102 protein-coding genes and 4 pseudogenes (2 of these 106 running past the window's edge) are annotated in these 114366 nt (G+C 65.9%); 67 read left to right on the forward strand and 39 right to left on the reverse strand.

All coding sequences use genetic code 11. The annotated features are described in order from the left end of the window. Together GGC64_RS24360 and GGC64_RS24365 are read left to right on the forward strand one after the other, a co-directional pair. On the forward strand, window positions 1-100 hold the end of the coding sequence (locus tag GGC64_RS24360; protein ID WP_192725049.1) for a glycine betaine ABC transporter substrate-binding protein. It extends 926 nt beyond the left edge of the window; 100 of the gene's 1026 nt are visible here — the last part of the coding sequence; its start codon lies off the left edge, out of view; the stop codon is at window positions 98-100. Beyond that, a complete protein-coding gene (locus tag GGC64_RS24365; RefSeq protein WP_192725050.1) occupies window positions 84-863 on the forward strand; it encodes an ABC transporter ATP-binding protein in 780 nt (259 codons plus the stop codon). Before GGC64_RS24360 ends, GGC64_RS24365 begins: the two co-directional genes overlap by 17 nt. 3 nt (window positions 864-866) lie before the next feature. On the opposite strand, the pseudogene GGC64_RS24370 reads toward GGC64_RS24365, so the two are convergent. Further along, window positions 867-1055, reverse strand: a pseudogene (locus GGC64_RS24370) (CAP domain-containing protein); the annotation flags it as partial. Between the two features lie 45 nt (window positions 1056-1100). Here GGC64_RS24370 and GGC64_RS24375 point away from each other — a divergent pair. The 5 genes and pseudogenes from GGC64_RS24375 to GGC64_RS34795 all read left to right on the forward strand — a co-directional run bounded on the left by GGC64_RS24375 (window position 1101) and on the right by GGC64_RS34795 (window position 6898). Next, window positions 1101-1766, forward strand: a complete 666-nt coding sequence (locus tag GGC64_RS24375; RefSeq protein WP_192725051.1) for a TetR/AcrR family transcriptional regulator — start codon at window positions 1101-1103, stop codon at window positions 1764-1766. A gap of 15 nt (window positions 1767-1781) precedes the next feature. Beyond that, a pseudogene (locus GGC64_RS24380) lies at window positions 1782-3547 on the forward strand (acyl-CoA dehydrogenase). 125 nt (window positions 3548-3672) lie between these two features. Beyond that, complete coding sequence (locus GGC64_RS24390) at window positions 3673-4695, forward strand: tripartite tricarboxylate transporter substrate binding protein (protein ID WP_225952160.1); 1023 nt, start codon at window positions 3673-3675, stop codon at window positions 4693-4695. A 4-nt stretch (window positions 4696-4699) separates the two neighbouring features. Then, window positions 4700-5215 carry a tripartite tricarboxylate transporter TctB family protein gene (locus GGC64_RS24395; RefSeq protein WP_192725054.1) on the forward strand — a complete coding sequence of 172 codons (516 nt, stop codon included), beginning with the start codon at window positions 4700-4702 and terminating at the stop codon, window positions 5213-5215. A gap of 6 nt (window positions 5216-5221) precedes the next feature. Beyond that, the gene (locus GGC64_RS34795) at window positions 5222-6898 is read left to right on the forward strand and encodes a tripartite tricarboxylate transporter permease (protein WP_225952161.1); all 1677 of its coding nucleotides are present in this window, start codon (window positions 5222-5224) and stop codon (window positions 6896-6898) included. Here the strand turns inward: GGC64_RS34795 and GGC64_RS24400 are convergent. Then, a pseudogene (locus GGC64_RS24400) lies at window positions 6788-7378 on the reverse strand (FadR/GntR family transcriptional regulator); the annotation flags it as partial. The gene GGC64_RS34795 and the pseudogene GGC64_RS24400 sit on opposite strands and share 111 nt — an antisense overlap. 7 nt (window positions 7379-7385) lie before the next feature. Further along, window positions 7386-8507 (reverse strand): mandelate racemase/muconate lactonizing enzyme family protein, encoded by a 1122-nt coding sequence (locus GGC64_RS24405; protein ID WP_192725056.1) that lies wholly within the window; start codon window positions 8505-8507, stop codon window positions 7386-7388. A gap of 99 nt (window positions 8508-8606) precedes the next feature. Here GGC64_RS24405 and GGC64_RS24410 point away from each other — a divergent pair, with 99 nt between their 5' ends. Next, window positions 8607-9461, forward strand: a complete 855-nt coding sequence (locus GGC64_RS24410; RefSeq protein WP_192725057.1) for a mechanosensitive ion channel family protein — start codon at window positions 8607-8609, stop codon at window positions 9459-9461. Here the strand turns inward: GGC64_RS24410 and GGC64_RS24415 are convergent. Beyond that, on the reverse strand, window positions 9448-10554 hold the full coding sequence (locus tag GGC64_RS24415; RefSeq protein ID WP_192725058.1) for an alcohol dehydrogenase catalytic domain-containing protein: 1107 nt from the start codon (window positions 10552-10554) through the stop codon (window positions 9448-9450). The genes GGC64_RS24410 and GGC64_RS24415 overlap by 14 nt on opposite strands. 35 nt (window positions 10555-10589) lie before the next feature. Between GGC64_RS24415 and GGC64_RS24420 the strand changes: the two genes are divergently transcribed. From GGC64_RS24420 to GGC64_RS24430, 3 genes are all read left to right on the forward strand, one after another. Then, a complete protein-coding gene (locus GGC64_RS24420) occupies window positions 10590-11048 on the forward strand; it encodes a thioesterase family protein (RefSeq protein WP_192725059.1) in 459 nt (152 codons plus the stop codon). After that, window positions 11023-11466 carry an SRPBCC family protein gene (locus GGC64_RS24425; RefSeq protein ID WP_192725060.1) on the forward strand — a complete coding sequence of 148 codons (444 nt, stop codon included), beginning with the start codon at window positions 11023-11025 and terminating at the stop codon, window positions 11464-11466. Before GGC64_RS24420 ends, GGC64_RS24425 begins: the two co-directional genes overlap by 26 nt. Window positions 11467-11573: 107 nt before the next feature. Beyond that, window positions 11574-12098: a DUF4189 domain-containing protein gene (locus tag GGC64_RS24430; RefSeq protein WP_192725061.1), complete on the forward strand. Its 525-nt coding sequence runs from the start codon at window positions 11574-11576 to the stop codon at window positions 12096-12098. Window positions 12099-12106: 8 nt separating this feature from the next. Here the strand turns inward: GGC64_RS24430 and GGC64_RS24435 are convergent, their stop codons facing one another. Beyond that, window positions 12107-12799, reverse strand: coding sequence for a GntR family transcriptional regulator (locus GGC64_RS24435; RefSeq protein WP_192725062.1), 693 nt, complete (start codon window positions 12797-12799; stop codon window positions 12107-12109). Between the two features lie 127 nt (window positions 12800-12926). On the opposite strand from GGC64_RS24435, the gene fadD5 reads away from it, so the two are divergent. From fadD5 to GGC64_RS24525, 18 genes and pseudogenes are all read left to right on the forward strand, one after another. Beyond that, the gene (fadD5, locus tag GGC64_RS24440; protein WP_192725063.1) at window positions 12927-14567 is read left to right on the forward strand and encodes a fatty-acid--CoA ligase FadD5; all 1641 of its coding nucleotides are present in this window, start codon (window positions 12927-12929) and stop codon (window positions 14565-14567) included. 212 nt (window positions 14568-14779) lie between these two features. Further along, window positions 14780-15574: an ABC transporter permease gene (locus GGC64_RS24445; RefSeq protein WP_192725064.1), complete on the forward strand. Its 795-nt coding sequence runs from the start codon at window positions 14780-14782 to the stop codon at window positions 15572-15574. Between the two features lies 1 nt (window position 15575). Further along, window positions 15576-16445, forward strand: a complete 870-nt coding sequence (locus GGC64_RS24450; RefSeq protein WP_192725065.1) for an ABC transporter permease — start codon at window positions 15576-15578, stop codon at window positions 16443-16445. Between the two features lie 3 nt (window positions 16446-16448). Further along, on the forward strand, window positions 16449-17726 hold the full coding sequence (locus GGC64_RS24455; RefSeq protein ID WP_192725066.1) for an MCE family protein: 1278 nt from the start codon (window positions 16449-16451) through the stop codon (window positions 17724-17726). Beyond that, window positions 17723-18754 carry a virulence factor Mce family protein gene (locus GGC64_RS24460; RefSeq protein ID WP_192725067.1) on the forward strand — a complete coding sequence of 344 codons (1032 nt, stop codon included), beginning with the start codon at window positions 17723-17725 and terminating at the stop codon, window positions 18752-18754. The genes GGC64_RS24455 and GGC64_RS24460 overlap by 4 nt, the downstream gene beginning before the upstream one ends. Continuing rightward, window positions 18751-20325, forward strand: a complete 1575-nt coding sequence (locus GGC64_RS24465; RefSeq protein ID WP_192725068.1) for a virulence factor Mce family protein — start codon at window positions 18751-18753, stop codon at window positions 20323-20325. The genes GGC64_RS24460 and GGC64_RS24465 overlap by 4 nt, the downstream gene beginning before the upstream one ends. Window positions 20326-20330: 5 nt before the next feature. Further along, window positions 20331-21989 (forward strand): virulence factor Mce family protein, encoded by a 1659-nt coding sequence (locus GGC64_RS24470; RefSeq protein ID WP_192725069.1) that lies wholly within the window; start codon window positions 20331-20333, stop codon window positions 21987-21989. Further along, complete coding sequence (locus GGC64_RS24475; protein ID WP_192725070.1) at window positions 21990-23138, forward strand: virulence factor Mce family protein; 1149 nt, start codon at window positions 21990-21992, stop codon at window positions 23136-23138. It begins immediately after the preceding gene. Window positions 23139-23141: 3 nt separating this feature from the next. Beyond that, complete coding sequence (locus tag GGC64_RS24480; protein WP_192725071.1) at window positions 23142-24719, forward strand: MlaD family protein; 1578 nt, start codon at window positions 23142-23144, stop codon at window positions 24717-24719. Next, entirely contained in the window at window positions 24689-25351 is a 663-nt protein-coding gene (locus GGC64_RS24485) for a hypothetical protein (RefSeq protein ID WP_192725072.1), read from the forward strand. The genes GGC64_RS24480 and GGC64_RS24485 overlap by 31 nt, the downstream gene beginning before the upstream one ends. Beyond that, complete coding sequence (locus GGC64_RS24490; RefSeq protein ID WP_192725073.1) at window positions 25348-26325, forward strand: RDD family protein; 978 nt, start codon at window positions 25348-25350, stop codon at window positions 26323-26325. The genes GGC64_RS24485 and GGC64_RS24490 overlap by 4 nt, the downstream gene beginning before the upstream one ends. Beyond that, a complete protein-coding gene (locus GGC64_RS24495; protein WP_192725074.1) occupies window positions 26322-26873 on the forward strand; it encodes a mammalian cell entry protein in 552 nt (183 codons plus the stop codon). Before GGC64_RS24490 ends, GGC64_RS24495 begins: the two co-directional genes overlap by 4 nt. Then, window positions 26840-27718 carry a mammalian cell entry protein gene (locus GGC64_RS24500; RefSeq protein ID WP_370582285.1) on the forward strand — a complete coding sequence of 293 codons (879 nt, stop codon included), beginning with the start codon at window positions 26840-26842 and terminating at the stop codon, window positions 27716-27718. Before GGC64_RS24495 ends, GGC64_RS24500 begins: the two co-directional genes overlap by 34 nt. 6 nt (window positions 27719-27724) lie before the next feature. After that, a pseudogene (locus GGC64_RS24505) lies at window positions 27725-28416 on the forward strand (YoaK family protein). Window positions 28417-28425: 9 nt separating this feature from the next. Then, window positions 28426-29256: an SDR family oxidoreductase gene (locus GGC64_RS24510; RefSeq protein ID WP_192725076.1), complete on the forward strand. Its 831-nt coding sequence runs from the start codon at window positions 28426-28428 to the stop codon at window positions 29254-29256. Then, on the forward strand, window positions 29256-30035 hold the full coding sequence (locus tag GGC64_RS24515) for a fructosamine kinase family protein (RefSeq protein ID WP_192725077.1): 780 nt from the start codon (window positions 29256-29258) through the stop codon (window positions 30033-30035). Before GGC64_RS24510 ends, GGC64_RS24515 begins: the two co-directional genes overlap by 1 nt. A gap of 388 nt (window positions 30036-30423) precedes the next feature. Next, window positions 30424-32727 carry an ATPase gene (locus GGC64_RS24520; protein WP_192725078.1) on the forward strand — a complete coding sequence of 768 codons (2304 nt, stop codon included), beginning with the start codon at window positions 30424-30426 and terminating at the stop codon, window positions 32725-32727. 26 nt (window positions 32728-32753) lie between these two features. Continuing rightward, the gene (locus GGC64_RS24525; RefSeq protein WP_192725079.1) at window positions 32754-35066 is read left to right on the forward strand and encodes a PE-PPE domain-containing protein; all 2313 of its coding nucleotides are present in this window, start codon (window positions 32754-32756) and stop codon (window positions 35064-35066) included. Here GGC64_RS24525 and GGC64_RS24530 read toward each other — a convergent pair. Further along, on the reverse strand, window positions 35063-36124 hold the full coding sequence (locus GGC64_RS24530; protein WP_192725275.1) for a phosphodiester glycosidase family protein: 1062 nt from the start codon (window positions 36122-36124) through the stop codon (window positions 35063-35065). The genes GGC64_RS24525 and GGC64_RS24530 overlap by 4 nt on opposite strands. A 202-nt stretch (window positions 36125-36326) precedes the next feature. Here GGC64_RS24530 and GGC64_RS24535 point away from each other — a divergent pair, with 202 nt between their 5' ends. Next, on the forward strand, window positions 36327-36611 hold the full coding sequence (locus GGC64_RS24535; RefSeq protein WP_192725080.1) for a GlsB/YeaQ/YmgE family stress response membrane protein: 285 nt from the start codon (window positions 36327-36329) through the stop codon (window positions 36609-36611). Here GGC64_RS24535 and GGC64_RS24540 read toward each other — a convergent pair. Together GGC64_RS24540 and GGC64_RS24545 are read right to left on the reverse strand one after the other, a co-directional pair. Continuing rightward, a complete protein-coding gene (locus tag GGC64_RS24540) occupies window positions 36608-37885 on the reverse strand; it encodes a sorbosone dehydrogenase family protein (protein ID WP_192725081.1) in 1278 nt (425 codons plus the stop codon). The genes GGC64_RS24535 and GGC64_RS24540 overlap by 4 nt on opposite strands. After that, entirely contained in the window at window positions 37863-38624 is a 762-nt protein-coding gene (locus GGC64_RS24545; RefSeq protein ID WP_192725082.1) for a pirin-like bicupin family protein, read from the reverse strand. The genes GGC64_RS24540 and GGC64_RS24545 overlap by 23 nt, the downstream gene beginning before the upstream one ends. 69 nt (window positions 38625-38693) lie before the next feature. Here GGC64_RS24545 and GGC64_RS24550 point away from each other — a divergent pair, with 69 nt between their 5' ends. Continuing rightward, entirely contained in the window at window positions 38694-39137 is a 444-nt protein-coding gene (locus GGC64_RS24550; protein ID WP_192725083.1) for a MarR family winged helix-turn-helix transcriptional regulator, read from the forward strand. On the opposite strand, the gene GGC64_RS24555 is transcribed toward GGC64_RS24550, so the two are convergent. Further along, the gene (locus GGC64_RS24555) at window positions 39118-40242 is read right to left on the reverse strand and encodes an NDMA-dependent alcohol dehydrogenase (RefSeq protein WP_192725084.1); all 1125 of its coding nucleotides are present in this window, start codon (window positions 40240-40242) and stop codon (window positions 39118-39120) included. The two genes, GGC64_RS24550 and GGC64_RS24555, sit on opposite strands and share 20 nt — an antisense overlap. A 186-nt stretch (window positions 40243-40428) precedes the next feature. Between GGC64_RS24555 and GGC64_RS24560 the strand changes: the two genes are divergently transcribed. After that, the gene (locus GGC64_RS24560) at window positions 40429-41310 is read left to right on the forward strand and encodes a DUF559 domain-containing protein (protein ID WP_192725085.1); all 882 of its coding nucleotides are present in this window, start codon (window positions 40429-40431) and stop codon (window positions 41308-41310) included. Window positions 41311-41324: 14 nt separating this feature from the next. On the opposite strand, the gene GGC64_RS24565 is transcribed toward GGC64_RS24560, so the two are convergent. After that, window positions 41325-42326 (reverse strand): sigma-70 family RNA polymerase sigma factor, encoded by a 1002-nt coding sequence (locus GGC64_RS24565; protein ID WP_192725086.1) that lies wholly within the window; start codon window positions 42324-42326, stop codon window positions 41325-41327. Between the two features lie 20 nt (window positions 42327-42346). Here GGC64_RS24565 and GGC64_RS24570 point away from each other — a divergent pair, with 20 nt between their 5' ends. The 7 genes from GGC64_RS24570 (at window position 42347) to GGC64_RS24600 (ending at window position 47711) form a co-directional block, all read left to right on the forward strand. Then, the gene (locus GGC64_RS24570) at window positions 42347-43186 is read left to right on the forward strand and encodes an alpha/beta hydrolase (protein ID WP_192725087.1); all 840 of its coding nucleotides are present in this window, start codon (window positions 42347-42349) and stop codon (window positions 43184-43186) included. Beyond that, on the forward strand, window positions 43165-44169 hold the full coding sequence (locus tag GGC64_RS24575; protein ID WP_192725088.1) for a hypothetical protein: 1005 nt from the start codon (window positions 43165-43167) through the stop codon (window positions 44167-44169). The genes GGC64_RS24570 and GGC64_RS24575 overlap by 22 nt, the downstream gene beginning before the upstream one ends. Window positions 44170-44184: 15 nt before the next feature. Further along, window positions 44185-44934: a DUF2786 domain-containing protein gene (locus tag GGC64_RS24580; protein ID WP_192725089.1), complete on the forward strand. Its 750-nt coding sequence runs from the start codon at window positions 44185-44187 to the stop codon at window positions 44932-44934. After that, on the forward strand, window positions 44931-45407 hold the full coding sequence (locus tag GGC64_RS24585; protein ID WP_192725090.1) for a TIGR04338 family metallohydrolase: 477 nt from the start codon (window positions 44931-44933) through the stop codon (window positions 45405-45407). The genes GGC64_RS24580 and GGC64_RS24585 overlap by 4 nt, the downstream gene beginning before the upstream one ends. Window positions 45408-45417: 10 nt before the next feature. Then, window positions 45418-46086 (forward strand): O-methyltransferase, encoded by a 669-nt coding sequence (locus GGC64_RS24590; protein WP_192725091.1) that lies wholly within the window; start codon window positions 45418-45420, stop codon window positions 46084-46086. Between the two features lie 68 nt (window positions 46087-46154). After that, complete coding sequence (locus tag GGC64_RS24595; protein WP_192725092.1) at window positions 46155-46679, forward strand: hypothetical protein; 525 nt, start codon at window positions 46155-46157, stop codon at window positions 46677-46679. A gap of 45 nt (window positions 46680-46724) precedes the next feature. Beyond that, on the forward strand, window positions 46725-47711 hold the full coding sequence (locus GGC64_RS24600) for an ABC transporter substrate-binding protein (protein ID WP_192725093.1): 987 nt from the start codon (window positions 46725-46727) through the stop codon (window positions 47709-47711). Here GGC64_RS24600 and ilvD read toward each other — a convergent pair. Next, entirely contained in the window at window positions 47708-49402 is a 1695-nt protein-coding gene (gene ilvD / locus GGC64_RS24605; RefSeq protein ID WP_192725094.1) for a dihydroxy-acid dehydratase, read from the reverse strand. The two genes, GGC64_RS24600 and ilvD, sit on opposite strands and share 4 nt — an antisense overlap. 42 nt (window positions 49403-49444) lie before the next feature. Here ilvD and GGC64_RS24610 point away from each other — a divergent pair, with 42 nt between their 5' ends. Further along, complete coding sequence (locus GGC64_RS24610; RefSeq protein ID WP_192725095.1) at window positions 49445-50077, forward strand: DUF305 domain-containing protein; 633 nt, start codon at window positions 49445-49447, stop codon at window positions 50075-50077. Between the two features lies 1 nt (window position 50078). Beyond that, on the forward strand, window positions 50079-50369 hold the full coding sequence (locus GGC64_RS24615; protein ID WP_015304169.1) for a metal-sensitive transcriptional regulator: 291 nt from the start codon (window positions 50079-50081) through the stop codon (window positions 50367-50369). Window positions 50370-50458: 89 nt separating this feature from the next. Here the strand turns inward: GGC64_RS24615 and GGC64_RS24620 are convergent, their stop codons facing one another. Next, on the reverse strand, window positions 50459-50752 hold the full coding sequence (locus GGC64_RS24620) for a thiamine-binding protein (RefSeq protein ID WP_192725096.1): 294 nt from the start codon (window positions 50750-50752) through the stop codon (window positions 50459-50461). Beyond that, a complete protein-coding gene (locus tag GGC64_RS24625; protein ID WP_192725097.1) occupies window positions 50749-51138 on the reverse strand; it encodes a PPOX class F420-dependent oxidoreductase in 390 nt (129 codons plus the stop codon). Before GGC64_RS24625 ends, GGC64_RS24620 begins: the two co-directional genes overlap by 4 nt. Before the next feature lie 243 nt (window positions 51139-51381). Between GGC64_RS24625 and GGC64_RS24630 the strand changes: the two genes are divergently transcribed. Continuing rightward, window positions 51382-52434 (forward strand): L,D-transpeptidase family protein, encoded by a 1053-nt coding sequence (locus GGC64_RS24630; RefSeq protein ID WP_192725098.1) that lies wholly within the window; start codon window positions 51382-51384, stop codon window positions 52432-52434. A gap of 66 nt (window positions 52435-52500) precedes the next feature. Here the strand turns inward: GGC64_RS24630 and GGC64_RS24635 are convergent, their stop codons facing one another. Next, window positions 52501-54477, reverse strand: a complete 1977-nt coding sequence (locus GGC64_RS24635) for a M13 family metallopeptidase (RefSeq protein ID WP_192725099.1) — start codon at window positions 54475-54477, stop codon at window positions 52501-52503. Between the two features lie 133 nt (window positions 54478-54610). Between GGC64_RS24635 and GGC64_RS35185 the strand changes: the two genes are divergently transcribed. Genes GGC64_RS35185 through GGC64_RS24650 form a run of 3 tightly spaced genes read left to right on the forward strand, consistent with a single transcriptional unit; the run spans window position 54611 to window position 57624 of the window. Next, the gene (locus GGC64_RS35185; protein ID WP_192725100.1) at window positions 54611-56317 is read left to right on the forward strand and encodes a PE family protein; all 1707 of its coding nucleotides are present in this window, start codon (window positions 54611-54613) and stop codon (window positions 56315-56317) included. Between the two features lie 27 nt (window positions 56318-56344). Further along, window positions 56345-56938 carry a hypothetical protein gene (locus GGC64_RS24645; protein WP_192725101.1) on the forward strand — a complete coding sequence of 198 codons (594 nt, stop codon included), beginning with the start codon at window positions 56345-56347 and terminating at the stop codon, window positions 56936-56938. Beyond that, the gene (locus GGC64_RS24650; protein WP_192725102.1) at window positions 56935-57624 is read left to right on the forward strand and encodes a hypothetical protein; all 690 of its coding nucleotides are present in this window, start codon (window positions 56935-56937) and stop codon (window positions 57622-57624) included. Before GGC64_RS24645 ends, GGC64_RS24650 begins: the two co-directional genes overlap by 4 nt. On the opposite strand, the gene GGC64_RS24655 is transcribed toward GGC64_RS24650, so the two are convergent. Genes GGC64_RS24655 through GGC64_RS24665 form a run of 3 tightly spaced genes read right to left on the reverse strand, consistent with a single transcriptional unit; the run spans window position 57621 to window position 61458 of the window. Next, complete coding sequence (locus GGC64_RS24655) at window positions 57621-58028, reverse strand: CoA-binding protein (RefSeq protein ID WP_192725103.1); 408 nt, start codon at window positions 58026-58028, stop codon at window positions 57621-57623. The genes GGC64_RS24650 and GGC64_RS24655 overlap by 4 nt on opposite strands. A 2-nt stretch (window positions 58029-58030) precedes the next feature. Next, window positions 58031-58552, reverse strand: coding sequence for an XRE family transcriptional regulator (locus tag GGC64_RS24660; RefSeq protein WP_192725104.1), 522 nt, complete (start codon window positions 58550-58552; stop codon window positions 58031-58033). Beyond that, on the reverse strand, window positions 58549-61458 hold the full coding sequence (locus GGC64_RS24665) for an MMPL family transporter (RefSeq protein WP_192725105.1): 2910 nt from the start codon (window positions 61456-61458) through the stop codon (window positions 58549-58551). Before GGC64_RS24665 ends, GGC64_RS24660 begins: the two co-directional genes overlap by 4 nt. 315 nt (window positions 61459-61773) lie before the next feature. Between GGC64_RS24665 and GGC64_RS24670 the strand changes: the two genes are divergently transcribed. The 4 genes from GGC64_RS24670 to GGC64_RS24685 all read left to right on the forward strand — a co-directional run bounded on the left by GGC64_RS24670 (window position 61774) and on the right by GGC64_RS24685 (window position 64948). Further along, window positions 61774-62340, forward strand: coding sequence for a hemophore (locus GGC64_RS24670; protein ID WP_192725106.1), 567 nt, complete (start codon window positions 61774-61776; stop codon window positions 62338-62340). A gap of 162 nt (window positions 62341-62502) precedes the next feature. Beyond that, window positions 62503-62886, forward strand: a complete 384-nt coding sequence (locus tag GGC64_RS24675; RefSeq protein WP_192725107.1) for a heme-binding protein — start codon at window positions 62503-62505, stop codon at window positions 62884-62886. Between the two features lie 56 nt (window positions 62887-62942). After that, window positions 62943-63611 carry a response regulator transcription factor gene (locus GGC64_RS24680; protein WP_192725276.1) on the forward strand — a complete coding sequence of 223 codons (669 nt, stop codon included), beginning with the start codon at window positions 62943-62945 and terminating at the stop codon, window positions 63609-63611. After that, window positions 63611-64948, forward strand: a complete 1338-nt coding sequence (locus tag GGC64_RS24685; protein ID WP_192725108.1) for a HAMP domain-containing sensor histidine kinase — start codon at window positions 63611-63613, stop codon at window positions 64946-64948. Before GGC64_RS24680 ends, GGC64_RS24685 begins: the two co-directional genes overlap by 1 nt. Here the strand turns inward: GGC64_RS24685 and GGC64_RS24690 are convergent. After that, a complete protein-coding gene (locus GGC64_RS24690) occupies window positions 64945-65325 on the reverse strand; it encodes a DUF3054 domain-containing protein (RefSeq protein ID WP_192725109.1) in 381 nt (126 codons plus the stop codon). The genes GGC64_RS24685 and GGC64_RS24690 overlap by 4 nt on opposite strands. 28 nt (window positions 65326-65353) lie before the next feature. Beyond that, window positions 65354-66490 (reverse strand): YbhN family protein, encoded by a 1137-nt coding sequence (locus GGC64_RS24695; RefSeq protein WP_192725110.1) that lies wholly within the window; start codon window positions 66488-66490, stop codon window positions 65354-65356. Window positions 66491-66600: 110 nt separating this feature from the next. On the opposite strand from GGC64_RS24695, the gene GGC64_RS24700 reads away from it, so the two are divergent. Further along, on the forward strand, window positions 66601-67764 hold the full coding sequence (locus GGC64_RS24700) for an AI-2E family transporter (RefSeq protein WP_192725111.1): 1164 nt from the start codon (window positions 66601-66603) through the stop codon (window positions 67762-67764). Between the two features lie 90 nt (window positions 67765-67854). Here the strand turns inward: GGC64_RS24700 and GGC64_RS24705 are convergent, their stop codons facing one another. From GGC64_RS24705 to trmB, 3 genes are all read right to left on the reverse strand, one after another. Beyond that, window positions 67855-70848, reverse strand: a complete 2994-nt coding sequence (locus GGC64_RS24705; RefSeq protein ID WP_192725112.1) for an MMPL family transporter — start codon at window positions 70846-70848, stop codon at window positions 67855-67857. Between the two features lie 45 nt (window positions 70849-70893). Further along, on the reverse strand, window positions 70894-71529 hold the full coding sequence (locus GGC64_RS24710; RefSeq protein ID WP_370582307.1) for an NYN domain-containing protein: 636 nt from the start codon (window positions 71527-71529) through the stop codon (window positions 70894-70896). A 62-nt stretch (window positions 71530-71591) separates the two neighbouring features. Continuing rightward, on the reverse strand, window positions 71592-72350 hold the full coding sequence (gene trmB, locus GGC64_RS24715; protein WP_370582289.1) for a tRNA (guanosine(46)-N7)-methyltransferase TrmB: 759 nt from the start codon (window positions 72348-72350) through the stop codon (window positions 71592-71594). A 182-nt stretch (window positions 72351-72532) separates the two neighbouring features. Between trmB and GGC64_RS24720 the strand changes: the two genes are divergently transcribed. The 3 genes from GGC64_RS24720 to GGC64_RS24730 all read left to right on the forward strand — a co-directional run bounded on the left by GGC64_RS24720 (window position 72533) and on the right by GGC64_RS24730 (window position 76922). After that, the gene (locus GGC64_RS24720) at window positions 72533-73441 is read left to right on the forward strand and encodes a hypothetical protein (RefSeq protein ID WP_370582291.1); all 909 of its coding nucleotides are present in this window, start codon (window positions 72533-72535) and stop codon (window positions 73439-73441) included. Next, window positions 73438-74916 (forward strand): hypothetical protein, encoded by a 1479-nt coding sequence (locus GGC64_RS24725; protein ID WP_192725115.1) that lies wholly within the window; start codon window positions 73438-73440, stop codon window positions 74914-74916. The genes GGC64_RS24720 and GGC64_RS24725 overlap by 4 nt, the downstream gene beginning before the upstream one ends. Window positions 74917-75095: 179 nt before the next feature. After that, complete coding sequence (locus tag GGC64_RS24730) at window positions 75096-76922, forward strand: phosphoenolpyruvate carboxykinase (GTP) (protein WP_192725116.1); 1827 nt, start codon at window positions 75096-75098, stop codon at window positions 76920-76922. Window positions 76923-77346: 424 nt separating this feature from the next. On the opposite strand, the gene GGC64_RS24735 is transcribed toward GGC64_RS24730, so the two are convergent. From GGC64_RS24735 to GGC64_RS24745, 3 genes are all read right to left on the reverse strand, one after another. Next, window positions 77347-77562 (reverse strand): hypothetical protein, encoded by a 216-nt coding sequence (locus GGC64_RS24735; protein WP_192725117.1) that lies wholly within the window; start codon window positions 77560-77562, stop codon window positions 77347-77349. Between the two features lie 61 nt (window positions 77563-77623). Next, window positions 77624-80272 (reverse strand): adenylate/guanylate cyclase domain-containing protein, encoded by a 2649-nt coding sequence (locus tag GGC64_RS24740; protein ID WP_192725118.1) that lies wholly within the window; start codon window positions 80270-80272, stop codon window positions 77624-77626. Next, window positions 80269-82947, reverse strand: coding sequence for an adenylate/guanylate cyclase domain-containing protein (locus GGC64_RS24745; protein WP_225952163.1), 2679 nt, complete (start codon window positions 82945-82947; stop codon window positions 80269-80271). The genes GGC64_RS24740 and GGC64_RS24745 overlap by 4 nt, the downstream gene beginning before the upstream one ends. A 105-nt stretch (window positions 82948-83052) precedes the next feature. Between GGC64_RS24745 and fadD4 the strand changes: the two genes are divergently transcribed. Beyond that, complete coding sequence (gene fadD4 / locus GGC64_RS24750) at window positions 83053-84564, forward strand: fatty-acid--CoA ligase FadD4 (RefSeq protein ID WP_192725119.1); 1512 nt, start codon at window positions 83053-83055, stop codon at window positions 84562-84564. Then, complete coding sequence (locus tag GGC64_RS24755) at window positions 84561-85439, forward strand: enoyl-CoA hydratase/isomerase family protein (RefSeq protein WP_192725120.1); 879 nt, start codon at window positions 84561-84563, stop codon at window positions 85437-85439. Before fadD4 ends, GGC64_RS24755 begins: the two co-directional genes overlap by 4 nt. A 35-nt stretch (window positions 85440-85474) precedes the next feature. Here GGC64_RS24755 and GGC64_RS24760 read toward each other — a convergent pair whose 3' ends face one another. Together GGC64_RS24760 and GGC64_RS24765 are read right to left on the reverse strand one after the other, a co-directional pair. Continuing rightward, window positions 85475-86188: a GntR family transcriptional regulator gene (locus GGC64_RS24760; protein WP_192725121.1), complete on the reverse strand. Its 714-nt coding sequence runs from the start codon at window positions 86186-86188 to the stop codon at window positions 85475-85477. Then, window positions 86188-87345: an acyl-CoA dehydrogenase family protein gene (locus GGC64_RS24765; protein WP_192725122.1), complete on the reverse strand. Its 1158-nt coding sequence runs from the start codon at window positions 87343-87345 to the stop codon at window positions 86188-86190. The genes GGC64_RS24760 and GGC64_RS24765 overlap by 1 nt, the downstream gene beginning before the upstream one ends. Window positions 87346-87366: 21 nt before the next feature. On the opposite strand from GGC64_RS24765, the gene GGC64_RS24770 reads away from it, so the two are divergent. The 3 genes from GGC64_RS24770 to GGC64_RS24780 all read left to right on the forward strand — a co-directional run bounded on the left by GGC64_RS24770 (window position 87367) and on the right by GGC64_RS24780 (window position 90793). Further along, the gene (locus GGC64_RS24770) at window positions 87367-88356 is read left to right on the forward strand and encodes a MaoC family dehydratase (protein WP_192725123.1); all 990 of its coding nucleotides are present in this window, start codon (window positions 87367-87369) and stop codon (window positions 88354-88356) included. Between the two features lie 65 nt (window positions 88357-88421). Beyond that, window positions 88422-89501: a CoA transferase gene (locus tag GGC64_RS24775; RefSeq protein ID WP_192725124.1), complete on the forward strand. Its 1080-nt coding sequence runs from the start codon at window positions 88422-88424 to the stop codon at window positions 89499-89501. After that, window positions 89495-90793 (forward strand): amidohydrolase family protein, encoded by a 1299-nt coding sequence (locus GGC64_RS24780; RefSeq protein ID WP_192725125.1) that lies wholly within the window; start codon window positions 89495-89497, stop codon window positions 90791-90793. Before GGC64_RS24775 ends, GGC64_RS24780 begins: the two co-directional genes overlap by 7 nt. Window positions 90794-90803: 10 nt before the next feature. Here GGC64_RS24780 and GGC64_RS24785 read toward each other — a convergent pair whose 3' ends face one another. Then, window positions 90804-91706 carry an alpha/beta hydrolase gene (locus GGC64_RS24785; RefSeq protein WP_192725126.1) on the reverse strand — a complete coding sequence of 301 codons (903 nt, stop codon included), beginning with the start codon at window positions 91704-91706 and terminating at the stop codon, window positions 90804-90806. A gap of 104 nt (window positions 91707-91810) precedes the next feature. Between GGC64_RS24785 and GGC64_RS24790 the strand changes: the two genes are divergently transcribed. Then, window positions 91811-94564 carry an AAA family ATPase gene (locus tag GGC64_RS24790; protein ID WP_192725127.1) on the forward strand — a complete coding sequence of 918 codons (2754 nt, stop codon included), beginning with the start codon at window positions 91811-91813 and terminating at the stop codon, window positions 94562-94564. Between the two features lie 5 nt (window positions 94565-94569). Here GGC64_RS24790 and GGC64_RS24795 read toward each other — a convergent pair whose 3' ends face one another. Beyond that, complete coding sequence (locus GGC64_RS24795; protein WP_192725128.1) at window positions 94570-96732, reverse strand: acyl-CoA dehydrogenase; 2163 nt, start codon at window positions 96730-96732, stop codon at window positions 94570-94572. Between the two features lie 164 nt (window positions 96733-96896). Between GGC64_RS24795 and GGC64_RS24800 the strand changes: the two genes are divergently transcribed. Together GGC64_RS24800 and GGC64_RS24805 are read left to right on the forward strand one after the other, a co-directional pair. Further along, on the forward strand, window positions 96897-98120 hold the full coding sequence (locus GGC64_RS24800) for an alpha/beta hydrolase (RefSeq protein WP_192725129.1): 1224 nt from the start codon (window positions 96897-96899) through the stop codon (window positions 98118-98120). A gap of 26 nt (window positions 98121-98146) precedes the next feature. Further along, window positions 98147-99565 carry a wax ester/triacylglycerol synthase family O-acyltransferase gene (locus GGC64_RS24805; RefSeq protein ID WP_192725130.1) on the forward strand — a complete coding sequence of 473 codons (1419 nt, stop codon included), beginning with the start codon at window positions 98147-98149 and terminating at the stop codon, window positions 99563-99565. A 61-nt stretch (window positions 99566-99626) separates the two neighbouring features. On the opposite strand, the gene GGC64_RS24810 is transcribed toward GGC64_RS24805, so the two are convergent. From GGC64_RS24810 to GGC64_RS24820, 3 genes are read right to left on the reverse strand one after another with little or no spacing between them, the layout of a single operon-like run. Further along, window positions 99627-100859, reverse strand: a complete 1233-nt coding sequence (locus tag GGC64_RS24810; RefSeq protein ID WP_192725131.1) for an alpha/beta hydrolase — start codon at window positions 100857-100859, stop codon at window positions 99627-99629. Further along, window positions 100852-102486 (reverse strand): acyl-CoA ligase FadD12, encoded by a 1635-nt coding sequence (gene fadD12, locus GGC64_RS24815; protein ID WP_192725132.1) that lies wholly within the window; start codon window positions 102484-102486, stop codon window positions 100852-100854. The genes GGC64_RS24810 and fadD12 overlap by 8 nt, the downstream gene beginning before the upstream one ends. 5 nt (window positions 102487-102491) lie before the next feature. After that, on the reverse strand, window positions 102492-103301 hold the full coding sequence (locus GGC64_RS24820; RefSeq protein ID WP_192725133.1) for a lysophospholipid acyltransferase family protein: 810 nt from the start codon (window positions 103299-103301) through the stop codon (window positions 102492-102494). Between the two features lie 47 nt (window positions 103302-103348). Between GGC64_RS24820 and GGC64_RS24825 the strand changes: the two genes are divergently transcribed. Both GGC64_RS24825 and GGC64_RS24830 read left to right on the forward strand, forming a co-directional pair. Next, window positions 103349-104170: a crotonase/enoyl-CoA hydratase family protein gene (locus GGC64_RS24825; protein WP_225952165.1), complete on the forward strand. Its 822-nt coding sequence runs from the start codon at window positions 103349-103351 to the stop codon at window positions 104168-104170. Between the two features lie 37 nt (window positions 104171-104207). Beyond that, window positions 104208-104510 carry a hypothetical protein gene (locus GGC64_RS24830; protein WP_192725134.1) on the forward strand — a complete coding sequence of 101 codons (303 nt, stop codon included), beginning with the start codon at window positions 104208-104210 and terminating at the stop codon, window positions 104508-104510. Here the strand turns inward: GGC64_RS24830 and GGC64_RS24835 are convergent. Beyond that, window positions 104507-104812, reverse strand: a complete 306-nt coding sequence (locus GGC64_RS24835) for a hypothetical protein (protein ID WP_192725135.1) — start codon at window positions 104810-104812, stop codon at window positions 104507-104509. The two genes, GGC64_RS24830 and GGC64_RS24835, sit on opposite strands and share 4 nt — an antisense overlap. A gap of 60 nt (window positions 104813-104872) precedes the next feature. Next, window positions 104873-105445, reverse strand: a complete 573-nt coding sequence (locus GGC64_RS24840) for a hypothetical protein (protein WP_192725136.1) — start codon at window positions 105443-105445, stop codon at window positions 104873-104875. 57 nt (window positions 105446-105502) lie between these two features. Between GGC64_RS24840 and GGC64_RS24845 the strand changes: the two genes are divergently transcribed. Continuing rightward, the gene (locus GGC64_RS24845; RefSeq protein ID WP_192725137.1) at window positions 105503-106348 is read left to right on the forward strand and encodes an arylamine N-acetyltransferase; all 846 of its coding nucleotides are present in this window, start codon (window positions 105503-105505) and stop codon (window positions 106346-106348) included. Here GGC64_RS24845 and GGC64_RS24850 read toward each other — a convergent pair. Together GGC64_RS24850 and GGC64_RS24855 are read right to left on the reverse strand one after the other, a co-directional pair. Further along, window positions 106326-107270 carry an acyl-CoA dehydrogenase family protein gene (locus GGC64_RS24850; protein ID WP_192725138.1) on the reverse strand — a complete coding sequence of 315 codons (945 nt, stop codon included), beginning with the start codon at window positions 107268-107270 and terminating at the stop codon, window positions 106326-106328. The two genes, GGC64_RS24845 and GGC64_RS24850, sit on opposite strands and share 23 nt — an antisense overlap. Next, entirely contained in the window at window positions 107267-108403 is a 1137-nt protein-coding gene (locus GGC64_RS24855; protein ID WP_192725139.1) for an acyl-CoA dehydrogenase family protein, read from the reverse strand. Before GGC64_RS24855 ends, GGC64_RS24850 begins: the two co-directional genes overlap by 4 nt. Window positions 108404-108485: 82 nt before the next feature. Here GGC64_RS24855 and GGC64_RS24860 point away from each other — a divergent pair, with 82 nt between their 5' ends. Continuing rightward, on the forward strand, window positions 108486-109397 hold the full coding sequence (locus tag GGC64_RS24860) for a helix-turn-helix domain-containing protein (RefSeq protein ID WP_192725140.1): 912 nt from the start codon (window positions 108486-108488) through the stop codon (window positions 109395-109397). Window position 109398: 1 nt separating this feature from the next. Next, window positions 109399-109920 (forward strand): dihydrofolate reductase family protein, encoded by a 522-nt coding sequence (locus tag GGC64_RS24865; protein WP_192725141.1) that lies wholly within the window; start codon window positions 109399-109401, stop codon window positions 109918-109920. Here GGC64_RS24865 and GGC64_RS24870 read toward each other — a convergent pair. Both GGC64_RS24870 and GGC64_RS24875 read right to left on the reverse strand, forming a co-directional pair. Further along, window positions 109917-110489 carry a TetR/AcrR family transcriptional regulator gene (locus GGC64_RS24870; RefSeq protein WP_192725142.1) on the reverse strand — a complete coding sequence of 191 codons (573 nt, stop codon included), beginning with the start codon at window positions 110487-110489 and terminating at the stop codon, window positions 109917-109919. The two genes, GGC64_RS24865 and GGC64_RS24870, sit on opposite strands and share 4 nt — an antisense overlap. Window positions 110490-110946: 457 nt before the next feature. Next, entirely contained in the window at window positions 110947-111189 is a 243-nt protein-coding gene (locus tag GGC64_RS24875) for a hypothetical protein (RefSeq protein WP_192725143.1), read from the reverse strand. A gap of 28 nt (window positions 111190-111217) precedes the next feature. On the opposite strand from GGC64_RS24875, the gene GGC64_RS24880 reads away from it, so the two are divergent. Continuing rightward, window positions 111218-113053 (forward strand): acyl-CoA dehydrogenase, encoded by a 1836-nt coding sequence (locus GGC64_RS24880; RefSeq protein ID WP_192725144.1) that lies wholly within the window; start codon window positions 111218-111220, stop codon window positions 113051-113053. 83 nt (window positions 113054-113136) lie between these two features. Here GGC64_RS24880 and GGC64_RS24885 read toward each other — a convergent pair whose 3' ends face one another. Beyond that, window positions 113137-114366 carry the 3' portion of an aldehyde dehydrogenase gene (locus GGC64_RS24885; RefSeq protein ID WP_192725145.1) on the reverse strand. Its footprint extends 252 nt past the window's final position, so the window shows 1230 of its 1482 coding nt (coding positions 253-1482); the start codon falls outside the window, past its right edge; the stop codon is at window positions 113137-113139.

Raw genomic sequence — 114366 nt, forward strand, 5'->3', positions numbered from 1 at the left:
GTTCCTCGCCGACCAGAAGCAGATTCCGTCGGCGGCTCCGCTGCAGACCTTCCAGGACGCGATCTACACCAAGGGGTTGCCCGGTGCCATCACGCAGTGACGGCGCGATCCGAATAGAGGCGGTCAAGCATCGCTACGGCCGCGGTCGCGACGGGGTCACTGCGCTGGGCCCTGTCGACCTGACCGTCGACCCGGGATCGTTCCTGGTTCTGGTCGGCGCGTCGGGTTGCGGCAAGAGCACGCTGCTGCGGCTGCTGGCCGGCTTCGAGTCGCCAAGCGAGGGCTCCGTGCAGATCTCGGGTTCCGCGCCGACGCCAGGGGTGACCGCAGGCGTCGTGTTCCAGCAGCCGCGGCTTTTCCCGTGGCGCACGGTCGGCGGCAACGTCGACCTCGCGCTCAAGTACGCCAACGTGCCGCGCGAGCGGCGCGCCGAGCGTCGCGATCAACTGCTGGCGCGCGTGGGCCTGGAGGGCACCGCCGATCGCAAGATCTGGGAGATCAGCGGCGGACAGCAGCAGCGCGTCGCAATCGCCCGGGCGCTGGCTGCCGAGACGCCGTTGTTTCTGCTCGACGAACCGTTCGCGGCGCTCGACGCGCTGACCCGTGAGCGCCTGCAGGAGGACGTCCGGCAAGTCAGCGCGGAGTCGGGTCGCACGACGGTGTTCGTCACGCACAGCGCCGATGAAGCGGCGTTCCTGGGTTCGCGGATCGTGGTGCTGACGCGGCGCCCGGGGCAGGTGGCGCTGGATCTGCCGGTCGACCTGCCGCGCACAGGCGTCGACCCCGATGAATTACGTCGCTCGGCGGAATACACCGAGTTGCGCGCCGAAGTCGGGCGCGCGGTGAAAGCAGCGGCTGCTTAAGGCTTAGACCGGGGGATACGCCGGGGGTGGATACACGCCGCGCAGGATCCATGCGAACCAGTTGGCGCCGTACTCGATCTCGTCGCTCGCGTCATAGTCCGGATTCGGATCCATGGGCTCACCCTCTCGCGTATCGGCTGGTTCTCGGTGAAGTCTAGACCGACCGCCCCTTGGACGACAGGTCGAAGATCTAAACTGGCCAACCAGTTGTTTGATACCCGCTTATAGTGAGTCGCCATGTCCTCCGACGTTCCAGCCAGTGCCAATGGGATGACCCGCCGCGAGGAGTTGTTGACCGTCGCGACAAAGCTGTTCGCGGCACGGGGCTACCACGGCACCCGGATGGACGACGTGGCCGACGCGGTCGGGCTGAACAAGGCGACCGTGTACCACTACTACGCGAGCAAGTCGCTGATCCTCTACGACATCTACAAGGGCGCGGCCGACTTCACGGTCGATGCGTTGCACGACGACCCGACGGCATCGGCGCGCGAGACCATCTACCACTTCACGCGAAGGCTCCTCGTCGGCATCGCGGGCAACATCGAACGCGCAGCCGTGTATTTCCAGGAGGGCCCCTACATCACCGAGTGGTTCACCGAGGAACAGGTCGCCTACATCCGCGAGAAGGAGACCCAGGTCTACGAACATGTGCGCGACGTCATCGACCGGGGCATCGCCAGCGGCGAGTTCTACGACTGCGACTCGCATGTGCTGGCGCTCGGCTACATCGGGATGACGCTGGGCGCCTACCGCTGGCTGCGGCCGCAGGGCAGGCGCACTGCGCAGGAGATCGCGCAGGAATTCAGCACCGCGCTGTTGCGCGGCCTGATTCGCGACGAGACGACGCGGGTCTCCTCGCCGCTGGGCATTGACGTGGAAACCACAGCGCGGTCGACCTAGAGGGAAGATGGACACGTGAAGTCCACCCTGCTGTCCCGTCGCGATCTCGACTTTCTGCTCTACGAATGGCTGCGCATCGACGAGCTGACCAAACGCGAGCGCTTCGCCGAGCACTCCCGCGAGACCTTCGACGGTGTTCTCGATCTGTGCGAGCAGTTGGCCACTCGCTACTTCGCGCCGCACAACAAGAAGAGCGACGCCAATGAGCCGCAGTTCGACGGCAACAAGGTCACCCTCATCGATGACGTCAAGCAGGCGTGGGACGCGTTCGCCGCAGCCGACCTCATTGCGATGTCGATGGACCAACAACTCGGTGGCGCGCAACTGCCCGCGACCGTCGCCGAGGCAGGCTTCGCCTGGTTCTCCGCGGCCAACGTCAGCACCACCGGCTACCTGATGCTGACCATGGCCAACGCCAACCTGCTCGCGAAGTTCGGTACCGACGAGCAGATCGAGGCGTTCCTCAAGCCGATGCTCGCCGGACGGTTCTCCGGCACGATGGCCCTGTCCGAGACACAGGCCGGCTCGTCGCTGGCCGACATCCTGACCCGCGCCGAACCGCAGGACGACGGCACCTACCGGCTGTTCGGATCCAAGATGTGGATCTCCGGGGCCGAACACGAGCTCACCGAGAACATCGTCAACCTCGTCCTCGCGAAGATCCCCGGCGGTCCGCCTGGGACCAAGGGCATTTCGCTGTTCATCGTGCCGAAGTTCCTCGTCGACAATGACGGCTCGGTCGGGGAGCGCAACAACGTCGTGCTTGCCGGGCTGAACCACAAGATGGGCCAGCGCGGCATCACCAACACCGTGCTGAGTTTCGACGGCGCGGTCGGATATCTGGTCGGTGAGCCGCACCGCGGCCTGGCCTACATGTTCACGATGATGAACGAGGCGCGCCTCGGCGTCGGGATGGGCGCGGTGTCGTTGGGCTACACCGGTTACCTCAAGTCGCTGGAATATGCGCGTCAGCGACCGCAGGGCAGGCCGGTGCTGGCCAAGGACCCGTCGACACCGCAGGTGCCGATCATCGAACACGCCGACGTCAAGCGAATGCTGTTGGCGCAGAAGGCTTATGTCGAGGGCGGCATGGCGTTGCTGCTGTACTGCGCCAAGCTCGTCGACCTGCAGCACAGTGCCGAGTCAGACGACGAACGGGATTCGCTCGGGCTGCTGCTCGACATCCTCACGCCGGTCGGCAAGAGCTGGCCGTCGCAGTGGTGCCTCGAGGCCAACAGCCTGGCCACCAGGTCCACGGCGGATACGGCTACACCCGCGAGTACGACGTCGAGCAGCACTACCGCGACAACCGGCTCAACCCCATCCATGAGGGCACGCACGGCATCCAGAGCCTGGATCTGTTGGGCCGCAAGGTAACTCAGCGTGGGGGCGCCAGCCTGGCCGCGCTCGGAGAGGCCATCGCCGCGACGATCGCGACGGCGAACGCGGTGGGCGGTGACGCAGCCTCGCTCGCCGCCGAGCTGGATACGACCTGGCAGCGTCTCGTCAGCGTGACCACCGGGATGTTCGGCTCCGGCGAGCTTGATGCCGCACTGGCCAACAGCGCGATCTACCTCGAGGCCTTCGGGCACATCGTCGTCGCATGGATGTGGCTGGAACAGCTCCTGGCCGCCAACGGCCGCGCCGGGGATTTCTACGACGGCAAGCGGCAGGCGGCGCAGTACTTCTTCCGCTACGAGCTGCCGAAGACGGCGCCGCAACTGGACCTGCTGGAAAGCCTGGACCGCACCACATTGGAAATGCGCGACGCCTGGTTCTGATGCGCAAAAGGTATCGACCCATGCGATATCAGGCTTGGACAGGTATCGGTGCCGCTCTTTAGTTTATGAGTGACGGCCGCCACATCGGCGCCCCCTCGTCATCCGATACACAGGAGTGAACGCGCATGGTGATCACCAACGCCTTCCGCCGCCAACGCCTCGGCGCAGCACTCGCGGCGGCCGCCGCCGCAGGACTGGTCCTGACCGCCTGCGGTGGAGTGCAGACCAGCACCGGTTCCGGCAGCGGCAACGGCAACTATCCGTCCGGCACGGTCGAGATGTACGTCGGGGCTTCGCCCGGCGGGTCGAGCGACCTGATCAGTCGCGCCGTGTCCAAGGGCCTGTCCGACAACCTGCATGCCTCCTTCCCCGTGATCAACCGCGAGGGCGCCAACGGTGCGCTCGCCGCGGCCGAGGTGTCCAAGGCCAAGCCGGACGGCTCGACGATCGCGATCCAGAACGCATCACTGTTCACGATCACCCCGCTGGCCGTCAGCCCCGACGAGGTCACCAAGATCGACGACTTCGACGTCGTGTACGGGGTCTCCCGCGACGACTACGTGCTCGTCACCAATCCCGCCAGCGGCTACAAGACGCTCAAGGATCTCGAGGACAGCAAGCGCGTCGTCCGGTACGGCACCACCGGCGTCGGCACCGGCGCGCAGTTGGCCGCGGCCCTGCTGTTCAAGTCCACCGACGTGGCATCGCAGCCGGTGCCGTTCGACGGCGGCGCGCCGGCGCTGACCGCCCTGTTGGGCAACCAGATCGACGTGGCCTCGCTGCAGGTCGGTGAGGCCATCGAGAACATCAAGTCCGGAAAGCTGGTGCCGCTCAGCGTCTTTGGACCGTCCCGGATCCCCTATCTGCCCGACGTACCGACCGCCAAGGAGCAGGGCCTGAACGTCGAGGTGACGCAGTACCGGTTCATGACCGTGCCGAAGGGCACCCCGCAAGAGGTGAAGGACAAACTCACCGAAGGCCTGAAGGCGACCTTCACGACCGACGCCTACAAGTCGTTCAACGAGCAGAACAGCCTGACGCCGCTGGAGGAGCCCGGCGATCAGGTGCTCGCCCAGTTGCAGTCCGACACCAAGCGATATGCCGACCTGGTCAAGCAGTACGGGATCAATCTGCGTGACAAGGCATGACGGCATGAGCCAACACGACATCCTCGCCGAGATCGAAGCCGAGGTCGCCCACGAGTTGGAGGACGAACGGCCGCCCGCCGGTGGGCCCGCCTACCAGACCGTCGGCGCAATCGTGGGTCTCGTCATCGGCGTCGGCGCCGCGATACTGGCTTACGGCTACGGGCTGGGCACTCTGCGTCAGCCGGGACCCGGCCTGTGGCCCTTCGTCGTCAGCGTGGTGATCGTCGTGTTGTCGGTCCTCCTACTAGTCGTCGGCCGCGGCCTGGACGACAGCGAGAAGTTCACCCGCAGCAGTGCACTCGCCGCGGTCGGCGCCATCACCTTTGTCGCATTCGGTCTGCTGATGCCGCTCACCGGATTCGAGATTCCCGCCGTGTTGCTGTGCATCGTCTGGTTGCGCTTCCTCGGCGGCGAGAGCTGGCGCAACACCGTGGTGATCAGCGTGCTGACGACCGTGGTGTTCTACTTCCTGTTCCTCTACGGCCTGCGGATCCCGCTGCCCCATCTGATCGCCCTGTAGAAAGCCATGGACCTCAACGCATTTCTGGATGGATTCGCGCTCGTCGTCGAGCCGAAGAACCTGCTGTACTGCTTGATCGGTGTGCTGATCGGCATGGTGATCGGCGTGCTGCCCGGGCTCGGACCCGCGGCCACGATCGCGATCCTGCTGCCGATCACCTACAGCATCAACCCGGTATCGGCGATCATCATGCTCGCCGGCATCTACTACGGCGCCCAATACGGCGGCACCATCACCTCGGTGTTGTTGCGACTGCCCGGTGAGGCGTCGTCGGTGGTCACCGTCTTCGACGGTTTCGCCCTGGCCAAACAGGGCAAAGCCGGAACCGCGTTGGGCATCGCAGCCATCGGTTCCTTTGTGGGAGCGACGATCTCGATCATCGGGCTGACACTGCTCGCTCCGGTGGTCGCCGACATCGCCCTTGACTTCGGGCCACCCGAATACGCCGCACTCGCCCTGTTGGGCGTGCTGCTCATCGCGACCATCGGCAACGGCAACATGTTGAAGTCGTTGATCGCCGCGGCCATCGGGCTGCTGCTGGCCACCGTCGGTCGCGACAGCTTCAGCGGCGCATCCCGATTCACGTTCGACAGCCTGCAACTCGCCGACGGCATCGACTTCGTTGTCGTGGCGATGGGCCTGTTCGGTGTCGGCGAGATTCTGTACAACCTCGAGCAGCGGCACGGCAAGCCGCACGTGCCCGCCAAGGTCGCCAATGTGTGGCCGTCGCGCAAGGACCTGCGTCAGTCCTCGGGCGCCATCGGCCGTGGCTCGGTGATCGGCTTCGTGCTCGGCGTGCTGCCCGGTGGTGGCGCAGTGCTCGCGTCGCTGGTCGCCTACGCCGCGGAGAAGCGGCGCTCCAAGACCCCGGAGCGGTTCGGCCGCGGTGCCGTCGAGGGCGTGGCGGCGCCGGAGACCGCCAACAACGCGGCGGCCACGTCGTCGTTCATTCCGCTGCTGACCATCGGCATCCCCGCCAACGCGTCGATGGCGATGTTGTTCGGCGCGCTGCTGATCCTCGGCATCGCGCCAGGGCCGCAGTTGGTCGACGAGCATCCGGATCTGTTCTGGGGCGTCATCAACTCGATGTACATCGGCAACATCCTGCTGCTGATCCTGTCGATTCCGTTGGTGGGCTTGTTCGTTCGCATCCTGCGCGTGCGGCCCGCGATACTGGCGCCCATCACCGCGCTGATCACGATCCTCGGCGTCTACACGATCAACAACTCGGTGTTCGACATCTTCCTGATGATCGGCTTCGGCATCGTCGGCTACCTGATGAAGAAGGCGGGCTTCGACCCCGGCCCGATGGTGCTGGCCTTCGTCCTCGGCTCGCTGGTCGAATCGAGCGCGCGGCGGTCGATGCTGATCTTCGGCGGCGACCCGACTGGCTTCTTCACCAGGCCGCTGTCTGGAAGCATCCTGGCGATTTTCGTCGTGGTGGCGCTGCTACCGGTGCTCCGGCACTTCTGGCGCCGCAAGTCAGCCCGCGTCCAGACGGCGCCGGGTGTTGCCGAGGTGGACCCGCATCGCGGCCCTGGCGGTGTCGGGGTCGCCGGCGATGACGGCGGCAGCGACGTCGTCGTGCTCCCTGCGGACACGCTCGACGTGGCCGGCGTCGGTGAGCGAGTACGCGTCGCCAAGTCGGGTGCGGGCCAGCATGATCATCATCGGACCGAGTGAGTCGAGCAGGTCGAGGTAGAACCGGTTGGCACTGGCCGCCGCGACCGCGCTGTGAAAGCGGAAGTCGGCCTCGACCTGATCCTCCGGCGCTGCGGCGACGAACTCGTCGAGCGCTGTGCGGATCGCCTCGGCGCCTGCCTTGTCGACGCGCGCTGCCGCCAAAGCGGCCGCCTCGCTTTCGATACCGAGCCGGAAGTCGAGCATGTCGAGCACGTCGTGGTGCGTCCGGATCGCCGCGGACTCCACGGTGAACGACGTCGGCTCCGGCATCGCCAGCACGAAAGAGCCTCGGCCCTGGAAGGTTTCGACGAGGCCCTCGGCGCGCAACCGCGTCACCGCCTCGCGGACGACGGTGCGGGACACGCCGTACTCGTCGATGAGCTCGGCCTCCGAGGGCAGCTTGTGCCCGGGGGGCAGGTCGCCGGCCAGGATCTTGTCCTTGAGCCCGGCGACGACCCGCTGCGCCAAAGTCGTTGTCATCGGCACATCATCTCGTGCCGAACTCCGCGCTCTCCTTGGTCAAGGCTCGCATCTGGTCGCTGAGCGTGACGCCGAGGCCCGGCCGCTCGGGCACCCATATCCGGCCGTCGCGAATCTCCATGCGCTCGTTGAAGAGTGGATCGAGCCATTCGAAGTGCTCGACCCACGGCTCGGTGGGATACGTCGCGGCGAGGTGCAGATGAATTTCCATCGCATAGTGCGGTGCGAGCGCAAGGCCGGCATGCGCGGCCAGCGTCGCGAACTTCAGGAACGGCGTGATCCCGCCGATCCGCGGCGCATCCGGCTGAACGATGCCGCGGTAGCCCGCGTCGAGCAGCGCCATGTGTTCGCCGACCGAGGTCAGCATCTCGCCCGTCGCGATCGGGGTGTCGAATGTGTGGCTGAGGTCGGCGTGCCCCGCGGCATCCCATGCGTCCAGCGGCTCCTCGATCCACACCAGGTCGAACGCCTCGAGCTCGCGGCACATCCGCCGGGCCCTTGCCCTGTCCCACTGCTGATTGGCGTCCACCATGAACGGTGTCGCTCCGAGATGCTCGCGCAGCGCGGCCACGCGGTGCAGATCCGTCTTCCAATCCGGCTGTCCCACTTTGATTTTGATGCCGCCGATGCCGGAGGCCAGCGATGCGGTGGCGTTGTCCTTGATCTCCTCGACCGAGGCTTGCAGGAACCCGCCGGAGGTGTTGTAGACGGGGCACGAGTCACGGTGCGCGCCAATAAGTTTGGCCAGCGGCAGGCCTGCGCGGCGCGCCTTGAGGTCCCACAGCGCGACGTCGAGCGCGGCGATCGCCTGGGTGGCCACTCCGGACCGGCCGACCGATGCGCCCGCCCACAGCAGTGACTGGTAGATCCGGTCGATGTCAGACGGGTCCTGCCCCAGCGCGACATCGGCCATCTCATGCAGGTGCGCGTACTGGGCCGGACCGCCTGCGCGCTTGGAGTACGAGAAGCCCATGCCCTCGTGGCCCTGTTCGGTGACGACCTCGACGAACAACAGCACCGTCTCGGTCAGGGGTTTCTGCCGTCCGGTCAGCACCTTCGCGTCGCTGACCGGTGTTTCCAGCGGCAGCACGACGTGGGAGAGCTTGAGGTGGCGGATGCGGTCGGACATCGGACTCCTGACATCTATGTATGACAAGTAACCAACTCATCATACAAGTTCGCGGCTGGTGTTTGAACCCCCCGCCGCAGTGGGAAGCCGTCCGCGGGTATGCCTACGACACTTCAAGACCTCACCCATTGGCTCCTGACCAAGGGCCTGCACATCGTCCTCGTCGTGCTGTTCGCGATGATTGTGACGCGGGTCATCCGATGGGTCGCCGAACGGATCAGCAGGCGTCTCACCAAGGGGGACCAGCGCGACGCCACCGTGCGGTCGGAGACCGTCAAGCACGGTCAGGCCGTCGCCTCGGTGATCTCATCGGTGGCGATCGCGCTGCTCTACACGGTGGTCGCCGTCGACATCGCCAATCAGCTTGGCCTGCCGCTTGGTTCGCTGGTGGCGCCTGCCGCCGTGCTCGGTGCCGCCCTGGGTTTCGGTGCGCAGCGCATCGTCCAGGATCTGCTCAGCGGGTTCTTCCTGATCACCGAGAAGCAGTACGGCTTCGGTGACCTGGTCGAGCTCAGCGTCACCGCCGGGGGATCGGCGGTCGGCACTGTGGAAGACGTCACACTGCGTGTCACCAAACTGCGCACCAGCGACGGCGAGATGTACACGGTGCCCAACGGCCAGATCGTGAAATCGCTGAACATGTCGAAGGATTGGGCACGCGCGGTGGTCGATGTGCCGGTGCCGACGTCGGCCGACCTCAACCAGGTGAACGACGTTCTCGGCGGCGTCGCGAAGGCCGCGATGCAGAACGACGGCCTACCCGAGTTGCTGCTTGACGAACCGTCGCTGATGGGCGTCGAGAGCATCGAGGTCGACACCGTGAATCTGCGGATGGTCGCGCGCACGCTGCCGGGTAAGCAGTTCGAGGTCGGCCGCAAGTTGCGTGCGCTCATCGTCGCGTCCTTCCGCCGCAACGGCATCGCGACGTCGGGTGCGGTGACTAGTCAAAACTGATCAGCTGGCGCACGGCGTGCCCGTCGGCGAGCTGGTCCATGCCTTCGTTGATCTGCTGAAGGGCGATCGTCGACGACACGAGCTTCTCGACAGGCAGCCGGCCTGCCCGCCAGAGCCCGACGAAGTGCGGAATGTCGTTCGCCGGCACGGCCGAGCCGAGATAGCTGCCGATCAACGAGCGACCTTCGGCGACAAAACCCAACGGCGACACCGTGATTCGCGCATCCGGCGGGGGCAGGCCGACAGTGACCGTGCAACCGCCAGGCGCCGTCAGTTCGATCGCTGTCTGCAGCGCGAGTGGATGCCCGGCTGCCTCGATGACCACCGCTGCCTTCAGCACGCGCTCGCGCGCTTCGTCGGGGGTGTAGGCCTCGTGCGCGCCCATGGTGCGGGCGAGCGCGAGCTTGTCGGCCAACTGGTCGACGCCGATCACCCGGACGTCCTCGAGCGCCAGCGCGGTGATCACCGCGGCCATGCCCACCCCGCCGAGGCCGACGACGATCACCGTCTGGCCGGGCTGCGGCTGCCCGGCGTTGATCACGGCGCCGCCGCCGGTGAGGACCGCGCAGCCGAGCAGCGACGCGACCTCGGGCGGCACGTCGGCCGGCACCGGCACCACCGAGCGACGGTCGACGACGGCGTGGGTGGCGAAGCCGGAAACCCCGAGGTGGTGGTGGATGGGCAGGCCGTCGCGCGAGAGCCTGCGCGCTCCACTCATCAGCGTGCCTGCGCCGTTCGCGACGCTGCCTGGTTCGCACGGCGTGAGCCCGTTGGTGGCGCAGGCCGAACACTGGCCGCACCGCGGCAGGAACGTCATCACCACGCGCTGCCCGACCGGCATGTCGCCGACAGCCGACCCGGCCTGCTCGACGATTCCCGCCGCCTCGTGCCCGAGCAGCATCGGGACGGGCCGCACCCGGTTGCCGTCGACCACCGAGAGGTCGGAATGACAGAGCCCGGCCGCTTCGATGCGGACCAGAAGCTCGGAATCCCCCGGCGGCGCGAGGTCGAGGTCGCCGACGGACAGCGGTCGGGATTCGGAGTAGGGCCGCGCCCGACCGATCTCTTCCAACACCGCGCCGCGGATCCTCATGAGGTCCAGCCTGCCAAGGCTGCGACACTGCTGCCATGACAAGCGAGCAATCGCTCACCAGCCGGGATTTTCCCGTGCACTGGCCGGTGCTGACCAGATGGACCGACAACGACATGTTCGGTCACCTCAACAACGCGGTGTACTACGAACTGTTCGACACCGCGATCAACGGCTGGATCAACACGACGTGCGGGCTTGATCCGTTGACGACGCCGTGGCTGGGGGTGGTGGCCGAGTCGGGGTGCAGATACGTCGCAGAGTTGAAGTTTCCCGACCCGCTGGTGGTCGGCTTGGCTGTCGCGCGGCTCGGCAACAGCAGCGTCACGTATCGGTTGGCGCTCTTCCAGGCCGACCAGCCACTGGCGGCGGTAGGGCATTGGGTGCACGTGTACGTCGACCGCGAGAGCCGACGTCCGGTGCCGATCCCGGGGCCGATCCGGTCGCTGCTCGAGTCGATATGCTCGCCGGATGCCGCTCGTAAGCAAGACAGTTGAGGTTGCCGCGCCCGCGGAGAAGATCATGGCGATCGTCGCCGACTTCGAGTCGTACCCGGAGTGGAACGAGGAGATAAAGGGCTGCTGGGTGCTGGCCAAGTATGACGACGGCAGGCCCAGCCAGCTGCGACTCGACGTCGTGGTGCAGGGCCAGTCCGGCACCTTCATCACCGCGGTCTACTACCCGGCCGAGAACCAGATCTACACCGTGCTGCAGCAGGGCGAGTTCTTCGAGAAGCAGGAGCAGCGGTTCTCGGTGGTGCCGATGGGCCCCACCGCACTGCTGACCGTCGACTTCGACGTCGAGACCAAGCTGCCGATCCCGAAGTCGATGGTGAAGAAGGCGATCGGCGACACGCTCGACTATCTGGCAGAGAACCTCAAGACCCGCGCTGAGCAGCTGGCCGCCGACAAATAGCCGCGTTCGAAACTCGTTCGCAGAAAAGTGTGGGAGCCGAGGTGGCTCCCCGCTCCTACAGGTGAACGCGTCCCAAATCGGGCCGCGACAACCTGAAGGAGATTTCGATGAACACCAACCGCACGAAAACGCCCATGCGGCGTCAGATCACTGCCGGCGTCTTGCTTGCCGGCGCCATCGCCGCCGGCGGACTGGGTGCAGCGGCTACCGCGGGCGCTCGGCCACCCATCAACCCGGTGCCCGTGCCTGTGCAGCCACGTCCGGCTCCCGCCGGCCTGGTCGCCTCAATTGCCTTCTCGCCGGAGACCGGAGTCTGGGCGAGTTGGACCAACGCGCCGACCTTGACCAACGCCGACTACGCCGCACTGAATATGTGCCAGGACCGCGACGGTACGCACTGCCTGATCACCGGTCAGGTCGGCACCAACACCAACCAGTACCAGTGCATCGCCCTGGCCGTTGATGCCGTCGATTGGACGCAGTGGCACAGTGCGGTGGGTCCGAGCGTGGTCAGCGCCGAGACGGCAGCCCTGCAGGGGCCCAACAGCCGTATCGCCACGGTGGCCTGCACAACTCCCAACGGCAGCCCCGTTGGCACGAGCGGACACGTCGATCGGCCGCAGTGGTCATAGGTCGTCGATCAGCTCCACAACCCGATCTCGTCGAGCCGGGTCACCAAACGCTGGGCGGCGTCGGTGAACTCACCTGAGGTGAGCCGCACGACGGTGTCGACGTCGCGCCTGCGTAACGCCGCGATCAGTTCCCGGTGGCCTGCCACCGCCGCGGCTCCCCACGCCGGCTCGCTCGCATAGATCTGTCCAGGGATATAGCGCGCGACGTGCAACAGGAACCAGGCCAGCTTGATTCGGTCCGTCGTCCGGTTGAACGCCCGGTGAAACGTGAACTCGGCCGCGACGATCTCCTCGGGCTCGCCGCGGTCGACGGCCGCGGCGAGCACCTCGTTGAGCCCTTCCAGCTCATCGATCTGCGCGTCGGTTATCCGTTCGGCCGCCGTCGCCGCCAACTCCTTGGCAATGGTGGCCTGCAACCAGAAGATGTCCTCGATATCACTGCGGGTCAGCGGAACCACCACATGTCCGCGGTGCGGTTCGAGCTGAACCATGCCTTCGCCGCGCAGCGTGCGCAGCGCCTCGCGCACGGGTGTGATGCTGACGCCGAGCGCAGCGGCCGTTTCGTCGAGCCGGACGAAGGTCCCCGGCCGCAGCGTGCCGGTCATGATGTCGGTGCGCAAACGGGCCGCGACCTCGTCGGAGAGCTGCTCGCGACGCACCGCCCGGCGCCGCTGTGAACGGTGCCTGGCGGGTGCGTTCATGACTGTCTCCGGTTGTCTCGCGGTGGGGTTGTCCCCGCGGCGCCGAGGTCTTAGTGTGACCACGGCAACACAATGTTTGATCAAATATCAACGCCGCGCAACCCGCCGCCCGAGGGAGCACTCGCTGTTGACCGCTGAGCCGTCACCGACAGACCAGCCGTATCTGGCGCGTCGGCAGAACTGGACGAACCAGCTCGCCAGGCACGCGTTGATGCAGCCCGACGCCACGGCACTGCGATTCCTCGGTCACACGACGACCTGGGGTGAGCTCGACCGCAGGGTGACGGCGCTGGCAGGTGCGCTGAGCAGGCGTGGAGTCGGTTTCGGCGACCGCGTGCTGATCCTGATGCTCAACCGCACCGAGTTCGTCGAGTCGTTCCTGGCCGCCAACAAGCTGGGTGCCATCGCCGTACCCGTGAACTTCCGGATGACGCCGCCGGAGATCGCGTTCCTGGTCAGTGACTGCCAGGCCCGCGTCGTGATCACCGAGACGGTGCTGGCCAACGTGGCCACCGCCGTTCGCGACCTCGACCCGACGCTGCAGACCGTCATCGTCGCCGGTGGCGCCACCGACGACTCGGTGATCGGGTACGACGACGTGATCGCAGAACAAGGGGACCCGGCCCCGGTTGTCGACATCCCCAACGACTCGCCCGCGCTGATCATGTACACGTCGGGCACCACCGGCAGGCCCAAGGGCGCGGTGCTCACCCACACCAACATCGCGGGTCAGGCGATGACCAACCTGTTCACGATCGCCGCCGACGTCAACAACGACGTCGGCTTCATCGGGGTGCCGCTGTTCCACATCGCGGGCATCGGCAACACGATCACCCCGCTGCAGCTCGGGCTGCCGACCGTCATCTATCCGCTCGGTGCATTCGATCCGGCCCACCTGCTCGACGTCCTCGAGTCCGAGCAGGTGACCACGATGTTCCTGGTGCCCGCACAGTGGCAGGCGGTGGTTGCCGAGCAGCGGGCCAACCCGCGAAAGCTGGCGCTCCGGGTGCTGTCGTGGGGCGCCGCACCGGCGTCGGACACGCTGCTGCGCGGGATGGCCGAGACCTTCCCAGGTACTCAGATCTACGCCGCATTCGGGCAGACCGAGATGTCGCCAGTGACGTGTATGTTGTTGGCGCAGGACGCAATTCGCAAACTCGGCTCGGTCGGCAAGGTGATCCCGACGGTGGCCGCGCGCGTCGTCGACGAGAACATGAACGACGTCCCCGTCGGCCAGGTCGGCGAAATCGTCTATCGCGCACCGACGCTGATGGCCGGCTATTGGAACAATCCGAAAGCCACCGCCGAGGCATTCGAAGGCGGCTGGTTCCATTCCGGCGACCTGGTCCGCCAGGACGACGAGGGTTATGTCTGGGTCGTCGACCGCAAGAAGGACATGATCATCTCCGGCGGCGAGAACATCTACTGCGCCGAGGTCGAAAACGCACTGGCGGCCCACCCCGCCATCGTCGAGGTGGCTGTGATCGGGCGTCCCGACGAGAAGTGGGGCGAGGTTCCCGTCGCCGTCCTCGCCCTTGCCGCCACGCATTCCGATCTTGGACTGGCTGACCTCGACGAATTCCTCACCGAAAGGCTGGCGCGATACAAGCATCCGAAGGCGCTGCAGATCGTCGACGCCCTCCCGCGCAACCCCGCTGGCAAAGTCCTGAAAACGGAACTGCGAGCGCGTTTCGGCGTGGCAAATTTCATTGACGCTGGCGAAAGTTCCACTCCGCCAACGGTTTCTGCTGCGGCGCAAGACATTTAACGAACGGGGGAGGCTTTGCTAACGGTTACGGGCACAATCCTGCCGATGCGGTGCACGCGCAGTACAGCATCGGGTACAGTCCTGTGGTCCGTCTTACTACTTGCGAGTAGGGAGACGGATGTCACACACACGGGGTTGGGGCAAGGAGGGTGCGTGCGACACGGGCTGCCGCTGCGCCACGGCCGGCACGGTTTCGTGGTGGGAGCGACCTGGTGACGGCGTCGACCGGCATGGTCGGCTATGTGCGCGAACAGACCAGACCTGCCCTGCAGGCTGTCGGCGGTTTCACGCGTATGTGCGTGCTGACCGGGAGGGCGCTGTTCCGGCCATTCCAGTGGCGCGAGTTCATCCTTCAGAGCTGGTTCTTGTTTCGGGTGTCGTTCCTGCCGACCCTGGCGGTGTCCGCGCCGCTGACCGTGCTGTTGATCTTCCTGTTGAATATCCTGCTCGCCGAGTTCGGCGCCGCCGACGTGTCGGGAGCGGGTGCGGCAATCGGCGCCGTCACCCAGTTGGGCCCGCTGGTCACGGTGCTGGTGGTGGCCGGCGCCGGATCGACAGCCATCTGCGCAGACCTCGGCGCACGCACCATTCGTGAAGAGATCGACGCGCTCGAGGTGCTCGGCATCGATCCGATCCACCGCCTCGTCGTTCCCCGCGTGGTGGCTTCGACGTTCGTGGCGCTGCTCCTCAACGGCGCGGTGATCACCATCGGGCTCGTCGGCGGCTTCGTCTTCGGCGTGTATCTGCAGAACGTGTCTGCGGGCGCCTACGTCTCGACGCTGACACTGATCACGGGCCTGCCCGAAGTGTTGATCTCGGTCGTCAAGGCCACAGTCTTCGGACTGATCGCCGGCCTGGTCGGCTGCTACCGCGGGCTCACCGTCTCCGGTGGCGCCAAGGGCGTCGGAACCGCGGTCAACGAGACGCTGGTCCTATGCGTCATCGCGCTGTTCGCCGTCAACGTGGTGCTGACCACGATCGGCGTCCGGTTCGGAACGGGGCGTTGACATGAGTACCGGCGCCGTTCTTCGGTCACGATTTCCGCGGGGAACCGCGCGCGCTGAAAAAGTCGCAGGCGCGCCAGTGCGCTTCCTCGACAGTGTCGGCCACGTCGCGTGGTTCATCGTCACCGCGCTGGGCGCAACCGGGCATGCCCTGCGTTACTACCGCAAGGAGACGCTGCGGCTGATCGCCGAGATCGGCATGGGCACTGGCGCAATGGCCGTCATCGGCGGCACCGCGGCGATCGTCGGCTTCGTCAGCTTGTCAGGATCGTCACTGGTAGCCATCCAGGGCTTCGCGTCGCTCGGCAATATCGGTGTCGAGGCGTTCACCGGATTCTTCGCCGCGATGATCAACGTGCGATCCGCGGCTCCGCTGGTGTCCGGCGTCGCGTTGGCCGCGGTCGTCGGCGCAGGCGCGACGGCCGAATTGGGCGCCATGCGGATCAGCGAGGAGATCGATGCCCTCGAGGTGATGGGCATCAAGTCGATCTCCTACCTGGTCTCGACTCGAATCATGGCCGGCTTCGTGGTGATCATCCCGCTCTACGCGATGGCGATGATCCTGTCGTTCCTCTCCGGTCAAGTGACCACCACGTTGTTCTACGGTCAGTCGACCGGCACCTATGACCACTACTTCCGCACGTTCCTGCGGCCCGAGGACGTGTTCTGGTCCTTCATGGACGCGATCATCATCTCCGTGATCGTCATGCTCAACCACTGCTACTACGGCTATTTCGCCAGCGGTGGCCCGGTTGGCGTCGGCGAGGCGGTGGGTCGGGCCATGCGGGCGTCGCTGGTGGCGGTGGCGTTGGTGGTGCTGTTCGTCGCGTTGGCGCTCTACGGCGTCGACCCCAACTTCAACTTGACGGTGTAGCCGATGACCGCACCCGTGAACAAGTCCCGCACACCGCCGTACAAAGTGGCGGGCGCGATCTTGACGCTGCTGGTCGTCATCGCGATGGTCCTGGTCTTCCTCCAGTTCCGCGGCACCTTCCTCGACCGCGAGGATCTGACGATGATGGCGGCGCGAGCCGGCCTTTCGATGGATCCCGGCGCCAAGGTGACCTACAACGGTGTGGAGATCGGCAGGGTCGGCCAGGTTGACCAGGTCGACGTCGGCGGCGAGCCCAAGGCGAAGATCACGCTGAAGGTAGACCGCCAGTATCTGCACCTGATTCCGAAGAACGTCAATGCCGATATCACCGCGACCACGGTGTTCGGCAACAAGTACATATCCTTCACGTCGCCGAAAAACCCTACGCCGCAACGTATTTCGCCGTCCGATGTGATCGATGCGACGTCGGTGACGACCGAGTTCAACACCTTGTTCGAGACGGTCGTCGACGTGGCCCAGCAAGTCGACCCGATCAAGTTGAACCAGACATTGAGCGCCACAGCCGAAGCACTCAACGGGCTGGGCGATCGGTTCGGTCAGTCGATCGTGCACGGCAACGAGATCCTCGACGACGTCAATCCGCTGATGCCCCAGATCCGCCGGGACAACAAGTTGCTCGCCGACCTGGGTGACGTTTACGCCAACGCGGCGCCCGACCTGTTCGACGGCCTGGAGAACGCCGTCACCACCGCGCGCACGCTGAATGAGCAGCAGGGCAACATCGACCAGGCGCTGATGGCGGCTGTCGGGTTCGGCAACACCGGCGGCGACATCTTCGAACGCAGCGGGCCCTACCTGGTCCGTGGCACTGCTGACCTGGTGCCCACCTCACAGCTGCTCGACACATACAGTCCTGCGCTGTTCTGCACTATCCGCAACTTCCACGACGTGGAGCCCAAGGTCGCGGCGTCATTGGGTGGCAATGGATATTCGCTCCGGACCACCAGTGAGCTGATCGGCCCGGGCAACCCCTACGTCTATCCGGACAATCTGCCGCGGGTGAACGCCAAGGGTGGCCCGGAGGGTAGGCCCGGCTGCTGGCAGCCGATCACGCGCGATCTGTGGCCCGCGCCGTACCTGGTGATGGACACCGGTGCCTCGATTGCGCCGTACAACCACCTGGAACTGGCCTCGCCGTTCGGCTGCGCCGGCCTGCCGCCGTGCATCATTCCGCTGCTTCCTGCGCCGATTCCGATCATCGCTCCTGGGATCGAATACGTCTGGGGGCGTCAGTTCGGGGAGAACACGATCAACCCATGAAAATCACCGGTACTGCTGTAAAGCTCGGCATCTTCTCGCTGGTGCTGCTGCTTTTCACCGCGATGATCATCGTGGTGTTCGGTCAGATGCGGTTCGACCGCACCACCGGATACACGGCTGTCTTCTCCAACGTCAGCGGCCTTCGGGCCGGGCAGTTCGTCCGCGCTTCCGGCGTCGAGGTCGGCAAGGTCTCCAAGATCGAACTGATGGACGGTGGCGCGCAGGCGAAGGTGCACTTCACCGTCGATCGCTCGCTGCAACTGTTCGACGGGACCACGGCGTCCGTCCGGTACCTGAACCTGATCGGCGACCGGTATATGGAGCTCAAGCGCGGCGACAGCAACAAGCGGCTGCCTGCCGGCGGCACCATCCCGATCGAGCGAACCCAGCCCGCGCTTGATCTGGACGCGTTGATCGGTGGCTTCCGTCCGGTGTTCCGGGCACTGGACCCCGCCAAGGTGAACAACATCGCCCAGTCGATCATCACGGTGTTCCAGGGCCAGGGGGGCACCATCAACGACATCCTGGACCAGACCGCATCGCTGACATCTGCGCTGGCCGATCGGGACCAAGCCATCGGCGAGGTGATCCGCAATCTGAACACCGTGCTCGACACGACCGTCAAGCACCAGCAGCAGTTCGACGAGACCGTCCAGAATTTCGAGAAGCTCATCACCGGTCTGAAGAATCGCAAGGACCCGATAGCCAGTTCGGTGGCGGATATCAGTGACGCTGCCGGCACGATCGGGGACCTGCTCGCCGACAACCGGCCGCTGCTGCAAAGCACGATCACCTATCTCGAGGGAGTCCAGCAGCCGCTGGTGGATCAGAAGGACCAGCTCAACGACATCCTGGTCAGGCTGCCGACGGCGTTCAACATCATCGGGCGCGCCGGTGGTATCTACGGCGACTTCTTCAACTTCTATGCCTGCGATATCACGCTGAAGACGTTCGGGCTGCAGCCCGGCGGTCCGGTTCGCACTGTCAAACTCACCAGTCAGCCGTCGGGTAGGTGCACGCCGCAATGAGGACACTCGAGGGGTCGGACCGCATCAGAAACGGGATGATGGGCATTCTCATCCTGATTCTGGTGCTCGGCGTCGGCCAGAGCTTCGCGAGCGTTCCGATGCTCTTCGCGACACCCACCTATTACGCACAGTTCTCCGACACCGGTGGCATCGGCACCGGTGACAAGGTGCGCATTGCCGGCGTCGACGTCGGTCAAGTCCGGTCGATGCGAATCGACGGGGACAAAGTGGTGATCGGCTACTCGCTGCAGGGCACTCAGATCGGCACCGCGAGTCGCGCATCGATCCGCACCGACACGATCCTGGGTCGGCGCAACATGGAGATCGAACCGCGCGGCAAAGATCCGTTGCGCGCCAACGGGGTTCTGCCGTTGGGTCAGACCACCACTCCCTACCAGATCTACGACGCATTCTTCGACGTGACCAAGGCGGCCTCCGGCTGGGACACCCAGACGGTGAAGCGGTCGCTGAATGTGTTGTCCGAGACCATCGATCAGACGTATCCGCATCTGTCTGCGGCGCTCGACGGGGTGGCGCGGTTCTCCGACACCATCGGCAAGCGCGACGACGAGGTCAAGCAACTGCTCGCCAACGCCAACAAGATCGCGGGCGTCCTCGGCAACCGCAGCGCGCAGATCAACCAACTGTTCGTCAACGCCCAGTCGCTGTTGGCGGCGATCAATGAACGTAACTACCAAGTCAGCATGCTGCTCGAAAGGGTCGGAGAGTTCTCCGAACAGGTGAAGGGCTTCATCGACGACAACCCGAACCTCAACCACGTGCTCGAGCAGTTGCGCACCATCAGCGACACGCTGAAGGACCGCAAGTTCGATCTGATGCAGACGCTGACCACCGTAGCGAAATTCGTTGCGTCCCTTGGTGAAGCGGTCGCGTCCGGTCCGTTCTTCAAAGTCTTCTTGGCGAATCTGCTGCCTTACCAAATCCTGCAGCCGTTCGTCGACGCCGCGTTCAAGAAGCGCGGTATCGACCCCGAGAAGTTCTGGGGCGATGCTGGCCTGCCGGCTTTCCGGTTCCCCGATCCGAACGGCCAGCGCTTCCCGAACGGCGCGCCTGCGCCCGCGCCGACGGTGCTGGAAGGCACGCCGGAACACCCCGGCCCCGGCGTCCTGAAGGGCTCGCCGTGCTCGTACACGCCTGGCGTACCCGAGGGCCTGCCGCGGCCAGGCGATCCGCTGCCGTGCGCGGGCCTGACGACTGGTCCGTTCGGCGGCCCCGAATACGGACCGCCCGACGTCGCGACCTCCAATCCGAACCCCAACGGTCCGGGATTCACGCCTGGCGTGCCTGCGGCCGCCATACCGGGTCAGTTGCCCCCCGACATGCCGGGCGCTCCCGTTCCGCTGCCGCCTGCACCGCCAGGCGCACGTACCGTGCCGGTGGGTCCGCTGCCTCCGGAGGGACCGGACTTCACGCCCGGCATCGCCCCACTGCCGCCGGCGTTGAACGGACCGCCACCGCCGCCGGGGCCCGGCCCCGACGCCGGGCCGGCGGGCACGCCGCCGCTGCCCGGCAATCCGCCGTACCTCCCGCCCGGATCGCAGGAGGGCTGAGATAGATGTCGACAGTCTTCAACATCCGAAACATCAAGACCGGCAACATCTCTCGGGGTGCGCTGATCATCGGTGCGCTGATCGTGGTTCTCGCTGTGGTAGCTGCCATCGTCGGCTACAACGTGTACAAGCGGCTGACCACCAACACCGTCGTCGCCTATTTCCCGGAGACTTTGGCGCTGTATCCGGGCGACAAAGTGAACATCATGGGCATCAAGGTCGGCGCGATCGACAAGATCGAACCGGCAGGCGACAAGATGAAGGTGACCTTCTCTTACGAGAACAAGTACAAGGTCCCGGCCAACGCCACCGCGTCGATCCTGAACCCCAGCCTCGTGGCGTCGCGCAATATCCAGCTCTCGCCGCCGTACACCGGCGGGCCCGTGATGGAAGACAACGCGGTCATTCCGATCGACCGGACGCAGGTGCCAGTCGAATACGACGAGCTTCGCGACTCGATCAACCGGATCCTGACCGAACTCGGTCCGACGAAGGACCAGCCGAAGGGGCCCTTCGGCGACATCATCGAATCGGCCGCGAATGGCTTCGCAGGCAAGGGTGAGCAGCTCAACAAGACGCTGAAAGGACTGTCGGAGGCGCTCTACACCCTCAACGAGGGTCGTGGCGACTTCTTCAGCGTGATCAAGAGCCTGGCCCTGTTCGTCAACGCGTTGTACAAGAGCGATCAGCAGTTCGTCGCATTGAACGACGATCTCGCTCAGTTCACCAACGCGTTCACCAACACCGATCGCGAAGTGGCCAACGCGCTGCAGGACCTCAACCAGTTGTTGACGACGACCCGTCAGTTCATCAACAAGAACGGCGAGGTGCTGACCCACGACGTCAACAACTTGGCCGACGTGACCAATGCGATCCTGCAACCGGACCCGCTCAACGGTCTGGAAACAGCCCTGCATGTGTTCCCGACGCTCGGCGCGAACCTGATGAACATCGTGTCCCCGGTGACCGGCGGCGTCATGGGCTTGCCGGCCATCGCCAACTTCGCCAACCCAATGCAGTTTGTGTGCAGCGCAATTCAGGCAGGCAGCCGGTTGGGTTACCAGGAATCCGCCGAACTGTGTGCCCAGTACTTGGCGCCCATCCTCGACGCGATCAAGTTCAACTTCCCCCCGATCGGTATCAATCAGTTCAACACCGCGATGACGCTGCCCAAGGAGGTCGCGTACTCAGAGCCGCGTCTGCACCCGCCGGGGGGCTACAAGGACACCACGGTGCCCGGCGTCTTCTCCCGCGATACCTTGTTCTCGCACGGTAACCACGAGCCGGGCTGGGTCGCCGCCCCCGGCATGCAGGGTGTCGACGTGCAACCGTTCACCTCCAACATGCTGACGCCGGAGTGCCTCGCAGAACTGATGGGTGGACCCGACTGCGTGATCCCCGGTGCTCCACCGGCCTTCGGGGCGCCGCCAGGGGGCAACCTGCCCGGCCCGCCGGACGCCTACAACGAGAACAGCCCGCTGCCGCCCCCGTGGTATCCGCAGCCTGGGCCACCGCCTGCCCCGGCACCAGGGGTGATACCCGGTGACCCCGGTGGGTCGCCGCTGTCCGCGCCCGCTGTTGGGCCAGGCCCAGGCCCAGGTCCCGCCGCCCCGGCCGGGCCGCCGCCTGCCGGCCCGCCACTACCCGCTGAGGCAGGTCAATAGATGACTGCACGTAGATGGAGCAGGATCGCCCAGCGCAGCGTCGCGCTGGCGGCGGTCGCATTGGTACTGAGCGCGTGTGGGTCGTGGAAGGGCATCGCCAACGTGCCGCTGCCCGGCGGACCGGGCACCGGCGACAAGAAGACGACGATCTACGTGCAGATGCCGGATACGTTGGCGCTCAACGTCAACAGCCGGGTACGCGTGGCCGACGTGTATGTCGGCCGGGTGCGGAAGATCGAGCTGAAGAACTGGGTTGCGACGCTGACCCTGGACCTGCAACCCGACGTGAAGCTACCGAAGAACACGCTGGCCAAGATAGGCCAGACCAGCCTGCTGGGCAGTCAGCACGTGCAGCTCGATCCGCCGCCGGACCCCCAGGGTGAGCTGAGGAACGGCGACACCATCCCGCTGAAGAACAGCTCGGCTTTCCCCACGACCGAGCGGGTGCTGGCCAGCATCGCGACCATCCTGCGTGGTGGCGGCGTCCAGAACCTCGAAACGATCCAGACCGAGGTCAACAACCTGCTCACGGGCCGGGCCGATCAGATCCGGGAATTCCTCAACAAGTTGGACACCTTCACCGACCAACTGAATCAGCAGCGCCAGGACATCACGAGGGCCATCGATTCGACCAATCGGCTGTTGACGATCGTGGGTCAACGCAATGAGACGCTCGATCGGGTGCTCACCGAATTCCCGCCGCTGATCAAGCATTTCGCCGACACCCGCGATCTGTTCGCGGATGCGGTGGAGGCGCTCGGCAGGATCAGCAGGGCCGCCGACAACGCTCTGGCTCCGTCCAGCGACAACCTGCACACCAACCTGCAGAACCTCCAGCGGCCACTCAAGCAGCTCGGGCGGGCGTCGCCTTATCTGATTGGTGCGCTGAAGCTGATGCTCACCGCGCCGTTCTCCATCGAGAACGTGCCGAAGGTGGTCCGTGGCGACTTCCTCAATGTGTCGTTGATGGTCGACCTGACTCTGTCGGGCCTGGACAACGGGTTCTTGTCGGGTACCGGGATCTCGGGCATGCTGCGCGCACTCGAGCAGAGCTGGGGCCGCGACCCGGAGACGATGATCCCCGATGTGCGGTTCACACCGAATCCGCATGACGCGCCGAACGGTCCGCTGGTCGAAAGGGGTGAGTGAGCAGTGCTGACCCGTTTCATCAAGATCCAGCTGGTGCTGTTCACGATCCTGACGATCATCGCGATCGTGGTGTTGGGCTGGTACTACCTGCGGGTGCCCAGCCTGGCCGGGATCGGGCAGTACAAGCTCTATGCCGACCTGCCCCGGTCCGGCGGCCTCTACGGGACCGCCAACGTGACGTATCGGGGCACCCAGATCGGCAAAGTCACCGCGGTGGATCCCACCGAGCACGGTGCGAGAGCCGAGATGAGCATCGACAGCCGGTTCAAGATTCCTGCGGACGCGACCGCCAACGTGCACTCGGTATCGGCGATCGGTGAGCAGTACCTGGACATCGTCTCCACAGGCAACCCGGGTCGTTTCCTGTCCGACGGTCAGACCGTCGGCTCGCTCAACGACAACACGGTGCCCAGCGAGGTCGGTCCGGCGCTGGACGCCGCCAACCGCGGGCTGGCCGTGCTGCCCAAGGAGAAGATCGACTCGCTGCTCACCGAAACCTCGAAAGCGGTCGGCGGATTGGGCCCGGCTTTGCAGCGGCTGGTCGATTCCACCACCAACATCGCGCAAGGTTTCAAGGACAACCTGCCCGAGTTGAACGACATCATCGAGCACTCAACGCCGATCCTGCAGAGCCAAGCCGACTCCGGCGACAACATCGAGCAATGGGCGCGCAACCTCAACATCATCGCGGCCCAATCAGCCGAGCAGGACGCTGCCCTGCGTAGCGGTCTTCAGCAGGCCGCACCGACGTTGGACCAGGTGGCGACCGTGTTCAGCGATGTTCGCGACGCGCTGCCGCAGACACTGGCAAATCTGTCCGTCGTCTTCGACATGCTCAAGCGCTATCACAAGGGTCTCGAGCAGACGTTGGTGATCCTGCCGCAGGGTGCCGCGGTCGCGCAGGCAGGAACGCTGTTCGACAACGTCGGTCAGCTGCCCTTGGCCCTTGGCATCAACCAGCCTCCGCCGTGCTTGACCGGGTTCCTGCCCGCCTCGCAGTGGCGGTCACCTGCCGACACCAGCATGGCGCCGCTGCCGTCGGGCACCTACTGCAAAATTCCGAAAGACTACCAGGGCAACGTCGTTCGCGGCGCCCGCAACTATCCGTGTGCGGATGTGCCCGGCAAGCGCGCCGCGACGCCGAGGGAGTGTCACAGTAACGAGCCGTACGTGCCGTTGGGTACCAACCCCTGGTACGGCGACCCGAACCAGATTCTGTCCTGCCCCGCCCCCGCGGCCCGCTGTGATCAGGGCGTGAATCCGGGGCGCGGAGTCATACCTGCGCCATCGGTCAACAACGGGCTCAACCCGCTGCCGGCCGACCAATTGCCGCCCCCGGCGCGGGCGTCCGCACCGACCAGCGACCCGTTGTCGCCGCCGGGGCAGGGTAGCGTCCAGTGCAGCGGGCAGCAGCCCAACCCGTGTACGTACACTCCCGCACAGGGGCCACCGGGTTCGACGGCTATCTACAGCCCGTCGAGCGGTGAGGTGGTCGGGCCTGACGGCGTCAAGTACAACGTCAGCAATTCGAAGAACCCAGGAGACGACGGATGGAAGGAGATGCTGGCACCCGCCAGCTGAACCCCACCGATGCTGATGAAACGCCCGATGAGTCGTTAGCAGTATCCACAGCAGAATCGACAGACTCCCCTGACGCCGAGGAATCGGTCGAGGGACTCGACGGCGTCGACGATGGCCCTGCCGATCGCCGGCCCTCACGGCTCGGCATCGGCTCGGTGGTCGCCATCTGCGCGCTTCTTGTCCTGCTGGCAGGCGGCGCGGCCGCAGGCGGATACCTGGCTTTGCGGTCTCACCACGAAAGTGAGGCCATTGCCCGCACCGAGGCTGCCGCCCTGGCCGCGGCCAGGGACTGTGTGACGGCTACGCAGGCGCCGGACACCGCGGCGATGCTGGCCAGCCAGTCCAAGATCATCGAATGCTCTACGGGTGCGTTCGGCTTGCAGGCCCCGCTGTACAGCAGTGTGCTGGCCGAGGCATATCAAGCCGCGAATGTGCAAGTGAGGGTGTCGGATCTGCGTGCCGCGGTGGAACGGCACAACGACGACGGCTCCATCGATGTGCTGGTGGCGTTGCGAACGAAGATCACCAACTCACAGTCCGCGGATCAGGAGCAAGGATATCGGCTGCGGGTGCAGATGGCGCCTGCCGACGGCACGTACAAGATCGCCGACATAAAGCAGGTCGCCTCGTGACCGCAACCCTCGACGCGGCGCCACAGGCGCCCGTTGAGCCGGCTGCGGCAGGTCCTGCGTCGTGGGCGGCGCGTGCCGGTGCCTTCCTGGTGGACGTGTTCGTCGGGTTGGCCGTGATCGCCACCGCGGCGCTGCTCTGGAAAACGGCGCAGCCGCAGGACTGGACGTGGTGGGTGTTCGCGGTCGTCATCGGCTTGACGATCGTGTTGATGGCCGTCAACCGGCTGCTGCTGCCGACGATCACAGGATGGTCGCTGGGCCGTGCGTTGGTCGGCATCGCGGTGCGCAAGCGCGACGGCTCGGCCGTCGGTGTCGCGAGGCTGGTCGGGCGCGACCTGGCTCACCTGCTCGATACCGCTGCGTTGTGCATCGGCTGGGTGTGGCCGCTGTGGGATCGTCGTCGGCGAACATTCGCCGACCTGTTGCTGCGCACCGAGGTGCACAAGGTCGAGCCGCCGCACCGCGACATGCGCCGCCCGGTGGCCGCAGTGCTCATCGCCGCGGCGGCCCTGTGTACGGCGGGGGTCGGCCTGAGCTATCTGACGGTGTACGGGCCTGAGCGCGCAGTGGATTCGGCCCGCCAGCAGATCGCCGATCAAGGGCCACGGATCGTCGAACAACTGCTGAGTTACAACGTCGACACGTTGCAGCAAGACTTCTCCCACGCGCAGTCGCTGACGACGGATGCCTACCGGCCGCAGCTGATCGCGCAGCAGCAGGCGGTACTGAAGGCGGGTGCCACCAAGAACCAGTACTTCGCGGTGAGCAGCGCGGTGCTACGGACACCGCAGGAAACCGCGGACCACATGTCGATGCTCTTGGCCATGCAGGGACAGCGCGGCGCCAACGCGAGCGACTTCAAGTTCATCACCGCCACGGTTCGCGCTGATTTCGACAAGTCGCGCGACGGGCAGTGGCGCGTAGCGAATCTCATCGTGCTGAAGAAGCCTCAGCTGAGTCAGGCAGGCCAATGAGCCCGCGTCGCAGGCTCGACGCGGGCGAGCAGAACTTCTTCGAAGTGGTGCCCAAGCCGCCCCGGCGCTGGGGCCTGCCGGTTATCACGATCGTGGCGGCTTTGGTGATGGCTGCGGCGATCGGCGCCGGCACGCTGATGTTGATTCAGCATGTGAAAGACGACCGGGCGGCGACCAAAGAGGCTGACGCCTTGGGCTACGTGCGCCAATTCATGACCGAATACACGACACTGGATCCATTTCACGCCAACGCCTATGCCGACCGGGTCTTGGCGCAGGGCACCGGCGATTTCGCGAAGATGTTCAAGGACAAGCAGAACGAGATCCTGCTTCAGGTCGCTCGCGCCGAGCCGACCACCGGAAGCGTCGTCGAAGCCGGCCTGCAGCGCTGGCGCGACGACGGCAGCGCCGACGTGTTGGTGGCGACGAAGATCACGACGAAGTCACCCGACGGGAAGCAGACAGTCGAAAGCGGAAGCCGTTGGGTCGCAACGGCCGTCAAGGAAGGACAGCAGTGGAAGATCAGCAACCTGATCCAGGTGATCTGACCAGTGCTGAATCCTCGGATCAGTCCGCGGACCCAGTGAAGACACCGACCGGCAAGGCTGCCCGCCATCGTCATCGGATGCCGCGGCGGCAGCAGCTGGCCGCGAGTCGCGAGGACGGCGACCAGACGACCGTCGACGAACCGCAGCCCGCACCTGAAGTCGTCGAAGAACCTGCAGCCATACCGAGGCGGAAGGGTCTGTTCCGGCGCAAGCCGAAAGCTGCTGAAGCGCAGCCTGTTTCAGCGGCGCTGACGGACGAGGCCGACGAATCGCAGACGGATTCCGGTGACGAGGCCCCGCAGGAAGACGTGATCCTGGTGCCCCACCGGCCCGCGGGCAAGCGGCTGACCGCAGCGGCAGTAGCCGCGAGCGTTCTCTTCGTCGCAGCCGCCGGTTTCGCCGGCGCGATGGTGCAGCCGTATCTGGCTGACCGGGCACTGGTGAACACCAAGCTGGACATCGCAAGGACTGCCGCGAACGCGATCACCACGCTGTGGACCTACACCCCTGACAACATGGACACCTTGCCGGACCGGGCTGCCGGTTATCTGGGCGGTGACTTCGCAACCGAGTACCGCAAATACATCGACGCGATCGTCGCCACCAACAAGCAGGCGCAGGTCACCAACACCACAGAGGTGATGGGTACGGCCGTCGAGAGCGTGAACGCCCGGGAGGCCACCGCGCTGGTGTACACGAATTCGGTTGCCACCAGCCCAGGTTCGAAGAACATCCCGTCACTGCGTTACCTGTCCTACCGGTTGACGCTGCAACATCATGATGCGAAGTGGTTGATCACGCGGATGTCGACGGTGACATCTTTCGATCTGACGCCACAGCTCTAGCCGGCCATGCCGGTCGTCTCCCCCGTCTCTGAGCGGACGACGCTCGCGTGTCTGCTTCTGCTGACGTTCTCGACGGGCATCGTCGATGCGATCAGCGTGCTCGTGCTCGGCACGTCTTCGTCGCGAACATGACCGGCAACGTGATCTTCCTCGGCTTCTGGTTCGCACCACACACCGTTGTCGACATGACCGCAGCGCTGGTCGCGTTCGTCAGCTTTGTGGCAGGCGCGGTACTCGGCGGCCGGCTGTCGCGTCACCTCGGCGGCAACGTCCGCCGCTGGCTCACCGCCTCGCTGGGCTTCGAAGTCGTCATGCTCGCCACGCTGGCGATCCTCTCTGGCCTTGGTGTGCTCGACTACCACGACAACACCAAGCTGATCCTGATCGCCGGGTTGGCGTTGACGTTCGGCAGCCAAGCCGCGACCGCCCGACAGTTCGGCATCCAGGAGATGTCGACAACGGTGCTGACGACGACGATCGTCGGCATCGGGTTCGACAGCCGTGTCGCAGGCGGTACCGGTCACCGCGAGAAGCTGCGCTACAGCGTGGTGGTGACGATGTGCGCAGGAGCGTTGGTCGGTGCGACGCTGACGCGCTGGTTCGTCGCGCCGGTGATCGGGCTGTCCGCGATCGTGGTGGCTGTTGCGGCGGCGGTCTTCCGATTCGGTCCGCAAAGAGCCGAGGAGCGCGCGGGCTAGTCTCGGCTCATGCCCTCAGTACTCGTCACCGGTGCCAGCCGCGGAATCGGCAAGTCGATAGTCCAGCATCTGGCGGCGCGCGGCTGGGACGTCATCGCCGGGGTGCGGAACGACGCCGACGGCGCCACGGTCACCGCGCTCGACCCACAGCGCATCTCATCGGTCATCCTCGACGTCACCGACGCAGGCCACATCGCCGGCCTCGACACGTCGCTGCCAGAGCGGCTGGACGCGGTGGTCAACAACGCGGGCATCGTGGTGAGCGGACCGATGGAGGCCGTCACGCCAGACGACTGGCGAAAGCAGTTGGAGATCAACGTGATCGGGCAGCTCGCCGTCACTCAGGCGGCACTTCCGCGGCTGCGCGCATCGCGTGGGCGGGTGGTGTTCATCTCCAGTGTCAACGGCCGCCTGTCGATGCCGCTCGTCGGGGCGTACTGCGCAAGCAAGTTCGCACTGGAGGCGGCCGCCGATGCCCTGCGAATGGAGCTGCGGCCGTGGGGAATCGGCGTTGCGCTCGTCGAGCCCGCGCAGACCGACACCGACATGTGGCGCACCGCCGATGACATGGTGCACCAGACCGAAGCCGCGTTGAAACCGGAGCACCGGGCGTTGTATGCCAAGCACATCGCGGGATTCAAGAAAACGATTCCGATATCCCAGAAACTCGCCGTGCCTGCCGACAAGGTGTCTGCCGTCGTCGAACAGGCATTGACGGCGCGCAGACCGCGCGCCCGTTACGTCGTTGGCACGGGCAACAAGCTGCAGGTCGCTCTCATGACGAAACTGCCTGCAGCCGCGCGTGACGTCGTACTGCGACGCGTAGCAGGCCAGCCGTAGTGTTCGTCAAGCGCAGCAGCGACGCACCTGCAGGCTTCTTTGCCTGCGAAGCCGCTGGACTGCAATGGCTTTCGAATGCCGATGGCGGTGTGCCATGCGCAAAAGTGCTCGCGCACGACGAAACAAGTTTGACGTTGGAGCGGCTGGAAGCTGCGGCGCCGACTCGCCCTGCGGCGCACGAGTTCGGCCGCAGACTCGCCCGCACTCACGACGCCGGGGCCGACGCGTTCGGCGCCCCACCGTGTGGCTGGGCCGGTCCGGGGTACTTCGGACCGCTGCAGCAGCCGCTGTCGATGTCGTATTCGGCGGCCGATAGGTGGGGCAGGTTCTATGCCAACGAGCGCCTGGCACCGATGACCGAGCGAGCGGCGGGGCAGCTCGATGCGCCGACACGCAACGCCATCGACGCCGTGATGGCGTGCTGCGATGACGGCGAATTCGACGACGACGATCCGCCCGCCCGGCTGCACGGCGATCTGTGGAGCGGCAACGTGATGTGGACCCCCAGCGGTGCGGTGCTGATCGACCCGGCGGCCCACGGTGGGCATCGCGAGACTGACCTCGCGATGCTGGCGCTGTTTGGTTGCCCCCACCTCGACGCGGTGATCGAGGGCTACCAGGCCCAGCGACCGCTGCGCGAGGGCTGGCGCGACCGAGTGGGGCTGCATCAGCTCTACCCGTTGCTTGCTCACGTGGTGCTGTTCGGCGGCGGCTACGCGAGACAGACGGCGAAGGCCGCAGCGAGTGCACTGCGCGCTGGCAAACAACGATATGCGTAGGCCAACTGCCTCGCGCAACTGAGAACTCTGTCCCGAAACTGGGACTATTGGCCCATCGCCGCAGGTGGAGCCCGCTACGGATTCCGCAGTCCCGAACCAGGCCGGGCGGCCGGAGCAATCGCATCCCAGCAACCATCACGCCGGTCTAGCAACTTTTTCCGTTGTTAACATTCGCGGTTGCGGTAAACGAACCGGCCAGTAACAAAGTTGCCCGCTGGCCAGCGAATATGATAGCGACAGTTATTGACTGAGACGTCAGTGCAAATTTGCGGCGCAGTTCCGCGTGACGCTCGTGAAGATTCTGCAGCAATTTAGGTCCACGAGCGATCTGCGATGTTACGGTGCCCTTAGAAAAACCTGAGAGTGACGAATGAAGGGCGGTTCGAGGATGTCGGGCAAGCATCGCAAGTCCGAGAGTCGCACCAAGAAAATCGCGGTCGTTTCGGTCGCGACCGCCACCGCAACCGCCCTCACAGTCGGCGCGGCACCGCCTCCACCGAAGCCGGCGCCCGAACCCGTCATCGTCCACAAAGATGTCGACCTGGCCGCGGCGTTCCGGCCGTTCACCGATCCCGGTCAGATTCCGGACCTGACGTTCGGCCTGGGAACCGCGGCGTACGACTTTTCCCAGACCGCTGCCGATCTACTGCTGCGGGCCATCGTCGACCATGTCAACCTGAGCGCCCTGGCGAAGGCGGCCGGCTTGGATCTGCCCAGCCTGCTTCAGGAGATACCGACGTCGTTGTTGTCCGGCGTGCTCGGTGCGATCCCAATCAACCTCACCGGTGTGCTGGGCGACGCGCTCGGTCCGGTGACCGGGTCGCTGTTGATCCAGGCGCTCGATCTGATCGGCGTCACCGACAACGGCAACACCACCCTGATCAAACTGCTTGATCTGCTCGGACTCGACCTCAGCGACCCCCTCAACCTGGCCAACCTCGATCTGCCCGGTGTCAAGCTCATCACCGCCGGGCCGCCGTTCACGCTGCTCAAGCTGCTTGGCCTCGACTTGGGATGGGTTCCGGGACTGCCGAATTCGGTGGCGAGCGCCATCAACAACACGACCTACCTCGACGTCGGCCTCAAGGGTCTGCTCAACACCGTGATCGGCAAGCTCGAGCCCAATGTCCCCGTCCTCGATCCGGTACTGACCGGCTTGAAGGTGCTCGTCAACACCCTGCCGGTCGACGTCGACGTCGCCCAGGTCCGCATTCCGGTCGTGGTCGGATTCGGCCTCGGGGCGTTCGCAGCGGGCGCCGCGTACGACAAGGTGCTCGCCGACTTGCCGAATCAGCCCGGCGGAGTGAATTACGCCGGCACCGATCCGCTGCTGGGTAGCTTCACCGTGCTGCCAATGGTGTTGCTGCGCAACCCCGGTCGCGCAAACGGTGGGTTGTTCGCCCGGATGTTCCCGCTGGCCGGCTTGTTCGGCATCGATACCGTGACACCCGAGACCGAGGTGACGCACAGCGGCGGTATCCCGATCCTCAACACCGGGCTCGCGCTCGGCGGCGCCAACCTGGTGCCCATCAAGATCGATGGCACGGTCCAGTACGACATCCTCTCCGACTTCGCGGCATGGCCCAACCCGTTCTCGATCGCGAACTCTCTGATGGGGGCGGTCCTGCCGACCTACCTGCTGCGGGGGATCGACACGTCGAACCTGACTCCCCAACTGCTGGAACAGATTCAGGCCGCACTGCAGCGGACGACCGATCTCAACGAACCCCTTTCGTTGAACCTGTACCTGACGTTGGCGACGAACAGCCTGCCCCTGCTCGAGCCGCTGTACCTCGCCGCCGATGTGATGAACCTGGCGACTTTCGGCGCACTGCCGAATCCGTTCGAACGGCTGGCGAACGCACTTGCACCCGCGCTGACCAGCCTGACCAATCTCGGCTACACCGACGTGGTGCGCAATCCGGACGGCACCTACACCAGGACGCTCGACGAGGCTGGCGTGCCAACGCCGTTCCTGTCGTTCCCGGATGTCAACTGGGGCTTGGTGCCCGGCGACATCATCACCTCGTTGGTCAAGGGCTTCCAGAAGGAGTTCCTCAGCGGCAACCCGACGCCGGGCACGCCCAACGCGATCACCGGGCTACTCAAGCTGCTCACCGGCGTCCTCGACCCGCTCGGCGGCCTCGGCGACATACTGGGCGGCCTGAACCTGACTCAGCTTGTGAGCCAACAAGTTTCGCCGGTCGCGGCCAACGCGTTGCCCTCGGCGGACGCGAAGATGGTCACCCTGTCGGCCAACCCGGATGCCGATGTGTCGACCGGCAAGCATGCCGCGGCGGCCGATGCCGCCGCTCCAGAGGACACGGGGACGACGCCGAAGCACGCCGCCGACGAAACCGAAACCGCAACCGACGAGACGACTCCGACAACAACCGATCCGGACGAGTCGACGACGTCGCCGAAGCCGCCGAGCACGACGACGCCTAAGCCGACGTCACCCAGGAACCCGGTCGGCGACGTTGTTGGCGGAGCCGGTCACGTGGTCGCCGGTGCCGTTGGTGGCGTGACGCACGAAGTCGCAACCGGTGTCGCGGGTGTCCTGAAGAGCCTGGCGCCGAAGAAGACCACCACTTCGACCACTTCGACGAACACCAAGTCGGATACCGAAAAGGACTCCACGGGCGGCGGCGCCGGCGGAGCGTCGAGCACTGCCTCCAAACCCGCCGCCTGACCCGTAATGGAACAAGGGGGTCGACGATGTCACGCAAGCACCGCAGGTCCGGGAGTCAGCTGACAAAGGTCGCGGTCGTCACCGTGGCCACCGCTACGGCCAGTGCGCTGACCATCGGTGCCGCCCCGCCCCCGCCCAAGCCGGCGCCCGCGCCGGTGGTCGTCAACTCCGACGTCGACCTGGCAGCGGCGTTCCGGCCTTTCACGGATCCCAATCAGATTCCGGATCTGACCGGCGGCCTGGGCACCGCGGGCTACGACTTCGCGCAGCAGGTCGGCGACATGCTGCTGCGCGCGCTCGTGGGACACCTCAACCTTGCCGCGTTGGCCAAGTCTGCTGGCCTTGATCTTCCGAGCCTGCTGATGAAGATCCCGCCGTCGCTATTGGAGGGTGTGCTCGGCGCGATTCCGATCAACCTCGGTGGCGTGCTGTTGGACAGTGCGGGCCCGATCCTGACTCCTGTTCTGCTGTCGGCTCTTTCGACGCTCGGTATCACCGACGCCAGCGGCAACACGACGCTGATCAATCTGCTCGGACTGCTCGGCCTTGATCTCAGCGACCCGCTCAACCTGTCGAATCTGAACCTTCCCGGCGTCAAGTTGATCACCACCGGTCCCCCCTTCACGTTGTTGAAGATGCTGGGACTGGACCTGGGCTGGGTTCCAGGATTTCCGAATTCGGTTGCCAACGCGATCAACAGCACGACCTATCTGGACATCGGGCTCAAGGGTTTGGTCAGCACACTGATCGACCGTCTCGAAGGCAACGTCGACCTACCGCTCGGCAACATCATCGCCAACCCGCTGGGGTTGCCGATCGGGCTTCCTGTCGACCTGCCCGTGAACGTCCCAGTGGGGGACCTGCTTTCGGCGCTGAAGCACATCGTCAACAACCTGCCCGTCGACATCGACGCGGCCAAGGTGCGCGTGCCGATCGTGGTCGGGTTCGGGCTCGGCGCGTTCGCGGCGGGCTCCGCCTATCAGCAGGTTGTCGATCAGCTGCCCTACCAACCGGGCGGCGCGAAATCGCCGACGAAGGCCACCGACCCGCTGCTGGGCAGCTTCACGGTGTTGCCAATGATCCTGTTGCGCAACCCCGGTCGCGCCAACGGCGGTCTGTTCGCCCGCTTCTTCCCGATCGCGGGGTTGTTCGGGATCGACACCGTCACACCGGACACCGAGGTGCAAAGCAGCGGTGGCATCCCGATTCTGAACACCGGGCTGTCGCTTGGCGGTGCGAACCTGATCCCGGTCAAGGTGGACGCGACGGTCGAGTACGACATCATGTCCGACTTCGCGGCGTGGCCCAACCCCTTCTCGATGGCGAACTCGGTGATGGGCGCGATGCTGCCCACCTACCTGCTGCGTGGCATCGACACGTCGAACGTGTCGCCCCAGCTGTTGGCTCAGATTCAGGCAGCCCTGGGACGCACCCTCGACCTCAACGACCCGCTGGCACTCAACCTCTATCTCACGCTTCCGACGAACAGCCTGCCGCTACTCGAACCGCTTTACCTCGGAGCGGATTTGACCAACCTGATGACTCTTGGCGCGTTCGGCAACATGAACCCGTTCGGCATGTTCGCCAACGCGCTGGCCCCGGCGATGACCAGCCTGGTCAATCTCGGCTACACCGACGTCGTCCGAAACCCGGACGGCACCTACACCAGGACGCTCGACGAAGCAGGCGTGCCAACGCCGTTCATGTCGTTCCCCGACATCAATTGGGGACGGGTACCCGGTGACGTCATCCACTCATTGGTCAACGGATTCCAGAAGGAGTTCTTCAGCGGACATCCGACGCCGGGAACACCGAACGCGATCACCGGACTGCTCAAGCTGCTGACCGGAGTGCTCGGCCCACTCGGCGGCCTCGGTGACCTCCTCAATGGCCTGCCCGGCCTGATATCGCAACAGGTTGCGCCGGTCGCCGCCAATGCACTGCCCTCGGCTGACGCCAACACGGTCACGCTCTCGACAACGGCGCCGCAGGCGCCAGCGGCCGCGCCACCCGCGACCGAGGCAGCAGACGAGACTGCCGCCGAAGAACCAGAAGAAGAAACGACAACGAAGTCGACGACCACAACAAAGACTCCGTCCGCCGGTTCAACGACGTCGACCGGGACGGTGAAGCCGGCAGGCCCGTCCGCGTCGCCAAAGCCGAGCAACCCGGTCGGCAGCGTCGTCGGCGGCGTGACGAACACCGTCGGCGGTGTCACCGGCGGGGTGGCAGGCACGGTCGGTGGCGTCACCGGCGGTGTCGCAGGAACCGTCGGCGGCGTCACGGGTGGCTTGACCGGCGCCCTCGGCGGGCTGACGAAGAAGGTGACCGGCGGCTAGTTGAACGCCAACCAGCTGGGCAGTGCGCGTTCGCGAGAGTCACACAACACCTGGCGGGTGTCACAATTGCCGTCGGGCACACCGGCTCCGGCCCACATGCCGCCGGTGTCGCGGCGCAGCACGATCGCCGAGGAGCCGCCGCCGTCGAGCAGGATCGCGGAGTCGCTGCCGAGCCCGCGAAACAGATCCTGGATCTGGTCCGGTGTGTAGCTGCCGCCCTGGAAGACGTACATCTCGTCCTTGCTCTTCGAGTACGCCAGTGCGGTGCGGGCCGCGCTGGGGCCGCCGTCGTTGAGCTGTCCGGTGTCACCGGGTGTCAGCAGCCCGATGCCGCTCACCGCGACGAACCGTGTGCCCTTGTCGACCAGACCTTGGATGGTCGGCGTGGCTGCGTCGTAATCCTGTGGGCCACTGGGTGATACGACATAGGGTGCGCCGCTGACGGGCAGGATCATCGTCGACAGCGCGCTCCAGCTTTCCCCACCGCCCGACAGTCCTTGTTTACCGGCGTAGGCGATGGTGCCCGTCACCGCCGTGTTGGCGCGGCCCTGCCCGTGAGTGTTGTCGACGTAGGCGCCCAACGGAGAACTGCATCCGGTGGACTTCCACGAACCGCCCTTCTGGCCGCGCACGTCGAAAAAGTTCGCGTTGATCGCGATCGTCGGCTGACCGAGCGCTTGCCAGGCCTGCAGCGGCGTGTACACCTCGGAGGCCTGCCAGAGGCCTTCGCCCGTGCGCGCCCGCGGATCGCGTTCGCAGCGGGCTTGATAGCCGGAATGCGAATCGACGAGCAGGCGCGGCGCCAGCCGTTGTGCGGCGGACTTGATGATCATCAGGTGGCCGCCGTTGCTCATCTCGTACCAGTTGCCTGCGGCATTGAGCATCGGGGCGGGTGCACCGCCGCCGAAGTTGTAGACCAGGTAGGAGCCTCGGGTGTTGGCGATCGCACCCGCAAGCAACTCGCGGCCGTCAGCGGCGTGGGCGAGCGGGGTGGCCGTCGTCGCCAGGGCGGCGCACACCGACAGCGTCGCGGCGCACGCCGCGAATCGCCGCCGCATTGCGCGTGAAATCGGCACGGTCGCCCCTTTGCTGAATCACCGGAAACAAAACCACATTAATCACAGCCGACACACAGTCAACTTTGATAACAGCTCGGTATCGGTTGGGGCTCGGGTGGATCGCACCCTTAGCTGTCCGGAGTGAAATTCGCTGGAACGGGTAACCGGGCGGTGGTCGGACTTTCAACTTGAGGAGCACAAAATGATCGGCACAATTATCAGCGCGGTCGTCGTCGGATTGATTGTCGGCGCGTTGGCGCGCCTCGTCATGCCGGGCAAGCAGAACATCGGCATTCTGATGACCATCGTGCTCGGCGTCCTCGGGTCCCTGATCGGCTCCTGGGTGACCTATCAGGTTGGCTACTCCAACTCCAATGGCGGATGGGCGGTCATTCCGTTCCTCGTCGGCGTGGTCGTGGCAATCGTCTTGATCGCGGTCTACCTGGCTGTCACCGGGCGGCGAGGCACGGGCACCCCAGCGCGCTAGCGACCAGGCGGCGCCAACCGATACACGGCGTTCGCATAGTCGTCGGTGATGTAGGCCGCTCCGTCCGGGCCGGTTACGGCTGAGACGGGGCGGCCCCATCGCGTTCCGTCATCGGACTGAAAACCGCCGACTAGCGTCTGCGCATTACCGAGAGTGCCGTTGGCCCAAGGGAAGAACACCACCTCTGGCGGGTACGGCGGCTGACGGTTCCATGATCCGTGCACGCCGACCAGCGCGCCGGAGGCGTAAGGGGCGGGCAGCGTGTTCCCGGTAAAGCTCATCCCGAGCGGCGCGGCGTGCGCGCCGAGGCTTTGCTCGACAGGCGGCAGTGCCGCACAGTCCAGCCTGCTGCCGTCGGCGTTGGTCTGCACGTCGCGAATGAACGACAGGTTGGCTGGCCCGCCGTCGGGATTGCAGTAGGGCCAACCCAATTCGCGCCCTTGTGTCAGCCGTGCCACGGCTTCGGGTGGATGGGCGCTGACGTAATCGGCGGTGGCCTCGCCGGTGTGCGGGTCGGCGACGTTGTCGCGGTTGTTGACCGCTGTCCACACCGAACCGTCCGGCCCGATCGCCAGACCGGTCCCGTTGCGAACGCCGGTCGAAAACGCTTGAGCTGGGCCGCCCCCGGGCGGGATCCGCATGATGGTGGCGCGCGGCGGGTTGGCGGTGCGGTCGTCGGCGGTGACGTTGCCGGTCGAGCCGATGGAGAAATACACCGCGCCGTCCTGTCCGATCGCGACGCTCTTCAGCGCATGCGCATATGCGCCACCCAGGTCGGGGCTCTTGGCATCGGGTAGGTCGTCGGCGATGGTCCGACGGTCGCTCGTTGTGCCGCTGGCGTAGTCGTAGGTGTCGATCTGATCGCTCTCGGCGACGTACAGCGTGTTTCCCGCGAATGCGAGGCCGTGAGGTTGGTCGAGCCCGTCGAGCAGCACGGAGTCGCGGCCGGATTGAAGCCTGACTATCTGGCCGCGGCTCGGCACCGACACCAGCAGGCTGCCGTCCGGCGCGAACGCGGCCATCCGGGCGTTGGGGACGCGCGCCCATACCGACAGGGTCCAGCCGGCGGGCACCAGTGCCTGGCGCGGTTGGTCGAACGGGGCTTGGGCCAGGTCCGGCGCGACCTGCACGGTCACCGGAACCAGGCCCGCCGCGGTGGGCGTCGCCGACACTGTTGGGCCGCCTTGCGGCGCAGGCTCAGATGCACATGCCGCGATCAGCGCCACCCCGACCAGCGTGGCCCCAATTCGCTTACGCCGCAGCCAAACCCGCATGCATCTCCCAGACCAGAATCTCTGCGGGTGCTGAAGCGGTGACGCGCTGGCCGCCCGATCCGGTGAACCGAACCGCGTCGCCCTCGTGCAGCAGCCCGGCGCCCTCCAGCGTCACCTCACCGCGGGGGACGAACAGGTGCAGGTATGGCGCCTCGGGCAGCTCGACCGATTGGCCCGCCTGCAGACGTGCGCCATGTAGCGCGGCGTAACGGTTGCGGATCGTGATCGCGGCGTCGTCGCTGTGTTCGGGCATACCCGACGCGATGGTCACCAGGCCGCCGCGCAGCAACTCGTCGTCGATCTCGAGCTGTTGATAGCCCGGCGTGATACCGGACTCGTCGGGCACCACCCACATCTGCACGAAATGCACTGGCTCATCATGGGTTTCGGATCCGGTCAGCCGCCACGAGTCGTTCTTCTCCGAGTGCAGGATGCCGCGGCCTGCCGACATGCGCTGGGCCAGGCCGGGATAGATCACCCCGGAGTGTCCGGTCGAGTCCTGGTGCACCAGCGAGCCGCGCAGCACCCACGTCACGATCTCCATGTCGCGGTGGGGATGGGTATCAAAACCTGTGCCGGGCTTGACGATGTCGTCGTTGTTGACCAGCAGCAGTCCGTGGTGGGTGTTGTCGGGAGCGTAATGACTTCCGAACGAGAAGGAATGCTTGGAGTCCAGCCAGTCGATCTTGGTCGCCAGGCGATCGTCGGCGCGCCTGATGTCGACAGTGGGTGCGGTCATGGCATCACTCCTGGTGTCTTGGCCAGCCTAGGTGGGTGGCGTTGACTCCGACAACATAGATGATGTGTCATGTATTCCATGTGGCTGACCGAAGAGCAGCAGAAGGTGTGGCGAGGGTACCTGGAGATGGCGAGCCGACTGCAGACTGCCATGCACCGCCAGCTGCAACAGGACTGTGAGCTGTCGCTGGCTGACTACGACGTGCTGGTGGCGCTGTCCGAGCGGGGGCCGCAGCGCATCAACGAGCTCGGCGAGGTGCTCGGGTGGGAGCAGAGCAGGCTGTCACATCAGCTGCGGCGGATGCGCGGCCGCGACCTGGTGGATCGCCATGGCAGCGGCGACGACCGGCGCGGTGCGACCGTAGAACTCACCTCTGCCGGCCGGGCAGCATTGGATGCCGCCGCTCCCGGACACGTCGAACTGGTGCGCTCCGTCGTGTTCGACGGTTTGAGCCCCGCGCAGCTGCGTTCGTTCGGCGCGGTGATCGAACTGGTTACCAGTCGGCTTCGCTGAACTTGATGACGCCGCGAATGTTCTTGCCGTCCAGCATGTCCTGATAACCGTCGTTGATGTTCTCCAACGAATAAGTCGTGGTGACCATCTCGTCGATCTTCAGCTGACCCGACTTGTAGAGGCCGACGAGCTTCGGCGTCTCGATGTGCGAGCTCCCGCCACCGAAGATGTTGCCCTTCAACGTCTTCTGCAGCATGGTGAACAGGAAGAGGTTGAGCTTCACGTCGACGTCCATCATCGAGCCCATGCCGGTCACCACGCAGGTGCCGGTCTTGGCCGTGAGGATCATCGCCTCTTCGAGGTACTCGCCCTTCATCTCGCCGACGGCGATGATCGTCTTGTCGGCCATCAGGCCGTGGGTGACGTCGATCATCGGTCCGATGGCCTCGGCCATCGACGGGTAGACGTGGGTGGCGCCGAACTTGATGGCCTGGTCGCGCTTCCATTCGTTCGGGTCGATGGCGATGACGGTCTTTGCGCCGGAGATGACGGCGCCCTGCAGCGCGCTCATGCCGATGCCGCCGACGCCGACGATCGCGACGGTCTCACCGGGTTGCACCTGGGCGACGTTGGTGGCCGAACCGAAGCCCGTCGGCACCGCGCAACCCATGATGGCGGCGGTCTCGAACGGGATGTCCTTGTCGATCTTGACGACGGAGTCCTTGTGCACGGTCATGTACGGGGCGAACGTGCCGAGCAGGTTCATCGGCGACACCTCGGTGGTGCCTGCGTGCACGCGGCTGGTGCCGTCGGCGATGGCCTTGCCGCCGAGCAGCACGGCGCCGCGGTCGCACAGCGAGCGATAACCCTTCAGGCACGGCGGACACTCCCCGCATGCCGGGATGAAGGCGAGGATGACGTGGTCGCCCTCTTCGATGCCCTTTACGTTGCTGCCGACCTTGGTCACAACTCCTGCGCCCTCGTGGCCGCCGAGGGCGGGAAGGCCGATCGGGGTGGCGCCGGTGGTGAGGTGATAGTCCGAGTGGCACATGCCTGCGGCGTGCATGCGGATCTGCACCTCATCGGCGACGGGGTCGCCGATCTCGATCTCGTCGACGCGGAACGGGGAGTTGAGCTCCCAAAGCAGAGCCCCTTTGGTCTTCATGAATCGCGATCATAGAACACGTTACAAAACACGTGTCAACTTGCCCCCTAAGCTGCGGTGATACCACGCTAGATGGAGTCGTCCCGCGAGTGGCCACTTAGCGCACGTCTTGGATGGTTTTGCGTGTCATAACTGGCCACTCGAACTACGTGGAGCCGTTCAGGCGCGGCCTTCGTCCTAACTCGCATGGCAGAGGCGACGCCGTTTCTCGGCACCGAAGCGCTGGCGCTCAGCACAGTGACAAGGCGAACGCTGCGCAGCCGGTACGACTCAGTGCACAGGGACGTGTACATCGCAAAGGGTGTGCCGCTGACACCGGAAACGCGAGCCGTCGCGGCATGGCTTTGGTCTGGTCGGCAAGCCACTGCCGCAGGTTTCTCTGCCGCTGGCCTGCATGGGGCGAAGTGGATCGATCCGCAGCGGCCGGCTGAGTTGTATCGCCGCAACGGCAAGCCGGCCGGCGGAATCGTCATCCATCGAGACGAATTGGCAGTTGACGAGATTTGCGTGGTTAGGGGTATTCAAGCGACAACACCCGCCAGGACGGCCTTCGATCTCGGCCGTCGCGACCGTCGCCTGCAAGCGCTTATCGCGGTGGATGCGTTGGCCAACGCGGTCCGTTTGCAGTCAATTGATGTTCACCCGCTGATCGAGCGACACCGCGGGGTGCGCGGGTTGGTGCAGCTACGTGAAGTGGTCGACCTGATGGACTGCGGCGCCGAATCGCCGCAGGAAACTCGAACACGGCTCGTGCTCATCGATGCGGGACTTCCGCGACCGACGACCCAGATTGTCGTCGGCCGATGGCGCATCGATATGGGATGGGCTGAGTTCAAAGTCGGTGTCGAGTACGACGGGCCTCAGCACTGGACAGACCCGCGGCGTCGCACCCGCGACATCGAAAAGTACGCCGACCTCGACTGTCGCGGGTGGCGGATGGTGCGCGCCAACGACGAGTTGTTGCGATGGCGGTCCCACGTGATTGTCGCGAGGGTGTGCGCAGCGCTCGAGGCAGCGGGCGCCCAGTGGCCAGTTATTGCACGGATTTTGAGCGATGGCGTGGCATAAGTGGCCACTCGCGCCTACAGGTGCGCCGGTAAGCCGAACTTCTCGAACAGCGCGACGTCCATGAACGCCACCACGTGCGAGACGCCACCGGGTTTGACGTCGAGCACGTGCAATTGGAACGCCTCGTGCTTGCTCGTCTCCCGATTGAGCATGTACAGCGCCGCAGCCGGTTGGCCGTTGGCCGTGGTCCGCAGGAAGCGCATGTCGCCCGGGCCCTCGGCTGGGCAATGGTCCCGGGTGAGCGTGACGATCTGCTCGGGCCCCTGATACCAGCCGTCGAACGGAGGCATCTCCCATATCGCGTCGTCGGTGAACATCTTCACGAGCTCGTTGACGTCATAGTTCTCGAACGCGGCGATGTAGCGGTCGAGCAGATCCTTGGTCTCCGGCGAATCGGGTTCGGCCAGCTTGTCGTCCTCGCTGGGGCCGACCGCCTCGAGCTGCGCCCGCGCCCGCTGCAAAAGGCTGTTGATCGCGGCTGTCGACGTCCCGATGGCCTCAGCCACCTCGGCGGCCTTCCACTGCAGCACGTCGCGCAGCACCAGGACGGCCCGCTGGCGCGGCGACAGATGCTGCAGCGCCGCCACGAACGCCAACCGCACCGACTCGCGTGAGCCGACGAGGTTCGAGGGATCAGCGGACTCGTCGGGCAACGGTTCCAGCCACGGCACCTCGGCCCGTTCGTTGAGCTCGCCGTGTGCATCCGAACTCGGCTGGCCCAACCCGCTGGGCAACGCGCGTCGCTGCCGTGAGTCCAGTGCGGTCAGGCAGGTGTTGGTGGCGATCCGGTAGAGCCATGTCCGCAACGACGACTGGCCCTTGAACCCGCCGTAGGCCTTCCATGCCCGCAGGTACGTCTCCTGAACCAGGTCTTCCGCGTCGTGCAGCGAACCGGTCATCCGGTAGCAGTGCGCCAGCAGTTCGCGCCGGTGAGGCTCGGCCTTGAGTAGGAACTCGTCATCGGTTTCGTGGGCGAGGACGGTCACCTTGGGAAGCTTACGCAGACCCACCGACATGCACTCGCTACTCTCCCCTGATGGCCACTACGCGCAAGGAACGCAGCTTCGACGGGGTCGGCGGCGTGCGCATCGTCTACGACGTGTGGGCCCCGGACACCGAGCCGCGCGGCGTCGTCGTCCTCGCCCACGGCTACGCCGAGCACGCCCGCCGCTACGACCATGTCGCGCAACGGTTCGGCGAATCCGGCCTCGTCACCTATGCGCTGGACCATCGAGGCCACGGCCGCTCCGGTGGCAAGCGCGTGTTCCTGCGCGACATCTCCGAATACACCGACGACTTCCACACCCTGGTCGGCATCGCGGCCGCCGATCACCCTGGCTTGAAGCGCATCGTGTTGGGCCACAGCATGGGCGGCGGCATCGTGTTCGCGTACGGCGTCGAGCATCCCGAGGACTACTCGGCGATGGTGCTGTCGGGACCCGCGGTGGACGCGCAGGAGGGCGTGTCGCCGGTGATGGTCGTCGTGGCCAAGCTGCTCGGCAAGATCCTGCCGGGCCTGCCCGTCGAACAACTGCCCACCGACGCGGTGTCCCGTGACCCCGAGGTGGTGGCCGCCTACAACGCCGACCCGATGGTCCACCACGGCAAGCTGCCCGCAGGCATTGCCAGGGCGCTGATCGGCGTCGGCGAGACCATGCCCCAGCGCGCGGGTGCGATCACTGCGCCACTGCTTGTCGTGCACGGCGAGCAGGACAAGCTGATCCCGGTCGACGGCAGTAGGCACCTGGTCGAATGCGTAGGTTCGGCTGATGTGCACCTGAAGGTCTACCCCGAGCTGTACCACGAGGTGTTCAATGAGCCCGAACGCGCCGTGGTGCTCGACGACGTCTCGTCATGGATCGAGGTCCGCCTTTGAAAGGCATTGTTGCTCTTGCTGTTTCGCTGGTGCTCGCTCTCGCCGGCTGCTCGTCGGACGACCATCCCTGGGTCGATGACGACGTCACTTTCCAGGTGGCCGACGGCCTCACCGTGCACGGCACCTACCGTCACCAGCAAGGCGGCGGGCCGGCGCCTGCGGCGTTGCTGATCTCCGAAAGCGGACCGACGGACCGCAACGGGGACAACGCCGTCGTCGGCCCGATCGGCAACATGCGCCAACTGGCCGAACAACTGTCGTCGCTCGGCGTCGCCAGCCTGCGCTACGACAAGGTCGGCACCGGCAAGACCGGTCTGGGCCCCTACAAGGGCCGCCCCAACGACGTCGTCAGCGCCGTCTACACCGCGGGCGCCCAGGCGGCGGTGCGCTACCTCGCCGACCAGTCGGGTACCGACAAGGGCCGCATCTCGGTGTATGGCCTCGGTGAGGGCACCATCCATGCGATGGCGCTGGCCACCGACACCACTCCAGGGGCGCCAAAGATCCACTCGCTTGGCCTGTTTCAGCCGCTGCCCGGCCGATACCTGGACATCATCACCAACCGGGTGCGCGGCGATGCCAGCGCCCAGACGCTGGCGACGTGGCTGGCCGCGGTCAACGAGGTGCGGACCAAGGGCACGGTGTCCGACAAACTGCCCGAAGGGCTGGGCGCCATCGTCAACCCCGGCAATGTGCGGGCCGTCGTCGAGACCGACAAGATCGATCCGATCGCGGAGGCGGCGAAGGTGCCCGCAGGCACTCCCGTCCTGTTGACGTGCTCGGACACCGACAGCCAGGCCAAGTGCGACACCGAGCAACCGCTGATCGACGCGCTCAAGCACACCGCGCTCACCGTCGTGCAATTGCAGGGCGTCAACCATGTGCTACGCGACGACCCCAGCGACAGCATCGCGAACCTCACCAAGGCGGGTCCGCTTTCTCCACAGGTGGTCACGGCGCTCGACGTGTTTGTCGGAAAGTAGCTTTAGTCTCGAAGCGTGACTGACGACAAGATGCTGGCGCGCATCGCCGCGCTGCTCCGCCAGGCCGAGGGGACCGATAACCAGCACGAGGCCGACGCATTCATGGCCGCCGCACAGCGGTTGGCCACGGCGACGTCGATCGACCTGGCGGTCGCCCGCGCCCATTCCGACAAGCGCACGAAGGCGCAGACGCCCGTGCAGCGCACGATCACGATCGGCAATCCGGGCACCCGCGGATTACGCACGTATGTGCAGTTGTTCACCGTGATCGCCCACGCCAACGACGTGAAGTGTGACGTCGCGTCGAACTCGACGTTCGTCTATGCGTACGGCTTCGCCGAGGACATCGATGCCACTCACGCGCTGTACGCCAGCCTGGTGATGCAGATGGTCAGGGCGTCGGAGGCCTACATCTCGTCGGGAGCGCACCGGCCGACGCCGACGATCACTGCGCGACTCAACTTCCAACTGGCCTTCGGCGCCCGCATCGGAAAGCGACTGGTGGAGGCGCGTGAGCAGGCGCAGCGCGAGGCCACCAAGGGCCGTGACAGCCAGCCCGGGACCGCTATTGCGTTGCGCGACAAGGATATCGAACTGAAGGACTTCTACCGCGAGACGTCGCAGGCGCGTGGCACATGGCGGGCCACCAGCGCGACGGCGGGCTACTCGTCGGCTGCCCGGCGCGCCGGTGATCGCGCGGGCAAGCGGGCCCGGCTCGGCCACAGCCCGGAGCTGGCAGGCGCCCGCTCGGCATTGGAGACGTGACGCCACGCGACACACAGCGCGCAAAGGTCTATGCCGCTGAGGAATTCGTGCGCACGCTGTTCGATCGTGCGGCCGAACGCGGCAATCGTGTCGTCGAGTTCTTCGGCGCGCAGCTGACGCTTCCACCTGAGGGACGCTTCGGGTCGGCCGCCGCGGTGCAACGGTATGTCGACGACGTGTTGGCCCATGTCGGCGCGAATCGCCCGCTGACTGTGCGGGCGCGCCGGGGGACCACCGCCGCGCACTACGAGCGTGTCGGCGACGACGCCACCATCGCGGTGCCCGACCGCCGCTCGACCTGGGCGCTGCGCGAGTTGGTGGTGTTGCACGAGATCGCCCATCACCTCAGCGACGCCGAGCCGCCGCACGGGCCGGAGTTCGTCGCGACGTTCTGCGAACTCGCCGAGGCGGTGATGGGTCCGGAGGTCGCCCACGTGTTGCGTGTCGTATACGCCAAAGAAGGTGTGCGGTAGCGTTTGTCGAGTGACTGACCCGGATCCCAAGGCGCTCGATGAGCTGTTCAACCGCGTGCTGAAGACCGAAGACGACGCACTGCGAGCGGCGCGCGAAGCGGGCAGCGCCGCAGGCATGCCTGCCATCGAGGTGTCCGCCCAACACGGCAAGCTGCTGTTCCTGTTGGCGACGGCGACGCGCGCTACGCGGGTGCTCGAGATCGGCACTCTCGCCGGTTACAGCACCATCCAGTTGGCGCGCGCCGTCGGACCCGGCGGCCGCGTCGTCACACTGGAATTCGAACGCAAGCACGCCGAGGTGGCGCGGCAGAATCTCGCGCGGGCCGACGTCGACGACCGGGTGGAGGTCATCGTCGGCGCAGCGCTGGACACCCTGCCGACGTTGGAGGGTCGAGGCGAAACATTCGATCTGATCTTCATCGACGCCGACAAGGAGAACAACCTCGCCTATGTCGAGTGGGCGATCAAACTTGGGGTGCCGGGCTCAATCATCGTGGTGGACAACATCGCTCGCTTCGGCCGCGTTCTTGACCCCGCGCCCGACGACCTACAGGCCCTTGCCGTTCGCGACATGCTCGACATGATGGGGGCCAACCCTCGGCTGGATGCGGCGGCGATTCAGACGGTCGGCACAAAGGGCTGGGACGGCTTCGCGGTGGCGATCGTCAAGCAGCTGTAGTAACGGCAGCGCGCGGTGTATGACCGATTCGGCGACGAGTGAGCACCTGGGTGTGTTAATCCAGTGACATGCCAAGCCCTCTGCAGATAGGCGTCCTTGCTGCATGTGCCGCGCTGCTCGGGTCGCCGGTCGCTCACGCGGATCGAGCTGAGCCACCGCCGCTGTACGGGCACTACGACTTGTTCATCGACTTCTCGCAGCAGACGTTCAACGGCATGCCGACGCCGATGAATCCGATAACCGTGCCGGTCCCGTTCACCACCCAATGCGACGCCAACGGTTGCGTCGCGCGCATGGACAACAGGGACGACCATGCCCGCAACCCCGGCGCTCCCGTGGAGTACGAATACCGATGGAACAACGACCGCTGGGAAACCAGCGGTGAGTATCCCTACTTCTGCGACCGCAACGACCCCGGCAGCGCCGTCACGGCGCAACGCTCGGACTATTGGATCCCGAACCCCGACGGCAGTTTCTTCGGCGAGCGGACGCTGGTCATCGACGGGGCCGGCTGCCCCGGTGAAGGGCCAGGCACGCACATGGTGCCGATATCCCTGACTCCGGTGCAGCCGCCGGGCACTTTTGACAGATAAGTTAATTTGCCTGAAATCCGGCTGCGCGCGACCTACGCTGGCGCGATGCATCCGCACTGGAGTAGGAGAAGTTTCCTCGGGATGACCGGGGCGGCGGGATTGGCGATCGCTGCAGGCCGTGCCGCTGGCGCGGCGACGGCGGCGCCCAACCCCGGACCGGTGACCATCACTCACGCGTTCGGGCAGACAGTCGTCCCCGCGCCGCCCAAACGCGTCGTCAGCGCCGGCTTTACCGAACAGGACGACCTGTTGGCCGCCGGTGTGGTGCCGATCGCCACGACCGAGTGGTTCGGCAACGAACCGTTCGCGGTATGGCCGTGGGCGCAAGCCAAACTCGGCGGGGCCCGCCCGACGGTGCTCAGCATTTATGACGGGATCCAGGTCGACCAGATCGCCGCACTGAAGCCGGACTTGATCGTCGCGACCAACGCGGGCGTGAACGACGATACATACCAACAACTCTCGGCCATCGCCCCGACCATCCCGCAATCAGGAGACGAACCGTTCTTCGAACCGTGGAAGCTGCAAGCGGACACGATCGGCCAGGCGGTGTTCCAGGCGGACAGGATGCGATCGGTGATTGCTGGAGTCGACGCGCGGTTCGCGGCCGTCGCAGCCAAGTATCCGCAATTCGCCGGCAAGAAAGTGTTCCTGCTCTCCGGCGACACGTACTGGCAGAACAGCGTGATCGCGGCGATCCCGAGTTGGAAGACCGAGTTCCTCACCCAGATGGGTTTCGTGATACCCGAGGGCATCGCCGCTTACGGCAGAGGCGACGACCGGGCGTATCTGGATCCCAACGATCCGGCACCGCTGGACGAGGCCGACGTGTTGATCTGGAAGACGGAGAGCCAGGCCGATATCGATGCGCTGCTTGCCATTCCGGGTATTGCGAATCTGCGTGCCACCCGCGAGAACCGCAATGTGTTCACCACCAAGGCGCAGGCAGGTGCGATCGCGTTCTGCTCACCGCTGTCGCTGCCATACGTCGCCGAGCAGCTGCCGCCGCTGTTGGCGAAAGCGCTGCACTAGCCGCAGACCGCGCCGCCCGCCGCGGACCCCACCAGCTTGGTGTACTTCGCCAGCACACCGGTGGTGTAGCGCGGCGGCAGCGGCTCGAAACCTGCCTTGCGCGAATCGAATTCGGTTGGATCGACGAGTACGTCCAGCGTGCCGTTGGCGACGTCGAGGCGAATGCGGTCGCCGTCCTGCAGGAACGCGATCGGCCCGCCGTCGACGGCCTCCGGCGCGATGTGCCCGACGCACAATCCGGTTGTGCCACCGGAGAAGCGACCGTCGGTCATCAGCAGCACGTCCTTGCCGAGGCCCGCGCCCTTGATCGCGCCTGTGATCGCGAGCATTTCGCGCATACCCGGCCCACCCTTGGGGCCCTCGTATCGGATCACCACCACGTCACCGGCCGTGATCGTGCCGTCCTCGAGGGCATCCAGCGCGGCGCGCTCACGCTCGAAAACCCTTGCGGTGCCCTCGAACACGTCAGAGTCGAAGCCGGCCGATTTGACCACGGCGCCCTCAGGGGCCAACGAGCCGTGCAGGATTGTGATGCCGCCGGTCGGATGGATCGGGTCGGACAATGCCCGCAACACCTTGCCGTCGGGGTCCGGCGGCGCGATGTGGGCGAGGTTGGCCGCCATGGTCTCGCCGGTCACGGTCAGGCAATCACCGTGCAGCAGACCGGCATCCAGCAGTGCCTTCATCACCACGGGCACGCCGCCGATGCGGTCGACGTCGGTCATCACGTGCTGGCCAAAGGGTTTGACGTTCGCCAGGTGCGGGACCTTGTTGCCGACGCGGGTGAAGTCCTCCAGCGTCAGCTTCACGTTCGCCTCGTGTGCGATGGCCAGCAGATGCAGCACCGCGTTTGTCGAGCCACCGAATGCCATCACCACGGCGATCGCGTTCTCGAACGCCTCCTTGGTGAGGATGTCGCGCGCGGTGATGCCGCGGCGCAGCAGTTCCACGACGGCCTGCCCGCTGCGCCGCGCGAACCCGTCCCGCCGCCGGTCGGTGGCGGGCGGTGCGGCCGAACCGGGCAGCGACATGCCGAGCGCTTCGGCCGCCGACGCCATGGTGTTGGCGGTGTACATGCCGCCGCAGGCACCTTCGCCGGGGCAGATCGCGCGCTCGATCGCGTCGACGTCCTCGCGCGACATCAGCCCGCGCGAGCACGCGCCGACGGCCTCGAACGCGTCGATGATCGTCACTTCCTTCTCGGTGCCGTCCGACATCTTGGCGATGCCGGGAAGGATCGACCCCGCGTACAGGAACACCGAAGCCAGGTCCAACCGGGCGGCGGCCATCAGCATGCCGGGCAGCGACTTGTCGCATCCGGCCAGCAGCACCGACCCGTCGAGGCGTTCGGCCTGCATGACCGTCTCGACGCTGTCGGCGATCACCTCACGGGAGACCAGCGAGAAGTGCATGCCTTCGTGGCCCATCGAGATGCCGTCGGACACCGAGATCGTGCCGAACTCCATCGGATAGCCGCCCGCGGCGAATACACCGTCCTTGACGGCCTTGGCCAGGCGGTCCAGCGATAGATTGCACGGCGTGATCTCGTTCCACGAGGACCCGACCCCGATCTGCGGCTTGGCGAAGTCCTCGTCACCCATCCCGATGGCCCGCAGCATTCCGCGGGCGGCGGCCTTTTCCAGTCCGTCGGTGACGTCGCGGCTGCGGGGCTTCATGTCTGGGGAGGGCATGCGTCTCAGTATGCCGTCGGCGTTTCGACAGGCCAAACCGTTATGAATACCCCCACGGGGTACCCTGGACACGTGACGTCGTTGACTCGTCTGCTCGCGGTGCTGGCCGCGGTCGCCGCCGCGCTGTTCCTGGCGTCGTGCAGTAGCGCCAAGACGGATGCGCACAACGATCACCCGAAGTCCGACGAACCGGTCATCACCGGCCAGCCGGCCGGCTTCAACCCCGACGATGTGGCCTTTGCCACCAACATGATTCCGCATCACCAGCAGGCCATCGAGCTTGCGGCCCTGGTTCCCGACCGTTCGAGCAATGCCGATCTGATCGCGTTGGCCAAGCAGATCTCGGCGGCACAGCAACCGGAGATCGAAGTGATGAAGGTCTTCCTCGTGCAGTGGAACGAGAACCCGGAGAACAACTCGGGGCATGCGGGGCACGGCAACACCATGCAGGGCATGGTCGACGAGGCGACGATGACGAAACTGAAGTCGAGCAATGGCGCGGAATTCGACAAACTGTGGCTGGAGTCGATGATCAGCCACCATCAGGGCGCGATCGAAATGGCCAAAGCCGAGATCGCCAACGGCGACAATGTCGATGCCAAGGCCCTGGCCAAGAGCATCGTCACCGCGCAGGAAGCCGAGATCGGCCAGATGAAGCAGATGCTGGGAGGCTGAAATGACTGCCGCACACGGTTATTCGCAGCAGAAAGAGAACTACGCCAAACGGCTGCGCCGAATCGAGGGCCAGGTCCGCGGCATCGCGAAGATGATCGACGAGGACAAGTACTGCATCGACGTGCTGACTCAGATCAGCGCGGTCAACAGCGCGCTGCAGTCGGTGGCGCTCGGGTTGCTCGACGAGCACCTCGGCCATTGCGTCACACAAGCCGTCGCGGAGGGTGGCGATGAGGCCGACGCCAAACTGGCCGAGGCGTCGGCTGCCATCGCCCGCTTAGTGCGATCCTGAATCAGCGTCGGTTCGCGAGATCGCACTTGTTGGGCAGAAGTGCGAGTGGGCCGCGCAAGAACTGCAATCTCGCGGAGGCGAGCCGCCGACTAGGCGCCGAGTTCGCGCTCGATGCGTTCCACCTTCGCGCTGAGCTGACCGGTGTAACCCGGCCGGATGTCGGCTTTGAGGACCAAGCTGACCCGGCCAGAGGCCGCCGCTACGGCCTCTACGGCCTGCTTCACCACCGCCATCACCTCGTCCCATTCACCCTCGATGTTGGTGAACATCGCGTTCGTCTCATTGGGCAATCCCGATGCGCGCACTACGCGTACCGCCTCTACCACGGCCGATCCGACGCTCTCGTCCCCGCCTGTTGGGCTGACGCTGAAGGCGACGATCACTGCTTGGTGTATCCGGTCGGGCGCACGACGAGGATGACGCGGTCGGCCTTGTCCGGAGGCGGCTCCGTCAACGGGCCGCTGTAGCGGTCGTTGAGCTGTAGGTAGAAGGCGCCGGTCGGGTCGGGCACGATCTCCTCGACAACGCCCCGCACCTCCAGGTACCGATACGGGTTGTCCGGGTCGCTGATCGACATCGCCACATTCGGATTGGCGGTGATGTTGCGGTACTTCTGCCGTTTGGTCGTGTGGGTGAAGCGCAGCAACTCGCCGTCCCAGTCGAACCACATCGGATTGACCTGCGGATTGCCGTCGGGCCTCGTCGTCGCCAGGTGTCCGTACAGCGGGCGCTCCAGCAGCGTTTCGTACCCCTCTGGGATATCGACCATCACTTTCCTTTCTCGAACCTCTCGGCGGTGCGTCAACTACCAGCTCACAACGTACGTAGGCCCTGTTCGTAGTTCCTCAGGCAATCAGTAGGAAGTAACGTTCCCGGCCGGGCTGCGATTGACACTGCAGGTCAGCGACCTGAGCTGGGCGGTCGCACAGGCCCGGGCAGCTTCCTCGACGAAGTAGCCGGTGCTTTCGCTGTGCGAGACTGGACGGAGTTTGTGTGTGACTGGAGGTGACGTATGCGTTCGCGGATGAGGGGCAGACTGGCCACCGCGATATTCGCGGCTGGACTGGTCGGTGGACTGGCGTTGGGTAACCCATCTGCGCTCGCTGACCCTGACGTTGCGCCGCCGCCGGCGCCGATCGATCCGGCTGCCGCACCCGCGCCGCCGCCGGATCCGTTCGCGCCGCCGCCCGCTGATCCGCTGGCGGTCCCGCCGCCCGCCGATCCGGCCGCACCGCCTGCTCCGCCGCCGTTCGCGTTGCCGAACCCGTTCGCGCCTGCCGATCCGCTGGCCGCACCCGCGGTGATTCCCGAGGGCACGCCCGCGGGCCAGAACCCGACGCCGTACACCGGCCCTCCGGTGTTCGCGCCGCCGACGTTCAACCCGACAAACGGGTCCAAGGCCGGTGCCGCCAAGCCGATCTACATCAACTTCGCCCGACCGATCGCCGACCGGGCGCTGGCCGAACAGGCCATCCACATCTCGTCGGTGCCGCCCGTGCCCGGCCGGTTCTACTGGACCAGCGACACCCAGGTGCGCTGGCGGCCGCAGGACTTCTGGCCCGCGGGGACAGTCGTGAACATCGACGCCAGCGGCACCAAGTCGAGCTTCACTGTTCCTGAGCAACTGGTGGCGACCGTGGATGACGCGACGCATCAGATGACCGTCATGCGAAACGGGAAGCTGGAGAAGACGATCCCGGTGTCGATGGGTATGTCGGCCGGCGGGCACACGACCCCCAACGGCACGTATTACGTGCTCGAGAAGTTCCCCCACATCGTGATGGATTCCTCGACGTATGGCGTGCCCGTGAATTCCCCCAACGGCTACAAGGTCGACGTGGATCTCGCCGTTCGGATCGACAACAGCGGCAACTTCGTGCACAGCGCGCCGTGGTCGGTGGCCGATCAGGGCAAGCGCAACGTCAGTCACGGCTGCATCAACATCAGCCCGGAAAATGCGAAGTGGTTCTACGACAACTTCGGCAGTGGCGATCCGATCGTGATCAAGAATTCGAAGGGCCTGTACAACCAGCCCGACGGCGCATCCGATTGGCAGATGTTCTGACCCAAACGCCCTAAACGCAAAAGCCCCTGAACACGTCGCGTGTCAGGGGCTTTTGCGTGTGCAGGATCAGCTCCAGATGCGAACGCGCCGTTGTGGTTCCAGGTACAGCTCGTCGGATTCGCTGACCTCGAACGCGTCATAGAACGCATCGATGTTGCGGATGACGCCGTTGCAGCGGAACTCCGGTGGCGAATGCGGGTCGATGGCCAGTCGCCGAATCGCCTCGGCGTCACGGGATTTGGTGCGCCAGACCTGTGCCCAGCCATAGAAGACCCGCTGCTCGCCGGTGAGCCCGTCGATCACCGGTGCCTCCTTGCCCTTCAGCGACAGCCGGTAGGCCAACAGCGCGATCGACAGACCGCCGAGATCGCCGATGTTCTCACCGACGGTGAATGCACCATTGACGTGATGGCCGTTGCTCAGCTGACGAGGTGTGTACTCCTCGTACTGCTCGATCAACGCCTTTGTCCGCGCGCCGAATTCGGTTCGATCCTGGTCGGTCCACCAATCGACGAGGTTGCCGTCGCCGTCGTACTTGGCGCCCTGGTCGTCGAAACCGTGTCCGATCTCGTGTCCGATCACCGCGCCGATACCGCCGTAGTTGGCGGCGTCGTCGGCGTCGGCATCGAAGAACGGCGGCTGCAGAATGGCTGCGGGGAAGACGATCTCGTTCATGCCTGGGTTGTAGTAGGCGTTGACGGTTTGCGGCGTCATGAACCACTCGTCGCGGTCAACCGGTCCGCCGAGCTTGGCCAGTTCGCGGTCGGTCTCGGTCTCGTGACCGCGCCGGTAGTTGCCGTAGAGGTCGTCGCGCTCGATGACAAGCGTCGAGTAGTCCCGCCATTTGGCGGGGTAGCCGATCTTCGGGGTGAACTTGTCGAGTTTGGCCAGGGCTTTCTGCCGGGTCTCCGGTGTCATCCACTCGAGGTCGTTGATGCTGACGCGGTAGGCCTCGCGCAGGTTGGCCACGAGTTCGTCCATGCGCGCCTTGGCATCCGGCGGGAAGTGGCGCTCGACGTACAGCTTGCCGACGGCGTCGCCCATCAGGCCCTCGACCACCGAAACGGCTCGCTTCCAGCGGTCGCGGATCTCCTCGGTGCCGCTCAACCGGCGGCCGTAGAACGAGAAATCCTCGGCGACCAGATCGTCGGTGAGCAGCGAGGCGCGGGCACGAATCAACCGCCAGCGCGCCCAGTTCTTCCAGTCCTCCAGGTCCTCGCCTGACCACGCCGAAGCGAACGCGGTGAGGTAATCAGGTTGGCGCACAACGACTTCCGCGACGTTATCTGGCGTCGTGCCCAATGCCTGAACCCAGCCTGCCCAGTCGAAGCCGGGGGCCTCGGCCGTCAGGTCCGAGAAGGTACGCAGGTTGTAGGTCAGGTCCGCGTCGCGGCGCTTGACCACATCCCAATGCGCGGCGGCCAGCTTGGTTTCCAGAGCGACGATCCGCGCGGCCGTCTCGGTGTGGTCGCCGCCGTACACCAACGCGAACATCGCCGCGATGTGCTGCGGATAAGCGGCAAGGATTTCGGCGTGCTGCTCGTCGCGGTAATACGACTCGTCGGGCAGGCCGAGCCCCGACTGGGTGAGGTGCACCAGATAACGGGTCGAGTCCTTGGAGTCGGTGTCGACGTAGACGCCGGTGCCGCCGCCGACCCCGCTGCGCTGCAGCGCACCCACGACGGCCGCGAGGGCCTCGGGCGTTTCGGCGGCGTCGATCGCTGCCAGTTCCTCGAGCAGCGGTTGCACACCGCGCTCGGCCACCGTCTGCTCGTCCATGAAGCTGGCGTACAGATCGCCGATGCGCTGCTGGTCGGTGCCCTTCGGCGCGCCCGACGCGGCCGCCTCGGTGATGAGATCGCGGACCTGCTCCTCGGCGCGGTCGTAGAGCGAGCGGAATGCACCGTCGGTCGCGCGGTCGGCCGGGATCCTGTACTCGGCCAACCAGCGACCGTTGACATGGCCGAACAGATCGTCTTGGGGGCGCGCATCGGGGTCGACATGGCTGAGGTCGATACCGGAGCGAATGGCTTCTACCGTCACCCCAACATCCTTCCAGAAGCTCGCGAATGCACTGCTACCTCCTGCGCGCGAACTCTTTGTCAAAGCAAGCACGTCCCTTCACCGACGGCTGTACGTTGACTTGGCAAATTCCTTCTTCAGGAGATTTTCAGTTATGCCCATTCGCCCCTATCTGACCGCCGGAGTCGTGTTGGCCGGAGCCGGCGTGCTGCTGGCCAATCCGCCGGGCCCTGCGGAGCCGTCCAGCGTGCAGCGGGTGGTCAATCCGCTTGTCGCACAAGCTGCCACAGATCCGGTGCCCGAGGCGGGACCCGGGGTCACGACCGGTCCTGCGGGCTCGCCTGCGGTGGCGCCGTGGCTCTTCGATGTGCTGATCCGACACGGCTCTGGCCCAGCGCCGACCACCGGCGTTCCTGGGGTGTTCGTGTCGTCGACGACGATTCGACCTCAGGGTGAGCAGAATCTCCGCGCAACGCCGTCGGTGGTGGCGAGATCCACGGCGGTCATCGGCGGCGGCGGCGCGGGTCCGGCGTTGGCGGCGCAGGCCGGGAGCGTCAACAGTTTGTTCAGCGCGCTGATCGGCGACCGGTGCGGGCTGGTCTGCAATGGCGCCGATGGTGCACCCGGCGAGGACGGTCAGGCCGGCGGACTGCTGTTCGGCAGCGGCGGCCAGGGCGGCGCCGGGGTAGCAGGCGTCAACGGCGGTAAGGGCGGCAACGGCGGAGCGGGTGGCCTCATCGGCAACGGCGGCGCAGGCGGTGCAGGAGTTGCAGCCGACGCCAACGGCGGCGTCGCGGGCGCAGGCGGCAACGGCGGTGACGCCGGCTGGATCGGCAATGGTGGCGCAGGCGGCGCTGGAGGAAAGGGTGCGACGGGCATCCCCGGCGTCAATCCCGGACTCGCGACGCCGGTCGACCCCGCGGCCAATGGCGACAACGGCTCCAAGGCCACTGGCGGTCCCGACGGAGACGCCACCGGCGGCCCCGGCCAACCCGGCCAACCGGGAACGGCGACCGGACAGGCAGGAGGAAACGGCGGCAAAGGCGGGGACTCGCTTGCAAATGCCACCTCCACCGGGGGGATCGGCGGTGCTGGAGGTGCGGGCGGACCCGGCGCACCGGGAGGCGCCGGCGGCCACGGCGGCGACGCGCAGGGAGCCGGCACCAGCTTCGGCGGCGACGGTGGGGCCGGCGGCGATGGCGGATCCGGAGCGCCTGGAGGCGCCGGCGGTGTCGGCGGTGCGACGGGAGGCAAAACCGGCGTTGCAGGCACCGGGGGAGCCGGCGGGACCGGTGGCACCGGCGCTGCGGGTGGTCAAGGCGGTACCGGCGGCGGCGCCAATGGCGGGGTCCCGGTCGCAGGCACTGGCGGCGCAGGCGGCACCGGAGGTGTCGGTGCGACTGGCGGGACCGGGGGAACGGGTGGCGCCGGTGGGTCAGGGGGCCACGGCGGCGTGATCGTTGGCAGCGGTGGCCTCGGCGGCGTGGGCGGACAAGGCGGCACCGGAGGGACAGGCGCGACCGGAGGGCCGGGCGGCGGCGGTGGCGACGGAGGTTTCGGGGGCGGCGCGTCGACCGTCGGTGGGGACGGCGGCGTCGGCGGCGACGGCGGCAAGGGCGGAACCGGAGGAACTGGAGGGACCGGCGGCAATGGCGGGACAGGCGGCACCGGCGGCTTGATCGGAACCAGCGGCCAGTCCGGTGGCGGTGGGGCCGGGGGCGCAGGCGGTGCGGGCGGCGCTGGCGGCACCAAGGGCACCGGCGGTGGTGCCGGCACCGGCCAGGGGGGTAACGGCAGCAGTGGCGCCGACGGCCACGAGGGCGCCACCGGGGGAACCGGCAGCGCGGGCAGCCCGGGCTGAGTTCGGCCGCCAGGTAGCCTCTCGCCTGTGCCCGACAAGCAGAGCCAGGACCGCACCGACGACGGCCCCGTCTTCACCGGCTTCGGCATCGGCTCGGCGGTCCTTGGCGTCCTCGCGGTGGCGGCCGTCGTCCTGGCAGGCCTGATCTGGACCCAGCACCGCAGCGACGTCGACGAGCTTCACTACCGCGCCCGTGTCATGCAGGCCGCCGCCGACTGGACCAGCGTGCTGATCAACATGAACAAGGACAGCGTCGAAGTAGACCTCAACAAGCTGCACGAGGGCACCGTCGGTCAGCTCAACGCCGACTTCGATTCGACCGTGCAGCCTTATCGCGCGCTTGTGCAGAAGCTGCAAGCCAAAACCACCGGTCAGGTCGACTCGGTGGCCGTTGAGTCGATCCACCACGCCCAGCCCGGCCCCAACGGTGCGCCGCCGCCCCAGCAGCAGCCCGAACTGTTGGGGGCCGCATCACGGACCGACACCGTGATGGTGGTGGCGACATCGATCAGCCAGAACGCCGGCGCCGACAAACCGCAGACCGTGCGCTGGAATCTGCGCATCGACGTCTCCGACGTCGACGGCAAGCTGCTGATCTCGCGGCTGGAGCCCATCCGATGAGAAACCTGTTGCGCGTCTTGGCCTTTGACGTACTGGCGCCCCTTTCCGCAGTGCTGGCCCTGGTGTACATCGGTATCGTGCTGGCCTGGCCCCTGTGGTGGGTGTCGGCCTGCTCGGTGTTGTGCTTACTCATCGTCGAGGGCGTCGTCGTCAACGTCGTTCTCGCGCGCCGTGATTCGGTCACCATGGGCACCGACGACGACGGCCCCGGACTGCGACTGGCCGTCGTCGCCGTCGCAACCGCCGCGTTGGCGGCCGGCGTGACCATCGGCTACGTCAAGTGGACGGTGCCCGACCGCACGCTCAACAGTGACACCACCGAGGTGGCCGGCATCGCCAGCAGCGTCTCGGAGGCTTCGGCCACGTTCACCCCGCAAAGCCCGAACGCATCGATCGACCGGGTCACTGCCATGATGTCGGCGAAGAGCGCCGAGGCGTTCAAACGTGAATTCGCTGATGTGGCAAAGGATTTGACAAGCCGGAACATCTCGGCCCAGGCCAGCACGGTGTCGGCGGGCGTCGAGGCGATCGGGCCGGACGCCGCCAGCGTCGCGGTGATCATGCGTGCGACGCAGAGCTCACCGGGCAAGCCGACGGACACCGCGGTGCTCGCACTTCGCGTTCAGCTGTCGAAGTCCGACGGACGCTGGATGGTCGACGACGTGTCGCCGATCCACTCGCGCTAACGCAGCAGACGCGCGTGGTCGACCTTCAGGCAGCGGTCCATCACGACTTGCAGTCCCGCTGCTTCGCCATCCCGGGCGACCTGGTCATGCCACAGCCCGAGTTGTAACCACAACACCTTTGCGCCGACATCGACGGTGTCGGTGAGCACGCCAGGGAGATACTCGCGGCGCCGGAACACGTCGACGAGATCGGGCACCACCGGAAGGTCCGCCAGTGATGGGTACACCCGCGTGCCTTCGATCTCGTCGATCGTCGGGTTGACCAAATACAGCTCGTAGTCGCTCGCCGACTTCAGATAGCTCCACACGTCATGGCTGGCTCGCATGGGGTTGGCCGACGCGCCGACGATCGCGACAGTGCGCGTCTCCCGCAGAATGTGTTCGATGTCCGGCGCGTTGGCCATGCCTAGTGGCGTTGATCGCGCATCTTTGCGAACCGGTCGGACAACCGGCGCATCCGGATCATCAGCGAGGCAGGCGGACTCGTCGTCCCGGCGACATACGCCGCAAACTCCTTGCTGGGCACACCGATGCGCGAAGCGAACTCGTCAGGGCCGAGACCCGAGCGCTCCAGCAGCGCCTGCACATGGCGGCCGACTTCGGCGCGCTCGTTGGCCTCGAGATGCTCGCGGGTCCGGATCAGCACCTCTGAGAGGGCCTTCGAAACGCCGTATGGCCGTGCGGTTTCCAGCACTTCCTCGACCTGGCGTGCAGTCCTGCCGTACGGATCACGCTTGATCGCGACGACGATGCGCTGCCAGACGGTGAGGTCGTCGGTCTCCAGCGCCGCGCGAATCGCAGAGGTCGGCCAGAACTCGACGGGCCGGTCATCGGTGGTCGGTTTGCGGGCACTTCTCGGCGCCGGCGCTCGCGTCGGGCCGGCGACTGCATCGCGTCGCGCATCCCGAATGTCGGGTGCCAACGTCACCTCGCCTCCTCAAGCATCGCTACCGCCACCGACAGGCAGCGCTCCCTGACCTTGGCCCAATCAGCCTCCGCCTCAGGGCCCGACATCCTGGTGTCGTGCTCGTCTGACGGTTGTGGATCGGCCAGGCGGCGTACCAACTGGGTGGCGACCCATTGTTTTCGTGAGCGGTCTCCACAGTAGTACCGGTCCATGGACGCCAGCACCACAGCGGCAGTGTGAGTCTCCATGGAGTCGACCAGTTCGGCAAACTCGGCAAAATCCTTTGTCGTGTTTCGGCACATGACCAGGTAGCTCTTCAGCCGCAGCGTCTCAGCCCCGGTCGGAACCTGCAACCGGTCGCCGGTCGGCAGCTGCACGTTGGTGGTCTCCACCGGGCTGCTGCGCGCGACCGGTGCGCGTTCGGCGTCGGCCTCGGTCTCCAGCGCATCCAGTGCCACCGACAGCCTGCCTCGCCAGATGGTCACCGGATGCACCTCGGGCAGGCTGGGCGGCTTGGACTTGCCGTTCTTCACGCCATTTGCGGTTGTGCCGCCGTTGCGATGTCCGGCCCCGTTCACGATCGCGGGCATCGGCTGGGTGGGGGGAGCGACGCCTAGCGCGAGCGGGTCGGCGACGGTAATCGTATCGGGGGCAAGGCTTTTCAGCCTGGCCGCGGACTTGACCACCATCCGGAGGTCGGAGCCTGTCGGCCCCAGCGACGAAATGTTGTCAGGGATGATGACCAGGTCGGGCAGGTCGACCTTGGGGATCGGCTTTTCGAAGTCCACCGACGGCAGGATGCGGGCCAGCCAGCGTGGCAGCCACCAGTTCCATTCGTCGAACATCGCCATCAGCGCGGGCACCAGCACCAGCCGCACCACGGTGGCGTCAACCGCGATCGCGACCGCGCACGCAACGCCGAGCTGAGCGACCAACGGCATGCCCGCGAACGCGAACCCGATGAACACCGCGATCATGATCAGCGCGGCGCTGGTGATGGTCCGGGCGCTGGTGCTCACCCCGTACGCGACGGCGTCGCGGGTGTTCTTGGTCTGCAGGAACCGCTCGCGGATGCGGGTCAGCAAGAAGATCTCGTAGTCCATCGACAGGCCGAACGTCATCGCCAGCACCAGCGGCGGGATCGTGCTGTCCAGCGACGAGATCGGTTTGAAGCCCAGGTCTTCGAGCCAGCCCCACTGGAAGACGACGACGAGGCTGCCGTAGGCGGCGGCCACCGACAGCACCGTCATCAGCACGCCCTTGAACGCCAGGAACACCGACCGAATCGAGATGAGCAGCATCACGAACGCGATCAGCGCGACGAACCCGAACACCAACGGCTGGGTTGACGACACCCGGTCGTCGAAGTCCTTGATCAGCGCCGTCGGCCCGCCGACGTCGATGCGTGCTCCTGTGTCGGTCTTCGGCAACTGTGCGCGCATCCAGTCGACCGTCTCGCGCGCACCCATGTCCTCGGGGTCCACCGACAGCACCGCCGACAGCATCGCGCGCCGGTAGTCATCGCCGAAGACGGGCGGCGACACGGTCACCACGTTGGGTCCCTGCGCCATCTTCTGGCGCACCGCGTCGAGCGCGGGCTGTTTGGCCGCCGCGGAGGCCGCATTGCCGTCAGGGAACGTCACGAGCACACGGACCGGCCCCAGCGCGCCGGGCCCCAGTGCCTGCGCCGCCGCGTTCACGCCGCCACGGATCTCATGCGTCGGCTCGAACTGGCGCTGCATGCTGTTGCCGAGGACCATCGAGAACGCCGGCGCCGCAAGGGTCAACAGGAACGCCGCGGCCAGCAGCGCCGATGCCCACGGCCGTCGCATCACCCATCCGGTCCAGCGGCTCCAAAACCGCGACTGCGTGCTTTCGACGCGGCGCGACCAGTGCAGATACGACGACCGTTTGGCCGCCGCCCGGCCGAACGTCGCCAGCACCGCGGGAGTCAGCGTGGTCGACGTCAGTACCGCAACGGCGACGGCGAGGATCGCGCCGGTGGCCATCGACCTCAGCACCGGGGTGTTGATCAGGTAGATGCCCGTGACGGACGCGATCACGGTCAGCCCGGAAAGCACGACCGCCAGACCGGAGGTCGCCATCGCGGCGTCGGCCGCTTGCTGGGAATCGCGGCCCGCACGCAGTTCCTCCCGGAACCGCATGAGAATGAACAGTGAATAGTCGATGGCCAGTGCGATGCCGAACATCGACACCGTCGACGTGACGAACACCGACATCGTGGTGTACATCGACAGCAGATAGACCAGCCCCATGGTCACCACGACCGTGCAGATGCCAAGGACCAGTGGCATCGCCGCGGCCGCCAGCGAGCCGAAGACCGCGAGCAAAACAATCAGGACGATCGGAAGGTTCCACTGCTCGGCCTGGGCGATGTCGTGTTTGGTGGCCAGTGTCGCGGCCGCACCGAGTGCCCCCTGCCCGATGACGTAGAGCTTGACCTTGCCGTTCTCGATCTCGCCGGGCTGATCGCCGGTGATGCCGACCTTCTGCCGCAGCTGTTTGGCGACGTCGACGGCGCCGGTGTTGTTGAAGTCCAACTGCAGGGTGACGACATACGGGCGGTCGGGCTGAGGCGGCGGCTGCTGCGGGTTCGGCGCCACCTTGACGCTGGGCACCTCGGCGGCGATGCGCTCGAGTTGGGCCACCGCCGCAGTCATGTCCTGGAACGAGGCGTCCGCGCGCGGGGCTGCTACCAGGGCCAACGGGGAGGCGCCCTGGTCTGGGAAGTGCTGCTCGAGCTCACGCTGCACATGCAGCGACTGGGAGCCTTCGACTTCGAAGCCGCCGCCGGTGAGGTTGCCGGATTGGTTGGCCGCCAGATAAATGGCGGGAGCCAATAACAGCAGCCAAACCGCGAAGACCGCCCAGCGATATCTGCGCAGGTTGCTGCTCAAGCGCATCATGAACTGCTGGATAGCGAACTCCCACTTTCTGCCCGGCGTTGCGAAGCTGAGCCTATATCAGCGTCGTGTAGGGTGACCGGCCCTGAGCAACGCCTTAAGCAGCTCTAACTCCACTCTCGCAATTGCCTCACCAACCGTTACTCCAGCCTGCGGACTTCCTGCTATTCACCTGCACGTTTCTTCGCTGGATTGGCAGCGGCAGCGACGTCGATGGCACTATGTGCGACAGGCCGTTTTGGGGTCACCGAACCCAACTGTCCGATTGCGGAGTGTTTGCGACGTGCCAAAACGTTTGCAAATCGTAAGGAGTTGTCCATGATTTCGTCTGCTAAGACGTTGCGTCGCGGCCTTTATGCGGCGTTCGCTGCGTCGGCGGCCGGTGGCGCCAGCGTCGCTGCCCTGTTGGGTAACCCAGCCCCGTCGGCAACCGCCGCGACCGATCCGTGCGCGGCCAGTGAACTGGCCAAGACCATCGGGTCGGTGGCCACGTCCATGGGCTACTACCTCGACAGCCACCCGCAGACCAACCAGGCGTTGACGACGATCTCCCAGCAGCAGGCCGGGCCGCAGTCGCTCGGCTCGGTCAAGGGCTATTTCGACGCCAACCCGCAGGCCGCCAAGGACATGCAACAGTTGCAGCAGCCGCTGGTGAGCCTGTCGGCCCGCTGCCAGTTGCCGATCAGCTTGCCGCAGCTGATGGGCCTCATGCAGGCCACGCAGCAGCAGGGCGGCGCGGTGCCCGGAGGTTTGCCAGGAGCTCTGCAGGCCGCGCAGACGATGGGCGCAGGCGGTGCTGTGGCGCCGACGTCACCGCCGCCCGCAACGGCTGCCACGCAGGGCAGCGGACCGCTGCCGGGGCCGTCGACGCTCACCCCGCGTTAGCGCGGCACGACACGCCCCGACCCTAGCTGACCTGCGGGTTCGGACTTTGTCGCGATCGGTTATCCGCAAGGCAAGAAAGTCTGCACCCTTTCTGCTTAGCTTTTAAATTGTCGGAACCGCCAATGGTTCTCGCTTCTGAACTTCGTCCGAAGGAGCCTGTCCATGTTGCTCTCGGCCCGTACCGCGCGGCGTGCGGTAGCTGGCGTGGTCGGCACCGGCGCGATTGCCGGTGCGATGTTGTTTGGCGCACTGCCCTCGGCGATGGCCGACGATCCGGCCAACAACCCGCCGAACTGCACCGCTGCCGACCTGGCCGGGGTGGCTTCGGGGGTCTCGGCTTCGACGTCGGCTTACCTCTTCACGCATCCGGATGTGAACTGGTTCTTCACCAGTCTCGAAGGGCTGCCGCGTGATCAGGTCCGTACCGAGGTGAAGAACTACCTGGACCAGAATCCGCAGACCAAAGCGGATCTCACGGGGATCCGCCAACCACTGGTCGACCTCAAGAACCGCTGCGGTTCAGCACCTGCACCTGCGATTTCGTAGCGCCCGTGCGGGTGGGTGAATCGCCCGCGCAGGACAGCGCGAGCCGTACGGTGCTGATGGTCGACGACGACCCTGACGTCAGGACCTCCGTGGCCCGCGGGCTGCGGCATTCTGGTTTCGACGTGCGGGTCGCGGCGACCGGTAAAGAGGCGCTGCGGCTGCTCTCCAACGAATCCCACGACGCGTTGGTTCTTGATGTGCAGATGCCCGAGCTCGACGGCGTCGCGGTGGTTACCGCGCTGCGGGCGTTGGGCAATGACATCCCGATCTGTGTGCTGTCCGCGCGTGACACGGTCAACGACCGGATCGCGGGCCTGGAGGCCGGCGCCGATGATTACCTGACCAAGCCGTTCGATCTGGGTGAGTTGGTGGCTCGGCTGCACGCGCTGCTTCGGCGCGCGAGCAACTCGGAGCAGTCCTCCGACACGATGACCGTGGGGCCGTTGACCATCGACACCGCGCGACGGTTGGTGTTCGTCGACGGCGAGCGGGTCGAGTTGACCAAGCGAGAGTTCGACCTGCTGGCAGTGCTCGCCGAGAACGCAGGTGTGGTGCTGTCGCGGCAACGGCTGCTCGAATTGGTGTGGGGTTACGACTTCGACGTCGACACCAACGTTGCCGACGTGTTCATCTCCTACCTGCGGCGCAAGCTCGAACGCGACGGACTGCCAAGGGTGATTCACACGGTTCGCGGGATCGGGTACGTGTTGCGGGACGAGCCGTAGTGAGGCTGCCGCGGTTCCTGCGGTCAGCTTCGTTGCGTACCCGGGTGGCGATCGCGTCGGCTGCCGCCGCCGCTGCGGTGGTGGCCGTTTTCACCATCCTCACCTCCGTGGTGCTCGCGAATAACGATGCGGCGCAACTAGATCGGCGACTCGACTCGATCGTCGACGCCAGCATCAATCCCAACGAAGTGCAGGATCCGCGACGGGGTGTGCTCACCACCGGGCGGTCCAAGTCGACCGGGCAGGTGATGTTTCAGCGCGGCCTGCAACTGCCGCCGTTGCCGTTGGGCAGTGCCAACGTCGAAGTCAACGATGTCGAGTATCGGGTGCGTACCGTCGCCGTGGACCAGCAGGGTGGTGTGCTGATGTCGGTCGGCATCCGCGCCGACAGTATCTTGTTGAACCGCGCCAGGATTCCGGCCTACACCGCCGTCGGTGTGGTGACGGTGTTGATCGCCGCCGGACTGGGCTGGCTACTGGCCGGCCCAGCGATCCGGCCGCTGCGCCGACTGACCGAGCACACCAAAGCACTTGGCGAAGACGCAGAGGAGATGCCCGAGGTGCGCGGCGTGCGCGAGGCCGAGGATCTTTCCGAGGCGATGTCCGCGATGCTGAGCAGGCTGGCCGCCGCCCAGCGGGCCACCACCAACTCGCTGCAGGCAGCGCAGGACTTCGCCGCCAACGCCGCACACGAACTGCGCACACCGCTGACGGCGATGCGCGCCGACCTCGACACGCTGCGAATCCACGATCTCCCGGATGACGAGAGAGCCGAAGTGGTGCAAGATCTTTCGCGCGCGCAGCGTCGCGTGGAGGCGATCATCACCGCGCTTGGGCAGCTCGCGTCCGGCCAGCTGGCGCAGGTCGAAGACCGCGAGCTCATCGACATCACCGACATGCTCGACCGGGTCGCGCGAGAGAACATGCGCACCGCCGCCGGCGTCGAGATCGAGGTCGAGGCCGCCGACGATCTCGGACCGATCTGGGGTTGGCCCGGCGGCCTTCGCCTCGCCGTCGACAATCTGGTCCGCAACGCGGTGACACATGGTCAGGCGACTCGAATTGTGTTGATGGCACGGCGGCTTGCTCATAGCCTGACGATCATCGTCGACGACAACGGCCGCGGTCTGCCCGAGGAAGAGCATCAGGCCGTGCTTGGCCGGTTCTCCCGCGGCAGCAACGCGGCGCCAGGCGGATCGGGGCTGGGCCTGGCGCTGGTTGCCCAGCAGGCTGCGCTGCACGGCGGGCGCATCGAGCTGTCCGACGGACCACTCGGTGGTTTGCGCGCGACGTTGACGGTCTCGACTTCGCCTGAGCCGCCTACCGATTCGGACTAGCCCCGGCGCAGCATCGCCGCCACGGCGCGCCATCCCAGCAGCAGGACTGCCGTCGCTATCGACGCCACCACTATGAAGCTGGTCTGCACACCCGCGGAGGTGGCCTTGCGCAGCAGCATTCCGCCCACCACGGTGCAGACCCATACCGCGACGCCGGTGGAGATGACCGTGAACGGCCTGCGCCATCCCCGGATCAGGAGCCAACCGAGAGCGGTGCCGGCCAGAAACGGCCACGCGGTCTGCGCGATGCCTGCGACGGTCAATCCCTCGGCGTGGCTTCGTCGTCCGATCGTGGCGAACACGATCACGCAGACGATGTCGGCCAGCAGGGCGATCAGCGCGCGTCGCACCCGCCTGCGCGTGTCATTGATTGGCAACGTTCCTCACATCTAAAACGGCTGGGGCTCAAGAAGATTCGGGTTCGGGATCATGGGGGGCCTCAGGGTCGGGGCTGAACTGCGGCGGCTGTGCGGAGTCGACCGTTGCGTCAGGGTCGATGTCCTTCTCGGTGCGGAACATGAAGAAGAACACCACCCAGCCGATCGCGGAGATGAAGATCCAACTGACCAGCCGATAGATGAGCATCGCGGAGATCGCGGAGGCCAGCGTCATGCCCGACGTCACCAGGCCCGGCACCAGCACCGCCTCGACGACGAGCAGCCCGCCCGGCATCAACGGGATCGATCCGACCGCACGTGCCGCGGCGTACGCCACCGTCACACCCGCCAGGGACGGGTGCGCACCGGTGGCGTAACAGGCGAAAAGCAGACACCCGACATCGGCGATCCAGTTGAACAGCGACCAGCCGAACGCCTCGCCGAGCTCGCGGCGCGACAGGCTGACCGACTCCAGCTGGGACAGCGTCTCGCGCCACTTGGTCAAGCCCGTGTCGGAGGGCTTGCCGCGCACCGAGTTGAACCACGACAGCAGCCGCACCCCGATACCGTCGATGAGTTCGGGGCGGGTCGCGACGGCCTGCGCCAGCACGATCAGCACGAGGAAGCCACCTAGCGAAAAGATAAGCGACAGTGGGTTTTTGCTCGCACCGAGCATGAAGGCGCCGCCGAGGCCGACGAGCGCAAGCCCAACCACCTGCAGCGCGCCCGACATCACCAGCTGCCACGACGCCACCACCGGCGACGCGCCCCAGATGCGCTGTTGGCGGTAGATGAAGGTGGCCGACAGCACCGGGCCGCCCGGCAGCGTGGTGGACAACGCGTTGCCCCCGTAGAAGGCCGCCTCCGAACGCCATTGCTTGACCTTGACGCCCGCCGACCTCAGCAGGGTGCGCTGAATCTGCGCGAAGCTGTGCATCGACGACATCGCTGCGACGATCGCGGCCAGCACCCACCACCAGTTCGCGGAGTAGACGCTCTTCCACGCCTTGGCCAACTGGTCCCACACCAGCGTGAGCTCGGCCGCCAGCACAACGGCTGCGACACCGATGATCGCCCAGCGCAGCCACCAGTATTTGCCCCTGGTAGGGCGCTCCTGGCTGGAGTTTCCCGTCTGCGAGTCGCTCGCAGGCGCGTCGTGGGACACGCCAATAGGGTAACGGTGCAGTTCGCGCAGATAATGGCGCAATCGCAGGCGCGCCGAGGTCGATTCGCGAGATGCCCAGCCAGGTGTGTGCCTGCCGTTACGCTACCGGCATGCCAGCGGGCCCTTCCTTCGATTCCGTCGCCGATGCGTCAGTGACTCCCTTCGTGCGCAAGACGGCCGCATGGGCGTGGCGCCTGCTGGTTATCGGCGGTGCGATCGTGGCGCTGTTATGGGTGGTCAAAAAGCTGGAAGTGCTGGTGGTGCCCGTCGCGCTGGCGACGCTGCTCGCTGCGCTGCTGTTGCCGGTCGTCGATTTCCTCGACCGCCACGGCGCGCCTCGCGGTGGCGCGGTGGCGCTGGTCCTGCTCGGCGGAATAGCCGTCGTCGGCGGAATCATGGCGTTCGTCGTGACCCAGTTCATCCAGGGCGCACCGGCACTCGTCGACCAGGTGAGCGCGAGCATCAAGGGCGTCGGTGACTGGCTGACGAACGGGCCGCTGAAGGTCAACCAGGATCAGATCGACAGTGCCCGCAAATCGGCGATCGAAGCGCTGCAGAACAATCAGGAGAAGTTGACCAGCGGCGCGCTGTCGACCGCGAGCACGCTGACCGAGATCGTCACCGGTGCGCTGCTGGTGCTCTTCACTCTGATCTTCGTCTTACACGGCGGGCGTCACATCTACGGGTTCGTCACCAAGATCTTCCCGCAGGACGTGCGGGACCGGGTGCGTGACGCGGGGCGGGCCGGCTTCCATTCGTTGATCGGCTACGTGCGCGCGACGTTCCTGGTGGCCCTCGTCGACGCGGTCGGCATCGGCACCGGCCTGGCGATCATGGGTGTGCCACTGGCGTTGCCGTTGGCGTCGCTGGTGTTCCTCGGCGCGTTCATCCCGCTCGTCGGTGCGGTGATCGCCGGATTCGTCGCGGTCGTGGTCGCGCTGATCGCGAAGGGCTTCGTCTACGCGTTGATCACGCTCGGCTTGATCATCGCCGTCCAACAGCTGGAAGGCCATGTGCTGCAACCGCTTGTGATGGGTCGTGCGGTGTCGATCCATCCGCTGGCCGTGGTGTTGGCGATCGCGGGAGGCGGCGTGCTGGCGGGCATCGTCGGCGCGCTACTGGCGGTGCCGACCGTAGCTTTCCTCAACAGCGCGGTTCGCGTGCTCGTGGCCAGCGACCCCGCAGCCGAAGAAGCCGCGCAGGAATCCCAAAGCGGGCCGGTCGTCAAGGGCGAAGCCGACGACATAGAAAGCCGAGCGGCCGACGCGCCCTAACACCAAGGCCCGCGAAATAAGGTTCCGGTACGTTTCTCGCCGGAAAGCGTGCCGAAACTCTGATCTCGGCAGCGCCAGCCGAGCAGCCGACTAGATCCGACCCTCGCGCCGCAGCAGATCCTGCGCGCTGACCCCTCCGCCGCGGCGCTTGGGCTCTTCGTCCTTGGGGGTGTTCAGCTTTTCGGTGGCCGCGTCGGCGTCGGACTTCCGCGGCGTCGGGATGGCCGTCGTCGCGGGTGCATCGGTGTTCTGCGGTCGCGGACGTCCCCTGCCTTCCGGCGGGGTCCCCAGCGCGGGAATCGCAGTCGTCGGCTCGTTGCCCGGCTGCGGTCGCGGCGGGCGCGGGCGTTGTTCGGGCATCGCGCGCGTGGCGTCCGTCGACGGCCGCGCTGGTGGCGCAGCGGGCGGCGCCGCAGGCGGAGCGCCCGCGCTGGTACCGCGCAATTCACCGAGCCATGACTCGATTTCGCGCTCTTCCCGTGGTCCGGCAGGTGGCGGTGCGGGCCGTTGCGCACGGGGTGTGGCTCCGGTCGCGTTGTTCACGACATTGCGGACCGCATTCTTGGCGACCGACAGCCGCGTGGTCTGCGGTTCGTCGGCTTGCGCCCGGGTGGGGATGCGCGTCGTGCCTGCGCCGGACGGACCATTGCTGCGCGGCGGGGCCGCGATCCGTGACGTCGCGTTCGGCCGCGACGAACCCTCGACCGCGGGGTGTGTCGGGTCATGCGGCGGCCTGGGCCGCGCTGCCGGCGCACCCGCACCGACGAGCGCCTCCGGGCTGTCCGACGGCTCACGCACCGCGGGGCGTTTGCGTTCGTCGGGCAGCTCGGTCTCGCCGAGGCCGAGCCGCTCCTGAAGTCGCTTCATCCAGCGCGGCGCCCACCAGCAGTCGTCGCCGAGCAGCTTCATCACGGCGGGCACCAGGAACATCCGGACCACGGTGGCGTCCAGCAGCAGCGCGATCAGCAGACCGAACGCCAGGTACTTCATCATCACCAGATCGGAGAAGACGAACGCGCCCGCGACAACGGCCAAAACCAGTGCGGCGCCGGTGATCAGGCGACCGGTCGTGGCGGTGCCGATCCTGATCGCCTCGGCGGTGGACATGCCGCGCTCACGCGCTTCCACCATGCGCGAGACCAGGAACACTTCGTAGTCGGTCGACAGGCCCCAGATCACCGCGATGATCAAGCCGATCATCGGCGCCATCAACGGCTGTGGCGTGTAGTTCATCAGCCCTGAACCGTGGCCGTCGACGAACATCCACGTGAGCACGCCCATCGTCGAGCCCAACGTGAGCGCGCTCATCACCGCGGCCTTGATCGGCAACACCACCGAGCCGAACGCCAGGAACATCAGGATCGTCGTCGTGGTGATCAGCAGGACCACCATCAACGGCAGCTTGTCGAACAGGCTGTGAATACTGTCCTGCTCCAAAGCCGGTGTGCCGCCGATGGATACAGTGATGCCGCGCGGCGGTGTGATCGCCCGCAACTCGTTGATCTGCTTGGCCGCGTCGTTGCGGTTCACCAAACCGTTCTGGATCACCCGCACCGACGGCTCCTTCGACGCACCGTCGAGGTAGGGCCGTTCCTTCCACATCTTGGACGGATCGTTGTCCGGGTCGATGAAGCCGGGAATCTGCATCGCCTTGTTGCGCATTTCGGCGATCTGCTGGTCGGTGATCGGCTGACCGTTGTCGCTCTCCATGACAATCGTCAGCGGTTCGGTGCGGAACCCGGGGAAGATCTTGTCGAACTCCTGCTGCGCCTGGCGTACCGAATTGTCAGGCGGCAGATATTTCTCGCTGATGCCGCCGAGCGCGAGCTGTCCCAGCGGGATGATCAGCGCGATCAAAACGATGATGATGGGCACAGCGAAGGCGGCGGGCCGCTTCATCACGCGGTTGACGAGCTTGCCCCAGAAGCCCTTCTCGACCTCTTCGCGCGTCTTGGTCTTCTGTGTCTTCTCCGACAGCCACTCCAGATAGACGCGCATCGGCTTCCAGTTGCGGAAGAACGGAACGCGCAACAAGGTGCGCACGCCGAGCGCGTCGACGTTCGGGCCAAGGATGGCCAGCGCTGCGGCCAGCACGGTGATCGACAGGATCGCCGCGAGCATGACCGAGGCGATGATCGCGTAGGTGATCGACTTGAGGAAGCCCTGCGGGAACAGCAGCAGCGGCACCGACGAGGCCACCAGAATCACCGCGGAGAACATGATGGTGCGGCCCGACGTCATCACTGTGCGGCGCACGGCGGCCTCGGTGTCGTAGCCTTCGGCGATTTCTTCTCGGAACCGGCTGACCATGAACAGGCCGTAGTCGACCGCGATGCCGAGGCCCATCAGCGTCACCACCGGCTGGGCGAAGAAGTGCACGGGTATGAACTCGGCGATCAGGCGCATGATGCCCAGCGCGCCCGCGATGGTAAGGCCGCCGATGATGCCGGGTAGCGCGGCAGCGACGACGCCACCGAACACGAAGAACAACACCACACAGACCAACGGGATGGCGGCGACCTCGGCGCGTCGCTGGTCGTCGCCGATGGTGCCGGTCAGTTCGGCGGCCAGCGGCTGCAGACCCGCCATCTTGAAGTCGACGCCGTCGTCTTTGACGCTGAGCAGGTCGTCCTTGACCTTCTTGTAGTTGTTCAGGATCGCGTCGTCGTTGTCGCCCTTGAGCTGGATCGACATGAACGCGTGCTGCTTGTCGGCATCGGACATGTTCTTGAGCACGTCTGGGCTCTTGAAGTAGCCGATCGACCGCAGGATCTCGTCGGGGTGGTCCTTCTCGACCTTGTCGAGGTTGTCGAGGATCTTCTTCTTGAAGTCCGGATCGTCGACGGTCTTGCCCTCAGGCGCCGTGTAGATACCGACGATGTGGCCGGACGTGTCGCGGCCGTAGGCCTTGTCGGCGACGACCGACGCGTGCACCGACTGGCTGCCCTCGTCGTAGAAACCGCTCTGGGTGACATGGCTGCCGAGACTGATGCCGAACACGCCGCCACCAAGGCACAGTGCGACCATGACACCGATCACTATGTATCGATATCGGTACACCGTTCGACCCCACCAGGCGAACACGTAAGCTCCTTCTAAGTCTGTGGCTACCCGCGCATTTCCAGTTGTCTACACGCGCGAGGTAAGTAGCGAGGACAGCGGCCGGAATGGCTGCAGCCAAGCCCCTTGCTCGGGCAGCGAATCAAGGCCGATTCGCGGTAGCGGTTCCCGGAAAACACCAGGAATGTCTTCCAGGTCGACGAACTCCAAGGTATCCGACGCTAACGCCCAACTGGCATGTTCGCGAAATCCCAGCACCGCCACGGGCACGCCGTCGCGGGCAATCTCCTCCAGTGGCTGCTTGAAGGCCTGCCCATCGGCGGAGGCCACCAGCACACCGGCCAGCCCTTCGCTGCGCCGAAGCGCGATGTGGGCGAGCATGTCGCTGTCGACGTCGCTGTCCTCGTCGATCTTCGGTTTCGCGAAGACCGCGAAGCCAACGTTACGCAATGCCTCCACCCAAGGTCGAACCACATCGGCGCTACCTGGGGCGATGTTCGTAAAGACGGTCGCCTCGGGCTCCAGCGTCAGGTCCGCGCGGGAGGCGGAGATCTCTGCGGTGCGGGTCAGCAGCCACCGGCCGAGGGCGTCGAATCGAGGCCGATGTGCGGCGGTGGGCCTGCCGCCGAGGATCGAGCCGAGACCCATGTCGAGGTTGGGTGCGTCCCACACCAGCAGCACTCGCGCCGTCGCTTCGACAGGCATCACCGGCGGCGGGGCTACTTCTTCTATGTGTGGTTCTACGCGCTGGATGTCTTCAGTGACGCTCATGCCCTTTTCTCCCAGAGCAACTCGGCAACGGCACTGCCCGCGTGCTGGGCCTTGCCTTCGTACTTCGTAACGGGCCGCTGCACGGAGATGGGCAGCGTGTCCGAGGCGCTGATTCTGCGCAGCCGCGGCTCGGCGTCGCCGACTTCGGCGATCTGTTCGGCGTAGCCGGCGTGGTCGGTGGCGGCATGCAGCACACCGCCGGTCCGCAGCCGGTCGGCGATCAGTGCGACCGTGTCCGGTTGCAGCAGCCGGCGCTTGTGATGTCGCGCCTTGGGCCATGGATCGGGGAAGAAGACCCGCACACCGGTCAGTGAGTCCGGGGCGAACATGTGTTGGAGCACGTCAACGCCGTCGCCGCGGATCAGACGGATGTTGGTGACGCCCTCGCGATCGATCGCGGACAGCAGTTGGGCCAGCCCACGCTTGTAGACCTCGACCGCGACCACGTCCAGGTGCGGTTCGGCCTTTGCCATCGCCAGCGTCGAGACACCGGTTCCGCTGCCGATCTCGAGCACCACGGGCGCCGACCGGCCGAACCACGCCTCGGTGTCGAGCAACGATGCGGGGCCGTCGGCGTCACGGGCAAGTGCGCCCATCTCGGGCCACAGCCGCTCCCACGTCGCCTGTTGTCCTCCGGACAGCGTCGAGCGCCTGGTCCGAAAGCTGGTGACCCGGCGATGCAAATGCGCGGCTTCCGGCCCGGGACGGCCGACGACATCAGGCCCGGGCGTTTGCATTCGTCCATGGTCGCTCATAGACAGCTGAGTACCCGCATCGTGGTACAGATTGATACCCAACAGTTGCCTTCGGCTGGTACTGGGGACAACCGTTCGCGACCTGCGCGCGAAGGTGCCACGATTACGGCAACACTCGGGAAGGCCGCCAGATTTTCGTCGATGCGCTGAGGCGATTCGCTGAACACAGCAAGGATCCGCGATTGCAGCCGGTTATCGCGCGCCTTGCTGCTCCCATCCGCGTTGCTGTGCTGGGCCGCGGCGGCGTCGGGCGCGGCACGGTCGCTGCGGCGTTGGCCGCGTCGGGAATGGCTGTCACCACCGATGCCACGGCCGCGGATGTTCAGGTCGTCGTGATCGCCGAGGCTGTCAAGCCGGAGGACCGTGCACTCCTTGCCGTCGACAAGCCCAGCGTGACGGTGCTGAACAAGGCCGACCTGACGGGCTTCGGCGACGGCGGTCCGCTGGCAAGGGCGCACCGGCGTGCCGCCGAGTTTCGGACCCTGACAGGGGTGCCTGCGGTGTCGATGATCGCGCTGCTGGCGACCGCCGAACTCGACGACGAGCTGATGCGGGCGCTGCGAGTGTTGGTCACCGAGCCCGCGGACCTGACGTCGACGGACGCCTTCGTCGATGCCGCCCACCCGGTGCCGCCCGAGCTTCGGCGCCGATTGCTTGCGACCTTGGATCGCTTCGGCATCGCCAGCGCGCTGCTCGCACTTGGTGAGGGCGCAGAGGTGTCGTCCGTGCTGCGTCGCGCGAGCCGGCTCGACAGGGTCGTTGAGCACATCGTCGCGGCGGCCGCCCCGGTGCGCTACCGCCGGCTGCAGACCGCGATCACCGAATTGCGTTGCATCGCAGTACTATCCGGTGACAGTCAGCTCGCTGATTTCCTGTCGACCGACGAGACCGTGCTCGCGGTGATGTCGGCGGCGGTCGACGTGGTCGAGGCGGTAGGAGTGCAGGTGGACCGGGGCGACGACGCTGCGGCGCATCTACGCCGGGCCGTCCGTTGGCGTCGTTACAGCCGGGGCCCGCTCAGCCCACTGCACCGCAACTGCGCCGGTGACATCGCAAGGGGTTCGCTGCGCCTGCTCGGGCAGGCTCGATGACCGAACCGGAAGCCGCCGCCGACGCCCTGGTGGCGGCCATCGATACGGGCCTGAGTTCACCGGGCGTCGAGCGACGCGACGTCGTCTTGGTGACGGGCCCGTGGCTGGCTGGCACCAGCAGCCTCATTGCGGTGTTGCGGGAACGGATGCCCGAGCGCACCTTCGTGGAGGCCGACGAACTGTCTGCCGCCCATGCGCCCACGGCGGTGGTATTCGTGGTGTCTGCGATCGCGCCGCTGACCGAATCCGATTGCGCGCTGGTCGATCTCGCTGCCAACTGCACCGACCTGATCATCGGCGTGGTGGCCAAGATCGACGCTCATCGCAACTGGCGCGAGGTGCTGGCCGCCGACCGTGCTCGGTTGGCGGCACGCGCGCCGCGGTATGAGCATGTGCAGTGGGTGGGTGCGGCGGCCGCGCCCGATCTCGGAGAGCCGCGGGTCGACGAACTCGTCGGTGTGCTCAGGCAGCGGCTGGCCGACCCGGATGTGCAGCGGCGGAACCGGCTGCGGGCGTGGGAAGTCCGGCTGCAGAACGTGATCGAGCGCTATCAGGCGGAGGCCGCCGGATCGGATCGGCAGGCCCGCGTGGCCGCGCTGCGCAAGAACCGCGAGGACATCCTGCGGGGCAGGCGGTTGTCGAAGTCCGAACGAAGCATCGCGCTGCGCAGCCACATTCAGCAGGCGCGCGTGCAGCTGACCTATTTCGCGCGCAACCGCTGCACGTCGGTGCGTGCCGAACTGCAAGAGGACGCCTCGAACACGAGCCGACGCAAGCTCGGCGAATTCGAGGCCTATGTGCGGACCCGCGCGGAAGAAGTCGTCGATGAAGTCGACGAGGGCATCACCACACACCTGAGCGACGTCGCGACCGAGCTCGGTCTGTCGGCGCCGGAGCGGCCCGCACCTGCGCCTCGACCTGAGGTCTCGTCGCCACCGCTGAAGTCACGGCGGTTGGAGACCCAGCTGACGATGGTCGTCGGCACCGGCTTCGGATTCGGGGTCGCGCTCGCCGTCACTCGGCTGTTCGCGGGGCTGGCGCCCGGGCTGACGGTCGCGGGACTGGTGGCAGGTGGGCTGGTGGGTCTGTTGCTGACGGTGTGGGTGGTGGGCATCCGGGGTCTGCTGCAGGACAGGGCGGTGCTGGACCGGTGGGTCACCGATGTCACCGCGACGTGGCGGGCCGTGGTCGAGGAGCGGGTCGCCACCCGGGTGCTCGCGGCGGAAGCGGCGTTGACCTCCGGCCTGGCCGCCCGAGACGAGGTGGAGAGCGCGACGGCGGCCGATCGCGTCGCTGAGATCGACGCTGAACTGCGCGAGCATGCGGTGGCCACCGCCAAGGCCGCGGCGGTCCGCGACCGGCGGTTGCCGCCCCTGCAGGAGGCGCTCGACGCGGTGCGCGCTGACCTGTACGGCTGCGCCTCGAACGAACTGCGGAACGGCTCGGATGCGACGGTCGGCAAACTGAATCGGTAAAACGCCCGAAATCGATTCTCTGAATCGTTCCTGTGAGTGATCGGACATAGATCCGATTTACCGCGGGTATGTCACCCACGTTAACCTCAGTACAGGGACGACCGAATGCGCAGCCATTCAGGCTCGGAGGCGTGATCGGGGCCTGCGTCCTGGCAGAAAACCTACGCAGGAGAGTTTTGATGACAGCAGCGACCATTCCAGGTCTGGACACCGCACCGACTAAACACAAGGAGTTGCTCGCCTGGGTCTCCGAGGTCGCGGAGCTGACGCAGCCGGACCGGGTCGTGTTCGCTGACGGCTCCGACGAGGAGAACGCGCGGCTGTGCGAGCAACTCGAAGCGGCAGGCACCTTCAAGCGCCTCGACGACGAGAAGAAGCCGAATTCGTATCTGGCTTTGTCCGATCCTTCTGACGTGGCCCGGGTGGAGTCCCGTACCTATATCTGTACCGAGCGCGAAATCGACGCGGGTCCCACCAACAACTGGATGGATCCGGCCGAGATGCGCGGCATCATGACCGACCTTTACCGCGGCTGCATGCGCGGTCGCACCATGTATGTGGTGCCGTTCTGCATGGGCCCGCTCGGTGCGGAGGATCCCAAGCTCGGTGTCGAGATCACCGACTCCGAATATGTCGTCGTCTCGATGCGGACGATGACCCGGATGGGTCAGGCCGCGCTGGACAAGATGGGCACCGACGGCTTCTTCGTCAAGGCGCTGCACTCGATCGGTGCGCCCCTCGAGCCCGGCCAGAAGGATGTGCCGTGGCCGTGCAACGACACCAAGTACATCAGCCACTTCCCGGAGACCCGCGAGATCTGGAGCTACGGGTCGGGCTACGGCGGCAACGCGCTGCTTGGCAAGAAGTGCTACTCGCTGCGCATCGCGTCGGCGATGGCGCACGACGAGGGCTGGCTCGCCGAGCACATGCTGATCCTCAAGCTGATCTCCCCCGAGAACAAGTCGTACTTCATCGCCGCGGCGTTCCCGTCGGCGTGCGGTAAGACCAACCTCGCGATGCTGCAGCCGACCATCCCGGGCTGGCGCGCAGAGACCGTCGGCGACGACATCGCGTGGATGCGGTTCGGCAAGGACGGCCGGCTGTATGCGGTCAACCCCGAGTTCGGTTTCTTCGGCGTCGCGCCCGGCACGAACTGGTCGTCGAATCCGAACGCGATGAAGACCATCGATGCCGGCAACACCGTCTTCACCAACGTCGCGCTGACCGATGACAACGACGTGTGGTGGGAAGGCCTCGAAGGCGACCCGCAGCACCTGATCGACTGGAAGGGCCGCGACTGGACGCCGGACTCGGACGAGAAGGCCGCGCACCCGAATTCGCGGTACTGCACCCCGATGTCGCAGTGCCCGACCTTGGCTGCCGAGTGGGACGACCCGCAGGGCGTGCCGATCTCCGCGATCCTGTTCGGTGGGCGTCGTAAGACCACCGTGCCGCTGGTGACGCAGGCCCGCGACTGGCAGCACGGCGTGTTCATCGGCGCGACGCTCGGCTCTGAGCAGACTGCCGCCGCCGAAGGCAAGGTGGGCACCGTCCGCCGCGACCCGATGGCGATGCTGCCGTTCCTCGGCTACAACGTCGGTGACTACTTCGCGCACTGGATCGACATCGGCAAGCAGTCCGATGAGTCGAAGATGCCGAAGATCTTCTTCGTCAACTGGTTCCGCCGCGGCGACGACGGCCGCTTCCTGTGGCCGGGCTTCGGCGAGAACAGCCGGGTGATGAAGTGGATCATCGATCGGATCGAGCACAAGGCCGGTGGCACGACCACGCCGATCGGTACCGTGCCGACCGCCGAGGACCTGGATCTCGAGGGTCTCGACGTCGATCCCGCCGACGTGAACGAGGCACTGGCCGTCAACGCCGATGAGTGGCGCCAGGAGCTGCCGCTGATCGAGGAGTGGTTCGAGTTCGTCGGCGAGAAACTGCCGACCGGCATCAAGGACGAGTTCGACGCGCTGAAGCATCGGTTGGCCGAAGCCGACTGATCACGTCGTCAAAAGTCCCCGGGTCCTTTGGATTCGGGGACTTTTGCATTTGTCAGCCTCCCGGACTGGCCCGCTTTTGCGTATACGTCGGGGCTGTCAAGTCTCGTATCGGTGGGTCCTTGGGAACTGGCGGCCTACACCCCTGCCAGGAGGGCATAAGCCCACACACGTCGACCGGATGTTCGGGTGCCGGCGATGTCAATATGGTCAGTGCCGCAGTTACCGTGACAGCAGACCCGCCCACGACCGCGAAGAATCTGCGCACTCGATGGCCGTTCATCACAACCTCCCTGCGGATGGCCCCAGCCCTCTGGCAACGTACCGCCGTCACGGCGCGGGACATGTTCTCCACAGTCAACTGGTGGCAGATCCACAGGAAATCGCGCTCGCACGATGCCACCTAGTTCCGCGGACAGGGCTGGCCCTAGTAGCCGGAGTTCGGTGAAACCTGCGTGATCGTCGGCGGATTGGTCTTGTGCACGAACATGCTCCGCCGCACATCCGGCGGCTGACAGGAATCCATGCTGGGAAGCAGCGCGCACACATTGATCGGGCTCTGCGGTGCCGGCGCCGTCACAACGACCACGGCCGCCGCCACGGCGATAGCGGTGCCGCCAAGCATCGCGAAGAATCCACGCACGTCCGCAATGTACCGGCGCACGGAACGCGAATTCGGTTGGCACAGAGGCTTGGTGGCTGTTTCACAGCGCGCTATACGGTTGCTGGAGGTCGGCGCGCACCATCTCGATCTGCTCGAATGCGTAGGTCGCCATCGCGGCATTCGTCATGGACGTGCCGACACGGCCGAGAGATTCGTAGGTGCGGTCACCAAGGACCTCACGCAGATGGGTGATCGCAGTGTCGACTTCGGGGAAACTCGCACGCGCAAGTGCGTCCCCCGCGAAGCCGCTGATGATGGCCGCCGGTTCATGGTGCCCGAGCCGGTCCAGTAATGCGGCGAGCAACCCCAACGTGACGTGCATGAGTTCGATCGTGCCGGAAGCGTGGTAATAGCGGATTGTCTGACCTATGTAGTCGAAGGCCTCGGTGAGCTCGCCGCGATTGGCAGCGAGGCCTGCGAGAAGTCCCGCAGTGATCGACGACTGCTGTCGGTTGCCGGATTCCTCAGCGAGCGTCCAGGCTTGGCGCAGTGCTTCATAGGCGGCTGCAGAATCGACGTGCCGACGGGCCCAGCCGTAGGCGAGGAGCAAGGCGCCGGCGAGACTGGGATTGTCGGCGCTTTGCGCGACGGCGAGGAAGTCGTTCGACGCTTCGATCGCTTCGTCGGTGACTCCGATGACTGCCAACGCAACCACCAGTACTGCGTGGGCATGGGTAGGAATGCCCGGATTCCGCGTGATCGTGGCTCGGCACCACTCGACTGCGTGGTCGGGCCGACCCGCCGTGTTGTATCCAGCCGCGACCGCGCTCTCGAGCTCTTCGCTTGCGGCGTCGAATTGTCCGCTTTCGATTGCCGCCCGAGCATGTTCGGCATAGGCGAGGAAGTCGTGGACTCGTCCCACTGCAGCGCAGTAGCTGGCTGCGAGATATAACTGCGCCAGCCGCGGATGGTTGACGGCTTTCGCCCGCGGAATGAGCTCTTCGGCCCAAGTGACGGGCTCCCACTGTTCGACGAGATACCCAAGGAATGCTGCGTCGACTGCGATGGCTGCGGCCGTGTCGAGTTCGTCATGATCGGCAGCCCAGCGAAACGCTATGCGAAGATTCGCCAACTCGACCGTGAACCATTCGTAGGCCTCGCGTTGCCGCGGACCATGTCTCCATGCCTCGAGTACATCGGCCATACGCCTCGCGAAGTGGCGCGCATGTGCGGAGCGAGCATGATCAGCCTCGCCGTTGACTACGAGCTGCTCTTCGGCGAACTGGCGGATCGTTTCCAACATCGAGAATCGAGTCAGGGCCGATGACCGGTCGGTGGCCAACAGTGATTTTCGTACCAGCGCATCGAGTATGTCCAGGGTCGCCAGCTCGTCATCCGAACTCGCTACGGCGCACGCTGCAGAAAGGATGAATCCACCCGCGAACACCGAACACCTTGCCAGTAACGCCTTTTCGACGTCCTCGAGCAGATCGTAGGACCACTGAACCGCGTGGCGTAGCGTTTGGTGTCTTTCCAGACCGCGCCGTGATCCAACCAGCAGACGGAATCGGTCGTCGAGACGATCGCGGACCTCCTGGACGGACATTGACGTCAGCCGCGATGCGGCCAATTCGATCGCCAAGGGGATGCCATCGAGGCGTTGGCAGATCTCGACTATCGCGCCGTGCGGCGTCAGTGGAACGCCCCGGGCGACGGCTTGTGCGCGGTCGACGAACAAAGCGACTGCGGACGAGTCGAGGCCGGTACTTATGTCGAGTGACGGTACGGGCCATAGTTGTTCATCTTCAACGCGGACTCCTTCGCGACTGGTGGCAACAACTTTCGTCGTTTCCGACCGCGCCAAGATTGCTTCGATGACGTCGGCGGCCGCGTCGAGGACGTGTTCGCAGTTGTCGATTATCAGCAATTGAGACCTGCCGTCCAGCGCTGCTGCGACGCTGTCAGTGAGGCTCATGCCTGGCTGTTGGGCTATTCCAAGCGCCGCCGCAACAGCGTCCGGCACCGCAGTTGGATCGCCGACCGCAGCTAGCTCGATAACCCATACGCCCTCGGAGAAGTTGTCGGCCAGCCGAGTTCCTAGTTCAAGCGCAAGTCGCGTCTTGCCTACCCCACCGACTCCGGTGAGCGTGATCAACTGGTGTTGCTCAAACAGCGCCTCCAATTCGACAAGTTCAGCTTCTCGCCCGATGAAGGTGGTGTTTCGCGGACGGAGGTTTCCACGTGCCGGATCTGCGGTCTTCAGTGGCGGAAACTCGGTGCGTAGGCCGTCGGCCTGTACTTGAAACAGGGTGACCGGATTGGCGATATCTCGTAATCGCTTTGATCCCAGGGGAATCAGATCAACACCGTTGAGTAGACCGACGGTTGCACCGTCGATCAGAATCTGGCCTCCGTGGCCTGCCGCCATCACCCGGGCAGTGCGGTTGAGTACGGCGCCGAAATAGTCGTCACCGCGCAACTCCGCCTCGCCAGAGGCGATGCCCATCCGCACCGGCAATTCGACCGTGCGCTGCGCGTCGACCGCGGCGTCGACAGCCGAACGGGGAGAATGGAATACAGCGCACATACCGTCGCCGGTGTAGTTGAACACCTTGCCATCGTTGGCCTCGACGGCATCGCGCAGGACTTTGTTATGCGTTTCCAGCGCGACCCGCATAGCATCCGCGTCGGCCTCCCAACGCCGCGTCGACCCTTCGATATCGGTGAACAAAAACGTGAGAACACTCATGACTCAACTGCGTTCGTGAGAAGGGCACGCAAGTCGTCGATCTGCTCGAGTGCGAACTTCGCCATGGCGGCGTTTGACATGGCCATGCCGGTCCTGGCAAGTGACTCGTAACGCTCGTCGCCGAGCACCTCGCGCAGATGCTTGAGGGAAGCGTTGATTTCGGGGTACGTGCCTCGCGCGACTGGGACTTCAGCGAATGTGCTAATCGTGGCGGCTGCCTCATACCGTTCGAACCGGTCCAACAATGCGACGAGAACGCCCATCGCCCCCGATACGAAGATCAATGTCCCGGAATCGTAGTAGCTGCGAATTGCCAACTCCACGTAATCGAAGGCTTCCAGCGGGCTGGCGTGGGTCGCCGCCACGCTCGAAAGGCTGAGTGCCAGAACTGACTCCATCTGCCGGTTGCCGCTGTCTTGGGCGACCGCGAGACCGCGACGAAACGCCGCGTACGCGGTAGCGGGCGCGGCCGCGCGATGAGTGTGGCCGTATGCCAGCAGGGCGCCGCTTATGGACATCGGATTCACGGTCTGGTCGGAGACGGCGAACAGTTCCTCCGAAAGCGCCTTTGCCTCCTTATGTGCGCCGGCCAAGGAAAGAGCGAACACGAGAGTCGGCCCAACGAGTTCCGGACCCCGCGCAGAGCGTTCGATCACCGCGCGACCCCACTCGACACCCCGGCGGACGTCCTGCATGTACATATAGCCGCCGCCGAGTAAGACCTCCAAAAACGGTGGTACATCGTCGAAGCGTCCACTTGCAATCGCACTTGCACCCGCGTCGGCGTACCTGATGAAGTCGGCGCGGCGACCGGTCACATGGCACAGGGCCGCCGCGATATACAGCTCAGCCAACCGCGAGTGTTCGACTGCCTTGGCCGGTTCTATGAGTTCCTCTGCCCACGTGATGGGCTCATATTGCTCGACCCAATAGCAAAGGAACACTGCAGGGCACGCGATGGCCGCCGCGGTATCGAGGTCGTCATGGTCGGCTGCCCACCGAAATGCAGTCCTGAGATTGGCCAATTCGGTGGCGAACCATGAGTAGGCGTCACGCTGGCGCGCACTGTCCCACAACGCCATAACTGGGGATTCCTGCGCAGCGAAGTAGTGGGCGTGAGCGTCCCTTGTGGCATCGGCGGTGCCTGATTGCACAAGCTGTTCCTCGGCAAACTGCCGAATCGTCTCGAGCATCGTGAAGCGGGTGCGCCCGGACGACCGGTCAGTGACGAGAAGCGATTTGCGCGTGAGGGCGTCGAGCAAGTCGAGAGCCGCGAATTCGTCGGAAGATCCCGCAACCGCAAGTGCCGCCTCGAGATCAAATCCGCCCGCGAACACCGAACAGCGTGTCAACAGCTGCTTTTCCGGCTCGTCGAGCAGGTCGTACGACCACTGCACCGCGTGCCGCAGGGTCTGGTGGCGCTCGAGTCCCCGCCGAGATCCCACCAATAGGCGAAACCGGTCATCGAGGCGATCGCGTACCTCGGTGGCGGTCATCGACTGCATGCGCGATGCGGCCAACTCGATCCCCAACGGAATCCCGTCCAATCGGCGGCAGATCTCGACGACTGCTCCTGCCTCGTCGAGTGAGGCGAAAGAGACGACGGGTGACACCGCCTGCGCGCGTTCGATGAAGAGCAATGCTGCTGCGGAGTCGACATCGCTGTGCACCAGCGACGGAACCGGCCACAGTTGTTCGTCGGCCAGGCGCAGGCCTTCTCTACTGGTGGCCAGGACCTTCACCGTCGAGGATCGCGAGATGATCGCTTCGATCATGTCGGCAGCCGCGTCAAGCACGTGCTCGCAGTTGTCGAAGACGAGCAGTCTCAACCGGCCCTCCAGGGCCGCCGCCACGCTGTCGGCGAGGTTAAGTCCTGGTTGTTGAACGATGCCCAGCACCGCCGCGACCGCCTCGGGCACGGCTGCGGGATCATTGACGGCGGCCAATTCGACAATCCACACGCCGTCGGGAAAGTCGTCGACCGACCTCGCAGCCACTTCCAACGCCAACCGAGTCTTGCCGACTCCGCCGACGCCGGTCATCGTCACCAATCGGTGGGCCTTCAATGCAGCCTGAAGCTCAGCGAGTTCGGCCTCACGCCCGATGAAACTCGTCGTTGGCGTCCGAAGATTTCCGGGAGTCGCGTCGAGCGTCTTCAATGGCGGGAAGTCGGCGCGCAGGCCGTCGGCCTGAACCTGGAACACCTCGACAGGTTTGGCGATGTCGCGTAACCTCCTGGGCCCCAACGACATCAGGTCGACGCCGCCGAGCAGACCCGCCGTCGCGCCGTCGAGCAGGATCTGGCCGCCATGACCGGCGGCCATCACCCGGGCGGTGCGGTTGAGCACTGTGCCGAAGTACTCACCGCTTCGCAGTTCTGCCTCACCCGTGCCGATGCCCATCCGCACGGGCAGTTCGAGGGCACGCTGTGCGGTGACCGCGGCATCGACCGCCGACCGCGGCGACCAGAACACCGCACACATGCCATCGCCGGTGTAGTTGAAGACCCGGCCTCCGTGGGCATCGACGGCCTCGCGCAGCACCTGGTTGTGCGCTTCCAGCGCCACCCGCATCGCGTCGGCGTCGGCCTCCCACCGTCGCGTGGAGCCCTCGATGTCGGTGAACAGGAAGGTCATGACGCCGGAGCCCGGGCGCGGCGCGCCGTCATCGATCATGACGCACCCCCATTCCCCAGGCGTAATCGTAAGTTCGTCCTGGGCAAATCGGACCGAGACCCAGGCTCTTGACACCTGTCAAGTTGATCGTCGTAAAGTCAGTCCATGCAGATTCGCGAACACGCCGCGGCCACCCCCGACAAGCCGGCCATCATCATCCACCCGTCGGGGACGGTCCTGACGTTCGCCGAACTGGAGGCCCGCGCCAATCGCCTCGCCCACTTCTTTCGCAACCACGGCCTGCGCGAGGGTGACGCCGTCGCCATCATCATGGAGAACAACGAGCACTTCCACGCCGTCGCGTGGGCTGCTCGCCGTTGCGGTCTGTACTACGTCCCGATCAACACTCACCTAACCGCCGCCGAGGCCGCCTACATCATCGACAACAGCGGCGCCAAGGCCGTCGTCGGATCGGCTGCATTGCGCAAGACGTGCGAGAACCTCCAAGAGCACACCGTGCCCCAGCTACGCATCATCGCCGACGATGACCTCGACGGCTGGCACCGTTATCCCGAATGTGTTGCGGATCAACCGGATACGCCCATCGACGACGAAATCGAGGGCGACCTTCTCCAGTACTCGTCGGGCACCACCGGCCGCCCGAAGGGCATCAAGCGCGCATTACCGCACCTGCCGCCTGCCGAGGTCCCCGGCTTGATGTCGGTGTTGGTCAGCTTCTGGCTGGAACCCGAGGCCATCTACCTCAGCCCCGCCCCGCTCTACCACACTGCACCGTCGGTCTGGTCCATGCAGATTCAGAGCGCAGGCATCACGACGGTGGTGCTGGAGAAGTTCGACGCCGAGGGCTGCCTCGACGCGATTCAGCGTCACCGGGTCACGCACGGTCAGTTCGTCCCGGTGATGTTCACCCGAATGCTGAAACTGCCTGAGGCCGTTCGTGATAAGTACGATTTGTCCAGCCTGAAGCGGGTGATGCACGCCGCCGCACCCTGTCCCGTCGAGATCAAGAAGCAGATGATCGATTGGTGGGGCCCGATCGTCGACGAGTACTACGCATCCTCCGAGGCCATCGGCTCGACGCTGATCACCGCCGATGACTGGTTGGCGCACCCGGGTTCGGTCGGCAAGCCGATGGTGGGCGAGTTGCACATTCTCGACGAGGACGGCAACGAACTGCCGCCGGGCCAGGCGGGTGAGATCTACTTCGCGGGCGGCTTCGACTTCGAATACCTCAACGATCCGGAGAAGACCGCCAAGTCACGCGACAAGCACGGCTGGAAAACCGTGGGCGACATCGGTTATCTCGACGAAGAGGGTTACCTCTATCTGACCGATCGGCGCCACCACATGATCATTTCCGGCGGCGTGAACATCTACCCCCAAGAGGCCGAGAACATGTTGGTGACGCATCCCAAGGTGATGGACGCCGCGGTGTTCGGCATTCCGGACGACGAAATGGGCCAGGCCGTCAAGGGTGTCGTGCAGACGGTCGACCCGGCCGATGCCACCGACGAATTCGGCGACGAGCTGCTGGGCTGGCTGCGGGATCGGTTGGCGCACTACAAGTGTCCGCGGTCGATTTCCTTCGAGGCGCAGCTGCCACGCACCGATACCGGCAAGCTCTACAAGCAGGGACTGATAGACAAGTATTCGTGACGGAGCTCGCGGGCGGTGTTGTCGTCGCCGTCGGATCCCCCTCCGACGAGGCGACTTTCACGCTGACCGAAGACGACACCGACGACCGCCGCGCCATCACCGTCGCATCGGTGGCCGCCGCACTCGCCGAACTCGCCGCACGATGTGAACGCTGGCCGCAGGCCACCGCCGTCTGCGACGATGTGCTCCGGTCGATCGACCCGAAAGGCCCCACCCGCGCAGGCGTCGTCACCGAATCACTGGCCTACTCGACTCTGCAGTCGGGACCGGAATTCGCCCGCTGGCTCGCCGAGCGTGGACCCGCCACCGTCCCGATGATCGCCGATCCCGTCCAGGCCGATCGCGCCGGCGACTGTCTGCACGTCCGCTTCAACCGGCCGCAACGGCACAACGCGTTCTCCACCGATATGCGCGCGGCGCTGCTCGAAAAGCTCGATGTCGCGCGCCTCGACCCTTCGATCACCGAAGTGGTGCTGACCGGCAACGGCCCGTCGTTCTGCAGCGGCGGCGACCTCGCCGAATTCGGCACCTTCACCGATCCCGCCAGCGCCCATCTGGCCCGCACCCGCCACTCGCCCGCATTGGTGCTCGACGAAATCACCGCCCGCCTCGGCCGCAACTGCTGCGCCGACGTGCACGGCCAGGTGCTCGGCAGCGGACTCGAGATGGCCGCCTACTGCGGCAGCGTGCGCGCCCATCCCGACGCCGTGCTCGGCCTGCCCGAACTCAGCCTCGGCCTGATCCCCGGCGCCGGCGGCACCGTCAGCATCACCCGTCGGATCGGGCGCTGGCGCACCGCGTATCTGGTGTTGTCCGGCCGCACGATCGACGCCGCCACGGCCCTGCGCTGGGGTCTCATCGACGAAGTCCAGTGACTTCGGCCTGATTCGTAACGCTTAGTGGCAGGCGCTCAACCCGACCTGCGCAGCGTCACCCGGTAGGTGTATTGCTCGGGCAGAAAGTGGCTGACCGACAACTCGACCGGGCTGCCGCCGGCATCCGTGTACAGGCGGTCCACCCGCAGCATCGGATGACCCGGCTCGCAGCCAACGGCGGCGGCGACGACATCATCGGCCGGAGCCACCGTAATCGATTGTGCCGCTTCGGCAATGGGCTCGGAGAGATGCGGCTCCAGCAAGCCAATGACAGTGTGCGTGCCGACCGCGCCGTCGGTGAGCGTGGCCTGTATCGGTTGGGCCGCCGACGGGGCCAGGTGCACGGTCGTCGAAACGAACGGAACGCCGTCGTGCAGTCGGCGGAACACCACTGTGTAGACGACGTCGTCGTCCAGCCTCAGCCGGCTCGCCGCGTCGACGTCGACCCGGCGGCGCAGCCCCGACAGCACTTCCATCGTCGTGTCGTCGGACAAACTCATCAGGTCCTCGATCGACCCGAGTTGGCGTAAGTACCGCCCGGGCTCGCTGGCGTAGGTGCCGCGGCCGGGCACCCGGTACACCGCACCCTCGGCTACCAGGTCCTGAAACGCGCGTCGCACAGTCTGACGCGACAACCCATGGCGCGCAACGAGTTCGGACTCGGTCGGCAGCCGCGCACCGTCGCTGTACTGACCAGCTGCGATCTCGTCACGCAACTGTTGACGCAAAATCTGGTAGGCGGGCTTCATCAAATGCCCCCGCGGGCCACCAACTGACTGGCTATCACATTGCGCTGGATCTCGTTGGTGCCTTCGCCGACGATCATCAGCGGCGCGTCGCGGAAGTAGCGTTCGACGTCGAACTCGGTGGAATAGCCGTAGCCGCCGTGGATTCGCACCGCGTTCAACGCGATCTCCATCGCCACCTCGGAGGCGAACAGCTTGGCCATCCCGGCTTCCATGTCCGCGCGCTCACCCGCGTCGTACCGGTCGGCGGCATAGAACGTGAGCTGGCGCGCCGCCGTCAGCTTGGTGGCCATGTCAGCCAAGTAGTGGCCGACGGCCTGATGTTTCCAGATCGGCTGGCCGAAGCTCTCGCGGTCCTGCGCATAGCGCAGCGCATCCTCGAGCGCCGCCGTCGCCACTCCCAGCGCCCGCGAGGCCACCTGAATACGCCCTGTCTCAAGGCCTTTCATCATCTGTGCGAAGCCTTTACCCGGCACGCCGCCCAGGACAGCCGACGCGGGCACCCGGCAGTCGTCGAACGTGAGCTCGCAGGACTCGACACCCTTGTAGCCCAGCTTGGGCAGGTCGCGCGACACGGTCAGGCCCTCGCCGTGTTCGACGAGCACCACCGAAATCCCTTTGTGCGCAGGCTCGGCCGCGGGATCGGTCTTGCACAGCAGGGCGATCAGAGCCGACCGGCGTGCGTTGCTGATCCATGTCTTGGACCCGTTGATCACCAGTTCGTCGCCTGACGCGATCGCGGTCGTCTTCATGTTCTGCAGATCCGAGCCGCCGCCCGGCTCGGTCAGCGCCATCGTGGCGCGCACCTCGCCGGTCGCCATCGCCGGCAGGTACTTGCGCTTCTGTTCTTCGGTGCCGAACAGGCTCAGCAGTTTGGCGACGACGGTGTGCCCGCCCATCGCGCCTGCCAGGCTCATCCAGCCGCGCGACAGCTCCTGGGTGACCTCCACGTAGCAGCGAGTCGACACCGGCAAGCCGCCGTACTCCTCGGGCACTGCCAGGCCGTAGATGCCGATGCGCTTCATCTGCTCGATCCACGCCTCGGGGTACTCGTTGGCGTGCTCGACGTCGCGGACGGCCGGCTTCACATCCCGGTCGACGAATGCCCGCACCGTCTCGACCAGCAGGATCTCTTCTTCGGTCATCATATGTACGGCCATATTGACACTTTGTGCGGCCCAATGGCAACATCGGCGGCTGTGAGCGGTCCATACTTCGACGACCTGGAGGTGGGCCAGGTCTTCGACTCGGCGCCCTCGATGACTTTGACCGAGGGCGCCGCGGGCGCGCACCAGGCGATCATCGGCGATCGGCTGCGCCTCGCGCTTGACGCGCAGTTGGCGTACGCCGTCACAGGCGCGACGTCGGCGCTGGCCCACCCCGCCCTGGTCTGCGACGTGGCGATCGGGCAGAGCACGCTGGCCACGCTGCGGGTCAAGGCCAATCTGTTCTATCGGGGCCTGGAGTTTCACCGGTTTCCCGTGATCGGCGACAGCCTGTTCACCCGCACGGAAGTCGTCGGGCTGAAGCAGAACTCGGCCAAACCCGGCCGCGCGCCGACGGGCCTTGCGGCGCTGCGGATGACGACGGTCGACCAGATCGGCCGCCTGGTACTGGACTTTTACCGCTGCGCGATGCTGCCGCTGAGCGCCGACCGCGAGACGGGACACAACGACAACCTGGCCAACATCGGGGCCGACCTCGCGTCTCCGCCCGACCCGACCGCCGACTGGAACGCCGGCGCCTTCCGGGAGAAGGTGCCGGGTGCCCACTTCGACCCCGGCCTCGCAGGTGCTGTCATGCAGAGCACCGCCGACGTTGTAACCAGCGGGCCGGAGCTCGCCAGGATGACGCTCAATATCGCTGCAACACACCATGATTGGCGTGTCGGCGGTAAGCGGCTGGTGTACGGCGGGCATACCATCGGATTGGCCTTGGCGCAGGCCTCACGGTTGCTACCCAACCTCGTGACCGTCCTCGGCTGGGAGTCCTGCGACCACACCGGGCCAGTCCACGAGGGCGACACACTGCACAGCGAACTGCACGTCGAGGCGGCAGATCCGTTGCCTGACGGTCGCGGGGGAGTGCTGAAGCTGAGGTCGCAGGTGTTCGCGGTCGGCGAGCCGGACCGCAAAGTGCTCGACTGGCGGTTCACGGCGCTGCAGTTCTGAGCGGTTTCGGGCGCGCTTATCCACGCTCAGCGACGGTAACCGCGCCGAAATCGCACAATGTTCCTATGAGGATGCCCGTCGCTGTGCTCTCCCGGGCACAGGCGGCCGCCGACGCGTTCCAACGGCTGACCGGTGTCGCAGTCGACTCCGAGGAACTGGTCGCGGGCCGCGCTGCTCTGCTCGGGCAGTCACCGCACGGCCGGCTCTCCGCGGGGGGCGCCACCCGGCTGATGCCCAGCCGCGACGGATGGTGTGCGCTCACGTTGTCACGGCAAGACGACTTCGACGCCGTACCCGCGCTGACCGAATACGAGACAACAGGCGATCCGTGGCCGGCCGTTGAGCGGTGGGTGGCCGAACGTGCCTGCACCGACGTGACCGAGCGGGCCCGGCTGCTCGGCCTTCCAGTCGCAGCTCTCGGCGAAACAGCCGCCGCGCCACCACGAATCACCAACTTGGGCGCCGCCGCCCCGCGTGAGGTCAGCGGACTCTTGGTCGTCGACCTGTCGTCGATGTGGGCCGGTCCGCTGTGCGGTCAGCTGCTCAGCCGAGCGGGGGCCACCGTCGTCAAGGTCGAGACTTGGACCAGACCCGACGGCACCCGCGCCGGACCCTCGACGTTCTTCGATTGGATGAACAACGGAAAGCTCTCGTACGCAGTCGATTTCGACGAGCCGACGGGCCTGCGACAGCTCCTCGACGCTGCCGACGTCGTAATCGAATCATCACGCCCGGCCGCCCTCGCACGCCGCGGGCTCGGCCCAGCGCTGCGTGACGGCCAGGTGTGGTTGCGCATCACGGGGCATGGCACCGAAGGGGAGCGGGCGAACTGGGTGGCGTTCGGCGACGACGCCGCGGTGTCGGGCGGACTGGTCGGCGACACCGAAAGCGGACCGGTGTTCTGTGGCGATGCGGTGGCCGACCCGCTGACGGGACTGCACGCCGCGCTCGCTGCGGCGGACTCGCTGAGCCGCGGTGGCGGTCAACTGATCGAACTGTCGATGGCAGCCGTCGCCGCAACCTATGCCGCCGACGATCGCACCGCCGAAACAGATTGCGCCGCAACGCCACAACTTCCTAGCGCAGGCCCGGCGCTAGGCGCAGACAATGCGTTCGTCGAACAACGGCTGGTCGCTTCATGCTGATTCGACGCGCCACGCTGCTCGACGGCACGATCACCGACATCCGGCTCGACGAACACATCACCGACGTCGGCGAGCTCGAACCCGAGAAGGGCGAGGAGGTTTTTGACGCCGCAGGCGCAACTGTGATCCCCGGCCTGCACGATCACCATGTCCACCTTCGCTCGGCCGCTGCGGCGCTGACCTCGGCGCGGGTCGGGCCTGCCGAAGTTCGGGGTCGCGATGACCTGGCTCGCGCGCTCGCTCACGCTCCCGTCGGCAGTGACGGGTGGATAAGAGCCGTCGGCTATCACGAGGCCGTCGCCGGTCCGCTCGACCGCCGCGTGCTCGATGAGGTGTCACCGCCGCTGCCGGTCCGGGTGCAGCACCGCAGCGGTGTGCTGTGGACGCTGAACTCGGCGGCCCTGGCAAGGGTGGGGCTGGCCAAGCACCCCGACGGGCGGCTGCCCAGCGCCGACCACAGTTGGTCGGACACGTTGCAGCGCAACGAAAGCGGGCTGGCCGAGGTCAGCCGACGGCTCAGCGAGCACGGTGTCACCGGTGTCACCGACGCCACCCCGGACTTCGAAGTCAGCGACATCGTCAAGCTGATGCAGGCCCACCGGCACGGCGAGCTTCGCCAGCGCGTGCACTGCCTGGCGCCCGGCAAGCGCATCCTGCACGACACCGACCTCAACCTCGACGAACTCACCGGGTGGATCTCCGGACGGCACGCAGAAGACGCTCCTGTCGCAGTCCATTGCGTGACGGCGGCCCAACTCGTCGTGACCCTGTCGGCGTTGCGCGAGGCGGGCACCCATCCGCAGGACCGCATCGAGCACGCCGCCGTGGTGCCCGACGACGCCCTCGCCGACCTCAAGAGCCTCGGTGTCACCGTTGTGACCCAGCCCAACTTCGTCGCGGAGCGCGGCGACCAATACCTGACCGACGTCGCCGCCGACGAACACCGCGAACTGTGGCGGCTTGCCTCACTGTTGAAGGCCGGCGTGAAAGTCGCACTGTCCACTGACATGCCGTTCGGCGAAGGTGACCCGTGGGCGACCATGCGGGCCGCCGTCCACAGGACCACAGCCGGCGGCGCAGTACTCGGCGCCGACGAATGTGTCTCCGCGCGTGCGGCTTTGACGATGTTCTTCGGCACGTCGGGCGCGCCTGACGAGCCACGAGCCCTGACGAAGGGGCAGCCGGGTGACGTTACGCTGTTGACCGCGCCGCCCGATGAGGTGCTCAGCGAATTGGACTCGCACATGGTCGCCGCGACCATCGTCGCGGGCCGCGTCGTCTTCGAACGCTGAGCATCCGCGATTACGCCGCCGCGGGCGCGAACGCCTTTCGCAGCAGCTCGCACTGACTCTTGAAGAACGACTGGGACACATCGGCTTTCGGCACGATGCCGTCGAAGCCGTGAAAGGCCCCCGGGACGACCTCGACCTCGCACTGAACACCGGCGGCCTCGAGTCGCTCGGCGTAGGCCAGGTCCTCGTCGTGAAACAGATCCAACGTGCCGACTCCGAGCCACGCCTTCGGCAATCCGCTCAAGTCTTCGCGGCGCGCGGGCACCGCGACCGTCGGATCCGCCCCACCGAGGTAAGCCGACCAGCCGTACTTGTTGCTGGATTGGTTCCAAAGCCGCAGCCCGGGATTGTCCAAGTGCCTGCCCACCGTGCGGTCGTCGAGCATCGGATAAACCAATAGCTGTGCGGTAAGGGGGATTTCGCCGCGGTCGCGGACGAGTAGCGCCAGCGCAGCGGCCAGGCCACCGCCTGCGCTCGCCCCGCCGATGGCGACGCGCCCCGGGTCGACCGACGGCAGGCGAACCAGCCACTGCAACGCCGAATAGCAGTCCTCGAGCGGAATTGGGTACGGATGATCGGGCGCCAGCCGGTAATCCACCGAGGCGACGACCGCCCCGAGTTCGCGCGCGTACCGGCGACACAGTGCATCGTCCTGCGCCGCGGCCCCGATCACGTACCCGCCGCCGTGGATCCACAACAGCGCGGGGACCGGGCCCGTCACCCCAGTGGGGCGGAACAGTCGGATCCCGACGCCCGACGACAGCGTCAGCACCTCGATGTCGCTCGGCGGGGGTCGGCGCCACAGCAGGCGCTCCGCTGCTCGTAGGAACGGCACCGTGGCGGGCGTGACGATCTGCTTGGGCAGATAGCGGGCGACGCTACGCAGATCGGGATGGAATTCGGGGAGCGGCACGCGATAAGTATTACCAGCTGCGCGTATCCGTAAAAATCTTCGTTCTTGTGATGAGGTTTCGTATTTTGGCTCGCAGTGGTTTGCTGAATGCGATAATTTACGCAATGGTCACTGTTGTAGGCCGTTCGTACGAGTCGAACGCGATAGCCGACTTTTTGGAGTCAGTCGGCACGCAACCCTCCGCCCTGCTCATCGAGGGGGAAGCGGGGGTCGGTAAGTCCACCCTGTGGCTCGCTGCACTCGAGAAGGCGGGCGATCGTGACTTCCACACACTGTCGGCGGGGGCTTCGCAGGCGGAGTCTGCGCTGGAGTACGGCACAGTGGCCGACCTGTTCGCCGGAATCGCTCCCGAGCTTTTCAACGGGTTGCCCGATGTTCAGAAGGCGGCGATCGACCGCGTGTTGCTCCGGGCAGACAGTGAACCATCGGCTGGTGATTGGCAGCTGGCATCCCGGGCGTTGACTTTCATCATTCAGCGGCTCAGCAAGAGTGCGCCGGTGCTAGTCGCTGTCGATGATGTGCATTGGCTGGATCACAGCAGTCGAGCGGTGATCGACGACATGGCTTGGCGGCTTCCGCCGCGTGCGGCACTGCTGGTGACGGCGCGGTGTGAGGCGGGTGGCGCGAGTGCGACGCCCTGGCTCGAGGTAGCGCTGTCCAATCGGTTGACCCGGCTCAGGGTCGATCCGATGTGCATGAGCGATTTGCACAAACTGCTTTTCGCGCGGTTGGGCAAGCCGGTGGCCCGGCCGACAATGCGCAGAATCGCGAAGACCTCGGCCGGAAACCCGTTCTATGCCTTGGAGTTGGCGCGCGCCGGGGCCTTTGGACCAACTGACGGTAAGCACAGCCTCCCGCATAGTCTGGCCAATCTCGTCCGCGAACGTATCGGCGGCCTCAGCCCGGATGCCCGCGAAGTTCTGTTGGCGGCTGCATGCGTCGCAGATCCGACTGTGGAGGCACTGGCGCGGGCAACCGGTAAATCTGTCGAGCGCACCGTCGAACTGCTCGGCCATGCGGAACGCCAGAGAATCGTCGCGATCCGCGGCAACCACGTGCGTTTCACCCATCCGCTGTTGGCCAGGGGCGTTTACACCAGCAACCCACCGGCGCAGCGTCGGCGGATTCACAGCGCGCTGGCCGATACCCTGACTCAGCCCGAACTGAAGGTCAGGCATCTCGCGCTGGCCGCGTCGAGTCACGATCCTGAACTGCTGCGCGCTCTGGACGGGGCGGCGGACGCCGCGCGTGCGAGGGGAGCGCCTGCTGATGCCGCCGAATTACTTGACCTGGCAATAAAACTTGGTGGTGACACCCCAGCTCGTCGGACGCGTTCCGCGGAGAACCATCTGCGATCAGGGGATCCAATGAGGGCGGCCGACCTGCTCGCGCCAACCATCGACCAACTACCGGCCGGTCCCGAGCGTGCCGGCGCGCTGAATCTGCTTGCCGGAGCGCACATGTTGCGCAGCGGCACGCGCGAGGCGACGGACCTCCTGACCCGCGCAGCCGACGATTCGGCTGACAACCCGCGCACCATGATCCAGACGCTGCTGGCACTCGCCTTTACGCAGAGCATCGCAGGTGACTACGACAAGGCGGTGCAAATCGCCAGGCGTGCTGTCGAGGAAGCCGAGAAACTCGGTGTGCCTGCCTTGCAGAGTCAGGCGCTCGCAAACTATGTGACGATTAATGCCTTAGACGGCAACGGGATTGACGAGTCGGCGCTCGACCGGGCGCTCGATCTGGCGGACCCGGACCTTGACGTCTCCATCGTGTTTCACGCAAGTGCCGCCAGGGCCCAGGCGCTGGCCTGGACTGGCCGGCTCGACGAGGCCCGCGCCGAACTACACGAACTGCGGACGCACTGCGTCGAAGAGGGTGCCGACAGCGACTTGCTCTTTGTTTCGGTGCACACCGCCATGGTGGAAATCTGGCACGGGCGATTCGCCGATGCCACGCTGGCTGCCGACGAAGCCGTTCAACTTGCCGAACAGGTCGGGGGTGAGCACTTGGTGTCCATCGCCAAGACGATGCGCGCCGCCGCCGCCGCTTTCGCCGGTCGGGAGGACGACGCTCGCTCCGACATCGCCGACGCGATGGCGGCCGTCGACAAGTGCGGAATGCACGGGCTGGCGTACGGGCCCGCAGCCGTCCAGGGGTTCCTGGAGGTCTCGCTGGGCAACTATGCGGCAGCGGCAACGGCGCTGGAGCAACGCTGTAGGGAATTCCCCGACATGCCAGGCACCGAAATCGTCACTGCCGGTTTCATTCCCGACGCTGTGGAGGCTCTGGTCGCACTCGGCCAGTGCGACAAAGCCGAACCGATGATCAAAGCGCTGGAACACAACGGACGGTTGTTCAACCGACCCTGGATGCTGGCAATCGGGACACGATGCCGGGCCATGGCGCTGGACGCCCAGGGTGAAATGGAGGTAGCCGAACGGCTTTTGCATGAGGCGCTGGTCCTACACGGAGCCCTGCCGATGCCGTTCGAGCGAGCACGCACGCAGTTGTTCCTCGGCCAGTTGCAGCGCAGGCGGAGGCTGACGACCACGGCCGCGGCAACGATTGCCCAGGCGCTGCTGGCATTCGAGAACATGGGCAGTGATTTGTGGGCCGAACGTGCGCGCGCCGAACTGGAGCGCACCCGCACCAGCCGGACGCAAGGCAACGGTCTCACCCCATCGGAGAGGCGTGTCGCGGAACTAGTGGTGACCGGCCTGACTTCAGCCGATGTGGGTGGGCGGCTGGGCATCAGCGCCAAGGGGGTCGAGGCCAGCCTGAGTCGGATCTACCGCAAACTGGACATCCACTCGCGCGCCGAACTCAGCCGATTCATGGCCGAGCCGGCCTAAAGCTGCTACTTCAGCAGCGGGTCACGGGGCAGACCGAGGATGCGTTCGGCGATGGTGTTGCGGGTGATCTCCGACGTGCCGCCTGCGATGGTCATCGCCCGGTTGCCGAGGTAACTACGCAACAGCTTCGGCGCCTGGCCGACCACTGCCGCCGAACCGGACAGCTCCATGCCCAGCTCGGTGATCCGCTGCCCTGCCTCGGCCACCAGCAGTTTGGTCACATTGCCCTCTGGCCCTGGCTCCGCGCCCGCGATGGCCCGACTGGCCCGGCGCAGGTTCAGCAGCCGCAGCGTGTGGGTCTCCGCAATGCACTCGCCTGCCCGCCGCACGTAGTTGGCCGCGGCCGGCGACGCGTCGAGCAGCTTGATGAGATGGTCCGGGCTGAACCCGGAAGCGCCGCCCGAACCGCCGCCGATCGAGATGCGCTCATTGCCCAGCGTCGCCCGGGCCACCAGCCACCCCTTGTTCACGTCGCCGACGACGTCCTCGTCAGGAACGAACACGTCGTCGAAGAAGACCTCGTTGAAATGCGAATCGCCGGTGATCCCGCGCAACGGATTGACCGTGACGCCAGGCGCTTTCATGTCGATCGCCATCATCGTCACACCGGCATGCTTGGGCGCATCGGGATCGGTGCGCACCGTGGCAAGGCCCCACTGGCAGTACTGCGCGAGGCTTGTCCAGACCTTCTGTCCGCTGACCCGCCAGCCGCCGTCGACTTTCTTGGCGGCCGTGCGCACCGCCGCGGCGTCGGAGCCCGCGCCGGGTTCCGAGAACAGCTGACACCACATCACCTGGCCCCGCAGCACGGGTTCGACCCAGCGTTCCCGCTGGTCATCGGTGCCTGCCTGCGCGATCGTGAGCGCCACCCACCCGGTGATGCCCATATCGGGCCGTTCAATGCCCGCGAACTCCTCCTCGATCACCAACTGCTCGAGGACGTCGGCCGCACGGCCCCACGGCTTCGGCCAGTGCGGAACGAGGTAGCCGGAGTCGACGAGGTAATCGCGCTGCTTGTCCTCGGGCAGCGACTGCAGCCGGTCGACGGCCTCGCGGGCCTGGCTGCGGTGTGCGTCCGCCTCGGGCGGCAGAGTGAACGACGCACCGTGCGCCTGGCCGCTGCGCTGACCCTCGACGACATCGAGCAGTGGGTCGCCGCCTTCTTCCATCAGCGCGGCCAGTGTGCGGGCACGCCGCAGATAAAGATGCGCGTCGTGCTCCCACGTATAGGCGATGCCGCCATGAAGCTGAATGTTGTACTGCGCGTTGAAGACTTGCGTGCGAATGGCATGCGCGGCGGCAACGGCGGCGGGGAACCATGCACTCTCGAGGTCGTCGGCCCGCGCGGCGTCCCACGCGGCCGCGGTGGTCTCCTCTGCGTTGACCAACATGTTCGCCGCATGGTGCTTGACGGCCTGGAAGGTGCCGATGGTGCGGCCGAACTGCTCGCGCACCTTGGCGTATTCGACGGCCATGTCCAGCGCGGCCCAACTGACGCCGACCGCTTCGGCCGAGGCCAGGATCCGGAACACCGTCCTCGCCTTGCGCGCCGCGCCGCGAAGCACCTTGTCTTCGTCGACCGTCACGCCGCGCAACGCCACGGACCCGACGCTGCGGGTGGGGTCCAGCGACTCCAGGGCCGTGACGGTGACTCCTTCGGCGGTCGCGTCGACGACGACAACGTCCTCACCTGCGGCGATCACGAGCACATCGGCGTCGGGGGCACCGAGCACGGCAGGGCTTTCCCCGGTGAGCACCAGGTCCGAACCGATCGCGACATTTCCCGAAAGGGCGAGCGCGCCTACTGCGCTGCCGGCGGCGAGGTCCGGAAGTAGTTGCGCGCGAACGGAATCCGATGCACACCGGTCGATAACCACCGCTGCCGCGACTGTCGGCAGGAACGGGCCGGGGGACAGCTCGCGTCCCAACAACTCGAGCACCACCGCCAGCTCGGCGAGGCTGAACCCGGAACCACCATGTTCCTCGGAGATTGCCAGCCCGTTCCAGCCGAGGCCGGTGCCTGCCGACCAGATCTCGGACGGATGGGCCGCGCCGTTCTCCAGCGTGGCACGCGCCGCAGCGCGGCTGTCCAGGCGATTCAGCTGCCCGACGACGGAATCGGCCAGGTCAGTGTGTTCTTCGGTGATGGCGAGAGCTGACTTACTCACGTTGGAAGTCCTCTTTACGTTTGACGGTCGTCAAGTAAAGCTAACGCGTCCGCGCCCACCTGCACATACGTGATGCGGGTCACATCTGATCTTGAAAGTGCGCCCAGTAGACATGTTCACCGATGTTGTCGTTTGGGAATCGCCCAGCGGGGTACAGTCGCGAAATGACGGTACGACCGGACACCCGGTACCCGGGGCCGACGATGTGGACACGGGCCCGGTGGTTGCTGAGGGCCGGCCCGGCCGACTACATGCTGGCGGCCAGCGTTGCGTCGGCTTCCCTGCCCGTGATCGGGAAACACCTTGAGCCACTTGGTGCTATGACCGCCATGGGTGTCTGGGGCTACCGCCACCTGCCGGACTTCCTCGGGGCCACCGCACGCTCTATGTTCGAGCCCGGCAACGCCGAATTGCGTAAGCAGGAACGCGATTCCACGCATGCCGTCGTCGACGCTGCCCTGCGCGGAGTGGTGCCGGCCGCAGACCTCGCAGTCAAGTGGCCCGCACCCGAGAGCGCCCCGCCGCTGTGGAAGTTCCGCGAGCACCGTCGCAGCGTGTATCGCACCTCGGTGCGTTACGGCAATCTCCCGTCTCAACTGCTCGACGTCTGGCGTCCGAAGGATCTGCCCGCCGAGCCCGCGCCAGTGCTGATCTTCGTGCCGGGCGGCGCGTGGGTGCACGGCAGTCGCATGCTGCAGGGGTACGCGTTGATGTCGCATCTGGCCGAGATGGGCTGGGTCTGCCTGTCCATCGACTACCGGGTGGCGCCGCACCACCGGTGGCCTGCGCACATCACCGACGTCAAGACCGCGATCGCGTGGGCCCGTGCCAATGTCGACAAGTTCGGCGGTGACCGCAATTTCGTTGCGGTAGCGGGATGTTCGGCCGGCGGGCATCTGGCGGCGCTGGCGGGATTGACGGCGAACGACCCGGACATGCAGTGCGAACTGCCTGAGGGCTCCGATACGTCGGTCGACGCGGTTGTCGGCATCTACGGCCGCTACGACTGGGAGGACCGCTCGACAGCGGAGCGGGTTCGCTTCGTCGACTTCCTCGAACGCATCGTGGTCGGCCGGAAGATGTCGAAGCATCCCGACGTGTTCCGCAAGGCATCGCCGATCGCCCGCATCCACAAGGACGCGCCGCCCTTCCTGGTGATCCACGGCACCGGTGACAGCGTCATTCCCGTCGATCAGGCCCGCAGCTTCGTCGAGCGGCTGCGCGCGGCATCGCGTTCTGCGGTCAGCTATGTGGAGCTGCCCGGCGCAGGCCACGCCTTCGACATGATCGACGGTGCCCGCACCGGGTCGATGGCCACCGCAATCGGCTTATTCCTCAAGCAGATTCACCGCAACCGATCGCTCACGGGGGCCAAGCAGGTGATCTAGGCTCCTCCACATAGGAGGGAGCGCCATTGAAGAGGCTTCGCGGGTGGGACGCTGTGCTGCTGTACAGCGAGACGCCGAACGTGCACATGCACACACTCAAGCTGGCGGTGATCGAGCTCGACGATCTCGGCGGGCGGAAGTTCGGAATCGACGAGTTCCGCAAGGTCATCCACGGCAGGCTCTACAAGCTCGACCCGTTCCGGTACCAGCTGATCGAGGTGCCCGGCAAGATCCATCACCCGATGTGGCGGGAGAACTGCGAGGTCGACCTCGACTACCACGTCCGGCCGTACCAGCTGGATGCTCCGGGCGGGAGGCGTCAGCTCGACGAGGCGATCGGCAAGATCGCGAGCACGCCACTGGACCGCAGCCGACCGCTGTGGGAGATGTATTTCATCGAGGGGCTGGCGAACGGCAGGATCGCGGTGCTCGGCAAGATCCATCACGCGTTGGCCGACGGGGTGGCTTCGGCGAATCTGCTGGCCCGCGGAATGGACATCGGCGACGGCGGCCTGGCCGATCGGGATTCCTATGCCACCGACCCGGCGCCGACGAAGGGCGAGCTGCTGCGCTCGGCGTTCGCCGACCACGTCCGCCTGGTGGGTAAATTGCCCAGCACGGTGCGCTACACGGCGCAGGGTGTCCGCCGCGTGCGTAAGAGTTCGCGCAAGCTGTCGCCGGAATTGACCCGACCATTCACGCCGCCGGCGACGTTCATGAACCACAAGGTCGATCCGATCCGCAAGTTCGCGACGGCCACGCTGGCGTTGGCGGACATCAAGGCGACCGGTAAGCACCTCGGCGTCACGATCAATGACATGGTGCTGGCGATCTCGGCGGGGGCACTGCGAAAACTGTTGCTGCGCTACGACGGTCACGCCGGCGACCCGTTGCTGGCGTCGGTCCCAGTGAGCTTTGACTTTTCCCCTGACCGTATCTCCGGCAACTACTTCACCGGCGTGCTGGTGGCGTTGCCGACCGACTGCGAGGACCCGCTGGATCGAGTGCGCAACGCGCGCCAGGCGGCCTTGGACGCGAAAGAAAGCCACAACCTGCTCGGGCCGGAACTGGTGAGCAAGTGGTCGGCGTACTTCCCGCCCGCGCCTGCGGAGGCGATGTTCCGGTGGCTGTCGAACAAGGACGGTCAGAACAAGGTGCTGAACCTGCCGATCTCCAATGTGCCCGGCCCTCGGGAGTACGGTCGCGTCGGCGGTGCGCTAGTGACCGAGATCTATTCGGTTGGCCCGTTGACCGCGGGCAGTGGGTTGAACATCACGGTGTGGAGTTACGTCGACCAGCTCAACATCTCGGTGCTCTCGGACGGCCGCACTCTAGAAGACCCACATGAGCTGACCGACGCGATGATCGACGCGTTTGTCGAAATCCGGCGTGCCGCAGGGCTTTCCGAAGAGTTGACCATCGTCGAGAAGGCCATGGCGCAGTAATCCCCCCTGCGATTTGTGTGCGTTCAGGAGCGCTCAGCGCAACAAAACGCACACAAATCGCTCATCCGCGCGTGGCGTGCACCCAGGACAGGAATGTCTCTACCGCCTGAGCGGTGTAATGGCCACGCGGCGACCCGTAGTAGAAATCGAACGCATGCTGGGCGTGCGGAATCTCGGCATAAACGACGACCGATGTCGACGCGTCCTTCATCGCAGCGGCGAAGTCGCGGCCCTCGGGCACCGGGATGATCGAGTCGTCCTCGCCGTGCAGGATGAAAAACGGTGGAGCGTCTGGCCGTAACCGCATGATCGGCGAAGCGTCGACATACACCTGCTTGCGCTCGACGATGCGCTTCTTGACCACATACTTCTGCAGGAACGCGATGAACTCCCGACGGCCGTTGCCATTGCCCGAAACCCAGTCGTAGCGACCGTAGATCGGCACCGCGGCCACCACCGAGGTGTCGGCATCTTCGAAACCCGGCTGGTACTGCGGGTCGTCGGGGGTGAGCGCGGCAAGCGCGCACAGATGCCCGCCCGCCGAACCACCGGTGATCGCAACGAAATCCGGGTCACCGCCGTAGTCGGCGATGTTCTCCTTGATCCAGGCCAGTGCCCGCTTGACGTCGACGATGTGGTCCGGCCAGGTGTTGCGCGGACTGACGCGGTAGTCGATGGACACGCAAATCCAGCCGCGCTCGGCCATATGACTCAGCAGCGGATACGCCTGCGGTCGGCGCATGCCGATGGCCCATGCGCCGCCAGGTACCTGCAGCAGCACCGGCGCCTTGCCGTCGCGGGGCAGGTCGCTGCGCCGCCAGATGTCTGCCCGGTTGACCCTGCGATGCGGACCGTACTGAACCGTGCTGGCTTTTTCGACATAACGGCGACGCACCAATTCGGTTGGCCACACGCCGATCATCCTGCGGCGTTTCACCGGTTGCGATTGCGCTGCGATCTTTTCGTAGTCGTCGCCAAGCACCTCGCGCAACGGATCTTCGAAATGCGGTTTGGACGTGACGTTGCGGTGCTGGATCAGCGCCAGCAGCCCCCAGGCAATGACCGTGAGCACCAGGGCGATTCGACCGCGCGCACCGCGAAAGTCCCCGCGCAGGCCGCGGCGCGCCGCGTCGAAAACCGACCCGGCGAGATAGACCGCCGACATCTCGGTGGTCGGCCAACCGAAGGCGAACACCGGCAGCGTGACGTAGCCCTCGCGGGCGATCGGGCGCACCCCGTTCGCGGCGTTGAGTAGCTCCGCGCACGCGCGCAGCAATGGCCAGCGTTTACGCACGACCGGCGCGCTCCTGCAGTTCGCGGCGCACAATCTTTCCCGTGCTGCTGCGAGGTAGTTCGTCGAGAATCGTGATCTCCCTGGGCACTTTGTAATTCGCCAAGTTCTCGCGGACGTGTTGCTTCAGTATGTCGGGGGTAGCCGAGGCGCCGCCGTTCAAAACCACGAAGGCCACCAATCGCTGACCGAACTGCTCGTCGTCCACGCCGAGCACCGATGCCTCCGCCACGTCCGGATGCGAGGTCAGCGTCTTCTCCACCTCGATGGGGTAGATGTTCTCACCGCCGGAGACGATCATCTCGTCGTCGCGGCCGACCACGAAGAGCCGCCCGGCCTCGTCGAAGCGGCCGATATCGCCGGACGACATGAACCCCTCGTGGAAGTCCTTCGTCTTGCCGGACGTGTACCCGTCGAACTGCGTGGAATTGCGCACGTAGATGGTGCCGACCTCGCCGGTGGGCAGCTCGTTGAAATCGGAGTCCAGAATCCGGATCTCGGTGCCACCGGCCGGTTTACCAGCCGTGTCGGGGGCCGCCCGCAGGTCCTGCGGTGTGGCCGTCGCGATCATGCCGGCCTCGGTGGCGTTGTAGTTGTTGTAGATCACTTCGCCGAACTGGTCCATGAACTTGATGACGACGTCTGGGCGCATCCGCGACCCCGACGCGGCGGCGAACCGCAACGACCGCCCGCTGTATTTGTTGCGGACCTCGTCGGGCAACTCCATGATCCGGTCGAACATCACCGGCACGACGCATAACCCGGTGGCGCGGTGGCGGTCGACGAGTTCGAGCGTGGCTTCCGGGTCGAACTTGCGACGGGTGATGACCGTGCATGCCAGCGACGCGGCGAACACCAACTGGGAGAAGCCCCACGCGTGGAACATCGGCGCCACGACGACGACCGGTTCCTCTGCGCGCCAGGGGGTACGGTCCAGGATCGCCTTGAGGATGCCGGGTCCGCCGTCGGCGCCGCCAGAGTGCTTGGCGCCCTTGGGACTTCCGGTGGTGCCCGACGTCAGCAGGATGACCTTCGATTTCGCGCTCGCGCGCTGCGGCTCACGACCGGTGTGCTCAGTGATCAGCTTCTCGACCGTGAGTCCGTCCTGGGGCCCGTCGGTCCAGGCAATGATCCGCGTCGCGTCGGCACTGTCGGAGAGCGCGCGGTCGACGGTCTCGGCGAACTCCTCGTCGTAGATGACCGCGTCCACCCCTTCGCGCTGCACCACCTCGGCCAGCGCGGGCCCGGCGAACGACGTGTTCAACAGCAGCACGTCCGCGCCGATCCGGTTGGCGGCGATCAGCGACTCGACGAACCCGCGATGGTTGCGCGCCATCAGGCCGAGCACGTGCGGTTGTCCACCCGGCAGTGACTGCAGTCCGGCGGCCAATGCGTCAGCGCGCTGGTCGATTTCCCGCCAGGTCAGCGTGCCGAGCTCGTCGACGAGGCCGGGCCGGTCCGGGCAGCGCTGCGCGGCGGCGGCGAATCCCGATGTGATGCCCATGTTTTCGCGTTGCATCGCCGCGGCGATGCGTAGGTATTTGTCGGGCCGCATCGGGGCGAGCAGCCGCGCGCGGGCCATCGTCGAGACGATGCCGAGCGTTTCCGTGAGCCGGTCGGTGATGGCCATGGGTCTCAGCCGAGCACAGGGAGTGTGCGTTCTTGGGCCAGTTCGTCGAGGGCTCGCTGCATGACGTGGCGCACGTGAGCGTCGACCTCGTCGATGTCCGGGTGCTCGCCGAACTCGGCGAGGATGTCGATCGGCGGCAGCACCTTCATCACGATCTTGGCGGGCAGCGGGATGTTGGGCGGGATCACGATGCTCAGGCCGAACGGGAACCCGAAGGAGATCGGCACGATCTTGGTGCGCGCCAACCGTGCGATCGGCCCGAGTCGTTTCGCCAGCCAGGTGCCGCGGGACAGGAAGATCTGCGTCTCCTGCCCGCCGATGCCGACCGTCGGAACGATCGGAACGCCCGCGTTGAGCGCAGCCTTCACATAACCGGTGCGGCCGCCGAAGTCGATCTTGTTCTCCGAAAGGGTCGGTCGATAGACGTCGTAGTCGCCGCCGGGGAACACCACCACGAGGCCGCCGGAGCGCAGCGCCTCATCGGCGTTCTCGTGGTTGGCGCTGATGTAGCCGATCTTCTTGAAGAAGTCTCCGGTCGGTCCTACCGAGAGCATGTCGTGGCTCAGCGTGTAGAGCGGGCGGTCATAGCCGTGATGGTGGTAGTACTCGGCCGCGAGGATCGGCACGTCCATCGGCAGCATCCCGCCAGAGTGGTTGCTGACGAGCAGCGCCCCGCCTGCCGGCATGTTCTCCAGCCCGCGGACCTCTGATCGGAAGTAGCGCTTGAGGAACGGCCGGGTGAGGCCCATGACGCGCTCGGTGAGACCCGGATCCCACTTGGTGAGTTCCGACGGTTCGGTATCGGTCGAGGTCACGGGTCCCCCTGACTAGGAAAACTAGAACGTGTTCTAATTTATGGTACATGGCCTGCGCCGGACCGCCAAAGCCGACTGTGGATACGATCACCGGCGTGACAGATAACAGTGAAAATGTAGTCCTCGTCGAGCAGCGTGGCCGAATCCTGGTGATCACCATCAACCGTCCCGAGGCCCGCAACGCCGTCAACGCCGCGGTGAGCCGGGGGCTGGCCGACGCCGTGGACCGCCTCGACGACGACCCTGGATTGTCGGTCGGCATCGTCACCGGCGCCGGGGGTTCGTTCTGTGCGGGCATGGATCTGAAGGCATTCGCCCGCGGTGAGAACGTCGTGGTCGAGGGCCGGGGCATGGGGTTCACCGAGCGCCCCCCGGTCAAGCCGTTGATCGCCGCCGTCGAGGGCTTCGGCTTGGCGGGCGGGATGGAGCTTGCGTTGGCCTGCGATCTGATCGTGGCGTCGAAGGACGGCGCGTTCGGCATCCCGGAGGTCAAACGCGGTCTCGTCGCCGGCGGAGGAGGGCTGCTGCGGCTGCCCCAACGCATCCCGCCTGCGATCGCGATGGAGCTCGCGCTGACCGGCGACAGGCTGCCTGCGCAGCGGGCGCTCGAGCTCGGCCTGGTCAACGCGCTCGCAGAACCCGGCAAGGTGCTCGACGCGGCGATCGAGCTGGCCGAGCGGATCACCGCCAACGGACCGCTGGCCGTCGCAGCGACGAAGCAGATCATCGTCGAGTCGCGCGGGTGGAGCCCCGACGAGATGTGGGCCAAACAGACGCGCATCTTGATGCCGGTGTTCAGCAGCAACGACGCCAAGGAAGGTGCGATCGCCTTCGCCGAGAAGCGGCCGCCGAAGTGGACCGGCAGCTAACGGTTTTCGGTTGCGCGATGGTGGGCAACCGACAGCCATGGCCGACGAACTTCCCATTCCCGACTACGACCAGCTGCCGCTGACCGAGCTGCGACACCGGATTCGCTCCCTCGAGGAGGGGCAACTGCGAGGCCTCTTCGAGCACGAGGAGGCGCACGGCAATCGCATCCCGGTGCTGGAGGTGTTGCACGCCCGACTGCGGGAACTCACCCACGGCGCCGAGCCGTCGTCGGGAGACGCGGCGAACGCACCCGGCGTCGCGCACACGCCGCGCGGCTCTGCGGTCAACGAAGCCACTGCCGCAGATCCGCCGGCCCCGTCGCCCCGTGGCCGCACCTAGTGCCGGCCGAGCGCGCTCCTGACCGTCGCGGCCGAGACGGCGACATCGGCGCGCACCCCCCAGATCGGATGCTGACGCAAGTCACGCGTGGCGCGCGCCAGGTTGCCTTCTGCGATGTGCCCCGCGACAACCGTCGCGTTCGCCAGAGCGAAGAGCGCGGCGCCTGCCTTGAGCCGACCCGTCAACGCCGTCACCGCGGCCACGGGTACCAGCGAGTTACCGACCACCGCACACCATCGGTTGACTGGCGTGACGTGCTGGGTCCGGTGTTGAGCTGCGAATTCCTCGTATGTCACCCCCATGGCGGGAGCATCGCACAGACACGACACCGACGCCATCCCCGCTCTTCCGTTGGCAACCAGTCAGCCGGTGAGTTCGGCGATCTCTTCGGCGATGTTGCGGCGCGCCCGCTCTTCCCACCGTTCACGCCCTGCCGCAGTGTGAAACAGCCGCCCGTCGAGCAGCGCCGAAAGTACCTGCGCCCGAGCAGGTTTGAACACATCGTCGGGCACGTCGGCGTATTCCTCACGGACGGCCGCGGCATAGGCCCGGTACCGGAACGGTTCGCTGCCGAGCACCGACAGGTCGGCGTCGCTGAGCACCGCGCCGTTGATGTCGTGTTCTCCCACCTTGTGCGTCTTGGTGACAAGCACCAGTCGCGCGACCTCGTCGCGGATCGGGGACGACGCCAGTAGCTCGAGCGCCAACTCCGCAGAGCGGTCCTCGTTGTCGTCGCGGCCGATCTCGTAGATGGCGTCGTGGAACCACGCGGCGAGTTCCACCGCCTCGCGGTCGAACTCGACGCCCGCCTCGGCCAGCGCGCCGATCGCGTCGAGCATCTCGTGCAGGTGGCTGACGGTGTGGTGCTTGCGGTGCGTCTCCGACCAACGGGCCAGCAGGTCCTCGCGCAGTTCCTCGGTCAAATGGGCGGGCACCCTTCCAGTGTTCCACCGGGTTGACCTGAACCCCTGTTGAGGTCGGAAGATGGCGTCATGACGATTGAAGTCACCGATGCTGTGGACGTGGCCGCGTATTTCGACCGGATCGGCTACCGCGGCCCCGCCGAACCGACCGTCGAGACGGTGCATGCGCTCGTCGCCGCGCACAACGGGTCCATCCCGTTCGAGAATCTCGACCCGTTGATGGGCATTCCAGTCGCTGATCTCGGCGCGGCGGCGCTGACCGACAAACTCGTGCACCGCCGCCGCGGGGGTTACTGCTACGAGCACAACGGATTGATGGGATACGTGCTCGAGCAGTTGGGCTTCGGCGTCGATCGGCTTGCTGGCCGCGTGATTTGGCTGAACCCGGACGGCCCACTTCCCGCCCAGACGCATCAGGTGCTTTCGGTGACGGTGCCTGGCCTCGATGGGCGGCTCCTGGTCGACGTCGGTTTCGGTGGGCAGACGTTGACGTCACCTATCCGGCTGCAGGCCGGGCCGGTCCAGGAGACGCGCCACGAGCCGTACCGCATCAGCGAGCGGGGAGACGCCCTCCAGCTGGAAGCCCAGGTCCGCGGCGAGTGGCAGCCGCTGTACATCTTCACCACCCGGCCGCAGCCGCGAATCGATCTCGAGGTCGGAAGCTGGTATGTGTCAACGCATCCCAACTCGTTCTTCGTCACCGGATTGACGGCAGCCCTGGTCACCAGCGAGGCCCGCTACAACATGCGTGGCCGAAATCTGGCCATCCACAGTGCCGGTGAAACCCAGAAGATCCGCTTCGACACCGCCGCCGAAGTGCTCGAAGCGCTGACCGACCGCTTCGGTATCGACATCGCTGAACTGGGTGACAGCGGTGATCTGGAGGCGCGGGTCAACCAGGTGCTGGATAGCTGACCACGACGTCCCACGGATCATCGGCGGCCAACGCGATCCGGCCAAGGCGCCGTGCGTAGGACGCAGTCGAGCCGAAGTCGTCGACCCAGCTGCGAGCCTGCATGGTCGAGCGCCACAGCCGGTGCTCGCGGGTCACCCCGATCGCCCCGTGTAACTGGTGGGCGATGGTGGTGACCGGATCGACGGCACGCCCGACCGCGACCTTTGCCACCGTGACGGCGTAATCCGCCGCAGGGTGGTCGAAGCCGTAGTCGGTTGCGGCAGCGACGGCCAAAGCGGTTGCAGCACGGGCACGTTCGATCTCGCCTGCCATCGCGGCCAGCGAATGCTGCACTGCCTGAAACTTGCTCAGCGTCCGCCCGAACTGCACTCGCTCGGCGGTGTGCGCCACGGTGAGGTCGCACGCCGCGTCGAGCGCACCGACGATCTGGTTGCAGCGCGCCCACGCGCCGCGGCGGACCAGCTCGTCGGCGACGACAGCATCGAGCGTGCGCAGCTCGGCGACGGCCAGGTCGAAGTCGATCGATCCGTGCGACGTGCCATCGATCAAACCGACATGCAACGCATCGGCGGTGCGCGCCGCCAGTACGACTGTGCTTGACGGCCACGGCACGTCGCGTGCAGTTCCCGTGACGCGCCCGCCACGTTCGGATGCGTCGGCGATCGCCACCGTCAACGGGCCGGTGTCCGGAACCGACAAGCCCGCCCTGCCAGCCAGCCAGGCTGCGAGCAGGTCGGTCTCTGCGATCGGAACTGCGGCCGCATGTCTTGCCAAGCCGGACAACACGATTGCGGCCTCCGCAGGAGTTGCGCCCTGGTCCGTGGTCAGCCGGGTGAGTCCGGTGTCCTCCAGGTTTCGCCACAATTCGTCACCCGTCGATCGACTGCAGAGATCGTCGACCAGTTGCGTCAGTTCGTTCATGACGTCATGCCCTTGGCCACCACCCCGCGTAGCACCTCGTTGGTGCCGCCGCGCAGTGTGAAAAGCGGCGAGTGCACCCGCGCAGTGGTGAGCAACGCACGCAACGGTTCGGGATCCTCGACGTAGTCCAGCAGGTCGGCGACCAACTCCACCGAGTCCTGCTCGAAGCGCGTCCCGAGATCCTTCACCAGTGCCGCCCGGCTGGCGGCATCCCGACCGTCGGCCAGCGTGCGTGCCACCGAAATCGACAGCTGCCGCAGCGAAATCAGCCGGGCCACAAGGTCTCCGACGTCGGCGGCGACCCCGTCGTCGACCTCGCCCAAGGCCCGGATCGCGCTGAAGATCAGCGTGGCCGTCGAAAGGATCCGCTCCGGTCCGCTTCGCTCGAAACCCAACTCGGCGGTGACCTGGTGCCATCCGTCGCCGATCTGTCCGAGCACGTCCTCGTCGGGAACGAACACGTCGGTGAAAATCACCTCGTTGAAGTGGTGTTCGCCGTTCATCAACAGGATCGGCTCGATCATGATGCCCGGGGCCGACGTCTGGACGATGAACTGGGAGAAACCCGCGTGGCGGTGTTCGGGGTCCAACGGGCTGGTCCGGGCCAGCACCACGATCTGGTGTGCGACGTGCGCGCCGCTCGTCCACACCTTCGAGCCGTTGAGGACCCAGCCGCCGTCGACTCGGCTGGCGCGCGTCTGCGCGGCCGCGAGGTCGGACCCGGCGCCGTGCTCACTCATTCCGATCGCCGAATACAGCTGGCCCGCTGCGATCCGCGGCAACAACCGGTGCCGCTGCTCTTCGCTGCCGTACGTCAGCAGCGCGGGCGCGACCTGCCGGTCGGCGATCCAGTGCGCAGCGACGGGAGCGCCGTGGGCCAGCAGTTCCTCGGTGACGACATAGCGGTGCAGATAACCCAGCCCGCGTCCGCCGTACTCGGCGGGGATGGTCAGGCCGACGAAACCGGCGCCGGCCAGCCGGGCGGAGAAGTCCGGGTCCCATTTCGCCAGCCAGCAGTCGACGGCAGGCTGCCAGCCGAACTCGTCGCGGTCGGCGGCCAGGAACTCGCGGACCGAAGTCCGAAGCAGGCCCAGCTCGGCGTCGTTGGCGCACAGCGCATCGAATTCGCTCACTGGGCAACAGAGTCTAGTGAGCCGACAGCGCAGCAGGAATTGTCATGTCCATCCCGCGGACGCACGACCATACTCGGGAAGCGTGAGCGATCCAGCACGCCGCGATCGACTGCGGGAACTCCTCGACGCCGTCGTCGACGCCGACAACACCGACGTCGGCGACATGGCACGCAGCAGCTTCGCGTCGGAATTCCACTTCTCCCGCGAGGTGCGACGGTTGACCGGCGAGTCGCCGGCGGCGATGCGCAGGCGCATCATGCTCGAACGCGCGGCCTGGCGGCTGCACCGCGGTGAATCGGTTTCCGCGGTGGCCGCCGACGAGGGCTGGTCGTCGGCCGAGGTGTTCTCCCGCGCTTTCCGTCGCACATTCGGCGTGCCACCGTCGCGCGCCGCAGATGTCGAGTTCCGGTTGCCCGCGCCGAACGGGCTGCACTTTCACCCCCCGCAGTCGCTGTGGTTGGACAGCGACGGCGCCAGCAAGGAGCCCGACATTTCTCAACTGATGGTGGCCCATGACGTCGCCGACACCGCCTATCTGATCGACGAGGCCGCCCGGCTCTCCGAAGAGCAATGGACACACGAGATCTCACCTGGACAGGTGATTCTCGACTGGGACGGTCCCGAGCCAAGCATTGCAGCCGTGCTGGGAGCGATCGTGTGGGCGAAGGAAGTGTGGCTGGCCACCATCGAGGGCGGCGACTTCCCCAATAGACAAGCCACGCAGTCGACAACTGCGCAAGAACTGGCCACGCACCACGAAGAAATCGGAACCCGCTGGGCATCAATGGTTTCCGAATACAGCGCAACGGGCAGGCTCGGCGACACCGTCATCGATGCACTGTGCGACCCGCCAGAGTCGTTTCAGCTCTACGGCATCGTTGCGCATGTGCTGACGTATTCGGCGCACCGGCGCGAACTGGCCCGAGCCATGCTGGCGCGGCACGGCCTGCGCACCCGCCGCGGTGACCCGCTCGACTGGATGAGAGGAACCTGACATGGCAACCGTCTACTTCACCGCGTCCAGCCTCGACGGCTACATCGTCGACGAAGCCGAGAGCCTGGATTGGCTGACATCGCGGGCGGTCGACGCCGACGGCCCGTTCGGGTATGAGGCATTCATCAAAACCGTTGGCGCACTGGTGATGGGCTCTGCGACATACGAATGGATCCTGAACAATCATCCAGGGCGGTGGATGTACGAGCAGCCGTCCTGGGTGTTGACGCATCGACCGCAGATCGTTTCAGAGGGACATCCGGTGCAGGTGTTCGACGGTGACGTCGCGCAGTTGCATCCGAAGCTGGTGTCGGCAGCGGCGGGCAAGGACGTCTGGGTGGTCGGCGGCGGGGAGACGGCCGGGCAGTTCCGCAGCGCGGGCCTGATCGACGAAATGATCGTGACGTATGCGCCGTGTTCGTTGGGTGCAGGCGCACGGCTGTTGCCGATCCGATCCGAATGGGCGCTCGTCGAATCCGGCGTCAACGGCGACTTCGTCTGCGCCAGGTGGCGCAAGGCTTAACGGTGCTCGGGCACACCGTAGACACGCACGAATTCCCTTGACTTGATCAGGAATTCGAGCTGCTCGGCGACCTCGCGCAGGGGATCGACGCTGCGCGTCGACCGGCACAGCACTACCGCGCCCTCGAGCGAAGCGATGCACATGATGGCCAACGATGCGGCGCAGGGCTCGTCGAAGCCGTCGCTGACGAACGCGCGGGTCAGCGCGTCACGCCAGCGGCTGAAGATGTTGCCTGCGACGGTTGTCAGTTGAGGTTCGTCGTCGGCTGAGCCGATCGCCGCGGCCACGACGGGGCAGCCTGCGGTGAAATCGCTCTCGGCAAGGAGGTCCCCCCAGAACGTGACGAACCGCCGGACCAGGTACACGCCGCCCTTTGCCGCGGCATCGTCGATGACGTCGGAGACAAGGCCGCTGGCGTATTGCAACGCCTCGGTCAGGATCTGATTGCGGCCCTCGGGGAAGTGGTAGTACACCGAACCGCGCGGCGCGCCGCTGCGGGCGAGCACCTCGTCGATCGTGACACCAGCGGCTCCGCGTTCGCGCAGCACCTCAGCGGCGCTGATCAACATCTTGGTGCGCGTAGAGCCGCGCTTGGTCCTGGTCTTGGTCGGGGTGGACAGAACTAACCTCCGGCGGTGTCAGGCGGCGTGCGGGTCCCGCAGTGGTGCAGACCGCCAGCTGAAGTGGCGCGGGCTGAAGTGGAAGACCGATCGCCGACGCCCATGCATCTCGCGCGTGAACCGACGGCCGGCGAAGTTGACCTCAACGATCCACATCGGATGCCTCCCTGTCTATGGTGCAAAGCATAGAACCGGTAACACACGGGTGCAATAAATGTATTCCCCATCACACCGTGGCACTGGTTAATGCCAGGTGAACGGACTTGCTTAGCCGGTATCACTGATTCGGCGCACTTTCCGGGATTATAGGGAAGACCATAATTAAGAGTTCCCAGCTCAGCACCACTTTGGAGCCGTAGGCTGGCGGCAAAACCGAGGAAAGCGGGTCCGCCATGGCCGAGCGCTGCTATCTGCGCAGGTCAGTCCTGGTCGGGGTGTGCGCTGCCACGCTTTTCATCGCCCCCGCGGCAGGTGCCGTACCGCTGGACCAGAACGGGTACAACGGCGCGCCGACTCCGGTCTCGGGCGGTCCGGTACCGACGATGAACGGTGTGCCGTGCGTCGCAGGACACCTCGGTACCTGCACCGGCTTCGCGCAGAACCAACCGAGGCCAAACCGGCCGCGCGCGTCGGTCGGCCACAGTCCCACCGTGAGTCCGTAACGAAAGGCGCAAGGCATGGGCCACTACCGGAGCAACGTTCGTGACCTGGAGTTCAACCTGTTCGAGGTGTTGGACCTGGAGAAGGCGCTCGCCACCGGAGAGTTCGGCGATCTGGACGGCGAGTCGGTGCGGGAGATGCTCGACGAGGCGGCGCGACTGGCCGAAGGCCCGGTGGCGGAGTCATTCGCCGATGCCGACCGCAACCCGCCGACGTTCGACCCGGCGACACACACGGTGCATCTGCCCGAGTCGTTCAAGAAGTCGGTGCGGGCCTGGCAGCAGGGTGAGTGGTTCCGGGTCGGCTTGGCCGAGGACGTCGGTGGTGTGGCGGCGCCCGCCATTCTCGAGTGGGCGATCAACGAATTCGTGCTCGGCGCGCAACCCCCGGTCTTCATGATCCTGTCCGGGCCCAAGTCCTCGGACATCCTGTATGCCGTCGGTAACGAGCAGCAACGGCACTGGGGGACAGTGGGACTGGAGCGCAACTGGGGCGCGACCATGGTGCTGACCGAACCGGACGCCGGCTCCGACGTCGGCGCGGGCCGCACCAAGGCGATCCAACAACCCGACGGCACTTGGCATCTCGACGGCGTCAAGCGGTTCATCACCAACGGCGACTCCGACGACCTGTTCGAGAACATCATCCATCTCGTGCTCGCACGGCCCGAAGGGGCCGGGCCGGGCACCAAGGGCCTCAGTCTGTTCGTGGTGCCGAAGTTCCTGTTCGATCCCGAGACTGGCGAACCCGGTGAGCGCAACGGGGTGTATGTCACCAACCTCGAGCACAAGATGGGGCTGAAGGCCTCGCCGACCTGTGAGCTCACCTTCGGCCAACACGGTCGTCCCGCCGTCGGCTGGCTGGTCGGTGACAGCCACAACGGCATCGCCCAGATGTTCAAGGTGATCGAGTATGCCCGAATGATGGTTGGCACCAAGGCGATTGCGACGCTGTCCACCGGCTATCTGAATGCGCTCGACTATGCGAGGACGCGAATCCAGGGCGCCGACCTCACCCGGATGACCGATAAGTCGGCGCCGCGCGTCACGATCGTGCACCACCCCGACGTGCGCCGGGCCCTGCTGACGCAGAAGGCGTATGCGGAGGGTCTGCGGGCGCTGTACCTCTTCACCGCTGCCCACCAGGATGTGGTCGTCGCCGACATCGTGTCCGGCGCCGACGCCGAAATGGCCGAGCGTGTCAACGATCTGCTGTTGCCGATCGTCAAGGGTGTCGGTTCCGAGCGGGCGTATCAATGCCTGACCGAGTCACTGCAGACATTGGGCGGTTCGGGCTTTCTTCAGGACTATCCGATCGAGCAGTACATCCGCGACGCCAAGATCGATTCGCTTTACGAGGGCACCACCGCAATTCAGGCGCAGGACTTCTTCTTCCGCAAGATCGCCCGCGACCAGGGTCGCGCGCTGCAGCACGTGATGGCGCAGATCCAGGAATTTCTCGGCAGCGACACCGCCCGGCCCGAATTGGCTGATGCGCGAACGCTTCTCGCCACCGCGGTGGCCGACATGCAGGCGATGGCTGCGGCGATGACCGGCTACCTGCTGTCGTCCCAGGAGAACGCCAGGGAGCTGTATCGCCTTGGCCTGGAGTCGGTCAGGTTCCTGCTCGCGGTCGGCGACCTGTTGATCGGCTGGCTGCTGCTGCGCCAGGCCGAGATCGCACTCGACGCCCTCGACAGCGACGTCTCCGACCGCGACCGGGCGTTTTATACCGGAAAGGCAGCCGTGGCAAAGTTTTTCGCCAAAAACGTGTTGCCACGGCTGACCGCCGAACGCAAGATCGTCGAGGCCGTCGACCTCGCCTTGATGGACCTCGGCGAGGACTCCTTTTAGATCACCTCTGTGCGCGAGCAGACGCAAAAGTCCCCGACACGCCGAGAAATTGGGGCACTTTGCGTCTGCTGGCGAGAGGAGTTCTAGATCTCCGGGGTGTAACCGAACGGCAGCAGGATGCTCTTGGCCTCGCAGTACTGCTCGATGCCTTCTGGTCCGTTCTCACGGCCCAGACCCGAGTTCTTGTAACCGCCGAACGGGGCGCCGGGGTCGAACGCATACATGTTCACCGCGTACGTACCGGTGCGGATCTGCTTGGCGATCTCGACGGCCTTGCCGAAGTCGGTGGTGAACACGCTGCCGGCCAGGCCGTACACCGAGTCGTTGGCGATGCGGATCGCGTCCTCTTCGGTGTCGAACGGGATGATCGCCAGCACCGGGCCGAAGATCTCCTCCTGCGCGATGGTCATCGAATTGTCGACGTCGGCGAACACCGTCGGCTGCACGAACCAGCCGCCGTCCAGACCCTCGGGCCTGCCACCGCCCGTGACGATCCGCGCGCCTTCCTCGACGCCCTTGCGGATGTAGCCCTCGACGCGTTCGCGCTGCTTCTCGGAGATCAGCGGGCCGATCATCGACGCCGGATCGTCGGGCAGGCCAACGGGCATCGCGGCGACCGCGGCGGACACCTTCTCGACGACCTCGTCATAGCGCGAGCGCGGCGCGAGGATGCGGGTCTGCCCCACACACGCCTGGCCGCAGTTCATCAGGCCGGAGAACACCAGCATCGGCAGCGTGGAATCCAGGTCGGCATCCTCGAGGATGATCGCCGCGGACTTGCCGCCGAGTTCGAGCGTGCACGGCTTCAACTTCTCGGCTGCCAGCTTGCCGATCTCCTTGCCGACCGCGGAGCTGCCGGTGAATGTGAATTTGTCCAGCTCCGGGTTGGAGGTCAGCGCACGGCCGGTCTCCACGCCACCGGGCACCACCGACAGCACGCCTTCTGGCAGGCCCGCCTCGGCGAACGCCTCGGCCAAAGCGTTTGTGGACAGCGGTGTTTCGGCCGCTGGCTTGAGCACGACCGTGCAGCCGGCCAGCAGCGCCGGGCCGAGCTTGTTGACCGCGAGGAACAGCGGCACGTTCCACGCCACCACCGCGCCGACCACGCCGACAGGCTCCTTGGTGACGAGCGTCTGACCGTAGATGCCGTCGCGGATCTCATTCCACGTGTACTTGTCGGCGGCGCCGGCGTAGTACTGCAGCGTCGACACCGAAGCGCCGTACTGCATCATGTCGACGATCGTCGGCGGCTGGCCGGTCTCCAGCTTGAGCAGATGCTTGAACAGATCGGCGCGATCCTCGAGCAGCTTGAG

This window comes from Mycobacterium sp. OAS707 (assembly GCF_014873705.1).
Lineage (GTDB): Bacteria > Actinomycetota > Actinomycetes > Mycobacteriales > Mycobacteriaceae > Mycobacterium.

What these genes read in the sequence shown, in the direction of transcription:
- GGC64_RS24670 (WP_192725106.1), top strand. Translation starts at nt 61,774, where the DNA reads ATGATTTCGTCTGCTAAGACGTTGCGTCGCGGCCTTTATGCGGCGTTC.
- GGC64_RS24410 (WP_192725057.1), top strand. Translation starts at nt 8,607, where the DNA reads ATGCCTACGACACTTCAAGACCTCACCCATTGGCTCCTGACCAAGGGC.
- GGC64_RS24845 (WP_192725137.1), top strand. Translation starts at nt 105,503, where the DNA reads ATGACGATTGAAGTCACCGATGCTGTGGACGTGGCCGCGTATTTCGAC.
- GGC64_RS24425 (WP_192725060.1), top strand. Translation starts at nt 11,023, where the DNA reads ATGCCGCTCGTAAGCAAGACAGTTGAGGTTGCCGCGCCCGCGGAGAAG.
- GGC64_RS24520 (WP_192725078.1), top strand. Translation starts at nt 30,424, where the DNA reads ATGTCGGGCAAGCATCGCAAGTCCGAGAGTCGCACCAAGAAAATCGCG.
- GGC64_RS24470 (WP_192725069.1), top strand. Translation starts at nt 20,331, where the DNA reads ATGTCGACAGTCTTCAACATCCGAAACATCAAGACCGGCAACATCTCT.
- GGC64_RS24825 (WP_225952165.1), top strand. Translation starts at nt 103,349, where the DNA reads ATGGCCTGCGCCGGACCGCCAAAGCCGACTGTGGATACGATCACCGGC.
- GGC64_RS24630 (WP_192725098.1), top strand. Translation starts at nt 51,382, where the DNA reads ATGCGTTCGCGGATGAGGGGCAGACTGGCCACCGCGATATTCGCGGCT.
- GGC64_RS24550 (WP_192725083.1), top strand. Translation starts at nt 38,694, where the DNA reads ATGTATTCCATGTGGCTGACCGAAGAGCAGCAGAAGGTGTGGCGAGGG.
- GGC64_RS24600 (WP_192725093.1), top strand. Translation starts at nt 46,725, where the DNA reads ATGCATCCGCACTGGAGTAGGAGAAGTTTCCTCGGGATGACCGGGGCG.
- GGC64_RS24765 (WP_192725122.1), bottom strand. Translation starts at nt 87,345, where the DNA reads ATGGCCGTACATATGATGACCGAAGAAGAGATCCTGCTGGTCGAGACG.
- GGC64_RS24780 (WP_192725125.1), top strand. Translation starts at nt 89,495, where the DNA reads ATGCTGATTCGACGCGCCACGCTGCTCGACGGCACGATCACCGACATC.
- GGC64_RS24730 (WP_192725116.1), top strand. Translation starts at nt 75,096, where the DNA reads ATGACAGCAGCGACCATTCCAGGTCTGGACACCGCACCGACTAAACAC.
- fadD4 (WP_192725119.1), top strand. Translation starts at nt 83,053, where the DNA reads ATGCAGATTCGCGAACACGCCGCGGCCACCCCCGACAAGCCGGCCATC.
- GGC64_RS24610 (WP_192725095.1), top strand. Translation starts at nt 49,445, where the DNA reads ATGAATACCCCCACGGGGTACCCTGGACACGTGACGTCGTTGACTCGT.
- GGC64_RS24435 (WP_192725062.1), bottom strand. Translation starts at nt 12,799, where the DNA reads ATGAACGCACCCGCCAGGCACCGTTCACAGCGGCGCCGGGCGGTGCGT.
- GGC64_RS24405 (WP_192725056.1), bottom strand. Translation starts at nt 8,507, where the DNA reads ATGTCCGACCGCATCCGCCACCTCAAGCTCTCCCACGTCGTGCTGCCG.
- GGC64_RS24665 (WP_192725105.1), bottom strand. Translation starts at nt 61,458, where the DNA reads ATGATGCGCTTGAGCAGCAACCTGCGCAGATATCGCTGGGCGGTCTTC.
- GGC64_RS24495 (WP_192725074.1), top strand. Translation starts at nt 26,322, where the DNA reads ATGAGCCCGCGTCGCAGGCTCGACGCGGGCGAGCAGAACTTCTTCGAA.
- GGC64_RS24575 (WP_192725088.1), top strand. Translation starts at nt 43,165, where the DNA reads ATGGATCGAGGTCCGCCTTTGAAAGGCATTGTTGCTCTTGCTGTTTCG.
- GGC64_RS24375 (WP_192725051.1), top strand. Translation starts at nt 1,101, where the DNA reads ATGTCCTCCGACGTTCCAGCCAGTGCCAATGGGATGACCCGCCGCGAG.
- GGC64_RS24460 (WP_192725067.1), top strand. Translation starts at nt 17,723, where the DNA reads ATGAAAATCACCGGTACTGCTGTAAAGCTCGGCATCTTCTCGCTGGTG.
- GGC64_RS24545 (WP_192725082.1), bottom strand. Translation starts at nt 38,624, where the DNA reads ATGACCGCACCCACTGTCGACATCAGGCGCGCCGACGATCGCCTGGCG.
- GGC64_RS24455 (WP_192725066.1), top strand. Translation starts at nt 16,449, where the DNA reads ATGACCGCACCCGTGAACAAGTCCCGCACACCGCCGTACAAAGTGGCG.
- GGC64_RS34795 (WP_225952161.1), top strand. Translation starts at nt 5,222, where the DNA reads ATGGACCTCAACGCATTTCTGGATGGATTCGCGCTCGTCGTCGAGCCG.
- GGC64_RS24675 (WP_192725107.1), top strand. Translation starts at nt 62,503, where the DNA reads ATGTTGCTCTCGGCCCGTACCGCGCGGCGTGCGGTAGCTGGCGTGGTC.
- GGC64_RS24540 (WP_192725081.1), bottom strand. Translation starts at nt 37,885, where the DNA reads ATGCGGGTTTGGCTGCGGCGTAAGCGAATTGGGGCCACGCTGGTCGGG.
- GGC64_RS24725 (WP_192725115.1), top strand. Translation starts at nt 73,438, where the DNA reads ATGACCGAACCGGAAGCCGCCGCCGACGCCCTGGTGGCGGCCATCGAT.
- GGC64_RS24760 (WP_192725121.1), bottom strand. Translation starts at nt 86,188, where the DNA reads ATGAAGCCCGCCTACCAGATTTTGCGTCAACAGTTGCGTGACGAGATC.
- GGC64_RS24865 (WP_192725141.1), top strand. Translation starts at nt 109,399, where the DNA reads ATGGCAACCGTCTACTTCACCGCGTCCAGCCTCGACGGCTACATCGTC.
- GGC64_RS24850 (WP_192725138.1), bottom strand. Translation starts at nt 107,270, where the DNA reads ATGAACGAACTGACGCAACTGGTCGACGATCTCTGCAGTCGATCGACG.
- GGC64_RS24625 (WP_192725097.1), bottom strand. Translation starts at nt 51,138, where the DNA reads ATGGTCGATATCCCAGAGGGGTACGAAACGCTGCTGGAGCGCCCGCTG.
- GGC64_RS24560 (WP_192725085.1), top strand. Translation starts at nt 40,429, where the DNA reads ATGGCAGAGGCGACGCCGTTTCTCGGCACCGAAGCGCTGGCGCTCAGC.
- GGC64_RS24465 (WP_192725068.1), top strand. Translation starts at nt 18,751, where the DNA reads ATGAGGACACTCGAGGGGTCGGACCGCATCAGAAACGGGATGATGGGC.
- GGC64_RS24390 (WP_225952160.1), top strand. Translation starts at nt 3,673, where the DNA reads ATGGTGATCACCAACGCCTTCCGCCGCCAACGCCTCGGCGCAGCACTC.
- GGC64_RS24790 (WP_192725127.1), top strand. Translation starts at nt 91,811, where the DNA reads ATGGTCACTGTTGTAGGCCGTTCGTACGAGTCGAACGCGATAGCCGAC.
- GGC64_RS24595 (WP_192725092.1), top strand. Translation starts at nt 46,155, where the DNA reads ATGCCAAGCCCTCTGCAGATAGGCGTCCTTGCTGCATGTGCCGCGCTG.
- GGC64_RS24525 (WP_192725079.1), top strand. Translation starts at nt 32,754, where the DNA reads ATGTCACGCAAGCACCGCAGGTCCGGGAGTCAGCTGACAAAGGTCGCG.
- GGC64_RS24535 (WP_192725080.1), top strand. Translation starts at nt 36,327, where the DNA reads ATGATCGGCACAATTATCAGCGCGGTCGTCGTCGGATTGATTGTCGGC.
- GGC64_RS24650 (WP_192725102.1), top strand. Translation starts at nt 56,935, where the DNA reads ATGAGAAACCTGTTGCGCGTCTTGGCCTTTGACGTACTGGCGCCCCTT.
- GGC64_RS24565 (WP_192725086.1), bottom strand. Translation starts at nt 42,326, where the DNA reads ATGTCGGTGGGTCTGCGTAAGCTTCCCAAGGTGACCGTCCTCGCCCAC.
- GGC64_RS24615 (WP_015304169.1), top strand. Translation starts at nt 50,079, where the DNA reads ATGACTGCCGCACACGGTTATTCGCAGCAGAAAGAGAACTACGCCAAA.
- GGC64_RS24740 (WP_192725118.1), bottom strand. Translation starts at nt 80,272, where the DNA reads ATGAGTGTTCTCACGTTTTTGTTCACCGATATCGAAGGGTCGACGCGG.
- GGC64_RS24800 (WP_192725129.1), top strand. Translation starts at nt 96,897, where the DNA reads ATGACGGTACGACCGGACACCCGGTACCCGGGGCCGACGATGTGGACA.
- GGC64_RS24830 (WP_192725134.1), top strand. Translation starts at nt 104,208, where the DNA reads ATGGCCGACGAACTTCCCATTCCCGACTACGACCAGCTGCCGCTGACC.
- GGC64_RS24745 (WP_225952163.1), bottom strand. Translation starts at nt 82,947, where the DNA reads ATGATCGATGACGGCGCGCCGCGCCCGGGCTCCGGCGTCATGACCTTC.
- GGC64_RS24450 (WP_192725065.1), top strand. Translation starts at nt 15,576, where the DNA reads ATGAGTACCGGCGCCGTTCTTCGGTCACGATTTCCGCGGGGAACCGCG.
- GGC64_RS24835 (WP_192725135.1), bottom strand. Translation starts at nt 104,812, where the DNA reads ATGGGGGTGACATACGAGGAATTCGCAGCTCAACACCGGACCCAGCAC.
- GGC64_RS24475 (WP_192725070.1), top strand. Translation starts at nt 21,990, where the DNA reads ATGACTGCACGTAGATGGAGCAGGATCGCCCAGCGCAGCGTCGCGCTG.
- GGC64_RS24770 (WP_192725123.1), top strand. Translation starts at nt 87,367, where the DNA reads ATGGCAACATCGGCGGCTGTGAGCGGTCCATACTTCGACGACCTGGAG.
- GGC64_RS24680 (WP_192725276.1), top strand. Translation starts at nt 62,943, where the DNA reads ATGGTCGACGACGACCCTGACGTCAGGACCTCCGTGGCCCGCGGGCTG.
- GGC64_RS24485 (WP_192725072.1), top strand. Translation starts at nt 24,689, where the DNA reads ATGGAAGGAGATGCTGGCACCCGCCAGCTGAACCCCACCGATGCTGAT.
- trmB (WP_370582289.1), bottom strand. Translation starts at nt 72,350, where the DNA reads ATGAGCGACCATGGACGAATGCAAACGCCCGGGCCTGATGTCGTCGGC.
- GGC64_RS24420 (WP_192725059.1), top strand. Translation starts at nt 10,590, where the DNA reads ATGACAAGCGAGCAATCGCTCACCAGCCGGGATTTTCCCGTGCACTGG.
- fadD12 (WP_192725132.1), bottom strand. Translation starts at nt 102,486, where the DNA reads ATGGCCATCACCGACCGGCTCACGGAAACGCTCGGCATCGTCTCGACG.
- GGC64_RS24395 (WP_192725054.1), top strand. Translation starts at nt 4,700, where the DNA reads ATGAGCCAACACGACATCCTCGCCGAGATCGAAGCCGAGGTCGCCCAC.
- GGC64_RS24510 (WP_192725076.1), top strand. Translation starts at nt 28,426, where the DNA reads ATGCCCTCAGTACTCGTCACCGGTGCCAGCCGCGGAATCGGCAAGTCG.
- GGC64_RS24710 (WP_370582307.1), bottom strand. Translation starts at nt 71,529, where the DNA reads ATGCCTGTCGAAGCGACGGCGCGAGTGCTGCTGGTGTGGGACGCACCC.
- GGC64_RS24570 (WP_192725087.1), top strand. Translation starts at nt 42,347, where the DNA reads ATGGCCACTACGCGCAAGGAACGCAGCTTCGACGGGGTCGGCGGCGTG.
- ilvD (WP_192725094.1), bottom strand. Translation starts at nt 49,402, where the DNA reads ATGCCCTCCCCAGACATGAAGCCCCGCAGCCGCGACGTCACCGACGGA.
- GGC64_RS24870 (WP_192725142.1), bottom strand. Translation starts at nt 110,489, where the DNA reads ATGTTGATCAGCGCCGCTGAGGTGCTGCGCGAACGCGGAGCCGCTGGT.
- GGC64_RS35185 (WP_192725100.1), top strand. Translation starts at nt 54,611, where the DNA reads ATGCCCATTCGCCCCTATCTGACCGCCGGAGTCGTGTTGGCCGGAGCC.
- GGC64_RS24655 (WP_192725103.1), bottom strand. Translation starts at nt 58,028, where the DNA reads ATGGCCAACGCGCCGGACATCGAACACATTCTGCGGGAGACGCGCACT.
- GGC64_RS24775 (WP_192725124.1), top strand. Translation starts at nt 88,422, where the DNA reads ATGAGGATGCCCGTCGCTGTGCTCTCCCGGGCACAGGCGGCCGCCGAC.
- GGC64_RS24880 (WP_192725144.1), top strand. Translation starts at nt 111,218, where the DNA reads ATGGGCCACTACCGGAGCAACGTTCGTGACCTGGAGTTCAACCTGTTC.
- GGC64_RS24415 (WP_192725058.1), bottom strand. Translation starts at nt 10,554, where the DNA reads ATGAGGATCCGCGGCGCGGTGTTGGAAGAGATCGGTCGGGCGCGGCCC.
- GGC64_RS24700 (WP_192725111.1), top strand. Translation starts at nt 66,601, where the DNA reads ATGCCAGCGGGCCCTTCCTTCGATTCCGTCGCCGATGCGTCAGTGACT.
- GGC64_RS24430 (WP_192725061.1), top strand. Translation starts at nt 11,574, where the DNA reads ATGAACACCAACCGCACGAAAACGCCCATGCGGCGTCAGATCACTGCC.
- GGC64_RS24555 (WP_192725084.1), bottom strand. Translation starts at nt 40,242, where the DNA reads ATGAAGACCAAAGGGGCTCTGCTTTGGGAGCTCAACTCCCCGTTCCGC.
- GGC64_RS24530 (WP_192725275.1), bottom strand. Translation starts at nt 36,124, where the DNA reads ATGCGGCGGCGATTCGCGGCGTGCGCCGCGACGCTGTCGGTGTGCGCC.